Source organism: Pseudomonas fluorescens group sp. PF-69 (assembly GCF_054481235.1).
In genome coordinates this window covers 1,140,706-1,256,048 of the sequence record NZ_JBTMNC010000001.1, presented here as the reverse complement: position 1 = coordinate 1,256,048, position 115,343 = coordinate 1,140,706, and the positions used below count along the sequence as shown (strand labels likewise).

Below are 115,343 nucleotides of genomic sequence, written 5' to 3'. Positions count from 1 at the left end.
CGACTTCCCGGGCTTCGTTCCGGCCTACATCCGTCCGCTGTTCTGCCGTGGCATCGGCCCGTTCCGTTGGGCGGCACTGTCGGGCGATCCGCAAGACATCTACAAGACCGACGCCAAGGTCAAGGAACTGATCCCGGACGACGCGCACCTGCACAACTGGCTGGACATGGCGCGCGAGCGCATCAGCTTCCAGGGCCTGCCGGCACGTATCTGCTGGGTCGGCCTGGGCCTGCGCGCCAAGTTGGGCCTGGCGTTCAACGAAATGGTACGCAGCGGTGAATTGTCGGCACCAATCGTCATCGGTCGCGACCACCTGGACTCCGGTTCGGTCGCCAGCCCGAACCGCGAAACCGAATCGATGCAGGACGGTTCCGACGCCGTGTCCGACTGGCCACTGCTCAACGCCTTGCTCAACACCGCGAGCGGCGCGACCTGGGTTTCGCTGCACCACGGCGGCGGCGTCGGCATGGGCTTCTCCCAGCACTCGGGCATGGTGATTGTCTGCGACGGTACCGACGAAGCGGCTGAGCGTATCGCTCGCGTGCTGCACAACGACCCGGCTACCGGTGTCATGCGTCACGCCGATGCCGGTTACCAGATCGCTATCGATTGCGCCAAGGAACAGGGCCTGAACTTGCCGATGATTACCGGCAAGTAATGCTTGCCCCTGTAGGAGCGAGCCTGCTCGCGATGGTGTGTCAGTCGACACAGCGCTGAATGACACTCCATCGCGAGCGGGCTCGCTCCTACAGGGGAGCCCACCAACCCACAATAACAATCCACAGAGGTTGAACCATGGCTGTTAACCCCGATCGTGCAGGCAGTAAACCGTTGATCGAAAAGCGTTCGATCGACTACATCCCGGAGGCGGAAAGACACGGTCGTCTGTTGAGCCAGTTCACCCTGTGGATGGGTGCCAACCTGCAAATCACCGCGATTGTCACCGGTGCATTGGCCGTGGTCCTGGGCGGTGATGTGTTCTGGTCGTTGATCGGCTTGCTGATCGGTCAACTGCTCGGCGGCGCCGTCATGGCGCTGCATGCGGCGCAAGGGCCCAAGCTTGGCCTGCCGCAGATGATCTCCAGTCGTGTGCAGTTCGGCGTTTATGGCGCTGCCATCCCGATCGTGCTCGTCTGTTTGATGTACCTCGGTTTCACGGCAACAGGTACCGTGCTGTCCGGCCAGGCGCTGGGCCAGTTGTTTGGCGTCAGCGACAGCGTCGGCATCCTGCTTTTTGCCAGTGTCATCGTGCTGGTGACGGTGCTCGGTTATCGGGTGATCCATTGGATCGGCCGCGTTGCCAGCGTCATTGGCGTGATTGCCTTCGTTTATCTGTTCAGCCGTCTGATGAGCCAGGTTGACGTTGGCGCGCTGTTGCAAATCCGTCACTTCAGCTGGAGCAGCTTCTTGCTGGCGGTGTCGCTCGCGGCGTCCTGGCAGATCGCCTTCGGCCCTTACGTGGCTGACTACTCGCGCTACTTGCCGAGCAAGATTTCCTCGGTAAAGACCTTCTTTGCCGCAGGCGCAGGTTCGGTCATTGGTGCACAGGTGGCGATGGTCCTTGGCGTGTTTGCTGCCGCTTCGGCCAACGGGCGATTCGCCGGCCACGAAGTGGCCTACATCGTGGGTCTGGGCGGTACCGGTGCCACCGCTGCGCTGCTGTATTTCAGCATCGCGTTCGGCAAGGTCACCATCTCCACGCTGAACTCCTACGGCAGCTTCATGTGCATTGCGACCATCATCAGCGGTTTCCGTGGCGACCTGAAGGTCTCGCGCTTGCAGCGTCTGGTCTTCGTGCTGGTCATTGTCGGTGCGGCGACCCTGATGGCGTTGCTCGGCCAGCACTCGTTCCTCGGTGCGTTCAAGTCCTTCATCCTGTTCCTGCTGGCGTTCTTTACGCCATGGAGCGCGATCAACCTAGTGGACTACTACTGCATCACCCGCGAGCGCTATGACGTGCCGGCGCTGGCCGATCCGAAGGGTCGCTACGGTCGTTGGAACGTCCTCGGTATCAGCGTCTATGTTTTCGGTGTGCTGGTGCAGCTGCCGTTCATCTCCACCAAGTTCTACACCGGTCCGCTGGTCGCCGCCCTGGGTGATGTGGATATTTCCTGGATCATCGGTCTGGCGCTGCCCGCAGCCCTGTATTACGTCTGCGCGAAAAAATGGCACGGCACAGTGCCCGATCAACTGATTCTGCCGGTCGAGCAGGACAGCGTTGTACAACCTGAAACAAGTGGGGCCGGTCGCGCTGCGGCGCGGGCCTGATTGGATGTTGCCAGGGCTGGATGCCTCTTGACTACCGTAAGCCAATTCATGATTAGGAGCGTCACAACAATGAAATCGAACAAGACCCTGCTGACCACTTTGCTTTCCATGGGCCTGCTGGCCAGCGCCGGCGCCACTCAGGCGGCGGGTTGGTGTGAGTCGGGTAAACCGGTGAAGTTCGCCGGCCTGAACTGGGAAAGCGCCATGCTCCTGACCGACGTGCTGCAAGTCGTGTTGGAGAAAGGCTACGACTGCAAGACCGACAGCCTGCCGGGCAACTCCATCACCATGGAAAACGCCCTGAGCAGTAACGACATCCAAGTGTTTGCCGAAGAGTGGGTCGGCCGCAGCGAGGTCTGGAACAAGGCTGAGAAGGCCGGCAAAGTCATCGGTGTGGGCGCTCCGGTCGTGGGCGCTGTCGAAGGCTGGTACGTGCCGCGCTACGTGATCGAAGGCGATGCCAAGCGCAAGCTGGAGGCCAAGGCGCCGGATCTGAAAGCCATTGCCGACCTGGGTAAATACTCGGCGATTTTCAAGGACGCCGAAGAGCCGTCCAAGGGTCGTTTCTACAACTGCCCGGCGGGCTGGACCTGCGAACTCGACAACAGTGAAATGCTGAAAAGCTACGGCCTGGAAAGCAGCTACACCAACTTCCGCCCAGGCACCGGCCCGGCGCTGGATGCTGCCGTATTGTCGAGCTACAAGCGTGGCGAGCCGATCCTGTTCTACTACTGGTCGCCAACACCGCTGATGGGCCAGGTCGACGTGGTCAAACTGGAAGAAAAACCAGGCGTCGACAAGACCGTGAACATCAAGGTCGGCCTGTCCAAGACGTTCCATGACGAAGCGCCAGAACTGGTGGCCGTGCTGGAAAAGGTCAACCTGCCGATCGACCTGCTGAACCAGAACCTGGGTCGCATGACCAAGGAGCGGATCGAGTCGCCGAAACTGGCCAAGATCTTCCTGAAGGAACATCCTGAAGTCTGGCATGCATGGGTGAGCGAAGACGCAGCCAAAAAGATCGACGCTGCGCTTTGAAAACTACTGCGCTCGGCAATACTGCGTTGAAAGCAGGCTCAAAATGCTCATTGACTAAAGTCAACTCCGCTTTCTCGCCTGCTTTCGCCTTGTCTTGCCTTCGCTCGCTACGTTTTCAAACAGCTTGTTTATAAGGGCAAGCTTTTCAGCACCGCAAGCGGTGCTGAAAAGCCCTTGATTGAGAGCTTCTTATGTTTCCCGAAAGCTTTACCTTTTCCATCGCCGACTGGGTCAACGGTTGGGTCGATTCACTGGTCACCAACTACGGCGACGTGTTCCGGCACATCTCCGACACCCTGTTGTGGGCCATCGTCAATCTCGAAAGCCTGCTGCGCGCGGCGCCCTGGTGGCTGATGCTGGCCATCGTGGCGGGCGTGGCCTGGCACGCGACCCGTAAGGTCGTGACCACCGCCGTGATCGTCGGTTTGTTGTTCCTGGTGGGTGCGGTCGGCCTCTGGGACAAGCTGATGCAAACCCTGGCGCTGATGATGGTGGCGACGATCATCTCGGTGCTGATCGGCATTCCGCTGGGCATTCTCTCGGCGCGCAGCAATCGCCTGCGTTCGGTGCTGATGCCGTTGCTCGACATCATGCAGACCATGCCGAGCTTCGTGTACCTGATTCCGGTGCTGATGCTGTTCGGCCTGGGCAAGGTCCCGGCGATTTTCGCCACGGTGATCTACGCCGCACCGCCGCTGATCCGTCTGACTGACCTGGGCATCCGCCAGGTCGACGGCGAAGTGATGGAAGCGATCAACGCCTTCGGTGCCAACCGCTGGCAGCAACTGTTCGGCGTGCAACTGCCGCTGGCCCTGCCGAGCATCATGGCCGGGATCAACCAGACCACCATGATGGCCCTGTCGATGGTGGTGATCGCCTCGATGATCGGCGCCCGTGGCCTGGGTGAAGACGTGCTGGTGGGGATTCAGACCCTCAACGTCGGACGTGGCCTGGAAGCCGGTCTGGCGATCGTGATTCTGGCAGTGGTGATCGACCGCATTACACAAGCGTACGGTCGCGCACGGCATGAGGTGAGCAAATGAACAAGGCAACCGTGAGCAAAATTGAAGTCAAAAACGTCTTCAAGATTTTCGGCAACCGTTCCAGGGAAGCGCTGGCCATGGTTGGCCAGGGCAAGACCAAGGATCAGGTGCTGGCCGAAACCGGCTGCGTGGTCGGCGTGAACGACCTGTCGCTGAGCATCGGCAGCGGCGAGATCTTCGTGATCATGGGCCTGTCGGGTTCTGGCAAATCTACCCTGGTACGCCACTTCAACCGCCTGATCGACCCGACCAGCGGCGCGATCCTGGTGGACGGCGTGGACATCCTGCAATACGACATGGAAGCCCTGCGCGAATTTCGCCGGCGCAAGATCAGCATGGTGTTCCAGAGCTTCGGCCTGTTGCCGCACAAGACCGTGCTGGACAACGTCGCCTACGGCCTGAAAATCCGTGGCGAGAGCAAGCAGATGTGTGCCGAGCGCGCGCTGCACTGGATCAACACCGTGGGCCTCAAGGGCTACGAAAACAAATACCCGCACCAGCTCTCGGGCGGCATGCGTCAGCGCGTGGGCCTGGCCCGTGCCTTGGCGGCGGACACCGACATCATCTTGATGGACGAAGCCTTCAGTGCGCTTGACCCGCTGATTCGCGCCGAGATGCAGGACCAGTTGCTGGAACTGCAAAAGACCCTGCACAAGACCATCGTCTTCATCACCCACGACCTCGACGAGGCCGTGCGCATCGGCAACCGCATCGCGATCCTCAAGGACGGCCGCCTGATCCAGGTTGGCACGCCGAAAGAGATCCTGCATTCGCCAGCGGATGAGTATGTAGACCGGTTCGTACAGCGCAGGGCTGCGGTGGTTTAAGAGATTTGCAGTGAGTGAGCTGGCCTCTTCGCGAGCAGGCTCGCTCCCACCATTGGAATGAGTACCCTGTGGGAGCGAGCCCGCTCGCGAAGGCGTCGGCAAAGCTGCATCAATATTCAGGTAAGAGGTCAAAGATGTCCCAGGCCGAAAAAATCGTTATCACCGAAGTGCCAGTCACCTGGCAGGATGTGGTCGCCGTAGCCCGTCATGGCGCACAGCTGGAGCTGTCGGCGCCGGTCTGGGCTCGGATTGAAAACGCGCAGGCCATCGTCCAGCGGATCGTCAGCAGCGGCGAGCGCGCCTATGGCATCAACACCGGCCTGGGCGCGTTGTGCAACGTTTCGCTGCAGGACGAACAACTCAGCCAGTTGTCGCGCAACACCCTGCTGAGCCACGCCTGCGGCGTCGGCGCCCCGCTGAGCGACGAGCAGACTCGCTCAATCATGTGCGCGGCCATCGTCAACTACAGCCACGGTAAATCCGGGCTGCATCGCCAAGTGGTTGAAGCGCTGCTGTCGCTGCTCAACCGTGGCATCACCCCGCAAGTGCCATCCCAGGGCTCGGTGGGCTACCTGACCCACATGGCTCATATCGGCATCGCCCTGCTGGGCGTCGGCAATGTGAGCTATCGCGGGCAGATCGTTTCCGCGCAGCAGGCCCTGGCTGAAGAAGGGCTGCAACCGGTCAAACTGGGTGCCAAGGATGGTCTGTGCCTGGTCAACGGCACACCCTGCATGACCGGCCTGAGCTGCCTGGCGATTGCCGACGCCGCGCATCTGCTGCACTGGGCCGATGTGATCGGTGCGATGAGTTTTGAAGCCCAGCGCGGGCAGATCGACGCCTTCGATGCCGAGATCATCGCGCTCAAGCCGCATCCGGGCATGCAGCAGGTCGGGATCAACCTGCGGGCCTTGCTCGACGGCAGCGAAGTGATTGCCCGGAGCATGGGTATTCGCACCCAGGACGCGCTGAGCATTCGCTCGATCCCGCAGGTGCATGGCGCGGCCCGTGACCAGCTGGTGCATGCGACCCGACAGATCGAAACCGAACTCAACAGCGCCACCGACAACCCGCTGGTGCTGGGCACTGCAGACAATTACCGCGTCGTTTCCCAGGCCAACCCCCACGGCCAGTCCGTGGCGCTGGCGGCGGATCTGCTGGCCATCGCCATGGCGGAAATCGGCTCCATCGCCGAGCGTCGCCTGGACCGTTTGATCAACCCGCATGTCAGCGGTCTGCCAGCATTCCTGGTGGCCAACCCGGGCGTGAACTCCGGGATGATGATCGTGCAATACGTCGCCGCTTCCTTGTGCGCGGAAAACCGCCAATTGGCGCAACCGGCAGTGCTCGACAACTACGTCACCTCGGGCCTGCAGGAAGATCACCTGAGCCTGGGCACCAACGCCGCGCTGAAACTGCACCGCGCCCTGGAGAACTGCACGCAGATCCTCGCCATCGAGTACTTGCTGGCGGCCCAGGCGTTCGAATTCCTGAAAGAACAACGCTTCGGCGCGGGCACCGATACCGCGTGGCGCCTGCTGCGTGAACGTGTCCCGGCCTATGACCAGGACCGCTGGCTGGCGCCGGACATTGCTGCGGCAGCCGCTGTCTTGAAAGAACCGGATTTGCTGCACAAGGCTTTGCCGAGCCTGAACTGATTTCCACACAAAACCAGCGTGCCAAGGCGCGGCTCCCCAAAAGGGAGACGCGACGGACAACGGACATTTCCGGAGCGTCTGGTAGGCCTCTAAAACCAAGAGCATAAAAAACTCTCAAAAGGAGCACAAAATGACTGCGCTAAACCTGATCCCCGGTCAACTGAGTCTGGCCCAACTGCGTGATGTCTATCAGCAGCCGGTGAAACTGACCCTCGACCACAGCGCTTCGGCCCAGATCGAAGCCAGTGTCGCTTGCGTGGAACAGATCCTCGCCGAGAACCGTACCGCGTACGGCATCAATACCGGCTTCGGCCTGCTGGCCTCGACCCGCATCGCCAGCGAAGACCTGGAAAACCTCCAGCGCTCGCTGGTGCTGTCCCACGCGGCCGGTGTCGGCCAGCCGATCAGCGACGACCTGGTGCGTTTGATCATGGTGCTCAAAGTCAACAGCCTGAGCCGTGGTTTCTCCGGCATTCGCCGGGTGGTGATCGACGCGCTGATTGCCCTGATCAACGCCGAGGTTTACCCGCACATTCCGCTGAAAGGTTCGGTTGGCGCGTCGGGCGATCTGGCGCCTTTGGCACACATGTCGCTGGTGCTGCTGGGTGAGGGCAAGGCACGTTACAAAGGCGAGTGGATGGAAGCGACCGAAGCGCTGAAAGTCGCCGGCCTGACCCCGCTGACCCTGGCCGCCAAAGAAGGCCTGGCGCTGCTCAACGGCACACAGGTGTCCACCGCGTTTGCCCTGCGTGGCCTGTTTGAAGGTGAAGACCTGTTCGCCGGCGCCCTGGCCCTGGGTGGCCTGACCGTTGAAGCGGTATTGGGCTCGCGCTCGCCGTTCGATGCCCGCATTCACGCTGCCCGTGGCCAGAAAGGCCAGATCGACGCTGCTGCCGCCTATCGCGACCTGCTGGGCGAACGCAGCGAAGTCTCCGACTCCCACGAGAATTGCGAAAAGGTCCAGGACCCGTACTCCCTGCGCTGCCAGCCGCAAGTCATGGGCGCGTGCCTGACCCAGTTCCGCCAGGCGGCCGAAGTGCTGGCCATCGAAGCCAACGCCGTCTCGGACAACCCGCTGGTATTCGCCGCTGAGGGCGATGTGATCTCCGGCGGTAACTTCCACGCCGAACCGGTGGCCATGGCCGCCGACAACATGGCCCTGGCCATCGCGGAAATCGGTTCCCTGAGCGAGCGTCGCATCTCGCTGATGATGGACAAGCACATGTCGCAACTGCCGCCGTTCCTGGTGGCCAATGGCGGCGTGAACTCCGGTTTCATGATCGCCCAGGTGACCGCGGCGGCACTGGCCAGCGAAAACAAGGCGCTGTCCCATCCGCATTCGGTGGACAGCCTGCCGACGTCCGCCAACCAGGAAGACCATGTGTCCATGGCCCCGGCGGCGGGCAAGCGTCTGTGGGAAATGGCCGAGAACACCCGCGGGATTCTCGCCGTTGAATGGCTGGCGGCGGTGCAGGGCCTGGACCTGCGCAATGGCCTGAAGACCTCGCCGAAGCTGGAAAAGGCGCGGGCGATTCTGCGTAACGAAGTGCCGTTCTATGAGAAAGACCGGTTTTTTGCGCCGGACATCAATGCGGCGACTGAGTTGCTGGCTTCGCGTTGCCTGAATGAACTGCTGTCGACCAAGCTTTTGCCTAGCCTGTAAGGGCCCCTTCGCGAGCAGGCTCGCTCCCACATTGGAATGCGTACCACTTGTGGGAGCGAGCCTGCTCGCGAATCGATTTTGATTAACACGAGGACTTGGGATGAAAACCCTCTGGCAACACTGCCACGTCGCAACCATGGCGCAAGGCGTCTACTCGATCATCGAGGATGCGGCCATCGTGACGTCCGGTGCGCACATTGAATGGGTTGGCCCGCGCGCTGAGCTGCCGGCGGGCGAGTACCCGGCGGTCAATGATTTGAACGGGGCCTGGGTGACGCCGGGCCTGATCGAATGCCACACCCACACGGTGTTCGGCGGAAACCGCAGCGGTGAGTTCGAACAGCGTCTGCAAGGCGTCAGCTACGCGGAAATTGCAGCCGCCGGCGGTGGCATCGCCAGCACCGTGCGCGCTACCCGTGCGGCCAGCGAAGATGAACTGTTTGCCAGCGCCGCCAAGCGTCTGAAAAGCCTGATGCGCGATGGCGTCACCAGCATCGAAATCAAATCCGGTTACGGCCTCGACCTGGCCAACGAACGCAAGATGTTGCGGGTGGCCCGTCGCCTTGGCGCCGAGCTGCCGGTCAGCGTGCGCAGTACTTGCCTGGCCGCCCATGCATTGCCGCCTGAGTACGTGGATCGCGCCGACGACTACATCGATCACATCTGCGCCGAGATGCTCCCGGCCCTGGCTGCCGAAGGGCTGGTGGATGCGGTGGATGCGTTCTGCGAATACCTGGCGTTTTCCCCGGCGCAGGTCGAGCGGGTGTTCATCACCGCCCAGGAACTGGGGTTGCCGGTGAAACTGCACGCCGAGCAGTTGTCGTCGTTGCACGGTTCGACCCTGGCGGCGCGTTACCACGCACTGTCCGCCGATCATCTGGAATTCATGACCGAAGACGACGCCATCGCCATGGCCAAGTCCGGCACGGTCGCGGTGCTGCTGCCTGGCGCTTTTTACTTCCTGCGCGAAACCCAATTGCCGCCGATGGACGCCCTGCGCAAACACGGCGTGAAAATCGCCATCGCCAGCGACCTCAACCCCGGCACCTCGCCGGCACTGTCGTTGCGACTGATGCTGAACATGGCGTGCACCTGTTTGCGCATGACCCCGGAAGAAGCGCTGGCCGGCGCCACGATTCATGCCGCCACGGCCCTGGGCATGGCCGATACCCATGGTTCGCTGGAGGTGGGCAAGGTCGCGGATTTCGTCGCCTGGCAAATCGATCGTCCGGCCGACCTGTCTTACTGGCTGGGCGGTGATCTGGAAAAGCGCGTCGTGCGTCACGGCGTCGAAACGAGTCTGTAGGAGAGCAGTTGTGGATAAGGTTCTGAACTTCAAACAAGGCCGCGTGCCGCTGCTGATCAGCATGCCCCACGCCGGTTTGCGCCTGACCCCGGCAGTCGAGGCCGGGTTGATCCCGGCCGCGAAAAGCCTGCCGGACACCGACTGGCACATTCCGCAGCTTTACGATTTCGCCGCCGAACTGGGCGTCAGCACCCTGGCCGCCGAGTACTCGCGGTTCGTCATCGACCTGAACCGGCCGTCCGACGACAAGCCGTTGTACGTGGGCGCGACCACCGGCCTGTACCCGGCGACGCTGTTTGACGGTGTGCCGCTGTTCCGCGAAGGGCTGGAGCCTTCGAAAGAAGAGCGCACGACCTACCTGGAGCAGATCTGGACGCCCTACCACAGCACCTTGCAGCAGGAGCTGGCGCGCCTCAAAGCCGAATTCGGCTATGTGTTGCTGTTCGATGCGCACTCCATCCGCTCGATCATCCCGCACCTGTTCGACGGCAAGCTGCCGGACTTCAACCTCGGCACCTTCAATGGCGCCAGTTGCGATCCACAGCTCGCGACCCAGCTGGAAGCGATCTGCGCCGGACACCCGGGCTACAGCCATGTGCTGAACGGACGCTTCAAGGGCGGCCACATCACCCGCCACTACGGCAACCCGGCCGAGAACATCCATGCGGTGCAACTGGAGTTGGGCCAGTGCACGTACATGGAAGAGTTCGAGCCGTTCCGCTATCGGGCGGATCTGGCGGAGCCGACGCGGGTGGTGTTGAAGGAATTGTTGCAAGGGCTGCTGGCGTGGGGTGAAAAGCACTACAAGCGCTAAAACCCTACACAAACTTTGTGGGAGCGAGCCTGCTCGCGATAGCGGACTTACAGTCAACGTCAATGTTGAATGTCATGGCCTCGTCGCGAGCAGGCTCGCTCCCACATTGGTTTAGCGTTCTTTTCGATACCTGACAGGAACAGTCGCCACTGTGCAAATCTCGGTCGCCTCAGTTCGCTTTTGCCACTCGTCTGCTGCGTAATGTTCTGGCCACGGTGCACAAAGACACCGGCCTCGACAATAATCCGCTGCCGCACGAGATCATTCTGATGAAAAGACTGTTCACCCGCTGTCTCTCAATCCTCTGCGGTACCGCTCTGCTGAGTGCCAGCGCCCTGGCCGCTGATGACGCCTCCTGCAAAGCGGTGCGCATGGGCGTGGTCAACTGGACCGACGTGATCGCCACCAGCGGCATGGCCGATGTATTGCTCAACGGCCTTGGCTATGAAAGCAAGCAAACCAGCGCCGTGCAGCAAATCATCTTCGCCGGCATCCGTGACAAGCGCCTGGATATTTTCCTCGGTTACTGGAAGCCGGCGATGGACAAAAACATCGCGCCGTTCCTGGCCGCCAATCAAGTGAAGGTCCTGGACAAACCAAGCCTGGCCGACGCCCAGGCAACGCTCGCGGTGCCTGACTATGTCGCGGCTGCCGGTTTGAAAACCTTTGGCGATATCGCCAGGTTCAAGGATCAGCTCGGTGGCAAGATCTATGGCATCGAGCCGGGCAGCGGCGCCAACACCACCATCAAAACCATGATCGAGACCAATCACTTTGGCCTCAAGGACTTCAAGCTGATCGAGTCCGGAGAAGCCGGCATGCTCGCTGCGGTGCAACGGGCGGTGAACCGCAAGGAGTTCGTGGTGTTCGTCGGCTGGACCCCGCACCCGATGAACATCAACATGAAGATCGCCTACCTGACCGGCAGCGAAGACGTCTACGGGCCGAACGAAGGGGCGGCGACCGTTTCCACCGTGACCGCCCCGGATTACGCCGAGCGCTGCCCGAACGTCAATCGGCTGCTGGAGAACCTGACCTTCACCGCCGCCCAGGAAAGCCAGTTGATGGTGCCGATCATGGAGCGCCAGACGGCGCAGGACGTTGCCAGAAAATGGCTGCGTGAACACCCGGAAGACCTTCAGCGCTGGCTGACGGGTGTCAGCAGTTTTGACGGCAAGGATGGCGTGGCGGCGGTGCAGGCCAGTCTGAAAAACTGACACCAGAACCTGTAGGAGCGAGCTCGCTCGCGATAAACCCGAGAACACCGCGGGGTATCAGGCTTACCGCGTTATCGTTGGCCATTATCGCGAGCAGGCTCGCTCCTGCAGGGGTATACATTCCCCCCTGAACGGGCAGACTCATGGCGCCTTATCCGCTTTCCGAACAGATGACGGCTTTCGTCGAGAAAACCGTCAGTTTCAACAGTACCGACAGCAGCCTCGCCGGATTGCGCCAGGCCTACAGCGAGATGTGCCGGGCGTTCACCCCGCCACGTCCCGCCGGCCTCTACGTGGTGGACTTTGATTTGTCCGGTGTCCCGGTGCGGTCCTATCAACCGCCGGTTTCGCCGCCGACCGGTGGTTCGCCGTGCATCGTCTATCTGCATGGCGGCGGTTGGGTCGTAGGGGATCTGGACTCCCACGACTTCATCTGTGCCGAACTGGCGTCGACCCTGGGCGTGCTGGTGATCGCGGTCGATTACCGGCTCGCGCCGGAGCATCCGTTTCCGGCGGCGTTTGATGACTGCCTGAAGGTCTGGCGCGCACTGCGCACCGGGCCGTTCAAACTTGACCCTGCGCGTACGCTGGTGGCCGGCGACAGCGCCGGCGGCAATCTGGCCGCTGCGCTGTGCCTGGCATTGCGTGACGCGGGTGAGCCCGTGCCGGCCGCGCAAGTGCTGATCTATCCCGGACTGGGTGGCGATCATCATCTGGCTTCGCGTAGTGAATGCATCGATGCTCCGCTACTGAGCAGCAGCGATGTGGATTGTTACCACGCGTTGTACCTGCGAGGCACCCCGCAACCTGGGCCCTATGCGATGCCGTTGCTCGCCGCGGATCTTCGCCGATTGCCACCGGCCTTCATCGCCGTGGCGCAATTCGATCCGCTGCGTGATGACGGCGTGCTGTACGCCGAGCGACTGGACGCTGCCGGCGTAGCAACGACGTTGTATTACGGCGAAGGGCTTGTACACGGTTGTTTGCGGGCGCGGGGGCAGGTTGCCGAGGTCGACAGGCTCTATGAAAACCTGCTCGGTTATCTGGCGCCTAGACTCTGACTCTGCAAGGGCATGCTCATTGGCGTAATTCGGGTTTATGATGCCCAACGGCAGAATAATTGAAGTCCCCCCAGGGATGACCCAGACCCCTTACGGAGCGCGCAATGCAGACTTTGTACCCGCAGATCAAACCCTACGCCCGGCATGATCTGGCTGTCGATGAAACCCATACGCTGTACGTCGACGAAAGCGGTTCACCGGAAGGGTTGCCGGTCGTGTTCATCCATGGCGGCCCCGGCGCCGGGTGTGACGCCCAGAGTCGCTGCTACTTCGATCCAAATCTGTATCGCATCGTCACCTTCGACCAGCGCGGTTGTGGTCGTTCCACGCCCCACGCCAGCCTGGAAAACAACACCACCTGGGATCTGGTGGCCGACCTCGAGCGGATTCGCAAACACCTGGGCATTGAAAAATGGGTACTGTTCGGTGGCTCCTGGGGTTCGACCCTGGCGCTGGCCTATGCGCAAACCCACCCGGAACGTGTGCACGGTCTGATCGTGCGAGGGATTTTTCTCTGCCGGCCGCAGGAAATCGAGTGGTTCTACCAGGCCGGTGCCAGTCGCCTGTTCCCCGATTACTGGCAGGACTACATTGCGCCGATCCCGCTGGACGAGCGCGACGACTTGCTCACGGCCTTCCACAAGCGCCTGACCGGCAACGATCAAATCGCTCAGATGCATGCGGCCAAGGCCTGGTCCACCTGGGAAGGCCGGACCGCGACCCTGCGTCCCAATCCGCTGTTGGTCGATCGTTTCTCCGAACCGCAGCGCGCACTGTCGATCGCCCGTATCGAGTGCCACTACTTCACCAACAACGCATTCCTCGAGCCGAACCAGTTGATTCGCGACATGGGCAAGATCGCCCATTTGCCCGGTGTGATCGTCCACGGTCGTTATGACGTGATCTGCCCGCTGGATAACGCCTGGGAACTGCACCAGGCCTGGCCGAACAGCGAGCTGCAAATTATCCGTGACGCCGGTCATGCCGCTGCTGAACCGGGGATTACCGACGCCTTGGTGCGTGCCGCCGATCAGATGGCCCGGCGCCTGCTCGACCTGGCTCCTGAAGAAGCATGAAGGGCCTGCTGCAGCGCGTGCGTGGCGCGCGGGTCGAGGTGGCGGGCGAGGTGGTCGGAGCAATCGACCAGGGTTTGCTGGTGCTGGTGGCGGTCGAGCCCGAGGACACTCGGGCCAGCGCCGACAAACTTCTCAATAAGCTGCTTAACTATCGAGTGTTCAGTGACGCCGAGGGCAAGATGAATCTGTCCCTGGCGGACGTGGGTGGCGGGTTGCTGCTGGTCTCGCAGTTCACCCTGGCCGCCGACACCAAGAGCGGGTTGCGCCCGAGTTTCTCGACCGCGGCCCCTCCGGCCATGGGCGAGGAGCTTTTCGACTATCTATTAGGCAAAGCGAAACAGGTGCATGGCACTGTGGCATCAGGTAGATTCGGCGCGGATATGCAGGTGCGCCTGGTCAATGACGGCCCGGTAACCTTCCTGTTACAGACGTAAAACCGCTTGAAACCCTGTTTTGCGCCGTTTTCGACTGAAAACAGGGGCTTTTCCCGATAAATACTTTGTTACCCCTGATGCGTTGTAACGCGGGCTACTAGATAATCGCGCGCTACGGGGATCAGCGTTCGTTGGTCCATTTTGACTTAGGTAGAGACTTGTCCTGAACCGTTTGGGGAATCATTTAGCCCCATCGGAGTCGGAACAATGCTCGCCAACTTGGCAAGAGTGGTCTGTAAGGCCGGTTTTTTCGTACCGGATTCCGTACATGCCCTTTAACTGGCCGTTGGTTTTTTGATCTGTTTTCGGCGAGGGTTGCTCGTGATTGTTAGTCCCTGTAACGCACCAAAATTGTCTGCCAAACGGTTTCGTAGCGCTCTGGTAGCGGGCTCTGCGCTGCTCACCCTGCTCAGCGCCGGCCAGCTGTGGGCTTTCGATCTGGAGGATGTCTCAGTCAAAGCAAAAGAACTGGCTGGGCAAAAATACGAAGCGCCGCGCAGTAACCTGCCGAACGAATTCCGCGAGATGAAATTCGCGGACTATCAGAAAATTCGTTTTCTGACGGAAAAAGCCGAATGGGCGGACCAGAAAACCCCGTTCAAGCTGTCGTTCTATCACCAGGGCATGCACTTCGATACGCCGGTGAAAATCAACGAAATCACGGCGAACAACGTCGAAGAGATCAAATACGACCCAAGTCGCTTTGATTTCGGCGACGTGAAATTCGATCCAAAAGCCACCGAACAACTGGGCTACGCCGGATTCCGTGTGCTGTACCCGGTCAACAAGGCTGACAAGCAAGACGAAATCATGACCATGCTCGGCGCGAGTTATTTCCGCGTTGTCGGCAAGGGCCACGTCTATGGCTTGTCCGCTCGCGGCATGGCGATCGATACCGCGCTGCCGTCCGGCGAAGAATTCCCGCGTTTTCGCGAATTCTGGATTCAACAGCCCAAGCCGGGCGACAAGCACCTGGTGATCTTCGCGTTGCTGGACTCGCCGCGGGCGACCGGTGCCTATCGCCTGATCCTGCGTCCGGGCAGCGACACCATCGTCGACGTCAAGGCGCAGATGTTCCTGCGTGACAAAGTCACCAAGCTTGGCGTTGCGCCGCTGACCAGCATGTACCTGTTCGGGGCCAACCAGCCATCGAAAGTGCTGAACTACCGTCGCGAACTGCACGACTCCAGCGGTCTGTCGATCCACGCCGGTAACGGCGAGTGGATCTGGCGTCCGCTGAACAACCCGAAACACCTGGCCGTGAGCAACTTCTCGGTCGAAAACCCGCGCGGTTTCGGGCTGCTGCAACGTGGTCGTGATTTCAGCCACTATGAAGACCTCGACGACCGCTACGACAAGCGCCCAAGTGCCTGGATCGAACCGAAAGGCGATTGGGGCAAGGGCTCCGTCGATCTGGTAGAGATTCCGACCGCCGACGAAACCAACGACAATATCGTGGCCTTCTGGAGCCCGGAAAAACTGCCGGAACCTGGCCAGCCGCTCGATGTCGCATATCGTATGCACTGGACCATGGACGAAGCGTCCATCCACGCTCCGGACAGCGCCTGGGTCAAGCAGACCCTGCGCTCCACCGGTGACGTGAAACAGTCCAACCTGATTCGTCAGCCGGACGGTAGCGTCGCCTACCTGGTGGACTTCGAAGGCCCGTCCCTGGCGGCACTGCCAGAGAATACGGACGTTCGCAGCCAGGTGAGCGTTGGCGATAATGCCGAGCTCGTGGAAAACAGCGTGCGCTACAACCCTGAAACCAAGGGCTGGCGCCTGACCCTGCGCATGAAGATCAAGGACCCGAGCAAGTCCACCGAGATGCGTGCGGCGCTGGTTCAGAACGTCACGCCTGCCGACCTGGCCAAGACTTCGATTCCGGCCTCCAGCTCCTCCGTGGCCAAGGCCGACAAGGTCGCCGCCAAACAACAGGAGAAAGCGGACAAGGAAGCCAAGCAGGCCGAGGCCAAACAGGCTGACGCCAAGCCGGTTGCAGAAGCCAAGGACAAGGCCAATAAAGACGCCAAGCAGCCTGTCGCTGCCGATGCGGCCCCAGCCACACCGGAATCGGCATCGACTGAAGAAGTCCTGACCGAGACCTGGAGCTATCAGTTGCCTGCCGATGAGTAATTCACACGTACAGCCAGAGACTCTGTCCGAGTACCTGGCGCACCTGCCGATGACCGACCAGCAGCGCGCGGAACTCGCGGGCTGCCAGTCCTTCAGCGAACTGCACGAACGTCTGTCGTCCTCGACGTTCGACGCCCCGACCGATGCCGCCCAGGCTTCGGTCGGCAAGCGCCTGACCCTGAGTACCGCCGAAGAGTTGCAGGACGCCGAAATGCTGGTGCTGGACGCCAACGGTCGGGTCTGCCTCAAGGCGACCCCGCCGATCCGTCGGACCAAAGTCGTGCCGGAGCCATGGCGCACCAATATCCTGGTGCGTGGCTGGCGCCGGTTGACCGGTCGCACCAATCCACCGGCACCGCCGAAAGATGAGCGTGTGCTGCCGGCTGCGCGCTGGCGCACCGTGGGTTCGATCCGTCGCTACATCCTGTTGCTGCTGATGCTGGGCCAGACCATCGTGGCTGGCTGGTACATGAAAGGCATCATGCCGTACCAGGGCTGGTCGTTCGTCGACCTCGAAGAAGTCCTGCACCAACCGCTGCTGCAAACCGCCACGCAAGTGCTGCCGTATGCGTTGCAGACCAGCATCCTGATCCTGTTCGGGATTCTGTTCTGCTGGGTTTCCGCCGGTTTCTGGACGGCGCTGATGGGCTTCCTGGAGTTGCTCACCGGTCACGACAAGTACCGCATTTCCGGCGCCAGCGCCGGCAATGAGCCGATTCCGAAAGACGCGCGCACCGCACTGGTGATGCCGATCTGCAACGAAGACGTGCCCCGGGTATTCGCTGGTCTGCGTGCGACCTTCGAGTCGGTCGCGGCCACGGGTGACCTGGATCGCTTCGACTTCTTCGTCCTCAGCGACAGTAACGACGCCGACATCTGCGTCGCCGAGCAACAGGCCTGGCTGGACGTCTGCCGCGAGGCAGGGGGCTTCGGCAAGATCTTCTATCGCCGCCGTCGCCGTCGCGTAAAACGCAAGAGCGGTAACCTCGACGACTTCTGCCGTCGTTGGGGCAGTGACTACAAGTACATGGTCGTGCTCGACGCCGACTCGGTGATGAGCGGTGAGTGCCTGACCAGTCTGGTGCGCTTGATGGAAGCCACGCCGGACGCCGGGATCATCCAGACCGCGCCGCGTGCGTCGGGCATGGACACCCTGTATGCGCGCATGCAGCAGTTCGCCACCCGTGTGTACGGTCCGCTGTTCACCGCCGGCTTGCACTTCTGGCAGTTGGGCGAATCCCACTACTGGGGTCACAACGCGATCATCCGCATGAAACCGTTCATCGAGCACTGCGCCCTGGCGCCATTGCCCGGTAAAGGCGCGTTCGCCGGTGCGATTCTGTCCCACGACTTCGTTGAAGCCGCGCTGATGCGCCGTGCCGGTTGGGGCGTGTGGATTGCCTATGATTTGCCGGGCAGCTACGAAGAACTGCCGCCGAACCTGCTGGACGAACTCAAGCGTGACCGTCGCTGGTGCCACGGCAACCTGATGAACTTCCGTCTGTTCCTGGTCAAGGGCATGCACCCGGTGCACCGTGCGGTGTTCCTCACCGGCGTGATGTCCTACCTGTCAGCGCCGTTGTGGTTCTTCTTCCTCGTGCTGTCGACGGCGCTGCTGGCGGTCAACACGCTGATGGAGCCGCAGTACTTCCTCGAACCGCGCCAGCTCTATCCGCTGTGGCCACAATGGCACCCGGACAAGGCCATTGCGCTGTTCTCGACCACCATCGTGCTGCTGTTCCTGCCGAAGCTGTTGAGCATCATCCTGATCTGGGCCAAGGGCGCGAAAGAGTTCGGTGGCAAGTTCAAGGTGACCCTGTCCATGTTGCTGGAGATGCTGTTCTCCATGCTGCTGGCGCCGGTGCGGATGATTTTCCACACCCGTTTCGTCCTCGCCGCGTTCCTCGGCTGGGCCGCGACCTGGAACTCGCCGCAGCGTGACGACGACTCCACGCCATGGAGCGAAGCGGTAAAACGCCACGGTCCGCAAACCTTGCTCGGCTTCTTCTGGGCCTTGCTGGTGATCTGGCTGAACCCGAGCTTCCTCTGGTGGCTGGTGCCGATTGTCGGCTCCCTGATGCTGTCGATCCCGGTATCGGTGATTTCCAGCCGGGTCGGCCTGGGCCTCAAGTCCCGTGACGAGAGCCTGTTCCTGATCCCCGAGGAATACAATCCGCCGCAGGCGTTGCTGGCCACTGACCAGTACACCCACGAAAACCGCTGGCATGCACTGAACGACGGCTTCATCCGTGCGGTGGTCGACCCTCAGCAGAACGCCCTGGCGTGCTCGCTGGCGACCTCCCGTCACCGTCAGGCGGAACCGATCGAGTGGCTGCGCGTCGAGCGGGTACGGCATGCGATGAAAGTCGGGCCTGAAGGGCTGACCAACAATGAACGCGTGCAACTGTTGAGCGACCCGGTGGCATTGGCTCGCCTGCATGAGCAGGTCTGGCGCGAAGGTCACCAGGAGTGGCTGGGCGCGTGGCGCAAGTCGGTCACGGCCGACCCCCATGCACCGCTGCTGCCGCTCAAGCCCGTGAGCGTTCAGCCACAGTTGGCCTGATGAAAAAACCCGCGAAAGCGGGTTTTTTTATGATCGTTCGCAAGTGATGGGGCCACCAGCATCAGGCAACAAATCCTGTCTAAACCCTTGTGCAATCGAGCGAGTGCGTTAGCATCCGTCCCCGAATGGGTGCGCCCGGACCGTTTTGTGTCCGTATCTGTCTGTTTTTATTCGAAAACTGTCGATTTGGCGCCGCAAATGCAATGGTTTTGGGGGCTTGAAGATGAAGAAGTATCTGTCGATGCTGCTGGTCGGCGTCACGGCATTGGTTGCAGTCAACGCGGCACAGGCCGGTGCCATCGATGACGCGGTCAAACGCGGCACCTTGAAAGTCGGCATGGACCCGACCTACATGCCATTCGAAATGACCAACAAGCGTGGCGAGATCATCGGTTTTGAAGTCGACCTCCTCAAAGCCATGTCCAAGGCGATGGGCGTCAAGCTGGAGCTGGTGTCCACCGGTTACGACGGCATCATCCCGGCCCTGCTTACCGACAAGTTCGACATGATCGGCAGCGGCATGACCCTGACCCAGGAACGTAACCTGCGCCTGAACTTCAGCGAACCCTTCATCGTGGTCGGCCAGACGTTGCTGATCCGCAAGGAGCTGGAAGGCACCATCAAGTCCTACAAAGACCTGAACACCGCCGACTACCGCATCACCTCCAAACTCGGCACGACGGGCGAATTGGTCGCTAAAAAGCTGATCGCCAAAGCCAAATACCACGGCTACGACAACGAGCAGGAAGCCGTGCTCGACGTGGTCAACGGCAAGGCGGATGCCTTCATCTACGACGCGCCTTACAACGTGGTCGCGGTGAACAAGGTCGGCAACGGCAAACTGGTGTTCCTCGACAAGCCGTTCACCTACGAGCCCCTGGCGTTTGGTCTGAAGAAGGGTGACTACGACAGCATCAACTTCATCAACAACTTCCTGCACCAGATCCACGAAGACGGCACCTACGATCGCATCCATGACAAGTGGTTCAAGAGCAACGAGTGGCTCAAGGACATGGAGTAACACTCGGTCACGTAGACCGCGTCGCTGCAATCGCGAGCAAGCTCGCTCCCACGGTTGATCCGGGTGAACACAGGTTTTGTGCCCGGCACAACCCCTGTGGGAGCGAGCTTGCTCGCGATTGCGGCCTGCCATGCGACACAGAATTCGGAACTTGCAAAACAGATGAAACAGAAAAAAGCCCAATGGCCCTGGCACGTATTGACCGTGCTGGTGCTGATCGGCCTGGCTGGCGCGTTGTATTACGCCACCTCGCTGATGTCCTACGAATGGCGCTGGAACCGCGTTCCGCAATACTTTGCCTACCACGCCGAAGAGTCACAGCGCGCCGCCGACATCTCCACCGTCAGCGAACTGGTGCGCAAGGGCGACAAGGCTGAAGTGACCCTGCGCAACGATGCGGGCGACGAGCAACGCCTGATCGTCGATGACAGCAGCCTGCAAGTCGCCCAGGGCGATGATGTGGCTGAAGGCGATGTCATCGGCGTGACCCGTCATTGGGCCGCAGGACCGCTGCTGTGGGGGCTGTGGACCACCTTGTGGCTGTCGGTGGTGTCCGGCGTGCTCGGTTTGCTGATCGGTCTGGCCACCGGTCTGTGCCGGCTGTCGAACAATCCGACCTTGCGCGACCTCTCGACCCTTTACGTCGAACTGGTGCGCGGTACGCCGTTGCTGGTACAGATTTTCATTTTCTACTTCTTCATCGGTACGGTGATGAACCTGTCCCGGGAGTTCGCCGGGATCGCCGCGCTCTCGCTGTTCACGGGTGCCTATGTGGCGGAAATCATCCGTTCCGGCGTGCAGTCGATCGCCCGTGGCCAGAACGAAGCCGCGCGTTCGCTGGGTTTGAGTGCCGGCCAGTCGATGCGTCACGTGGTGTTGCCGCAAGCGTTCAAACGCGTGCTGCCGCCCCTGGCCGGGCAGTTCATCAGCCTGGTCAAGGACACCTCACTGGTGTCGGTGATCGCGATTACCGAGCTGCTGAAAAGCGGTCGCGAAGTCATCACCACCTCGTTTTCGCCGTTCGAAATCCTGTTCTGCGTCGCCGGCCTGTACCTGTTGATCAACCTGCCGCTGTCGAAAATCGCCAGCCGGCTTGAGCGGAGGCTCGCGCAAAGTGATTGAAGTCCGCGATCTGGTAAAAGTCTTCGACACCCGTGGCCAGGTGGTGCGCGCGGTGGATAACGTCAGCACAACCGTCGCCAAGGGCGAAGTGTTGGTGGTGATCGGCCCCTCCGGTTCCGGCAAGTCGACCTTTCTGCGCTGCCTCAATGGCCTGGAAGAATTCGATTCCGGTTCGGTGAGCATTGACGGTTTGCAACTGGCCGACCCGAAAACCGATGTGAATGCCTATCGTCGCGAAGTCGGCATGGTGTTTCAGCATTTCAACCTGTTCCCGCACATGACCGTGCTGGAAAACCTCTGCCTGGCGCAGAAGGTCGTGCGCAAGCGTGGCAAGAAAGAGCGCGAGGCCAAGGCCATGGCGTTGCTGGAGAAGGTCGGTATCGCGCAGAAGGCCAACGAGTTCCCCTCGCGCCTGTCCGGCGGCCAGCAGCAGCGCGTGGCGATTGCCCGGGCGCTGGCGATGGAGCCGAAGGTCATGCTGTTCGATGAGCCGACGTCGGCGCTGGATCCGGAGATGGTCGGTGAAGTGCTGGACGTGATGAAAAACCTGGCCGTGGAAGGCATGACCATGGTTTGCGTCACCCACGAAATGGGCTTCGCCCGGGAAGTGGCGGACCGGGTGCTGTTCTTCGATCACGGCAAATTGCTGGAAGACGCCTCGCCGGCGGAGTTCTTCGATGCACCGAAGGATCCGCGGGCGCAGGCTTTCCTGCGTCAGGTCCTTTAAAAGCAGCGGCCTCGGGGGCCGCTAATCGCTAGCAGGCTAGCTCCCACAGGGTTTGGTGTGGACACCAAAAATCCACTGTGGGAGCCAGCCTGCTGGCGATTGCATCACCTCGGTTCTAAGCGAACCGAGGCAGATGAATCACCTCAAACCCTGAACCGCCCCACCAGCCTCTGCAAATGCGTCCCCAACCGCGCCAGCTCAACGCTGGACGCCGCCGTTTCTTCGCTCGCCGCTGACGTCTGATCCGACACATCCCGCACGTTCAACACGCTGCGGTTGATCTCTTCCGCCACGGCGCTTTGCTGCTCGGCAGCGGCGGCAATCTGCTGGTTCATCGCCTGGATCGCCGAGACGGTGCGGGTGATGCTTTCCAGTGAGCCGCCGGCGCGGCGGGTCAGTTCGACGCTGCTGTCGGTCAGGCTGCGGCTGTTGTCCATGATGGTCGCCACTTGCTGGGTGCCGCTCTGCAGGCCGACGATCAGTTCTTCGATCTCTTCGGTGGATTTCTGGGTGCGCTGCGCCAGGCTGCGGACTTCGTCGGCGACCACGGCAAAACCGCGCCCGGCCTCACCCGCGCGCGCCGCTTCGATCGCTGCGTTGAGCGCCAGCAGGTTGGTTTGCTGGGCCACGGACTTGATCACGTCGAGGACGCTGCCGATCTTGTCGCTTTCACGCTTGAGCTCGCCCATGGCCTCGGTGGAATGACCCACTTCCAGGGCCAGGCGCTCGATCTGTGCGATTGCTTCAGCCACCACCTTGTCGCCTTCACGGGCCTGCTGGTCGGCAGCGACGGCGGCTTCGGAGGCTTCTTCGGCGTTGCGCGCGACTTCCTGCACCGTGGCGGTCATTTCGTTCATGGCGGTCGCCACCTGGTCGGTTTCGACTTTCTGGCTGTTGACCCCGGCGCTGGTCTGCTCGGTGACGGCCGACAACTCTTCGGCGGCGCTGGCGATTTGCGTGACACCATCACTGATGCCGCCGATCAGTTCGCGAAGGCCCAGGGTCATGCTCTGAATGGCGCGTTGCAACTGGCCCAATTCGTCCTGGCGTGTGGAGGTCAGGTTGTGGGTCAGGTCGCCGGCAGCGATGTGCTCGGCCACTTTGAGGGTCTGAGCCAGCGGGATCACGATCTGCCGGGTGATCGACCACGCGGCGAACAGGCCAAAGGCGAGCGCCAGTGCGGTGGCCAACAGCAACGTGTTCTTGGCGTGGGCGACATCGGTGTCACGCACGATCGTTTGCGAAATCGTGAGCTTCCTGCTGACGTCGATCAGGATCTGACCTTGCGCTGCCATGCGTTGGAGCGCATCGGCGCTGGCGACCTGGGCATCACGGTACTGGCTGACCGCCGCGCGGTAGGCTTTGAGGGATTCGGCGGCCTGCTGCAGATTGGCGGTGTGTTGTTCCGGCAGTGTGGATGGCAGGTTTTCGAGGTACTTCAGCGTGTTGTCAATGGCATCCAGTGCGGGCTGCTCGGCCTCGGTCTTGCCGCTGTAGGTGTAGCCGCGAACCTGGAAGCGTGCTTGCTGAAGCAGTTTGCTCAGGTTGATCACGCTGTTGAAGGCGCTGACGCTGTCGCCCTGCAGCATCGATTTTTCCACTTCGGCCACGCGAGCCGCCGCGTTGTCTGCCGTGGCGCCGAGTTTGCTGCGGGCGTCATCACGACTGGCGCCGGCCTGGATCATGGCGGCGAAGGCTTGCTTGTATTGGCCGACGGCGGTCACTTGCTGTTCGATCATGGCCGCGTCGGCGGGCTGTTCGATCAGCTTGCGGGCGGATTGCAGGCTGGTGTCGAGCTTGACCAACTGCTCGCTGACGGCGCCCGTGCCTTGTTCGCCATGCTGCATTTCATAGTTAAGGCGCGCAACGCGCAGGTCTTTGGTCAGGTCGTTGATTTCGGAAATGAATCCCAGCTTATCGCCGCGGCTTGTCACGTCGCTCAGGCCGGTCCAGCCGGTGACAGTGGTCAGCAGCGTCAGCAGCAAGACAAGACCGAAGCCAATACCCAATTTGCGATTAACGCCTACGTTTCCCAGCTTATCGGCCAACCATGGGTACATGCTGCAACTCCCTCAAACAACATATTGATTTTGAAGGTATATCGGCGGGCGAGCCGGGTTCTGAAGGCGTCGCCCGACGGGTGGCAGATGAAAGTCCCGTGGGCGAGCCTGCTCAGGGGGGAAGTGTCTGGTTTAGAAGAGTCGTGCCAGCAGGGCGGTGACGGCGGTCTCAACCCGCAGGATGCGCTCGCCCAATTGCACCGGCTGCAAACCGGCTTTGCCGAACAAGTCGATTTCGTAAGGAATCCAGCCACCCTCCGGACCGATGGCCAGGGTCACCGGTTCGCTCAGCGCGCGCGGGCAGGGCGGGTAATGGCCCGGATGGCCGACGAGGCCAAGGGTGCCTTCGACGATGGCCGGCAGGCGATCTTCGACGAACGGCTTGAAGCGTTTCTCGATGACGACTTGCGGCAGCACGCTGTCCCGGGCCTGCTCGAGGCCGAGGATCAACTGCTCGCGAATCGCTTCAGGTTCCAGGAACGGGGTCTGCCAGAAGCTCTTCTCGACGCGATAGCTGTTGACCAGCACGATTCGTGGCACACCCATGGCCGCCACGGTCTGGAACACCCTGCGCAGCATCTTGGGCCGTGGCAGGGCCAGCACCAGGGTCAATGGCAGCTTGGCCGGCGGTGGCTGGTCGAGGGTGACGCGCAATTCCGCCTCATCGGCATCCAGGCGCAACACCTCGGCGGAACCCATCAGCCCGTCGATACGCCCGACACGCATGCTGTCGCCGACTTCGCAGCGGTGGACTTCCTGCATGTGGGTCAACCGGCGATCACGCAGGATCACCCGGTCGGCCGCGATGAAGTCGGCCGATTCAAGGAGCAGGAGGTTCACGCTTGGGTCGCTGGCGGCTGGTCGTTGTGATCGTCAGCCGGCAGATCGTCCGGATGTTCGCCGCGCTTGCTCACCAGGCTGCCAAACAGGATGCCGATTTCGAACAGCAGCCACATCGGTACGGCCAGCAGGGTCTGCGAGAAGATGTCCGGCGGCGTCAGGATCATGCCGACCACGAAGCAGCCGATGATCACGTACGGGCGGATTTTCTTCAGGTATTTGACGTCGACCACGCCGATCCAGACCAGCAGCACCACGGCCACCGGAATCTCGAACGCGACGCCGAAGGCGAAGAACAGCGTCATGACGAAGTCGAGGTAGCTGGTGATGTCGGTCATCATTTCCACGCCGGCCGGCGTGGCGGCGGCGAAGAATTTGAAGATCAGCGGGAACACCAGGTAATAGGCGAACGCCATGCCGGTGTAGAACAGCATGATGCTGGAGATCAGCAAGGGCACTGCAATGCGCTTCTCATGCTTGTACAGGCCCGGCGCGATGAAGCCCCAGATCTGGTGCAGGATCACCGGGATCGCCAGGAACAGCGACACCATCATCGTCAGTTTCAGCGGCGTCAGGAATGGCGACGACACATCGGTGGCGATCATCGTCGCGCCTGCTGGCAAATAGGCGCGCAGCGGCGTCGAGACGAAGGTATAGATCTGCTGGGTGAAGGCGAACAACCCGGCGAAGATGACGAAGATCGCCGCTACGCAGCGCAGCAGGCGGGTACGCAACTCGGTGAGGTGCGAAACCAGCGGCATGTGCTGGTCGTTTTCAGGAAGATCGCTCATGGGGCTCGCGGCGGCAGTGTGGGGTCATGAGGAGCCGGCGCGACAGGCGCGGCGGCTGGAGCAGCGGGTTCAACCGCAGGTGCCGCTACAACGGGCGCTGGCGCAGGCGTTGGCGTGGGTGCCGCGGGTGTGTGGATCGACTGCTCGCCCACATGCTCCACCGGCGTTGGCTCCTGCTGGGTCGGCGTGAAGATCTTCCGCGCCTCCTGCTCAAGCGACAGGATGTGCTCGTTGTGCAGTTGCCGACGAATTTCGTCGGCACCGATTTCACGTTCAACTTCCTGTTTGATCGCGTTGAAGCTGCGCTTCAGACGCCCGACCCACAGGCCAGCGGTGCGCGCAGCGCCCGGCAGACGCTCGGGGCCCAGCACCAGCAGGGCGACGAGGCCGACGAGCAGCAGTTCAGAGAAGCTGATACCAAACATTAGTCAGTGCTCACACGTCTTTGCGGATCGGCTCTTCGACTTTTTGCGCCTGCACGTCGATGGTGTGCGGCTGATTGACAGAGGCCTGTGGTTGAGCGGGCGGAACAGGCTGGGCCGGCGTCGCGGTCGGATCGGCCGGTTTTTCGTCGTCGTTCATGGCTTTGCGGAAGCCTTTGATCGATTCGCCGACGTCGGTGCCGAGGTTTTTCAGTTTCTTGGTGCCGAACACCAGTACCACGACAACCAGGATGACGATCCAGTGTTTCCAGTCAAAAATGCCCATGCTGCTGCTCCTCTCTAGTCGTTATTCAGGCGGACGGGCGCGAGGCTTTCTCGGCGTGTCCGGACAGACCGAAGCGACGGTCCAGTTCATCGAGTACAGCCTGTGGATGCTGCCCCAATTGGGCGAGCATGACCATGCTGTGGAACCACAAATCGGCAGTTTCGTAGATCACATCGCTGCAGTCGCCGCTGATGGCGGCGTCCTTGGCGGCAATGATGGTTTCGACCGACTCTTCGCCGACTTTTTCCAGAATCTTGTTCAAGCCCTTGTGGTACAGGCTGGCGACGTACGAGCTATCGGCAGTGGCGCCTTTGCGCTCTTCCAGCACAGCGGCCAGACGGGTCAGAGTGTCACTCATGTTTGTGTCCTGCGGAATAGATGGCATTGGGATCTTTCAGGACCGGGTCGACGGTTGTCCAGTCGCCGTTCTCGAAGACGCGATAGAAGCAGCTCTGGCGGCCGGTATGGCAGGCAATGTCGCCGATCTGTTCGACCATCAGGATGATCACGTCGGCGTCGCAGTCCAGACGCATTTCGTGCAGCGTCTGCACGTGGCCGGACTCTTCGCCCTTGCGCCACAGCTTGCCACGGGAGCGCGACCAGTAAATGGCGCGGTTCTCGGCGGCGGTCAACTCCAGTGCTTCACGGTTCATCCAGGCCATCATCAGGACGCGCCCGGTCTTGTGATCCTGGGCAATCGCCGGCACCAGGCCATCAGCGTCCCATTTGATCTCGTCCAGCCAGTTTTTCATCTTCGACTCCGACAGCGGGTCCGACACTTCATTAGTCGAACCCAAGCGTTCAAACAGTGTGCCAGTCGTTCACGCAACTGGCTATCGACGAACGACCAGATACAAGCCGACGGCCATCATGATGCCGGCCGGCCAATACGCCAACTGGTTCAGCGGCCCACCGGCGGCGAGGAGGGCGCCACCGGCCAGATGCGCGGTACCGAGCAGGCGCAGGAACCAGTCGTCGCGAGGTCGATGCCAGGGTGGTGGCGGGTCGTTGGCATGGGGTTGCGACATGCGCTCGAGCAGGTCGCGGGCCATGTTGGCCAGGTGCGGGATCTGCTCGAACTGGCTCTGCACATTGCCGAGCAAGGCTTTGGGGCTGACCCGCTCGCGCATCCAGCGCTCCAGGAACGGCTGGGCGGTGTTCCACAGGTCGAGGTCCGGATACAGCTGACGACCCAGGCCCTCGATGTTCAGCAGGGTTTTTTGCAGCAGTACGAGTTGCGGCTGCACTTCCATGTTGAAGCGCCGTGCGGTCTGGAACAGGCGCATCAGCACCTGGCCGAAGGAAATATCTTTTAACGGTTTTTCGAAAATCGGCTCGCACACGGTACGGATCGCCGCTTCGAACTCGTTGAGCTTGGTTTCCGCCGGCACCCAGCCCGAATCGATGTGCAATTGCGCCACGCGACGGTAATCACGCTTGAAGAACGCGAACAGGTTGCGGGCCAGGTAATCCTGGTCTTCCGGGGTCAGGCTGCCGACGATGCCGCAGTCGATCGCAATGTACTGCGGACTCCACGGGTTCACGGTGCTGACGAAGATGTTGCCGGGGTGCATGTCGGCGTGGAAGAAGCTGTCACGGAACACCTGGGTGAAGAAAATCTCCACGCCGCGTTCGGCCAGCATCTTCATGTCGGTGCGCTGGTCGGCCAGGGTCGCCAGATCGGTGACCTGGATGCCATATATACGCTCCATCACCAGTACTTTCGGGCGGCACCAGTCCCAATAGACCTGCGGCACGTACAGCAGCGGCGAACCTTCAAAGTTGCGCTTCAACTGACTGGCGTTGGCGGCTTCACGCAGCAGGTCGAGTTCGTCGTAGATGGTTTTTTCGTAGTCGCTGACCACGTCCACCGGGTGCAGCAGGCGCGCATCGGCCGAGAGTTTTTCGGCGGCGCGGGCGAGGATGAACAGCCACGCCAGATCCTGGGCGATCACCGGTTTCAGCCCTGGACGAATCACTTTGACCACGACTTCTTCGCCGGTTTTCAGTTGCGCGGCGTGCACCTGCGCCACCGAGGCCGAGGCCAGCGGTTCGACGTCGAAACGGCTGAAGACTTCGCTGATTTTCTTGCCCAGCTGCTCTTCGATCAGCTTGACCGACAGCTGCGAATCGAACGGCGGGACGCGGTCCTGCAGCTTCATCAGCTCATCGGCGATGTCTTCGGGCAGCAAGTCGCGGCGGGTGGACAGGATCTGTCCGAACTTGATGAAAATCGGCCCCAGGTCCTGCAGCGCCAGGCGCAGTCGCGCGCCCCGGCTCAGGTCCAGCGTCTTGCGCGGGAACCAGCGCCACGGCAGGGCGTAGCGCAGCGCCCGCAGGAACCAGGGCAGCGGCAGGGCGAACAGCAGGTCATCGAGGCGGTAGCGGATCACGACGCGCTGGATGCGCAACAAACGGCGGACGGCAAGCAGCTTCATGCGTTATCGCTTGGGTCGAGGGATCGGGAAAGGCGCTCGAAACGCGCCTCGAGACGTTCCAGATCGAGCTTGATCTGGTCCAGTTCACTGAATCGGGCTTCGGCTTCGCGCTGACCGACGAGGGTGCGCGATTCTTCGGCCAGGTATTCGCCAAGGTTCTGGCCCAGGCTGGCGAACCCTTGCTGATACCAGCGGGCGCGGCTGCGCAGGTGACCACCGACCAGTTGTGTGGCGACAGGGCCGAGCCAGCGCGAGAGTTCGTACTCCCAGTCCAGCTCCAGGTCCTGAAGGATGGCCGCCAGCTCCAGCAGTACGCCGCTGTCACCCTCGAGCTCGACCTCGGGCCCATGCAGCACCGACGTCTTGTCCTTGCTCATCGCCAGTTTCAGCAGGCTCGAGGCCGGGGCCCGCAAGGTGCAGTCGGCACCGGTTTCCCACTGGGAAGCCAGCATCAGGCCTTCGTCGCTGGGCAGGATGAACAATTGAAACGCCGGGCTGCGGCAATCGACGGCAATCACCCTGCCGCTCAAATGCGCCAGCCGCGGCAGCGCCGTGCTGTCGAGGCGCAGCACACGGTTCAGACCGAGTTCAACGCTGGCGAGCAGGCCGGCGAGCAGCATCAGGGCTTGATGCCGCGGTGCAGGGCGACGATGCCCGCGGTCATGTTGTGATAGGTCACGCGGTCGAAACCGGCCTCGACCATCATTGACTTCAGGGTTTCCTGATTCGGGTGCATGCGGATCGATTCGGCCAGGTAGCGATAGCTTTCCGAATCGTTGGTGATCAGCTTGCCCATCAGCGGCATGAAGGCGAACGAATAGGCGTCGTAGGCTTTGGACATCAGCGCGTTGGTCGGCTTGGAGAACTCCAGCACCAGCAGGCGGCCGCCTGGCTTGAGTACACGGAGCATCGAGCGCAGGGCGTCTTCCTTGTGGGTGACGTTGCGCAGGCCGAAGGCGATGGTCACGCAGTCGAAGTGGTTGTCCGGGAACGGCAGTTTTTCCGCATCGGCCTGGACGAATTCGACGTTGCCGGCCACACCCAGGTCCAGCAGGCGGTCACGACCGACCTTGAGCATGGATTCATTGATATCCGCCAGCACCACCTGACCGGTCGGGCCAACGAGGTGCGAGAACTTGCGGGTCAGGTCGCCGGTACCGCCGGCGATGTCCAGCACGCGATTGCCTGTGCGTACACCCGACAATTCGATCGCAAAACGCTTCCACAGGCGGTGCATGCCGCCCGACAGGAGGTCGTTCATCAAGTCGTACTTGGCGGCTACCGAATGGAAAACCTCAGCGACTTTTTCCGCTTTCTGGCTTTCCGGAACGTTTTTGAAGCCGAAGTGAGTGGTGGGTTCGGCATCGCTGCCTTTGCGCTGATCAGTCATATCGCTGTCACCAAAATAGAATGCGCGACATTCTAATCCCCAAGGGATGCTTTGTCTTGGCAAGGCTGAAGGTAAGATGGATCACCCTCGGGACGTTTTGCCGCATCAGTGGTCAAGATTCACCGAACAAGCATTCATAAAGCAGGAGTCATTCGATGGCCCATATTAGTGTTGAGCGTGCCCACGGCCTGGGTAAGGAAGCGGCTCGCGAGAAGGCCAACAAGCTGGCGCAGAAACTGTCCGATCAATATGGCCTGGAGCCGCAGTGGTCTGGCGACACCTTGAACCTCAAGCGCTCGGGTGTGAAAGGCGCGGTGCATGTCAGTGACGATTCGATCAAGGTCGATGTGGAACTGGGCCTGATGATGTCGGCCATGAGCGGCATGATCAAATCGGAAATCGAAAAGGCGCTGGATAAAGCCTTGGTGTGATCTCTGGTTGAAACGAAATTCCCTGTGGGAGCGAGCTTGCTCGCGATGACGGTATGTCAGTCAGCATTAATCATCGACTGATGCACCGCTATCGCGAGCAGGCTCGCTCCCACATTTGTTGACGGTGATCCCGAAGATTTATGTCAGTTGTTAGGGTGCCGTTTCTAATTTTTCTCCCTACTTTGTGCCAGAGCCCGACACTTTCACGGGCAGTTCCTCAAACCTTTTGCGCGTGAGGTGCACCATGGCCAAAGTTATTTTGAAGAAAAAAATCGACGCATCGACCACCGCCCTGAGCGACGTCAAATCCTATGCCCGCAAGATCTGGCTGGCAGGCCTGGGTGCCTACACCAAGGTTGGCCAAGAGGGCAGCGATTACTTTCAAGAGTTGATCAAGGCTGGTCAAACTGTTGAAAAGAAAGGCAAAAAAGCAGTCACTGAGAAGCTTGAAGCGGCGAATGCCGAGATCGATGAAGCCAAAGACGAAGTGCGCACTTTCAAAGGCAAGGTCGAAGTTCAACTCGACAAAGTGGAGAAGGCGTTCGACACGCGTGTCGCAAGTGCCTTGAATCGTATCGGCATTCCGTCTAAACATGACGTTGAGACACTCTCTGCCAAGCTCGATGAGCTGACGGCATTGCTCGAACGCGTCGCGCGTAAATCTTAAGGAGAACGGGATGGCTGGCAAAAAGAATACTGAAAAAGAAGGCAGCTCGTGGATCGGGAAAGTCGAAGACTACTCCCGAAAAATCTGGCTGGCGGGTTTAGGCGTGTACTCGAAGATCGACACTGACGGCAGCAAACTCTTCGATGCATTGGTTAAGGACGGCGAAAAAGCCGAGAAGCTGACCAAGAGCGTCGTTGGCAAAACTGTCGACGCCGCCAAGGACTCCGCTTCTTCGGCCAAGTCGCGCATCAGCGGCGTGAAAGATCGTGCTCTGGGCAAGTGGGACGAGCTGGAAGGCGCTTTCGACAAGCGTCTGAACAGCGCCATCTCGCGCTTGGGCGTACCGAGCCGCAACGAAGTCAAGGCACTGCACAGCAAGGTCGATACCCTGACCAAGCAGATCGAAAAGCTCACCGGTGCCAAGGTTGCGCCTGTCGCGGCGAAAACCGCGGCCGCCAAACCAGCGGCTAAACCAGCCGCCAAAACCGCTGCCAAGCCACTGGCTAAAGCGGCGGCGAAACCTGCTGCCAAGCCAGCGGCGAAAACGGCCGCTGCCAAACCCGCTGCCGCCAAACCAGCGGCCAAACCGGTTGCCGCAAAAGCCGCCGCTAAACCTGCTGCCAGGCCTGCCGCCGCCAAGCCTGCGGCGAAAACCGCAGCGGCCAAACCAGCAGCAAAACCTGCCGCTGCGAAGAAACCAGCGGTGAAAAAACCGGCCGCTCCAAAAGCTGCCGCACCAAAACCAGCAGTGGCTGCCGCAACGCCGGCAGCACCGGTCAGTTCGTCGAACTCCGCGACCGCGCCGACCCCTGCTGTAACCCCGACTGCCGCGCCGGCACCTTCGACGCCAACCAGTCAGTCCTGATTTTTTCAGGGCTCAAGAAAACGCCCGGCCTGCCAAGGCCGGGCGTTTTTGTTTGTGCAGCATTTTGAAAGCACCACAAACCTGATGTGGGAGCGAGCCCTGCTCGCGATGAGGCCATCAGATTCAAAAATTTTGCCTACTGACACACCGCCATCGCGAGCAGGCTCGCTCCCACAGGGATAGGTGTGATCAGCATTAATCGTGCTCTTCCAGGTACTGCATCGCCAGTCGCTCCGTCGCCACCTTGATCGGCGGCAGCAGATGCGGCGCCACCAGCATCATGATCTGGTAGACCACCAATCGCACTTCACCTTCGCGGTCGAGAATCCGCTGATAGTCCAGCGAGAACAGCAGCGTCAGGGTGATCTGTTCCACCAGTTGCCCCAGCGCCTGGGTGTCGCTGACCAATTGCCCCTGGGCTTTCAATCGCGCCAGTAACGACGCCAGCGTGCGCTTCAGTGCATTGAGCAGGTTGCGGATGCCCTTGGCCAGCTTCGGCAGGCGGCCGGCCAGGTTCGACAGGTCCTGGAACAGAAACCGGTAGTGGGCCAGGCGTTCGACGATCAGGTGCAGGAACAGCCAGTAATCTTCCGGTGCCAGTTCAACGTCCGATGGCGGATCGAGCAGCGGGGCCAGCTCATTCTGGAAGCGTTCGAACAACCCGAGAATCAGCGGCTCCTTGCCGTGGAAGTGGTAGTAGAGGTTGCCGGGGCTGATGCCCATTTCGTTGGCAACTTCCATGGTGGAGACGTTTGGTTCGCCCTTCTGATTGAACAGCTGCAGGGCACATTCGAGGATGCGGTCGCGGGTTTTCATCCAGTCTTCTTATTGATCGGGTGATGCCACGGCCGGTCGCGGCCGTGGGTCGTTGAGTGTCAGCGCACGCGCACGTAAGTACCGGGCGCCGCCTCCATGGGTGGATAGTTCTGGTTGCCGAGGGCCATCTGGGTTTCCTTTAGCGCCCCCGAACGTTCCTGAATCCAGCTCAGCCACGGGATCCACCAGCTGCCATCGACGTGCTTGGCATCGTAGTACCAGGCCCGCGGATCACTGCTCAGTTTGCCGTTCTCGACGTAGTTGGCTTTCGGGTTGTTCGGCGGGTTGAGGATGCTTTGCACGTGACCGCTGTTGGACAGCACGAAGCGGCGATCACCCCCGAGCAGCAGCGTCGAGCGATACACCGCGTCCCACGGTGTGATGTGGTCGTTGATACCGGCCACGCTGAAGCTGTCGACGGTGACCTTCTGCAAGTCGATTGGCGTGCCGCACACCTCCAGGCCGCCCGGGTGGGTGAGCGGGTTGTGCTTGAAGAAATCCAGCAGGTCGCCATGCAGCGCGGCGGGCAGGCGCGTGTTGTCGTTGTTCCAGTAGAGGATGTCGAACGCCGGGGGTTCTTTGCCCAACAGGTAGTTGTTGACGAAATAGCTCCAGATCAAGTCGTTGGGGCGCATCCAGGCAAACACCTTGGCCATGTCGCGACCGTCGAGCACGCCTTTCTGGTAGGAGCGCCGCTTGGCGGCTTCCAGGGTCTGTTCGTCGGCGAAGAGGGTTGCTGGTGAATCCAGCTGACTGTCGAGCAGGCTCACCAGATACGTCGCGCTGGAGACCCGGCGCAGTTGCCGTTTGGCTTGCAAGTGACCTTGCAACGCAGCGATGGTCAGCCCGCCGGCGCAGGCGCCCATCAGGTTGACCTCCCGTGCACCGGTGATCGCCCGGCACACATTAATGGCTTCTTCAACCGCCTCGACGTAGGTCGACAGGCCCCATTCGCGATGACGCACATCCGGGTTGCGCCAGCTGATCACGAAGGTTTGCAGGCTGTTCTTGAGGGCGAACTGGACGAAGCTGTTGTGCGGGCTCAGGTCGAAAATGTAGTACTTGTTGATCTGCGGCGGCACCACCAGCAGCGGCTTGGAATACTGCTTTTCGCTCATCGGCTTGTACTGGATCAGCTCCAGCAACTCGTTGCGAAACACCACGGCGCCGGTGGTGGTGGCGACGGTCTTGCCGACTTCGAAAGCCTGTTTGGTGACTTGCCGGGGCAGGCCGTCGTTGTGCAGCAAGTCATCCACCAGGTGACCGATCCCGCGCACCAGGCTGTTGCCGCCGGAGTTGAAGATCTCCTTGATCGCCAGTGGATTGAGCAGGCTGTTGGACGGTGACACGGCATCATTGAGCAGGGCGAAGGCGAAATGCGCGCGGGCACGATCGTCCGGGGTCATGTTGCTGTCGTCGATCCAGCTCTTGACCTGTTTTTGCCAAGCCAGGTAGGCCTGCAAACTGCGACGGTAAAACGGGTTGAGGCTCCAGGCCGGGTCGGCGAAACGGCTGTCCTGTGGATTGGTCGGGTGCAGGGTCTCGCCGAGCAGCACACGGCCCAGCTGCCCGCCCAGTTTCAGGGCGTGCCGTGCGCTGTGCACCGGGTTGCGCAGGCCATGGGCGGCAACGCTGCGCAGGGTCGAAATCAGATCCCGGCCGCGCAGGCCGGTAATCGCACTCTGTGCGTTGATGAACGCGGCGGGAGTGGGCAAAGTGTCCCGCGCTGGTTTGTCACGCATGAGTCAACACTCCTTCGTCTTCAGGCCAAAAACACACAACCGAACCAAAACACCATAGACGCTGTTTCGGGTTGTTGCGCGGCGCGGCGTCCTGCCGCCCGTCAATGAGCCGCTAGCCGCCCAATGGCGCCGGGTGCGGATGCATCACGGCGCGTTGTCGTTCTTCTTCGAGGAATTTCATGATGATCGGCGCCACCGCTTCGGCGCGGGTGATCAGAAACAGATGGCCGTCATCGATGATGTGCAGGTGGGCATTGGGAATCCGCCAGGCCAGCAGGCGCATGTTGATCAGCGGGATCAACGGATCGTCATCGCCCGCCAGTACCAGGGTCGGCTGATTGATCTTGTGCAGCCAGTGGATGCTGGTCCAGCCGAGGCCGGCAAACAGTTGCCAGTAGTAACCGAGCTTGCCTGCCGAACGCACTTTTGCCGCGTGGCTCGCGGCCAGTGTCGGGTCGCGGCGAAATGAGCCGCCGTAGATCATCGGTGCAATGCGGATCACGTGCGAGGGCTGGATGTAGCGCCTCGGACTGGCCATCATCCACAGCACTTTCGGCTTGCCCGGCACCATCACCGCGCCGGCCGCAGTGGCGGCCAGCACCAGTTTCTTGCAGCGCTCCGGATAGTCGTAGGCGAACTGTTGGGCAAGGGCGCCGCCCCAGGACACACCAATGACATTGACCTGCCCGTAATCGAGGTAGTCGAGCATGCGTGCCGTCAGTTTGGCCAGGCCCGGAAAGCGATACGGTCGATTCGGCGTCGAAGAGCCACCGACACCGGGCACGTCGAAAGCGATGACTTCCAGGTCCGGGTCCAGTGCCGCGACGAACGGAAACACCAGCTCCAGGTTGGCGCCGATGCCGTTGAAAATCAGCAAGGGCGTCAAGTGAGGCTTGCCGGGGCGTACCGCCGTGCGGAGGGTCTGGCCATCCAGGTCGACGGTACGAAATATGAACGGTTGCGGCATGCTTCTGGCCCTGTTTATGAATTCATCCCCGACCCCCTGTAGGAGCGAGCCTGCTCGCGAAAAACGTGAAGGCAACGCGTTAATTCAGGCAGCACGCGTTTTCGTTAACGTCCATCGCGAGCGAGCTCGCTCCTACAGGAGGAGCGGGGTGTGTCAGTTACCGCTCGTGTACGTATGTGCCTGGCGCAGTCTCGCCCGCCGGATAAGCCTTGTTACCCAGCTTCGCCGGGGCCTTTTTCAGTTCGCCCGAACGCTGGGCCTGCCAGGCCTGCCAGTGCAGCCACCAGGAGTCGGTGTGCTTGGTGGAATTCTCTTGCCACTCTTCGGCATTGGCAGCCATTTCGGTGCTGGTCATGTAACGGGATTTCGGATTGCCCGGCGGGTTCAGGATGCTCTGGATATGCCCGCTGCTGGACAGCACGAACTCGACATTGCCGCCGAACAGTTGCGCCGACTTGTAGCAGGACTTCCACGGGGTGATGTGGTCGTTGGTGCCGGCCAGGGAAAAGATGTCGGCCGTGACCTGCTTCAGGTCGATGGGCGTGCCGCACACTTCCAGTGCATTGGGGCGAATCAGCGGGTTGTTTTTGAACATCTCGATCAGGTCGCCATGGAACGCGGCGGGCAATCGGGTGGTGTCGTTGTTCCAGAACAGGATGTCGAACACCGGCGGTTCGTTGCCCAGCAGGTAGTTGTTGACCCAGTAGTTCCAGATCAGGTCGTTGGGACGCATCCACGCAAAGACTTTTGCCATGTCGCGGCCTTCCAGTACGCCGGCCTGGTAGGAGTGGCGCTTGGCGGCTTCGAGGGTCTGCTCGTCGACGAACAGGGCGACATCGCTGTCCAGCGTGGTATCGAGCACGCTGACCAGCAGGGTGAGGGCGTTGACCTTGTTCTCGCCGATTGCCGCGTAGTGGCCCAGCAGGGCGGTGCAGGTGATGCCACCGGAGCAGGCGCCGAGCATGTTCACATCTTTGCTGCCGGTGATGGCGGTGACCACGTCGACCGCTTCCTTGAGCGCCTCGATGTAGGTCGACAGACCCCATTCGCGCTGTTCCTTGGTCGGGTTGCGCCAGCTGACGATGAAGGTCTGCACATTGTTGCGCAGGCAGAACCGCGCCAGGCTCTTGTCCGGGCTCAGGTCGAAAACGTAGAACTTGTTGATCTGTGGCGGCACCACCAGCAATGGACGCTCGTGGACCTGCTCGGTAATCGGCTTGTACTGGATCAGCTCCAGCACATCGTTGCGAAAAACCACCGCGCCATCGGTCACGCCGAGGCTCTTGCCGACCTCGAACGCACCCATGTTGACCTGGCTCGGCATGCCGCCGTTATGCACGAGGTCCTTGGCCATATGCGAAAGACCATCGAGCAGGCTCTTGCCGCCGGTTTCGAAGAAGCGTTTGACGGCCGCCGGGTTGGCCGCCGTGTTGGTCGGGGCCATGGCTTCGGTCATGAGGTTGATCACGAAGTGCCCGCGAGCGGCGTCACTGGCCGAGAGTTTGCTGTCATCGATCCAGTCGTGGAGTTCCTTGCGCCACGCCAGGTAGGTTTGCAGATAGCGTTTGTAGAGGGGGTTCTGGCTCCAGGCCGGATCGGCGAAGCGACGGTCATCGCTGCTCGGTTGCAGTGTGGATTTGCCGAACAGCACGTTCTTGAGTTCAAGGCCGAAGTGCGCAACATGCCTGGCGCTGTGCACCGGTTGTTTGATGGCCTGCCTGAGCACAATTCGAGCAGAAGCCAGTAGATCCTTTCCACGCAGTCCAACGACAGGATTCAGTCCCAAGGTGTTTTCCGAGGCCTGATACTTCAAGTCATCGTTATTCTTGTTACTCATCTACGACGCTCCATTGTCCTGAGACGAGTACCCGGGGCCTGCTGTGCAGTTACACAGCGAATGCCAGGTACTACTGCTCGGGTGACCGTTAGTGCTGCATCGCTGCTTTTGTTTCGCAGAGAACACTGCAGGGAACTTGCCAGCTCCATTGGTTACCCGAGTTTAATTTTTTTCGCAAGCAGGCCAATGACTGACCTTACGGCCAAGCATTCAAACAGATGAAATTAGAAAATGCCCTCTAAAGAGCAAGAGGCTCAGGCTAGAGCATCAGCTTGACGACGGATTCGTTCGGGTCGCGGGTTTTTCCGGCGGCTTTGAGCTCGGCAAGATAATCCTCCCAGAGTGCGTCATGACGTCGCCCCAGTTCATAGAGGTATTCCCAGGTGAACAGGCCGCTGTCGTGGCCGTCGTCGAAGGTCAATTTCAGTGCGTACTGACCGGCCGGTTCTATCTTGCTCAGGCCTACGTTGATCTTGCCAAATTGCAGGATGGGTTTGCCGTGGCCCTGGACTTCGGCGGAAGGAGAGTGCACGCGAAGGAATTCGGCGGGCAGGGTGAATTCCTCGCCGGACGCATATTTGAGCGTCAGGGTTTTCGAGGCTTTGTGCAGTTTGATGTCGGTGGGGAGTTGGGTCATGACCTGAGTTCCGTTAGGGGTGGAACCCTGTAGGAGCGAGCTGGCTCGCGATGGACGTTAACGATAACGCGTGTTGTCTGAACAAACGCGTCGCTCTCGGGTTCATCGCGAGCCAGCTCGCTCCTACAAGTGTTGCTTACAGGATATAACGGGACAGGTCTTCGTTCTGCGCCAATTCGCCGAGGTGGCTGTTGACGTAGTCGGCGTCGATCTGGATCGCCTTGTCGTCATGGGCACTGGCCAGGTCGCCGGCGCTGAACGACACTTCTTCAAGCAGGCGCTCAAGCAGTGTGTGCAGACGACGGGCACCGATGTTTTCGGTTTTTTCGTTGACCTGCCAGGCGATTTCCGCGATGCGTTTGATGCCGCTTGGCTGGAACTCGATGGTCAGGCCTTCGGTTTTCAGCAGTGCACAGTATTGCTCGGTGAGCGAAGCGTGCGGTTCGCTGAGGATGCGTTCGAAGTCTTCCGGCGACAGCGCCTTCAGTTCGACACGAATCGGCAGACGACCTTGCAGCTCAGGCACCAGATCGCTCGGCTTGCTCAGGTGGAAAGCGCCCGAGGCGATGAACAGGATGTGGTCGGTCTTGACCATGCCCAGTTTGGTGTTGACGGTGCAGCCTTCGATCAGCGGCAGCAAGTCGCGTTGCACACCCTCGCGGGACACATCGGCGCCGCCGACATTGCCGCGCTTGGCGACCTTGTCGATTTCGTCGATGAACACGATGCCGTGCTGCTCGACCGCTTCCAGTGCCTTGGCCTTCAACTCTTCATCGTTGACCAGACGACTGGCTTCTTCGTCGCGCACCAGTTTCAGCGCTTCCTTGACCTTGAGCTTGCGGCTCTTGCGTTTGCCTTTGCCCATGTTGGCGAACAGGCTCTGCAGCTGGTTGGTCATTTCTTCCATGCCCGGTGGCGCGGAAATGTCGACGCCGGCCATTTCGGCGACTTCGATTTCGATCTCCTTGTCATCCAGCTGGCCTTCGCGCAGGCGCTTGCGGAACAGCTGACGGGTGTTGGAATCCGAGGTCGGGGCATCGTCGTTGCTGAAGCCCATGCGCGGCGGTGGCAGCAGCGCGTCGAGGATGCGCTCTTCAGCGGCGTCTTCGGCGCGGTGGCGAACCTTGATGATTTCCTGTTCGCGCAGCAGCTTGATCGCCGCATCGGCCAGGTCACGAATGATCGATTCGACGTCGCGGCCGACGTAGCCGACTTCAGTGAACTTGGTGGCTTCGACCTTGATGAACGGTGCGTTGGCCAGTTTGGCCAGGCGACGGGCGATTTCGGTTTTACCGACACCGGTCGGGCCGATCATCAGAATGTTTTTCGGGGTGACTTCAACGCGCAGCTCTTCGGGCAGCTGCATCCGGCGCCAGCGATTGCGCAGGGCAATGGCGACGGCGCGCTTGGCATCGTCCTGGCCGATGATATGGCGATTGAGTTCGTGGACGATTTCACGGGGAGTCATGGACATAGTATTTGGCGGACCTCAGGCAAGAATGAGCCGTGGCGCGATGGCCAGCACGGGCTTATTCGGCGCAGTCCTGCTCCTCAATGGTCTGGGTGTGGTTGGTGAATACACAGATGTCGCCGGCAATGCCCAGGGCGGTCTCGACGATTTCCCGGGCCGACAGATCGGTTTTCTTCAGCAGTGCGCTGGCGGCGGCCTGGGCGTAAGCGCCACCGGAGCCCATGGCGATCAAGCCGTCTTCAGGTTCAACCACATCGCCGTTGCCGGTGATGATCAGCGAGGCGTCTTTGTTGGCGACGGCGAGCATGGCTTCGAGGCGGCTCAGGGAACGGTCGGTTCGCCATTCTTTGGCGAGTTCGACGGCGGCACGAACCAGGTGGCCCTGATGCTTTTCCAGCTGGCCTTCGAAACGTTCGAAGAGGGTAAAGGCGTCAGCGGTGGCACCGGCAAAACCGGCGATGACCTGCCCGTGGTACAGGCGGCGAACTTTTTTCGCGTTGCCTTTCATCACGGTATTGCCAAGGGATACCTGGCCGTCGCCGCCCATGACGACTTTGCCGTGGCGGCGAACTGAAACGATGGTGGTCAAGGGAAGAGTCTCCACGCAGCGGGGCGAAAATGCCTTATGCCCACTCATATGGGGGTGGTGGAGTGGATTTCAACTGTGGGGTGGGAGAGGGGACGAGTGGTGTTTGGCTGCTCTGTTCCGAATTTGCCTTCGCACCCCAGCGGGGACAAGCTCCCTCGCCACAGAGAGAGTGGGCAACCTGGTGTTGCCCACTACGGCGGATCAGCGGCTTTGGCGCTGTTGTAACAACAGATTGCTGAAGCCGGCGCCGGCCAGTTGTTTCTGGGCAGTGGTCAGTTGTTCGCGGTTGCTGAACGGTCCGACCAGAACCCGATACCAGGTCTCGTCTTTCACTGTGCCGGATTCAACCGCCACCGCCTGGCCGAGCAGGATGATCTGCGCACGAACCTTGTCGGCGTCAGTTTGCTTGCGGAACGAACCCGCCTGGAGGAAGAACTTGGTCACCGGCGCGGCTTTGGTGACGGGTGGCGCGGGCGGTGGCGTGATACCGGACAGCGCCGCCTGGGCGCGGGCGGTGTCGATCTTCGCCGCTTCCGCCGGCGTAACCGGCGTCGTCGGAACGGCCGGCACTTGTGGCGTCGGCAGGGTTTTTTCCGGCACGGCATCCGGCGGCACGATGACTTCCGATTCCGGCAGCAAGGTGTAGAAGTCGTACTTCGGCTTCACCGGTTGCGTCGGGCTCGGCGGGGTCTTGTTGGCCTCGGCGATCTTGGTGGCTTTCTGCTGCTGTTGCTCTACCTTCTCGCGTTTGACCGTATCGCTGCCCTTGCCCGGCTCCAGCTTCATCAGGAATACGATGAATGCGCCGACCGTCAGGCCGATGGCCATCCACAACCAACCCGGAATCGGCTGCTTCGCTGGAGCTTGGTAACGGCTGGCGCCACGCTTGGGTGCAGGTTTTTTCTTGGCAGCCAACTTACATACGCTCCAGAGTTTCCAGGCCCAAGAGTTCCAGGCCTTGCTTGAGGGTGCGTCCGGTCAGCGCGGCGAGGCGCAGGCGGCTCTGCATTTGCGCCGGGGTGTCGGCGGCGAGGATCGGGCAGTTCTCGTAGAAGCTGGAGAACAGGCCGGCGACGTCGTACAGGTACGTGCAGAGAATGTGCGGCGTGCCTTTTTCGGACACGTTGTTCAGCACTTCACCGAATTGCGCGAGTTTTGCCGCCAGTTCGTGTTCGTGCGGCGCTTCGAGGACGATCTGGCCGTCGACTTCGCTGAAGTCCTTGCCGAGCTTGCGGAACACGCCGGCCACACGGGTGTACGCATACAGCAGGTACGGGGCGGTGTTGCCTTCGAAGTTCAGCATCAGGTCGAAGTTGAAGCTGTAGTCGCTGGTGCGGTGCTTGGACAGGTCGGCGTACTTCACCGCGCCGATGCCCACGACCTTGGCGATGTTGCGCAGCTCGGCTTCGGCCAGTTCCGGGTTCTTGTCCTTGACCAGGGTGTAGGCGCGTTCCTGGGCTTCGGTCAGCAGGTCGATCAGCTTCACGGTGCCGCCATCGCGGGTCTTGAACGGACGGCCATCAGCGCCGTTCATGGTGCCGAAGCCCATGTGTTCCATCTCCATCGGATGGGTCACGAAGCCAGCCTTGCGTGCCACGGCGAACACTTGCTGGAAGTGCAGGGCCTGACGCTGGTCGACGAAGTACAGCGCGCGATCGGCCTTGAGCTTGCCGCTGCGGTAGCGCACGGCCGCCAGGTCGGTGGTGGCGTAGAGGTAGCCACCATCGGCCTTGACGATGATCACCGGCAGCGGATCGCCGTCGGCGTTCTTGAACTCGTCCAGGAACACGCACTGGGCGCCGTTGCTCTCGACCAGCATGCCGGCGGCCTTGAGGTCGTTGACCACGTTGATCAGGTCGTCGTTGTAGGCGCTTTCGCCCATCACGTCAGCCATGGTCAGCTTGACGTTCAACAGCTCGTAGATTTTCTGGCAGTGGGACAGCGAGATGTCCTTGAACTTGGTCCACAGCGCCAGGCAGTCCGGGTCGCCGGCCTGCAACTTGACCACCAGGCCGCGGGCGCGGTCGGCGAATTCTTCGGATTCGTCGAAGCGTTGCTTGGCGGCGCGGTAGAAGTTTTCCAGGTCCGACAGCTCGTCGCTGGTGATCGGGTTTTCCTGCAGATAGGCCATCAACATACCGAACTGGGTGCCCCAGTCGCCGACGTGGTTCTGACGGATCACTTCGTCGCCGAGGAACTCGAGCACCCGAGCCACGCCGTCGCCGATGATGGTCGAGCGCAGGTGGCCGACGTGCATTTCCTTGGCCAGGTTCGGGGCCGACAGGTCAACCACGGTGCGTTGCACCGGGCCGGCCTTGCGCACGCCGATGTGCTCGTCGGCCAGGGCGGCGTCCAGGCGGGTCGCCAGGGCCTGGGTGTTCTGGAAGAAGTTGAGAAAGCCGGGGCCGGCGATTTCGGCCTTGGAGATGTTTTCGTCAGCCGGCAGTGCGGCGATGATTTTCTCGGCCAGATCACGCGGCTTCATGCCCGCAGGCTTGGCCAGCATCATGGCGATGTTGCTGGCGAAGTCGCCGTTCTTCTTGTCGCGAGAGTTTTCCACCTGGATCGCCGGCGTCAGGCCTTCAGGCAACACACCTTCGTTGACGAGTTGGGTGATGGCTTGTTGGATCAGCTGGCGAATGGTGTCTTTCATGGTCTTCTCTTTCGACCGCTGGCGCGGCGGCGCATCGTGCGCTGGTGGAAAAACTGGGCATTATCCGTTGCGAAGACGGGCTTGCCAACCTTAGCAGGCAGGATGTGGATGTGTGGTGACAATTAAGACCCCATCGCGAGCAGGCTCGCTCCCACAGGTTTTGCGGTGGATACACGTTGTAATTCCACCCGAGAACCACTGTGGGAGCGAGCTTGCTCGCGATGGCGGTACCCAAATCAATACAAATCGACCGGATCCACATCCAGCGACCAGCGCACCGCCCGCCCGCTCGGCATCTGCTCCAGCACCAACAACCAACTGGCCAGCAAGCGATGCAGCGGCGCCCGCGCGGTGGCCTGTAACAATAGCTGTGCACGATAGCGCCCGGCGCGGCGTTCCATCGGTGCCGGTACCGGCCCCAGCAATTCGATGCCGGTCAAACCCTGTTCGGCCAGCAGGCGTTCGGCCTCGCTGCACGCCTCGTCGAGAAATCCTTCGGCCTGTCCCGGCTTGTGCGCTTCGGCCCGCAGCAGGGCCAGGTGCGCAAACGGCGGCAGGCCTGCCGCCCGGCGTTCACTCAAGGCTTGCTCGGCAAAGGCGAAATAACCTTGTTCGGTCAATTGCACCAGCAACGGGTGATCGGCCAAATGCGTCTGGATGATCACCTTGCCCGGCTCTTCGGCGCGTCCCGCACGTCCGGCGACCTGGACAATCAGCTGCGCCATGCGCTCGCTGGCACGGAAGTCGCCGGAGAACAGCCCGCCGTCGGCGTCGAGAATCGACACCAGGGTCACTCGTGGAAAGTGATGCCCTTTGGCAAGCATTTGCGTGCCCACCAGGATGCAGGGCTGGCCTTTCTGAATGGTCGCGAATAACTGATTCATGGCGTCTTTGCGCGAAGTGCTGTCGCGGTCGACCCGCAAAACCGGGTAGTCGGGGAACAAAATGCCCAGTCGCTCTTCGGCCCGTTCGGTGCCTGCCCCCACCGGACGCAAATCGACCTTGTTGCATTTCGGGCACTGGCGCGGCACTCGCTCGACGTAGCCGCAATGGTGGCAGCGCAACTCGCCGTGGCGCTGGTGCACGGTCATTCGCGCATCGCAGCGCTGGCATTCGGACATCCAGCCGCAATCGTGACAAAGCAGGGTCGGTGCGAAACCGCGGCGGTTGAGGAATACCAATACTTGCTGGCCGGCAGCCAGCGTCTGACCGATGGCTTGTTGCATCGGCCCGGAAATGCCGCTGTCCAGTGGGCGACTTTTTACGTCAAGGCGCAGGAAGCGTGGCTGCTTGGCGCCACCGGCGCGCTCGTTCAGGCGCAGGAGGCCGTAGCGTCCGGTGTAGGCGTTGTGCAGGCTTTCCAGCGAGGGCGTGGCGGAGCCGAGCACGATCGGGATGTTTTCCTGCCGGGCGCGCACCAGGGCCAGGTCGCGGGCGTGGTAGCGCAGGCCTTCCTGCTGTTTATAGGAGCCGTCGTGTTCTTCGTCGATGATGATCAGGCCGGGATTCTTCATCGGTGTGAACAGCGCCGAGCGGGTGCCGATAATGATGTCAGCCTCGCCGTCGCGGGCGGCAAGCCAGGCGTCGAGGCGTTCACGATCGTTGACTGCCGAGTGGATCAGGGCGATACGCGCATTGAAGCGCTGTTCGAAGCGCGCCAGGGTCTGCGGGCCGAGGTTGATTTCCGGGATCAGCACCAGTGCTTGTTTACCGGCCTCCAGGGTTTCGCGGATCAGTTGCAAATAGACTTCGGTCTTGCCACTGCCGGTGACGCCGGCCAGCAGGAACGCGTGATAACTGTCGAATCCGGCGCGGATCGCTTCATAAGCGGCGCGTTGCTCCGGATTGAGTGGTAGCTCGGGCTGCGCCAGCCAGTGTTCGTGGCGCGCGCCGGGGGCATGCTTGCGAACCTCTACCTGCACCAGATCCTTGGCCAGCAACAGATCGAGGCTGTCCTTGCTCAGCATCAGCTTGCTCAGCAACTGATGGGCGACGCCGTGGGGGTGCTGGGCCAGCGTCGCCAGCGCTTCACGTTGGCGCGGGGCGCGGGCGATGCGCGGGTCATCGAGGCTGGCCCCGGGGGCGGCGGACCAGAAACGCTCCTGGCGCGCCTCGGCCAGTTCGCCCTGGCGCAGCAGCACCGGCAACGCCCAGCTCAAGGTGTCGCCGAGACTGTGCTGGTAATACTGGGAAGTCCACAGGCATAGCTTGAACAGGGCGGGTGGCAGCGGCGGCGTGGCATCGAGCAATGCCAGTGCGGGCTTGAGTTTTTCCGCCGGGACTTCGCTGGTGTCGGTGACCTCCACCAGAATCCCGATCATTTCCCGCCGGCCGAACGGCACTCGCAGGCGCATGCCGGGATGCAACTGGGCGCGCAGGACCCCGGCCGGAGCTCGGTAGTCGAACAGGCGGCGCAGCGGCGAGGGCAAAGCGAGGCGCAGGATGGCGTCGGGCACGCGGGGAGTCTCGATAAACAGGCAACAAAAGGGCTAGGCGCATAACGTGTGGGAGCGAGCCTGCTCGCGATGACGGCGTGTCAGTCAGCATTCATCGCGACTGGTACACCGCTATCGCGAGCAGACTCGCTCCCACCGGGGATCGCGTATTGGCTCGGGAGCCTAGCAGACGGTCGGTCTCAGGGACAGCTTGCGTGATTGGCATTGTCTGGTAGAATCCGCGGCCTAATTACGTGCGGTATTCAACAATAGTGTTGGGTGGCGGCACGCTAGCCCGAGGAAGACACCATGAAAGCTGATATCCATCCAGAATACCCAGCAGTTGCTGTTACCTGCAGCTGCGGCAACAAGTTCGAAACCCGTTCGACCTTCGGCAAAGCCCTGGCGATCGACGTTTGCAACGAATGCCACCCGTTCTACACCGGTAAGCAAAAGACTCTGGACACTGGCGGCCGCGTTCAGCGTTTCGCAGACCGTTTCGGTGCTTTCGGCGCGAAAAAGGCCTAAGGCCGATCAACTTGGGAGGCCGTTTCGGTTTTTCCATGCTGATGAAAAAGGCGTCCCTTGCGGGCGCCTTTTTTGTGTCCGCGATTTGGCTCTCCGGCGCCCAGGCCTTCTGCCCGGCACCGAGTGGCCTGGCATCGGTCGCGGTACAGCGGGTAGTGGACGGTGACACGCTGCGCCTGACGGATGGTCGCAGTGTGCGCATGATCGGCTTGAATACGCCGGAGCTGGGCAAGAAAGGCCGCTCCGACGAACCATTTGCCGTGGCGGCGCGAAAGCGTCTCGAAGCCTTGGTGGCCGCGAGCGACGGACGGGTCGGATTGCTCCCCGGCAAGGAAGGCAAGGACCATTACGGCCGTACCCTGGCCCACGTCTACGGCGCCGATGGTGCCAACCTCGAAGCGCAAATGCTCGCCGAAGGCCTCGGTTTTCAAGTGGCGGTCGCACCGAATGTCGATCTGGTCGACTGTCAGCAAGCGGCAGAACGCAGCGCCCGACAGGCCGGCCTTGGCGTGTGGCGCCAGTCACCTGTACTGAAAGCGGATCAGATCAGTGCCTCCGGTTTTGCCCTGCTCAGCGGTCGTGTGAGCAAGGTTCAGCGCAATCGCGGCGGGGTTTGGATCGAGTTGCAGGATTCGGTTGTATTGCGCGTTGCACCCAATGTGCTGGACAGATTCCCCGCTGCCACGCTTGACGGCCTCAAAGGCAGGCAAGTCGAGGCTCGCGGCTGGGTGCTGGATCGTTCGCGCAAGGGCGGTCTCAAGGAGGGGCAGGCGCGCTGGATGTTGCCATTGACCGATCCGGCGATGCTTCAGGTCGCGCACTGATAAAAAATTGTAGACATTTTTTCTGTCGATTGTGAACAGTCTATCCCTTGTGTTTCGCGGCTCTTGGCCCAAAGTCGTAGTGCAGGGCGCTTGACAGGGGTGACCGGTCAGTCTTGTGGGGATTTTGCGAGGCGCGTATCCTCGCTGACCAGTCTGTCCAACAGTAAAAGCGGAATGCCCCCATGTCTGATTTGAAAACTGCCGCTCTCGAATATCATGCCAATCCTCGTCCAGGGAAGCTGAGCGTCGAGCTCACCAAGGCCACCGCTACCGCCCGCGACCTGTCGCTGGCCTACAGCCCCGGCGTAGCCGAACCAGTACGCGAAATCGCTCGCGACCCTGAACTGGCCTACAAATACACCGGCAAAGGCAACCTGGTTGCAGTCATTTCCGATGGCACCGCGATTCTGGGTCTGGGTAACCTCGGCCCATTGGCCTCCAAGCCAGTCATGGAAGGCAAGGGCGTGCTGTTCAAGCGCTTTGCCGGCATCGACGTTTTCGACATCGAAGTCGACTCCGAAAGCCCGCAAGCCTTCATCGACACCGTCAAGCGCATCTCCATCACCTTCGGTGGCATCAACCTGGAAGACATCAAGGCGCCTGAGTGCTTTGAGATCGAACGTGCCCTGATCGAGCAGTGCGACATCCCGGTATTCCACGATGACCAGCACGGCACCGCTATCGTGACCGCCGCTGGCATGATCAACGCCCTGGAAATCGCCGGTAAAACCCTGGCGCAAGCCAAGATCGTTTGCCTGGGCGCCGGTGCTGCCGCGATCTCCTGCATGAAGCTGCTGGTCAGCATGGGCGCGAACATCGAAAACATCTTCATGGTTGACCGTACCGGCGTGATCCACTCCGGCCGTGACGACCTGAACCAGTACAAGGCTGTCTTCGCCCACGCGACCGACAAACGTACCCTGGCAGACGCTCTGGAAGGTGCAGACGTGTTCGTCGGCCTGTCCGGTCCTAACCTGCTGAGCGCTGAAGGCCTGAAATCCATGGCGGCCAACCCGATCGTGTTCGCGTGCTCGAACCCTGATCCGGAAATCTCCCCGGAACTGGCACACGCCACCCGTAACGACGTGATCATGGCCACCGGTCGTTCCGACTACCCGAACCAGGTCAACAACGTACTGGGCTTCCCGTTCATCTTCCGTGGTGCCCTGGACGTTCGCGCCAAGCGCATCAACGAAGAAATGAAAGTGGCTGCGGCCAACGCCCTGCGCGAACTGGCCAAGCTGCCGGTGCCTCAGGAAGTGTGCGACGCCTATGGCGGCATCAAGCTGGAATTCGGCCGTGAGTACATCATTCCGAAACCAATGGATGCCCGTCTGATTACCCTGATCTCCGATGCCGTGGCCAAGGCTGCGATCGAGACCGGCGTGGCAACCCTGCCGTATCCGAAGAACTACCCGCTCAAAAGCGTGGATGACGTGTTCAACGGCTAAGTCGTTGTAGCGCTTCAACAGAAAGCCCCGGCTCGTGAGAGTCGGGGCTTTTTTGTTGTCTGGAGAGTCGATGGCGCAGCTGTGTACGCTGCCAAACCCTGTAGGAGCGAGCTTGCTCGCGATGGTCGTCAACGATGACGCGGGCGGTCTGAATACCCGCGTTGTCTGACCGTTTTTCGCGAGCAGGCTCGCTCCTACAGGCTGCTTCTCTAGAACAAGTCGATCGGCGCCGCTTCATCCGCTGGCAGCGGGCTGCCTGGCGCATTGCCGTTGCCCAGTTCGTTGACCGACGGTGGCGTGTCTTCGGCCTTGAACAGTTCGAAGTAGGCTCCAGGCGTGCTTGGGCTTGCCGCACGGCCACTGACCGGGTCGACGCGCAGACTCAGGATGCCTTCCGGCTCCGGTTGTGTATGTGGCGGCAGGCCTTTGAGCGCGGCGCCCATGTAGTTCATCCAGATCGGCAGCGCGACGGTGCCGCCGAACTCTTTGCGCCCCAGGCTTTCCGGTTGGTCGAAACCGGTCCAGACGGTGGTCACGTAATCGGCGTTGTAGCCGGAGAACCAGGCGTCCTTGGACTCGTTGGTGGTCCCGGTCTTGCCGGCGATGTCAGGGCGACCCAGGGCCAGTGCACGGCGGCCGGTGCCGAGTTTGATCACGTCCTCGAGCATGCTGTTGAGGATGTAAGTGGTACGGCCATCGACGATGCGCTCAGCCACGGCCGGTGCCTGCGTCGCCGGTTGGGTAGTTGGCGCTTCGCCCGGCATTGCGTTGACCGTGAAGGCCTGGGCGGACGGTGCGGCGATGCCGTCGCTGGCGGCGCCGCCTTTCGGCACGCTTGCCGGGTTGGCGACGAACAGCGTGTCGCCGTTGCGGCTTTCGATCTTGTCGATGATGTAAGGGGTGACCTTGTAGCCGCCGTTGGCGAAGGTGCTCCAGCCGGTGGCGATTTCCATTGGCGTCAGGGTCGCGGTACCCAGGGCCAGGGACAGGTTGGGCGGCAGATCCTGCTTGTTGAAGCCAAAGCGGGTGATGTAGTCGATGGTTTTGCCGACGCCCATCGCTTGCAACAGGCGAATCGACACCAGGTTGCGCGACTTGTACAACGCTTCGCGCAAGCGGATCGGGCCGAGGAAGGTGTTGGTGTCGTTTTTCGGACGCCAGACCTTGTCCAGGTACTCGTCGACGAACACGATCGGTGCGTCGTTCACCAGGCTGGCGGCGGTGTAGCCGTTATCCAGCGCAGCGGCGTAGACGAAAGGCTTGAAGCTCGAGCCCGGCTGGCGCTTGGCCTGCAAGGCGCGGTTGTAGTTGCTCTGCTCGAAGGCGAAGCCACCGACCAGCGCGCGGATCGCGCCGTTTTGCGGGTCGAGGGATACCAGTGCGCCCTGGGCTTGCGGGATCTGGCTGAATTTCAGCGAATTGTCCGCCTGACGCTGCACGCGAATCAGGTCGCCGACCTGGGCCACGTCGGACGGCTGCTTCGGATTGGCACCCATGCTGTTGGTGTTCAGGAACGGACGCGCCCATTTCATGCTGTCCCAACTGACGTGCTCGTTGCCGTTGCGGGTCAGCACCTGCAGGCCATTTTTCTCGACCTGAGTGACGATGGCCGGTTCAAGGCTGCTGATGGTGCGCTGCTTGGTCAGCTCGGTCGCCCAGGCCTCGCGGGTCTTGCCCGGCAGGCGCGACTCAGGGCCGCGATAGCCGTGGCGCTGGTCATAGGTCATCAGGCCTTCGTGGACGGCGGTGTTGGCCATTTCCTGCAGATTGCTCGGCACCGTGGTCGTCACGCGGAAACCTTCGGTGTAGGCGTCGCTGCCATAGCGGCCGACCATTTCGGCACGGGCCATCTCGGCAATGTAGGGCGCATTCACTTCCGGTGTCGGGACGTGATAGCTGGCGTTCAGCGGTTCGTTGATTGCGGTGGTGTAGTCGGCCTCGCTGATTTTGCCGAGCTTGTACATGCGCCCCAGGATCCAGTCGCGACGCTCTTTGCTGCGGGCCGGGTTGGCCAGCGGGTTGAAGCGCGACGGGGCTTTGGGCAGGCCGGCGATCATCGCCATCTGCGCGAGGCTGACGTCACGAATCGACTTGCCGTAATAGACCTGCGCCGCCGCCTCGATGCCGTAGGCGCGGTTGCCCAGATAGATCTTGTTGACGTACAGCTCGAGGATCTCGTCCTTGGTCAGCTGCCGTTCGATCTGCAAGGCCAGGAGGATTTCGGTGGTCTTGCGCGAGAAGCTGCGTTCGCTGGTCAGGAAGAAGTTCTTCGCCACCTGCATGGTGATGGTGCTGCCGCCGGACTGGATGTGCCCGCTTTTCACCAATTGGGTGGCGGCACGCATCAGGCTGCTGGGGTCGACGCCATAGTGGTTGGCGAAGTTATCGTCTTCAGCACTTAGTAACGCATTAATGAAATTGGGGGGAATGTCGGCGAAACGGATCGGTGTGCGGCGCATTTCGCCAAATTCTGCGATCAACTTGTTGTCGCTGCTGTAGACCCGCAAAGGGATCTGCAACTGGATGCTTCGCAACGCCTCTACGGACGGCAATCCGGGGCTAAGGTAGAGAAACGCCCCGCTCAGACCCAGAAGCAGTCCGCAGAAAACCGCGACGATGGACCAACCGAAAAATTTCAGCAGACGAATCAAGGCTTTTGGATATCCAGGGCAAAGAATGAATTAGGCATCAGGGTTCAGGCTAAAGGCGAACGACCCGCGCTTGAGAAAAGCGGAAAAAAACGCTGGGCATTATAAGCATTTTTCCGCCAGAAGCGTCATTTGCGCTGATGTCAAGACGGGCGGAGGGAACGCAAAACACAATGCAGAGTCCGTAACTCACGGATAGTCATAGGGAATTGCCAGTGCCAGGACTCTTCAACAAAAAGGCCGATGCGCTTTTGGGTATCGACATCAGCTCCACTTCGGTGAAGCTTCTGGCGCTGAGCCGCCAGGGCGCCCGTTATCGGGTCGAGGCCTATGCGGTCGAACCGCTGCCCGCCAACGCCGTTATCGAAAAAAATATTGCCGAGCTCGATGCTGTGGGCCAGGCGCTCTCTCGCGCGTTGATCAAGGCCAGAACCCGCCTCAGGAACGTGGCGGTGGCGGTGGCTGGCTCGGCGGTGATCACCAAGACCATCGAGATGGACGCCGGGCTTTGCGACGACGACATGGAAAACCAGCTGAAGATCGAGGCCGACCAGTACATTCCCTATCCGCTGGACGAAGTCGCCATCGACTTTGAAGTACAGGGCGCTTCAGCGCGCAATCCCGAGCGGGTCGATGTGCTGCTCGCGGCCTGCCGCAAGGAAAACGTCGAGGTCCGCGAGGCAGCCCTGGCTCTGGCCGGCCTCACCGCTCGCGTGGTCGACGTCGAGGCCCATGCCCTGGAGCGATCATTCGGTTTGCTGACCAATCAATCGGTGATACCCGGGGAGCGCCTGGTGGCGGCGGTCGACATCGGTGCGACCATGACCACCCTGAGCGTGCTGCACCACGGACGCATTATCTATACCCGCGAACAATTGTTCGGTGGTCGTCAGCTGACGGAGGACATTCAGCGCCGCTACGGCCTGACCTTCGAACAGGCGGTGCTGGCAAAGAAGCAGGGTGGTTTGCCGGATGATTACGTCAGTGCAGTGTTGCAGCCGTTTCGCGAGGCGCTGGTGCAACAGGTATCGCGTTCATTGCAGTTTTTCTTCGCTGGCGGCCAATACAACGCTATCGATCACATCCTGCTGGTCGGCGGCACCGCGTCAATCTGTGGGCTGGAACGGTTGATCGAAGAGCGTTTGGGCACACCGACCCAGGTGGCCAACCCATTTGCCGGGATGACGTTGAGCGCCAAGGTCAACGCCGCCGCCCTGGCCAGCGACGCGCCGGCCATGATGATTGCCTGCGGGCTGGCCCTCAGGAGCTGCGACTGATGGCGCGGATCAATCTTTTACCCTGGCGCGAAGAGCTGCGCGAGGAGCGTCGAAAACGGTTTTTAGTGATTCTGGCAGGGGTGCTGGTGGGATCGGCGGGTGCGGTGCTGGTTGCGAATCAAGCCATCAACAGCGCCATTGAACGGCAAGTCGCCCGTAACAATTACATCAATCAGCAGATTGTCGTGGTCGACGAGCGGATTAAACAGATCAGCGATCTCAAGGCGCGTCGCCAGCAATTGCTCGAGCGCATGCGCATCATCCAGGACCTGCAAGGCAATCGGCCGGTCAGTGGGCGAATTTTTGACCAACTGGCGCGGACCCTGCCCGACGGGGTGTATTTCACCGAAGTCAAAAGGGTGGGCAAAACCTTGTCGATTTCTGGCGCCGCTGAATCGAACAATCGTGTTTCCGACCTGATGCGCAACCTGAACGCTTCGGACTGGTTCGATGCACCGAGCCTGACTGAAGTCAAAGCGACCACGGCGGGTCAGTTGGATCAGGCCAATGTCTTCCAGTTGACCGTTCGTCAGACTCAGCCGGCCGCCGTGGAGGATGAACAATGAGTCCTTCCGGATGGCTGGAAGAGCTGCGCAGGATCGACATTCACGAATTGGGCACTCACAACATCGGTTCATGGCCGCCTGCGATCAAGGTTCTGGTGGGCGTGTTGGTCATGATTCTGGTCCTGGCGCTCGGTTACAGCTTTTCCACAAGTGAGGTTCAGAGCCAGCTCGACCTCAAGCGCGAAGAAGAGACGGCCCTCAAGGAGCAGTTCGCCACCAAGGCGCATAGGGCGGCGAATCTGGAGCGCTATACGCAGCAACTGAAAGAGATGGAAGACTCTTTTGGTGTGCTGCTGCGGCAACTGCCCAGTGATACCGAAGTGCCCGGCCTGCTGGAGGACATCACTCGCACAGGTCTGGGTAGCGGGCTGGAGTTTGAAGAGATCAAGCTACTGCCGGAGGTGACGCGGCCGTTCTACATCGAACTGCCGATCCAGATCACCGTCACTGGTGCCTATCACGATCTGGCCACGTTCGTCAGTGGTGTGGCCGGGTTGCCGCGCATCGTGACCCTGCACGATTTCGACCTGGCACCGGCCAAACCGGACGGCGGCCCGAAGCTGCGCATGAGCATCCTTGCCAAGACCTATCGCTACAACGATCAGGGGGCGCATCAATGAACCCGATTCGTTGTTTATCGATGGTCGTGTCGCTCGTCGTCCTTGCCGGCTGTGGCGGTGGCGATGACTTCAGCGACCTGGATGCCTACCTGAACGAAATGCGCCTGCGCGCACCAGGCAAGATTGAACCAACGCCCACAATCCGGTCTTACCCGACATTCACTTACAACGCAGCCAACCTGCGCAGCCCGTTTTCACCGCAGGTCAGGATCGACCTGTCCGGTCAGCAACACGGCTCACGCGACGTCAGGCCCGACCCCGACCGAATCAAGCAATACCTTGAGGGGTTCAACATCGAGCAGTTTGAAATGGTCGGCACGATCTCCAATGCGGCGGGCTCCTTTGCATTGCTGCGCGGGGCTGGCGGGGTGCACAGGCTGAAAGTCGGTGATTACCTGGGGCGTAATGACGGGCGGATCGTTGCCATCAGCGGCTCACAAGTGGATGTGGTCGAAATCGTCCCCGACGGGGAAGGTGCCTGGCTGGAACGGCCGCGGACCCTCCCTCTGAAAGAGCACTCATAGTGGAACTGGAAAAATGAACAGGACTTTCTCAGCCCTCGGAATGACGCTATGGATAGCGTTGTTGTCGCCGATGGCACAAGCGGCCAGCCTCAAGGCGCTGGATGTTGCGGCGCTGCCGGGAGACCGCGTCGAGCTGAAGCTGGCATTCGACGAGCCGCCACCGGCCCCTCAGGGTTACACCACGGCATCACCGGCGCGGATCGCACTGGATCTGCCGGGTGTCGTCAGTCAATTGGCGAACAAAACCCGTGACCTGGGCGCTGGCAATGCCCGAAGCGCGACGGTGGTGGAGGTCAAGGACCGTACGCGCCTGATCATCAACTTGACCCAGGCGGCCCCCTACAGCACGCGAGTCGAGGGCAACAACCTGTTCGTGGTGGTCGGGCAGGGCGGCAAAGTCGCGCCGACCACATCGGCCACCCTCGCAGCGCCGGCCCCGGCGCGCCCCCCAATGCCATCGGGCAAGGCTATTCGCGGTGTGGATTTCCAGCGGGGTACCCAGGGCGAAGGCAATGTGCTGATCGATCTGTCGGATCCGTCGATTGCGCCGGACATTCAGGAGCGCGACGGCAAGATCATCGTCGGGTTTGCCAGGACCCAATTGCCCGACCCCTTGCGCGTGCGTCTGGATGTGAAGGATTTCGCCACGCCGGTGCAGTTCGTCAACGCCAGCGCCACGGGTGATCGGGCCACCATCACGATCGAGCCCGGCGGCGGTGCCTTCGACTACTCGACCTATCAGACCGAAAACAAACTTACCGTCAGCGTCCGTCCGGTGACCGCCGACGACCTGCAAAAGCGTGATGCCGACCGCCATGCCTACAGCGGTGAAAAGCTTTCGTTGAATTTTCAGGACATCGACGTGCGCTCGGTGCTGCAACTGATCGCTGATTTCACCAATCTCAATCTGGTCGCCAGCGACACCGTGCAGGGCGGCATTACCCTGCGCCTGCAGAACGTACCTTGGGATCAGGCGCTGGATCTGGTGCTGAAAACCAAGGGGCTGGACAAGCGCAAGATCGGTAACGTCCTGCTGGTGGCGCCGGCCGACGAAATTGCTGCCCGGGAACGGCAGGAGCTGGAGTCGCAAAAACAGATCGCCGATCTGGCACCGCTACGGCGGGAACTGTTGCAGGTCAATTACGCCAAGGCGGCGGATATCGCCAAACTGTTCCAGTCGGTGACCAGTGCCGAGGCGAAAGTCGACGAACGGGGCTCTATTACCGTCGATGAGCGTACCAACAACATCATTGCCTACCAGACCCAGGATCGACTCGACGAACTGCGGCGAATCGTTGCCCAGCTGGATATTCCGGTGCGCCAGGTCATGATCGAAGCGCGAATCGTCGAAGCCAACGTCGATTACGACAAGAGCCTGGGTGTGCGCTGGGGCGGCTCCGTCCAGAACAGGGGCAACTGGAATACTTCCGGGGTCAGCAACGGCGCCAACGGCTCGTCGACCATTGGCACGCCGGGCAGCACCAGCACCAATTCACCGTTCGTCGATTTAGGGGCGACGAACAACACCTCGGGGATCGGCATTGCGTTCATCACCGATAACGTCTTGCTGGACCTTGAGCTGACGGCCATGGAGAAGACCGGAAACGGGGAAATCGTCTCGCAACCCAAGGTCGTCACGTCCGACAAGGAAACCGCCAAAATCCTCAAGGGCACCGAGATTCCCTACCAGGAAGCCAGTTCCAGCGGCGCGACTTCGGTGTCCTTCAAGGAAGCATCGCTGTCGCTGGAAGTGACGCCACAGATCACTCCGGACAACCGGATCATCATGGAGGTCAAGGTCACCAAGGACGAACCGGACTACCTGAACAAGGTCCAGGATGTGCCGCCCATCAAGAAAAACGAGGTCAATGCCAAGGTCCTGGTCAACGATGGGGAGACCATCGTCATTGGCGGTGTTTTCTCAAATACTCAAAGCAAGGTTGTAGATAAGGTGCCATTTCTTGGCGATGTGCCGTATCTTGGCCGCCTTTTCCGGCGTGACGTGGTTTCGGAGAAAAAATCCGAGCTGTTGGTGTTTCTCACTCCGCGTATCATGAATAACCAGGCGATTGCTGTGAGTCGTTGATTCTGTGCGAAATTTGATTCTTGTAGGACCGATGGGCGCTGGAAAAAGCACCATCGGCCGGTTGCTGGCCAAAGAGCTGCGCTTGCCATTCAAAGATTCCGATAAGGAAATTGAATTACGCACGGGCGCCAATATCCCATGGATCTTCGATAAAGAAGGCGAACCGGGCTTTCGTGACCGCGAGGAGGCAATGATTGCCGAACTGTGCGATTACGATGGCGTGGTGCTGGCGACCGGCGGCGGTGCAGTGATGCGCGAAGCCAATCGTCGAGCCCTGCACGCCGGTGGGCGGGTGGTTTATCTGCATGCCTCTGTCGAGCAGCAGGTCGGTCGCACGTCCCGCGACCGCAATCGGCCCTTGTTGCGCACCGCCGATCCGGCCAAGACCCTTCGGGATCTGCTGGCGATCCGCGATCCGCTGTATCGGGAAATCGCTGATCTGGTGGTGGAAACCGATGAGCGGCCGCCACGCATGGTCGTGCTCGATATCCTGGAACGCTTGCAGCAGCTGCCTCCCCGTTAATGCGCGGCGCGAAATGCGCTATCCTCGGCGTCCTGCCACAACCGTCCAAGGTTGTGGCGAACGGCGACCCAGCGGCGTCAATAACAGCAAAGGCCGTGAACATTCGTTAACTCAAGGCGGAACGCCTGATTCCATCTTCACTGTGGGGACACATGCAGACACTCAAGGTCGATCTAGGCGAGCGCAGCTACCCGATTCATATTGGCGAAGGTTTGTTGGATCAGCCTGAGCTGCTGGCCCCGCATATTCGCGGACGGCAAGTGGCAATCATCTCCAATGAAACGGTCGCGCCGCTCTATCTCGAACGTCTGACTCGCAGCCTCGCGCAGTTCTCGGTGATATCCGTCGTGTTGCCCGACGGCGAAGCCTTCAAAACCTGGGAAACCCTGCAACTGATCTTCGACGGCCTGCTGACCGCACGGCACGACCGCCGCACCACGGTGATCGCCCTGGGTGGCGGTGTGATCGGTGACATGGCCGGTTTTGCTGCCGCCTGCTATCAGCGCGGCGTCGATTTCATTCAGGTTCCAACCACGCTGCTGTCGCAAGTCGACTCCTCGGTGGGCGGCAAGACCGGGATCAACCACCCACTGGGCAAGAACATGGTGGGTGCCTTCTATCAGCCGAATGTCGTGCTGATCGACACGGCTTCCCTCAATACCCTGCCGGCCCGCGAACTGTCCGCCGGTCTGGCTGAGGTCATCAAATACGGGCTGATCTGCGATGAGCCGTTCCTGACCTGGCTCGAAGACAACGTCGATCGCCTGCGCAATCTGGATCAGCAAGCCCTGACCTACGCCATCGAACGCTCCTGCGCGGCCAAGGCAGCGGTGGTCGGCGCCGACGAAAAGGAAACCGGTGTTCGTGCCACCTTGAACCTGGGCCACACCTTCGGCCACGCCATCGAAACCCACATGGGGTATGGTGTCTGGCTTCATGGTGAGGCCGTCGCTGCTGGCACCGTAATGGCGCTGGAAATGTCCGCCCGCCTGGGCTGGATCAGCGAACAGGACCGTGATCGCGGCATTCGTCTGTTCCAGCGCGCCGGGCTGCCGGTCATCCCGCCCGAGGAGATGACGGAAGCCGATTTTCTCGAACATATGGCAATTGATAAAAAAGTGATCGACGGTCGTTTGCGCCTGGTGCTGCTGCGCCAAATGGGCGAGGCAGTGGTGACCGACGATTATCCGAAAGAGGTTTTACAGGCCACGCTGGGAGCGGATTACCGCGCCCTGGCTCAGCTTAAAGGTTAATAAGATCGCGATGACTAGTTTGCATGCGGACGAGGCTTTCCTCGGCCATTACCAGTTGAGTCATGACCCTTTTGCTCCACGGGTGCCTGGCTTCAAGTTTTTCCCGGCCCAGCGCAAACCGGTGCTGGGACAGCTGCACCACCTGGCGCGTTACAGCCAGTTGCTGTTGGTCGTCACAGGGCCCCAAGGCAGTGGCAAGACCCTGTTGCGCCAGGCCCTGGTGGCCAGCACCAACAAACAATCCGTGCAAAGCGTGGTGGTTTCCGCCCGTGGCGCCGGCGATTCGGCTGGCATCCTGCGGCAGGTTGCCCAGGCGCTGGACGTTGCCCAGGCCGAGATCGGCGCGATTCTGGCGCAGGTGGTGCAACTGGCGCTGACCGGTCAGGAAGTCTATCTGCTGGTGGATGACGCCGAGCAACTCGACGAGTCCGCGCTCGAAGCCTTGATGGCGCTGGCCGCCGGAGCGCCGGAAGGCCGTCCGCATGTGTTCCTGTTCGGGGAGTCCTCGCTGATCGCTCAGCTGGAGCAGTTGAGCCTGGAGGAAGAGCGTTTCCACGTCATCGAGCTGCAGCCTTATACCGTAGAGGAAACGCGCGAATACCTGGATCAGCGCCTCGAAGGCGCAGGCCGGGGGATCGAACTTTTTACCGCGGATCAGATCTCTGATATTCATGAACGCTCCGACGGTTGGCCTGGCAACATCAATCAGGTCGCCCGCGATGCCATGATCGAAGCCATGATTGCCAGCCGCACAGCGGTCAAGCGTCCAAGTATGGGGTTCAATATGCCGAAGAAACACGTATTGGCGATTTCCGCCGTCGTTGTGGTCGCGGTGGCCGCCGCCTGGTTGATGCCGGGTCGCAACAAAGCGCCGACCACGGGTGCACCTGCCAACGAACAGGCGCAACTGCCGCTCGGTCAGGGTCAGCCAGCAGCAAACGGTGGTGCACCGTCTGTCGAATTCGCCGGCAACACGCAGCCGATGCCATTGCCGTTGGTCGGTAATTCGCAACCGGTCATGCGTGGTCCGCTGGCCGAAGCCGCAGGCGGGATTTCCGAGGGAGATGATGGCGTGCCGGTCGAAGGCTCCAGCGCCACGCCGCCGACCGTGACCACGACTGCGCCGCCTGTGGGCGTGCCTGCCGGTCCTGCACCGACACCCGCCGCCAAGCCGACGCCTGCTCCGACTCAAGTCGCTACCGCCAAGCCAGCGCCGGTTCCAGCGGCCAAGCCTGCACCCGCGCCCGTGGCTAAAGCCGCACCTGCGGCCAAGCCGGTCGAGAAGCCAGTCGAGAAACCAGCCGCCGTGGCCAAGGCCGCAGGCGGCAGCTGGTACGCAGGTCAGGCTCCGGGCAACTACGTGGTACAGATCCTCGGCACCAGCTCTGAAACGGCCGCGCAAAACTTCGTCAAGGAGCAGGGCGGCGAGTACCGCTACTTCAAGAAAGTCCTCAACGGCAAGCCACTCTATGTGATCACCTACGGCAGTTTCGCCAATCGTGATGCAGCCGTTTCCGCCATCAAGGCCTTGCCAGCGAAGGTTCAGGCTGGTAAACCTTGGCCTCGCACTGTCGCCAGCGTCCAACAGGAACTGGCAACAACTCGCTGAAGATTCGGCGGCCTTACCCAGGCCGCCTCTCCAAGCACCTCAAAATTTCTACAAGAGCGCGCTGGCCCCACAGGCCGCGTGCCTTGTGGTGTCTGCGTCACAGTAGTCTTTGAGTCGTTGCGGTCAAGATTAAAAAAAGTTTTGACTAGCACAGCAGATCGCTTTAAACCTTTCACAAATGCGACATGAATTTGCGACATTTCGTCGTCAAATTTGTGAGGCCAAGTGACGGTGTGTACAATGACCTCCCTTTTGCCCCCGCAAAGCCGGCGTACGTTCGGCGTGGACGGTAAGTGGTTGAATTGAAAAGAAATTTGCCTCGATAAGAGGCAGCCTGGTGAGAAAGTGTCTATGAAAGCAGGTCTGTACCAACCAGATGAATTCAAGGATAACTGCGGTTTCGGCCTGATAGCCCATATGCAGGGCGAGCCCAGTCATACCCTTTTGCAAACGGCCATCGAGGCCCTGACCTGCATGACCCACCGCGGTGGGATTAATGCCGACGGCAAGACCGGTGACGGTTGCGGTCTGCTGATTCAAAAGCCGGACGTGTTCCTGCGAGCCATCGCCCAGGAAACGTTCGGCGTCGACCTGCCCAAGCAATATGCCGTGGGCATGGTCTTCTTCAACCAGGACCCGGTCAAAGCCGAAGCCGCTCGCGAGAACATGAACCGCGAGATCCTGGCCGCCGGCCTGCAGCTCGTCGGCTGGCGCAAAGTGCCGATCGACACCAGCGTCCTCGGCCGCCTGGCCCTTGAGCGCCTGCCACAGATCGAGCAGGTGTACATCGGCGGTGAAGGCCTGAGCGACCAGGACATGGCCGTCAAGCTGTTCACCTCCCGTCGTCGCTCGTCCGTGGCCAACGCCGCCGACGTCGATCACTACGTCTGCAGCTTTTCCCACAAGACCATTATTTATAAAGGCCTGATGATGCCGGCGGACTTGACCGCCTTCTATCCAGACCTGAGCGATGAGCGCCTGCAAACCTCGATTTGCGTGTTCCACCAGCGCTTCTCCACCAACACCCTGCCGAAATGGCCGCTGGCCCAACCGTTCCGCTTCCTGGCGCACAACGGCGAGATCAACACCATCACCGGCAACCGCAACTGGGCCGTGGCCCGTCGCACCAAGTTCACCAACGATTTGATGGACCTGGAAGAACTCGGCCCGCTGGTCAACCGTGTCGGTTCCGACTCCTCCAGCATGGACAACATGCTCGAGCTGATGGTCACCGGTGGCATCGACCTGTTCCGTGGCGTGCGGATGATCATTCCGCCTGCGTGGCAGAACGTCGAGACCATGGACCCGGATCTGCGTGCGTTCTACGAATACAACTCGATGCACATGGAACCGTGGGACGGCCCGGCCGGCGTGGTCATGACCGACGGTCGCTACGCGGTGTGCCTGCTCGACCGTAACGGTCTGCGTCCGGCGCGCTGGGTCACCACCAAGAACGGCTTCATCACCCTGGCTTCGGAAATCGGTGTCTGGAACTACCAGCCTGAAGACGTGATCGCCAAGGGCCGTGTTGGCCCTGGCCAGATCTTTGCCGTGGACACCGAAACCGGTCAGATCCTCGACACCGACGCCATCGACAACCGCCTGAAGTCTCGTCATCCGTACAAGCAATGGCTGCGCAAGAACGCCCTGCGCATCCAGGCGACCATGGAAGACAACGACCACGGTTCGGCGTTCTACGACGTCGATCAGCTCAAGCAATACATGAAGATGTACCAGGTCACGTTCGAAGAGCGCGACCAGGTGCTGCGTCCGCTCGGCGAGCAAGGCTACGAAGCCGTGGGCTCGATGGGCGACGATACGCCGATGGCCGTGCTGTCCCAGCGCGTGCGCACGCCGTACGACTATTTCCGCCAGCAGTTCGCGCAGGTGACCAACCCGCCGATCGACCCGCTGCGTGAAGCCATCGTCATGTCGCTGGAAATCTGCCTCGGTGCCGAGCGCAACATTTTCCAGGAGTCGCCGGAACACGCCTCGCGCGTGATCCTCAGCTCGCCGGTCATTTCCCCGGCCAAGTGGCGCTCGCTGATGAACCTCGATCGTCCGGGCTTCGAGCGCGCGATCATCGACCTGAACTACGACGAAAGCGTCGGCCTCGAAGCGGCGATCCGCAACGTCGCCGATCAGGCTGAAGAAGCCGTGCGCGCCGGTCGTACCCAGGTCGTGCTGAGTGACCGTCACATCGCCCCGGGCAAGCTGCCGATCCACGCTTCCCTGGCCACCGGCGCGGTGCACCATCGCCTGACCGAAAAAGGCCTGCGTTGCGACTCCAACATCCTGGTGGAAACCGCGACCGCCCGTGACCCGCATCACTTCGCCGTGTTGATCGGTTTCGGTGCCTCTGCCGTTTATCCGTTCCTGGCTTATGAAGTGCTGGGTGACCTGATCCGCACCGGTGAAGTGCTGGGCGACCTCTACGAGGTGTTCAAGAACTACCGTAAAGGCATCACCAAGGGCCTGCTCAAGATCCTGTCGAAGATGGGTATCTCGACCATCACGTCGTACCGTGGTGCGCAGTTGTTCGAAGCCATCGGCCTGTCCGAGGAAGTCTGCAACCTGAGCTTCCGTGGCGTGCCAAGCCGCATCAAGGGTGCGCGTTTCGTCGACATCGAAGCCGAGCAGAAGGCCCTGGCCACCGAAGCCTGGAGCCCGCGCAAGCCGATCCAGCAAGGCGGCCTGCTGAAGTTCGTCCACGGTGGCGAATATCACGCGTACAACCCGGACGTGGTCAACACCCTGCAAGCCGCTGTGCAGCAGGGCGACTACAGCAAGTTCAAGGAATACACGTCGCTGGTGGACAACCGCCCGGTGTCGATGATCCGCGACCTGCTGAAAGTCAAAACCCTCGACACGCCGCTGGACATCAGCGAGATCGAACCGCTGGAATCGGTGCTCAAGCGCTTCGACTCCGCCGGTATCTCCCTGGGCGCCCTGTCGCCGGAAGCTCACGAAGCCCTGGCCGAAGCCATGAACCGCCTCGGTGCGCGTTCCAACTCCGGCGAAGGCGGCGAAGACCCGGCGCGCTACGGCACCATCAAGAGCTCGAAAATCAAGCAGGTTGCCACTGGCCGTTTTGGCGTGACCCCGGAATACCTGGTCAATGCCGAAGTGCTGCAGATCAAGGTCGCCCAGGGCGCCAAGCCGGGCGAGGGCGGTCAACTGCCGGGCGGCAAGGTCAACGGTCTGATCGCCAAGCTGCGTTACGCCGTGCCGGGCGTGACCCTGATTTCGCCACCGCCGCACCACGACATCTACTCGATCGAAGACTTGTCGCAGCTGATTTTCGACCTGAAACAAGTCAACCCGAAAGCGCTGGTCTCCGTGAAGCTGGTGGCTGAAGCGGGCGTCGGCACCATCGCCGCCGGTGTGGCCAAGGCCTACGCGGACCTGATCACCATCTCCGGCTACGACGGCGGTACCGGTGCATCGCCGCTGACTTCGATCAAATACGCGGGCGCACCGTGGGAGCTCGGCCTGGCCGAAACCCACCAGACCCTGCGCGGCAACGACCTGCGCGGCAAAGTCCGGGTACAAACCGACGGAGGCCTGAAAACCGGCCTCGACGTGATCAAGGCCGCCATCCTCGGCGCTGAAAGCTTCGGCTTCGGTACCGCGCCGATGATCGCCCTGGGCTGCAAATACCTGCGCATCTGCCACCTGAACAACTGCGCCACCGGCGTTGCGACCCAGAACGAGAAGCTGCGCAAGGATCACTACATCGGCACCGTCGACATGGTGGTGAACTTCTTCACCTACGTCGCCGAAGAAACCCGTGAGTGGCTGGCCAAGCTGGGCGTGCGCTCCCTCGAAGAGCTGATCGGCCGTACCGATCTGCTGGAAGTCCTCGAAGGGCAGACCGCCAAGCAGCATCACCTGGACCTGACCCCGTTGCTGGGCAGCGATCACGTGCCGGCGGACAAACCCCAGTTCTGCGGCGTGGACCGTAACCCGCCATTCGACAAGGGCCTGCTGGCCGAGAAAATGGTCGACATGGCCACCTCGGCGATCAACGACCTGAGCGGCGCCGAATTCGCCCTGGATATCTGCAACTGCGACCGTTCCATCGGCGCGCGGATCTCCGGCGAAATCGCCCGCAAACACGGCAACCAGGGCATGGCCAACGCGCCGATCACGTTCCGTTTCAAAGGGACTGCCGGCCAGAGCTTCGGCGTGTGGAACGCCGGTGGTCTGAACATGTACCTGGAAGGCGATGCCAACGACTACGTCGGCAAGGGCATGACCGGTGGCAAGCTGGTCATCGTTCCGCCGAAGGGCAGCGTCTACAAGACTCAGGACAGTGCCATCATCGGCAACACCTGCCTGTACGGCGCCACGGGCGGCAAGCTGTTCGCCGCCGGCACCGCGGGCGAGCGTTTCGCCGTGCGTAACTCCGGTGCCCACACCGTCGTGGAAGGCACTGGCGATCACTGCTGCGAGTACATGACCGGTGGTTTCGTCTGTGTTCTGGGCAAGACCGGTTACAACTTCGGCTCTGGCATGACCGGTGGTTTCGCCTACGTGCTCGACCAGGACAACACCTTCGTTGACCGGGTCAACCATGAACTGGTGGAAATCCAGCGGATCAGCGGCGAGGCGATGGAAGCCTATCGCAGCCACCTGCAGCGCGTGCTGAACGAGTACGTCGAGGAAACCGACAGCGAGTGGGGTCGTAACCTCGCTGAAAACCTTGACGATTACGTGCGTCGTTTCTGGCTGGTCAAGCCCAAGGCTGCCACCCTGAAATCGTTGCTTTCCAGCACCCGTGCCAACCCGCAGTGATATGCGCCTGAAGAGTTTGATGAGGTTTTAACAATGGCTGAACGTCTGAATAATGACTTCCAGTTCATCGAGGTCGGGCGCAAGGATCCGAAGAAGAAACTGTTGCGTCAACGCAAGAAAGAGTTCGTGGAAATCTACGAACCGTTCAAACCCCAGCAGTCGGCCGACCAGGCCCACCGCTGCCTGGGTTGCGGTAACCCGTATTGCGAATGGAAGTGCCCGGTGCACAACTTCATTCCCAACTGGCTGAAGCTGGTGGCCGAGGGCAACATCCTCCAGGCCGCCGAGCTGTCTCACCAGACCAACACCCTGCCGGAAGTCTGCGGCCGGGTGTGCCCGCAGGATCGTCTGTGCGAGGGTGCCTGCACCCTTAACGACGGTTTCGGCGCGGTCACCATCGGTTCGGTGGAGAAGTACATCACCGACACCGCGTTCGCCATGGGCTGGCGCCCGGACATGTCCAAGGTCAAGCCGACCGGCAAGCGTGTCGCGATCATCGGTGCGGGCCCTGCGGGCCTAGGGTGTGCCGACGTGCTGGTGCGCGGTGGCGTGACCCCGGTGGTGTTCGACAAGAACCCGGAAATCGGCGGTCTGCTGACCTTCGGTATCCCCGAGTTCAAGCTGGAAAAGACCGTGCTGAGCAATCGCCGCGAAGTCTTCACCGGCATGGGTATCCAGTTCCGCCTCAACACCGAGGTGGGCAAGGACATCACCATGGAGCAACTGCTCGAAGAATACGATGCGGTCTTCATGGGCATGGGCACCTACACCTACATGAAGGGCGGCTTTGCCGGTGAGGACCTGCCGGGCGTTTACGACGCACTGGACTTCCTGATCGCCAACGTCAACCGCAACCTGGGCTTTGAAAAGTCGCCGGAAGATTTCGTCGACATGAAAGGCAAGAAGGTCGTGGTACTGGGCGGTGGTGACACGGCGATGGACTGCAACCGTACGTCGATCCGCCAGGGCGCCAAGTCGGTGACCTGTGCTTATCGTCGCGACGAAGCCAACATGCCGGGCTCGCGCAAAGAGGTGAAGAACGCCAAGGAAGAAGGCGTGAAATTCCTCTACAACCGCCAGCCGATCGCCATCGTCGGTGAGGACAAGGTCGAAGGCGTGAAAGTGGTCGAGACCCGTCTCGGCGAACCGGACGCCCGCGGCCGTCGCAGCCCTGAGCCGATCCCGGGTTCCGAAGAGATCATCCCGGCCGACGCCGTGGTCATCGCTTTCGGCTTCCGTCCAAGCCCGGCGCCGTGGTTCGAACAGTTCAGCATCCAGACCGACAGCCAGGGCCGCGTTGTCGCGCCTGAGCAGGGCCAGTACAAACACCAGACCAGCAACCCGAAGATCTTCGCCGGTGGCGACATGGTCCGCGGTTCCGACCTGGTGGTGACGGCGATCTTCGAAGGCCGTAATGCGGCTGAAGGGATCCTGGATTACCTGGGCGTCTGAGCCCGAATCCTGAGCTGAAATGCAATAACCCTGTGGGAGCGAGCCTGCTCGCGATAGCGGTCTGTCATCCAACTTCAATGTTGGATGTGCCGACCTCTTCGCGAGCAGGCTCGCTCCCACAGTTGTTTTGTGTTGTGGCGAAAGCCGTGTTCCACCGCGACAAATTGACCCGATAGACAAAAGGCTGACCTGCATCCGTGCCTTTTGCGCCCGGCTCTGAGAAAATGCCCGCACTTTTTTTCCGGATGCCGACATGACTGCCCTGAAGAACGACCGTTTCCTCCGCGCCCTGCTCAAGCAACCCGTAGACGTCACTCCCGTGTGGATGATGCGTCAGGCGGGTCGCTACCTGCCGGAATACCGCGCCAGCCGTGCCAAGGCCGGCGATTTCATGAGCCTGTGCATGAACCCGTCGTTCGCTTGCGAAGTCACGATGCAGCCGCTCGACCGTTATCCCCAACTGGATGCGGCGATCCTCTTTTCCGACATCCTGACCATCCCCGATGCCATGGGCCAAGGCCTGTACTTCGAAACCGGCGAAGGTCCGCGCTTCAAGAAAGTCGTCAGCACCCTGGCCGACATCGAAGCCTTGCCGATTCCCGATCCGCAGAAAGACCTCGGCTACGTGATGGACGCAGTCAGCACCATCCGCCGCGAACTGAACGGCCGTGTGCCGCTGATCGGTTTCTCCGGCAGCCCATGGACCCTGGCCACCTACATGGTCGAAGGCGGCTCGTCGAAAGACTTCCGCAAGACCAAAGCCATGCTCTACGACAACCCGCAAGCCATGCACCTGCTGCTGGACAAGCTCGCGCAGTCGGTCACCAGCTACCTCAACGGCCAGATCATGGCCGGTGCGCAAGCGGTGCAGATCTTCGACACCTGGGGCGGCAACCTCTCGGCGGCGGCCTATCAGGAGTTCTCCCTGGCCTACATGCGCAAAATCGTCAGCGGCCTGATCCGCGAGCACGAAGGTCGCAAGGTGCCGGTGATCCTGTTCACCAAGAACGGTGGCCTGTGGCTGGAAAGCATTGCCGACGCTGGCGCCGATGCATTGGGCCTGGACTGGACGTGCGACATCGGCAATGCCCGTGAGCGTGTCGGCAGCAAAGTCGCACTGCAGGGCAACATGGACCCGACCGTGCTCTATGCCAAGCCAGAAGCGATCCGTACCGAAGTCGGGCGCATTCTCGCCAGCTACGGCAAAGGCAGTGGTCACGTGTTCAACCTCGGTCACGGCATCACGCCGGAAGTCGATCCGGAACACGCGGGTGCTTTCCTGCGCGCGGTGCATGAGTTGTCGGCGCAGTATCACGAGTAACTGATTCTGCAATGATCAGAAGCCTGTTCGGCCTGGTGCCGGACAGGCTTTTTTTTATGCCTTTCAACTTCGCGTTTAGTTGAGGAGGGGCTTCTTGTAAGAAGTTTTTCATTTCTTGTCGGACAGAGGCGCATAGAGACTGATCCTGCGGTAAGCAGAGATTTTCCCTACATAGCGAACGAATTTATCCAAGTAAGGTTTCAGACCCTTGCTCAGCCCCTCGCTGAGCAATGTCGCAAAAATCGGCGCCTGTTCTGCGCGCCTTGTTCTTCGATAAGTAGTCTGGAATTCATTTGATGAAAAATACGTCTTATAAGGGAAGTGCGTTGGCTGCCTGCACCTCCTCAATGATCCTGTTATCGGCAATGTTGGCGTCTCAAAGTGCTTCCGCTCACGGCTATCTGGAAGTACCGCCTTCCCGTGCACTGGCTTGCCAGAAAGGCTTGAACACCAACTGTGGCGGCGCTCAATACGAACCACAAAGCGTCGGCGAAACCTTCAAGGGCTTCCCGGCCGGTGTCGGTGGTGCGCCTTTGCAGGGGCCCGTCGACGGCAAGATCGCCAGTGGCGGTCACTCGCTGTTCTCCGCCCTGGACGCTCAGTCCGCCACGCGTTGGCAGCTGACGGAAATCAAGGATCGCAACATCGATTTCCAATGGCGCTACACGGCTGTGCATCCAGCCACCAAGCATGAGTACTTCATCACCCGCAACGGCTGGAACCCGAACGAATCGCTGAAACGCGCCACCTTCGAAAGCACGCCGTTCTGCACCATCGACGGCGGCAATCAGAAGCCGTCAAACACCGACAAGCACAACTGCAACATCCCTGCCGACAAAACCGGCCACCACGTGATTCTGGGGATCTGGACCGTCGGTGATACCGATGCGGCGTTTTACAACGCGGCGGACGTGAACATCATTGCCGAGCCCGAGTTGCCGGGCGGCTGGTCTTCCGTGGGCCGCATCGCGCCTTCGACCCCGTTGCTGGCAGGCGACAAGGTCAAGGCCCGTGCCTTTACCGCCAATGGCGAGAGCTCGAACTACAGCGTGGAAATCTCCATTGATAACGCCGAAGAAGGCTCGCCAAACAACTGGTCGTTCAAACTGGCCGAAGCCATCAACAAGGCTCACGCACTGATCCGGGCTGGCGTTCGCGATGAAAACGGCACGATTGAGCCGGTCAAGGGCAACAACAGCCTGTATGCGCAGAAAGAAAGCGGCGTCATCCGCTACGAAGTGCAGCTGGACATGAGGGAAGACGCTGCCGCGAGCATGTCGGTGGCGCCCCTGCAGGCGGAACATGTTCTGGACAAAGGCCTGGCGAAGGTCGAGTTCAGCATGATTGCCAATCGCAAGATGAACGTCGAAGCGACCCTGTACGACGAGCACAACAAGCTGGTCGGCTCCACTTCGGCACAGGTCGACAGCGGCTCGACTTCGCTGGCCCTGGATGTGCGCAGCAACCCGGGCAAACACACCCTGACGCTGGTGGGCACCACCCTGGATGGCCGGACCACTCGCCAGGACACCCAGGCTACACAACTGACCGGTGAAGGCGCCGGTGCCGACTACGACTTCGTGTTCCCGGAAGGCATCAGTGACTACACCGCCGGCACCAAAGTGCTGCAGCCAAAGACCAACGAAGTCTTTGAATGCAAGCCGTTCCCGGAGTCGGGCTACTGCAAGCAATACAGCCCGACCGCCACTGGCTTTGAGCCTGGTGTCGGTGCGCACTCGCACATGGCGTGGAACAAGCTCTAAGTCCCGCCGCAGTACTTCAGGCGACCTCTTGAGGGTCGTCTGAAGGCTAATTCTTCTGATGGAAAATCAAGTGAACCAGTCGTGACGTTTCCACTGATGACGGTTACCCGTTTCGGCTTGCGCCTGCGTAACGTTGGCCTATTGCTGTTGCCAATGGGCTATGCCGCGTTTCTGATGTGGCAGGAGTGGCGCTTTCGTGAACTCTTCCCTCGGCCACCCCTGACAGTGACCACCCTAACGCCTGCACCCGCGACCCTCGGTGATGCTCTCGATGCCACCGCTGTGGCCACGGTGCTCGGCTTGACGACCCAATCCGCGCTGCTCGCCAGTGCCGAACCGCTGACCCTGCAGGCCAGCTTCGTCGTCAGCAGTGGTCTGTCCAGGGCCTTGCTGGCCGATGCGCAAGGCTCGCGCATGTATCAAGTGGGCGATCGCTTGCCCGGTGGCAGTGTTCTGCGCCGCGTCGAGGCCAATCAAGTGGTGTTGTGGAACAAGGGGCGGGAGGAGCGATTGACGCTGCAACCACCTGTCGCGCGTTTCCTGCGTTCAATCGAATCCCCGGTCGATGCACGACCTCCCGTTATTTCTACGCGTTATCTACGCCCGATTATCGGGCCGTCAGAGTGATCAAACCCATGAACAGCTTCACTGGCGCGCAAGCCTTGCGCTCCATGTTTCTCTTTGCCGTTTTGGCGATCGTGCCTCTTCCCGGCGCACTTCAGGCCGCAGAAGAAAAGTGGCAGTTGGCGATGAACAACGCCGAACTGCGCGACATTGTCGAAGAAATCTCCGCCATTCTCGGCACCACCGTAGTACTGGATCCCAGGGTTTCCGGGCGTATCACGGTGATGTCCCGTCAGGCCCTCGACCGTGAGGGCGTTCGCCGGTTGTTCTACTCGGTATTGGACGCCCACAACTTCACAGTGATCGACGAGGGCGACCGGATCCTGATCACGCCAGTGACCGAAGCCAAGACCCGCGCCAGCGGTTCGGCGAAAAATGCCACGGCCTCGCAGTTCGTCACCCGGGTCATCGAGCTGAACACCAGCAGCGCCAACGATATTGCCGGACTCGTCCGGCCTTTGGTGTCGGTCAACGGCTATGTCGGCCCATCGGCGTCAACCAATGCACTGGTGATCACGGACACCACCGCCAATGTGCACCGAATTGTCGAAGTGGTGCGGCAACTGGATGCGGGTAAGAACAGCCAGCACGCAGTGGTTCAACTGCGTCATGCACAGGCCAGCGACGTGGCTCCGGTGATGGAGGCCTCTCTGGGCAAGCGGACTGCCGATTCGCCGATCCAGGTGCTGGCCGATGCGAGAACGAATCGCCTGATTCTGATTGGGCCGGCAGCGGTTCGCCAACGCCTGGCCGATCTGGCACGCCGTCTCGACATCCCTGCCACCGAGTTGCCTGACAACGCCCGGGTGATCCGCCTGCGCCACAGCGACGCCAGGCAACTGGCAGAGATTCTGGAAACCATGGGCCAGGGCCGCAAAGCCGCGCCGATCCTGAGCGGCAGCAAGGAAACGGCCTCCAGTGCGACGTTCATGATCAAGGCCGATGAAAGCCAGAACGCGCTGGTGTTGATCGCCGAGCCGGCGCAGGTCAGGACCATCGAAAGCATCGTGCGTCAGTTGGATCAGCCGCGGGCGCAGGTGTTGATCCATGCCGCGATCGTCGAAATTTCCGGCGATATCGCCGAAGCCGTGGGTGTGCAGTGGGGCCTGAACACCGGTGACGCCAAAGGCTTCATCAATTTTCCCGGCACCGACATTCCCATTGTCGGCGGCCTGACGTTCGACGAGAAAAAGTCGGCGCCCGAAGGTGCGCTGTTGCGTCTGGGAAGCGACCGTTTCGGCGCATTGATTTCGGCGCTGGCCAGCAACACCCGCAGCAACCTGCTGTCCACGCCGAGCCTGTTGACGCTGGACAACCAGGAAGCGGAAATCATTGTCGGCCAGAACGTGCCATTCAAAACCGGTTCCTACGCCACCAACAGCAGCGGCGCGGATAACCCGTTCACCACGGTCGAACGCAAGGATGTGGGCATCAGCCTGAAGATCAAGCCGTACATCAATGAAGGCTCGACCTTGCGCCTGGAAGTCGAGCAGGAAGTCTCGGACATCGCGCCCTCGGTATCGGGTATCGACTCTTCGGACCTGATCACCAACAAACGAGCGCTCAAGAGCACCATCCTGGCCGACGACGGCGAAATCATCGTGATAGGCGGCCTGATCCGCGACAGCGTGCGCACACAGAAAAGCGGTGTGCCGTTGCTGCGCGACATTCCCTACCTCGGCGCGCTGTTCCGCTGGAACCGGGAAACCCAGACCAAAAGCAACCTGATGGTGTTCTTGCGACCGACCATCGTGCGCAGCAAGGAAGACCTGGTCGAGGTCAGCCGGCAGCGTTACAACGCGCTGCATGACTTGAGTCAGCGAGGGGCCCAGGGCAACAACTCGTTGCTGCTGCCGGCCGATGCGCGTCAGTTGTTCGAACCGGGTTCTGACGCGCCGCTGTTCGATCTGCGCAAGCCAGCGCCGAGTACGCCATGACCGGTGTGAGCGATGTTTACCAGCCGCTGCCGTTCGGTTTCGCCCGGCGTTTCGGTGTCTTGTTGGAGCGCGACGGTGACGAGTGGGGGCTGGCGCTGCGTGCCGATACACCGCTCACCGCGCTGGCCGAAGCGCGGCGGTTATACGGTCGGGAACTGCCGCTGCGGCTGCTGCCACCGCCGGTATTTGCCGAACGTCTGGCGGCGGCGTACCGCGAAGGTCAGAGCGCGGCGGAACAGGTCGCTCAAGGACTGGATGACGACTTGGACTTGCTCAGTCTGGTGGATCAGGTGCCGCAAACCGCTGACTTGCTGGAGCAGCAGGGCGATGCGCCGATCATTCGCCTGATCAATGCGCTGCTCAGCGAAGCCGTACGCGAACAGGCCTCGGATGTGCACCTGGAAACCTTCGAGCAGTACCTGTCGGTGCGCATGCGCGTCGATGGGCAATTGCGCGAAATGCTCCGGCCACGGCGTGAACTGGCGACACTGCTGGTGTCGCGGATCAAGGTCATGGCGCGGCTGGATATCGCGGAAAAGCGCGTGCCCCAGGATGGCCGCATGGCCCTGCGGCTGGCCGGGCATGAAGTGGACGTGCGGGTCTCGACCCTGCCATCGGCGCACGGTGAACGAGTGGTATTGCGCCTGCTCGACAAACAGGCCGGGCGCCTCGAATTGCAGCGCCTGGGCATGCCGGACCGCACCCTGGCAGCCCTGCGCGAACTGCTCGGCAAACCCCATGGCATTCTGCTGGTCACCGGGCCCACCGGCTCCGGCAAGACCACCAGTCTGTACGCCGCGTTGAGCAGCCTGAACGACCAGACGCGCAACATCCTTACCGTCGAAGACCCCATCGAATATCACCTGCCGGGCGTCGGCCAGATGCCGGTCAATCCGAAGGTGGACATGACCTTTGCCCGTGGTTTGCGGGCGATTCTGCGCCAGGATCCGGACGTGGTGATGGTCGGCGAAATCCGTGATCGCGAGACGGCGGAAATCGCCGTGCAGGCCTCGCTCACCGGTCATCTCGTGCTTTCGACATTGCACACCAACAGCGCGGTCGGCGCAGTCACGCGGCTGGTCGATATGGGCGTCGATGCCTACCTGCTGGCCTCTTCACTGGTGGGCATTCTGGCCCAACGCCTGCTGCGCACCTTGTGTCCACATTGCAAGGCGCCTTATAGCGCTGACGCAGCCACCCGCCTGCGGCTGGGGTATGACGCAACGGCGCCCTTGCAGTTGTTCCGGGCCGTGGGCTGTGACCAGTGCCAGCACGGTTATCGCGGGCGCATCGGTATCTACGAATTGATCAGTGTGACGCCGGCCATTTCGGCGCTGATTCATCAGGGGGGCAGCGAACAGGCGTTGCTCGGCGAGGCGCGCAAGGCATCGCACAGTCTGTTTCAGGACGGTCGGCAGCGGGTGATCGACGGCTTGACCAGTCTCGACGAGTTGCTGCGTGTGACTCGGGAGGACTAAGGCATGCCGACATTCGACTACCGCGCCGACGACGCCCAGGGTCGCCCTTGCAAGGGGCGGCTTGAGGCTGACAGTCCTCGACATGCCCGGCAGTTGTTACGCGAGCGCGGCTTGTGGCCGCGTGATGTGAGTGAAATCCGCGTCGCAGGGGGCACGAAGTCGTCCCTTGGCACTGGCCGCTTGAGTGCCGCCGACCTGGCGTTGCTGACACTGCAACTGTCCACCTTGGTCCAGGCCGGTCTGCCGCTGGAGGAAGCCCTCGATGCGGTGGCCAAACAGAGTGCCAAGCGTCGGGTTGCCGGCCTGTTGTCGGCCGTCAGAAGCCGGGTGATGGAAGGCCATGCGCTGGCCACGGCATTGGCCCGGTTTCCCAGGGCCTTCCCCGAACTGTTCCGCGCCACCGTCGCCGCGGGGGAGCGCTCCGGTCATCTGGGCCATGTGCTGGAGCAACTGGCTGCGTACACCCAGGCGCGTCAGGCCTCGCGGCAAAAGATCCAGATGGCCTTGGTCTACCCGGCGATTCTGATGCTGGCCAGCGTGGTGATCGTCGGTTTTCTGCTCGGTTACGTGGTGCCGGACGTGGTGAAAATTTTTGTCGACAGTGGTCAGGCACTGCCGTGGCTGACCCGAGCGCTGATCAGCGCCAGCGACGGGCTGCGCAGCCATGGCCTGATGTTGCTCGGCGTGATCGCGATGGTGGTGGGTGTCTGGCGCTGGAGCCTGCGGCAGCCGACCTGGCAGCTGCGTTGGCATCGCCTGATGTTGAACCTGCCGGTGATCGGCGAAGTGCTGCGGGCGATGGAGGCCGCGCGGTTCGCCAGCACCCTGGCCATCCTCGGTAAAAGCGCAGTGCCGCTGGTCGACGCCCTGGAAATCGCCGCCGCCGTCATCGGCAACCTGACCATTCGCGCACGCATGGCCGACGTGGCCCGCTCGGTCCGCGAAGGCGGGACCCTGACCCGTGGCCTGGAACTGAGCGGCGACATCCCGCCGATGATGCTGCACATGATCGCCAGTGGCGAACGGGCCGGCGAACTCGACCGCATGCTGGCCCGCGCCGCCGAACAACAGGAAAGCAGCCTGGCAGCGCGCATCGCCCTGGTGGTCAGCCTGTTCGAACCGGCCATGCTCGTGCTGATGGGGGGCGTCGTGTTGCTCATTGTGCTGGCCATCCTGCTCCCGATTCTCAGCCTCAACCAATTGGTGAATTGACCTTGAACGCCCTACATCGCAGAACATCCCAGTGCGGTTTTACCCTGATCGAAATCATGGTGGTGGTGGTCATCATCGGCATTCTCGGGGCCATCGTGGTGCCGCAGTTCATGAGCCGTCCCGATCAAGCCAAAGTCACCGCCGCCAAAGTCGATATCCAGGCCATCGGCACCGCCCTGGAAATGTATCGCCTCGACAACTTCCAGTACCCCTCGACCCAACAGGGGCTGGAAGCCTTGGTCAAGCGTCCGTCCGGGCTACCGGCGGCGCGCAACTGGAACCCTCAGGGCTACTTGAAAAGTCTGCCCGTCGATCCGTGGAACACGCCCTATCAGTACCTCAACCCCGGCGTGAAATCGGCCGATGGCGGCTATGACCTGTACTCCCTGGGTTCCGACGGCGTGGTCGGTGGCGAAGGGCATGCGGCTGACATCGGCAACTGGGGTGGGTGAGCCATGCCACGTCGCTGCCGGGGGTTTACCTTGCTCGAATTGATGATCGTGATCGTGTTGATCGGCGTGCTGGTGGGCATGGTGAGTTTCGCCACCGGCATGAACCCGGCGCGTCAGGCCAGGCAGGAAGCGGATGCGCTCGCGGGCATGATTCGACAGCTACGCCAGCAGGCGGTGCTCGAAAGCCAGGAGCATGGGGTGCGCCTGAGTACCGACGGCTACCGGGCGATGCGGCTCGGTGTGCGCGGCTGGGAACCGGTGTCGGCATTGTATCGATGGCCCGACCATCTGCGCCTGCGCCTGAAACACGACGGTTATTCCGTGAGCCTCGGCGCCGACGAAGGCCCTCCGCAATTGCTGATGCTCAGCAGCGATGAAACCAGCGCCTTCACCCTGACATTCGAGACCCGGGGCAGGGACTGGTTGATCCTGTCCAGCGACGGTATCAGTGAGGCGGTGATCGATGGCTAGGCCGTCGAGCAGGCCTCGCATGGACGGATTCACCCTGCTGGAAATCATGGTGGCCCTGGCGATATTCGCCACCCTGGCGACGGCCGTTCTGTCGGCGAGCCAATACGTCGTGAAGCAGGCTGCAGTGGTCGAGGAGCGCCTGATAGCGGCCTGGGTGGCGGACAATGCTTTGGCCGAATTACGCCTGCAATCCACGCCGGCCTTTGGGCCGCAACAGCGGCTTGTGCACATGGATCGGCGTGACTGGTTCGTACGTCAGCGCGCCCGCAACGGCAGCGACCCGCGTCTGCTCGAAGTCGATGTCGAGGTCAGCCTTGCCGGTCGCGAGCAGGTGCTGCACCGCGCCAGTGGCTGGATACCCAATCGCCATGAATAAGCAGGCCGGGTTCACCTTGCTGGAGTTGGTGATCGCCTTGGCGATCTTCGCCCTGTTGGGGCTGGCCAGCTGGACGCTGTTCGACGGGGTGGTGCGCGTTCAGCGCGGCACCACGGTCCACGAAGCTGAGTTCAGACGTCTGCAACGCGCCGTGGCGGTGATCGAGCGCGATCTGCTGCACGTCACCGAACAGCCGATCATGCTTGGGCAAACGCAGCTGCAATTGCAGCGCGGCAACTGGCGCAACCCACTGGATCAAGCGCGCAGCGAACGCCAAGCGCTGACCTATCGCCTCGACAACGGCGCGTTGTGGCGTGACAGTCGAGCCGAAGGCACGCCGATCGAGCAGCGGCAAAAACTGCTCGAGGATGTCCGGCACTTGAGCTGGCGCCTGTTCGATCGCCAGGCCGGTTGGCGCAGCGATTGGCCGACCGGTCAGGCGGTCGATGCCCCCTTGGCGCTGGAAGTGCAGCTGTCGACAGGCCGTTTCGAGTCGATCCGCCGGGTGCTGTTGTTGCCGGGGGCCTGGCCATGAAGACCAGTCAGCGTGGCATGGCCTTGATCAGTGTCTTGCTGGTCATGAGCCTGGCCCTGTTGATCATCGGCGGGGTGCTGCGCAGCCATCGGCTGTTGCTGCAAAGCACCGCTCAGCAGCTGCAGCAGATGCACTTGAAGCAAGTCGCCCTGGCCAACGAAACCTGGACGTTGCTGCGGTTGCAGGACGCCGGGCAAGCGGCAGGGAACACGGTCGATCTGACTCAGGATTGGGCGACTGTCCGTGGTTACGAGGTTGAAGACACGCAAGTACGGGTGGCGGTCGAGGACCTGGCCGGGCGTTTCAACGTCAATGCCCTGTTGATTCAGGGTCAGATCGATCAGGTCACGCTCAATCGCTGGCATCGCCTGCTGGCATTGCTCGAAATACCTGCACTGCCATTGGCGCAGGTGGGCGCGTTGCGAGAAACGAGTCAACTGCGCCTGCTGCCGGGTATCGACGGTGAACGACTGCGTCGGCTGGAGCCTTGGATCGCTACCTTGCCCAAAGAGGCCGCGCTGAACATCAATACGGCCCCGGAAATAGTCTTGCGATCAATCGACGGCCTCGACGCGGCCACCGTAGCCGCGTTGCTGCGTCAGCGCTCGACAACACCCTGGCCGAGCGTTCAGGCCTTCACCCAAGACCCGACGCTTGAAGGTTTGGGTTTGAGCAGCCATGGCCTGGGCATCGATAGCCGCTGGTACCGGATCACGGTCCAGGTGACCCAGGGGCAAAGCCGTTTGCGCCTGGCCACCGATGTCGAACGCGATCCCAAAACACGCCAGCTGAAGATCCTGCAACGGCGTGTGCTGCCGTCGAATCCCCACGAGATAATTCCATGAAAACCTGGCTCTACCTGACGGCCGAAGGCCTGGCCGCGCCGTCGCTCGACTGGCCCTGTTGTGTCTGGTCGTCGACCGGCCAACGACAGATCATGCCGCTGAACCAGGCGGCGCCGGAACTGAAGGGGCAATCCGTCGACCTGTTGTTGCCCATGGAACTCTGCAGCTGGGTGCGCAGCGAGCCCTGGCCCTCCAGGCGTCGACCCGCTGCACAAGCCATCGCCTTCGCCGTTGAAGAGCAGCTGGGAGAAACGCTGGAAAAACTGCACCTGAGCGTCGGCGCTCGTGACCCAAAAGGGCGTTATCCGGTGATGGTGATCGATCGCGAACGCTTCGCTGCCGTGCTCCAGTTGCTGAAAGAGGTGGGCATCGAAGTGCGTTCGGTCTTCGTCGATGCGGACCGGTTGCCGCAGGGCCAGGCGCTCGGCGTCTGGTGGTTCGGTCGCTGGATGCTCGGCGGCGGTTTGCCCGCTCGTCTGACATTGACCGAGGACGGGCTGGCCCTGCTCAAGCCGGCGCTGCCCATCGATATTGGGTGGTGTGACGAACGACAGGAGATGGCCGATGCGGATCAATGGCTGACCCTGGCGTCGCCACAGGCCATCAATCTGCTGCACGGTGATTTTGCCCGGCAGCGCAATCGCCTGCCCTGGCGTCTCGGCGGGTTGGCTGTGGCGCTACTGTTGGCGCTGGACTGGGGCGCCAGTGAAGTACGAATCCACTTTCTCGAAAGCCAGGGCCGTGAGCTCCACAGCCGCAACGAACAGCAGTTCAAGGCGCTGTACCCGGAACAGACACGCATTGTCGATCTGGCGGCCCAACTCGGCGCCCTGCAAGCCCAAGGCACGGAGCCGCAGCACAGCCGTATCGCCGGCCTGGTCAATCTGGTCGAGCAAGTCATTGGCGCCAGTCCGGTCGAAGTCCAGCGCATCGAGTTTCGCCAGGGTGACGGCTGGAAAATCCAGCTGACCGCCAACAGCTTTGCCGAGCTGGAGTTGCTGCGCGAGCGTGGGCGGCAACAAGGCACGCCTGTGCGCATCGACAACGCGAGCAAGGACCAAAACCGGGTGCAGGCGACCCTGACCGTGGAGCAAGAGGCATGAAGCCAAGCGAGATTAAAGCGGCGACGTTACAGCGCTGGCAGCGTCTGTCCATTCGAGAGCAGCGGCTGCTAGGGGGGCTGAGTGTGTTTGTCCTGAGTGTCGCGGCGTTCGGTCTGGTCTGGCAGCCGACGCAACAACGACTGATGACGGCTGAGCGTCAGTATCAACAGCAGCTGGCGCTGGCGGCCCGACTGCAACAGGCGCGACCGCGCAGTCATGTGCCAAAACCGGCCGATCAGCCCCTGTCGTTGCGCATCAGCGAAAGCGCAGCCACGGCGGGGCTTGAGTTGCAGCAGATGAACAGCGACAACGACCTGCTGCGCCTGACCGTCAGTGGCGACGCCATGACATTGCTGCCATGGCTGGACCGCATCGAACGTGACGGTATTGCGCTGCAATCGTTGACCCTGGAAAAGCGCGACGCCGTGCTGGAGGCGCGGATGGTGCTCAGATAGTCGCGCCTTTTTTGCGCTTGATTTCAGCGGCAAGAAGTTGCTCTGCATAACACGCGATGACATGGTCAAAGGCGTCATGTTGACCGTCTCGCGGGTGACGGTATTGGTGAATGATTGCTTCGAGTTCTTCTATTGAAAAATCATCCAGAAAACCATCATCGAAAATTCCCTTCAGTTTTTCCTTGCGGCGGTTATTCAGAAAACTGATGTTGAGGGCGAGAATGTCGATCATGTTTCTGGCGGACGTATCATTCTGCGTGCTTCCTATTTGCCCTATCAGCGTGTATCTGAAGCGGCTCTCACAGTCTTCCTGTAAGGGCGATATATGGAATTGTTCAGGAAACCTGTTTCCTTTGCTGTGCCCGCAATGGGCGGGTTTTGGTAGTTCGGTCTCGCCTTGGCACGAGGCGTGGAGATTGGTGTAATCCAGATCCAGATGAACAAATGAGTTTTGTGGACGGAAGTGCTCTATATGGCTGGACTGAAGCGTGATTGTATTCCCGCAGTAACAGCAGACATGACCTTGCTCCTGGAGCAGGCTCTCGTGCAGCGCTTGTTTCTCCGGATTGCGCAGTATTGAGTAAGAGGGTGTCCATTCGTCATTGGCTAACGACTTCCACTGGGTAAATGAAGCAGGCTCAGTTCCCTTGATCACTCGCTTCATCGGCCAATCGTCTCCTTACGCCTGAGCAATGCTTCGGCTCTCAGGTATTCGGGCAGATCCGGGGCTTTTCTCTTCAGTGTCTGAAGCAGTCGTTTTGCTTTTTCAAGGTCGTTGTTTTCCAACGTGGAAAACAGTTCAGAAAGCAATGCTTCAATCTTGGGCTCGCGCTGCGCAACGTCCATGACTTCCTCAAGTACGCTGCTGGAATCCAGGCCATAGGTGACGCGTGGGTGTGATGCGTCGCCGTTGTTCAGAATGATGACTTCTTCAGGTTTCAGGCTGCCAATGATTTGAGGCGAGTGGCTGGCGGCTATGAACTGAACTTTGGGGAATGCTTTCTTCAACGCTGGCACGATATTGCGCTGCCAAGCCGGATGCAGATGGATGTCCAGTTCGTCAATGATGACTACGCCTGCGGTGTTTTGCAGGACGTCCTTTCCCATGTGTGGGTTGAGGATGCACATGCGGCGCGCGATATCGGCAAAGAGTGCGACCATGCCGCGCTGGCCGTCGCTGAGATTGTTGAAGGGAATGGTTTTTTCTCCTTCGACATCGATCAACAAGCTTTGAAGTCTAAGGTCGTAGCGAAGGTCTTTTGTTTTCGGTAGAGCTATCTCTATGGCTTGATTCACCCACGCCAATTCGTCTTCGAATAGGGGCGGTGCCGATTTTGCATCCAACAGATTTTGCATTCGTTCGAGTGTCTTGCCGATGATCCAGCTTTCGAAATCTCTTAAATCGGTTACAGCATCAAACCAATTCGTGTATCCATCGAGGCGAGAAATTTTCTGTTGTGCAGCGTACTCAGCCGAAATATTTGCGCCTTTCCACTGGCGATTGGATCGATAAAAAACCAAAACAGGCAACTCGATCCTTTCTCCAAGATCGAATTTTACGAGCTCTTTGTCTGTCGCAAGACCCAGTTCATCGTCGACTAAAGGTGGGAAGTGTTCGCTTGATTGAATGGTTTCCCATTTCTTGACCCCTAGAATCTCTCCCTGAGCATCAAGCCGAAGCGGGAACTTTCGTTCGAAGCGGCTGCGGCCTTCAAATTTGTTGATGACAAAGCGCACGTCGTCCAGAGCTAAGCCGACTGACTGTAGTTTTATCGTGTTCGCATATTCGATAAATGAAATCGCAGCGGCCTGCAACAACGATGTCTTCCCACTCCCGTTAACTCCCACGACCAGATTGAAGCCCGGCTGAAAGTCGAAAGTGGCATCTTCGTAGCAACGAAAATTCTGAAGGTGGAGACGGTCCAGGCGCATTCTGGCTTCCCTTTACCAAGACTGACGAATGCCGTCAGTGTACCTTGGCCCGCGATTACCGCTAGGGCGCAGTTGTGGCTAAACCTTTGATGCGCCCGGCAATGGCGGCAACTTCGCCAGTTTCAGCGCGACCAGCAGCGCCACCAACAGCAACCCGCCGATGAACAAACCGATACCGTTCCAGCCGCCCAGGTGCCAGAACACGCCGCCCGCCGTGCCGGCAATGCTCGACCCGGCGTAGTAGCTGAACAGGTACAGCGACGATGCCTGGCCCTTGGCTTTGGTGGCGCGGCGGCCGATCCAGCTGCTGGCCACGGAGTGGGCGGCGAAGAAGCCGAAGGTGAACACCAGCATGCCGAAGATCACCAGCGGCAGCGCGGTGAACATCGTCAGGGCAAGACCGGCGAGCATCAGCACGATGGTGCTCCAGAGCACCTTGCGCCGGCCGAGCTTGTCAGCCAGCGAGCCGATTTTCGCCGAACTGTAGATACCCGACAGGTACACCACCGACAGCAGCCCGACGAAGGCCTGCTCCATGTGGTACGGCTCGGCCAGCAGGCGATAACCGATGTAGTTGAACAGCGTGACGAACGCGCCCATCAACACGAAGGCTTCGAGAAACAGCAGCGGCAGCCCGGCGTCGCGAAAGTGCATGGTGAAGCCATCGAGCAGGCTGCGCGGGTGCAATGAGCGGGCGCGGAAGTTGCGCGACTCGGGAAGGATTTTCCAGAACACCGCCGCCGCAATGAACGCCAGGCCACCGATCACCAGCATCGCCGTGTGCCAGCTGACGAAGTCGATCAACACCCCGGTAATCAGTCGCCCGCTCATCCCGCCGATGGCGTTGCCGCCGATGTACAGGCCCATCGCCAGGCCGATGTGATGCGGGTGAATTTCTTCGCTCAGATAGGTCATGGCCACCGCCGCCAGGCCACTCAGCGACAAACCGATCAATGCGCGCATCAGCAGCACCCCGTGCCAGCTGGGCATCATCGAACTGGCGATGGTGCACAGTGCGGCGGCGAACAACGCCGCGACCATCACCGGTTTGCGCCCGACGCGGTCGGAGAGGGGGCCGGTGATCAGCAGGCCGATGGCAAGCATGCCGGTGGCCACCGACAGGATCAGGCTGCTCTGTGCCGCGTTGATCGAATATTCGTGGGACAACAGCGGCATCATCGGCTGCACGCAGTACAGCAGGGCAAAGGTCGCGAAGCCGCCGCAGAACAACGCCAGCACCGTGCGCATGAACGCCGGCGTGCCTTTTTCGATGTAGATCTCCTTGAGTTCAGCGACGACATCGTCCTGTACGGCAGGCGGAACTTCATGGGCAAGCGGGGCGACAGCAGTTTTCACGTTGGACCTCGGAGGGGCGCAGCCGGTCAGGCAATGAAAAAAGCATATAGCTGGCTAATGATTCAATCCAATATATTGTTCGACCTGTTTGATAGCTTCTACGACCTAATGGAAATCCCATGGAATTGCGTCATCTGCGCTACTTCATCGCCGTCGCCGAAGAACTGCATTTCGGCCGCGCCGCACAAGTGCTGGGCATCTCGCAGCCACCGCTGAGCCAGCAGATTCAGGCGCTGGAGCAAGAGGTCGGGGCGCGATTGTTCGAACGTACCAATCGTCGGGTCGAGCTGAGCGAGGCCGGTCGACTCTTTCTCGAAGAGGCGCGGCTGGTGTTGGCCCAGGTCGACAAAGCGGCGGATGTCGCCCGCCGGGCCCAGCTCGGTGAGTTGGGTGAATTGAAGATCGGTTTCACCTCGTCGGCACCGTTCAACTCGACCATTCCCCAGGCGATTTTCTCGTTTCGCCAGCGTTTCCCGGCGGTGCACCTGAACCTGCGGGAAATGAGCAGCACCCAAGTGGCCGATGCGCTGGTGGACGAATCGATCGAGGTCGGGATCATGCGGCCATTGGGCCTGCCGGACTCCCTCAGCGTGGTGGAGCTGATGCGCGAACCGCTGGTGGCGGTGCTCAGCGCCAAGCACCCGTTGGTCAAGGACAGTGAAGAGGGCTTGTTCCTGTCGGCCCTGGCCCTCGAGCCTTTCGTGTTTTTCCCGCGCAGCTACGGCAGCGGCCTGTATGCACAACTCCTCAGCCTGGCCCGCGATGCCGGCTTCAGCCCGCACTTCGCCCAGGAGGCCGGTGAGGCGATGACCATCATCGGCTTGGTGGCGGCGGGACTTGGGGTCTCGGTATTGCCGGCGTCCTACCAGCGGATGCGCATCGATGGCGTGGTCTATCGACCCTTGCTCGACCCGGCGGCGGTGTCGGCGGTGTGGCTGGTGCAGCGCAAGGATCAGAAATCGCCGATGGCGAGGGCGTTTGTGGAGTTGTTGACGAGGAAGGTTGAGGGGTTAGGGGCGTGAGCAAACCGTTGTATCGGGGACATTTCAAGTACCGGATCCGGCTTGGTCGTTGAATAGACTCGATTAACGACCCAGGCAGGAACAGCGGGACGCATAGGTTGACTGAGTGCCTGACGCCATGGCGCTTCATTTTTTTTGAGTATGGCCGATAACCGTCTTCGGACTGCTCAAAAACCATGGAGATACAGGATGTTCAAGCAACTAACCTTCACCGCTTTGCTGGCATTGGCCGCGCTGACCGCTGGATGTGCTTCGGTAAAAATGGCCGATGACTCTCAGGACGCTCAGGCCAAGACGTTCCAGGTGACTTCGGGCAAAGCCAATATCTACGTTTATCGTAACGAGAGCATGGGCGCCGGAGTGAAAATGCCAGTCACGCTCAATGGCAAACCCGTGGGCGCGACAGTTGCCAAGTCCTACCTGATGTTAGCGGTCCCGGCTGGCCAGCAAACGCTGGTCTCTTCGGCGGAAAACGATTCGGAACTGAAGCTCAACGCAGAACCGGGCAAAAACTACTTTGTCTGGCAGGAAGTGAAAATGGGCTTCATCAAGGCCCGCAATAGCCTGCAAGTTGTCGATGACAAAACCGGCCGTGCGGGTGTGACTGAAAGTAAGTTGATTCAAGCGCAGTAAGTACCCGGACGGTTTTCCGTCGGACCTGTAGGAGCCGGCTTGTCGGCGAAGGCGGTATGTCCGCCGGCATCTACTTCGCCTGACGCGCCGCTTTCGCCGGCAAGCCGGCTCAGGCTCATTGTTGTTTCAATGGTGTTTGTAGGACGTTTCCGAACGTATATGCAGGGAGGCTACGGCGCCTTGCGTCAGGGCTTACAACTACTCCAGAATCCGCCGGCTTGTGCGCTTCGGGGGCCATCGCTAACTTGATCGGCGTCACTGATGGTCAGTGATCGGGTTTAGTAGCCCGCGTTTTCACTAAGTGCATTTGCGCTCCTGATAGGCAGGTATATCCGTACCTGCTCTTGACGGTGGCTGTGCGCAGGGCGCCTTCGGGCGCGCCGGTTTGGTGAAGACACGGTCTACTAACCTGCGTACAGCTGCCACCCTTTTGATGAGTCGCGATGAGGTGTCGGCCCGATCTGCTACAGGACGCTTAATCATGACCGATTCAGACAATTCACCGGACACCGGCCCGCACGCGCCACACCGGCCGAACAGCATCTTCCTCATCGACCCCGATATCGACAACCACACCCTGCTGGAACACGCCTGTGTGTCCCTGGCCTCCGCCAACGTGATGGCCATGGATTTCGCCAGGTACCTGAAGGGGTCGCAGAGCGACACCCTGGTGGGGATCCAGCAATTGATCATGCTGGGCGAGCTGGCGGTGAACCGGGTGCTGGATACACTCGACCCACCATAACCATTGTAGGAGCGAGCTTGCTCCGGGCGGCGTTCCGACGATGGACGTCAATGATAACGCGTGGTGCCTGAATGACCGCGGCGTTCGGACGTCTTTCGCGAGCAGGGCTCGCTCCTACAAAGAAGGATATTGCTTACGCCCAGCGCTTGAAAATCAACGAAGTATTCACCCCGCCAAACGCAAAGTTGTTGTTCATCACGTACTGGTTGCTCATCTGCCGAAACTCGCCGCGCAGGTAATCCAGCTTGCCGCAGTGCGGGTCGACTTCGTCGAGGTTGAGGGTGTGGACGTACAGGTCGCGGTTCATCATTTCGATGCTGAACCAGGATTCCAGTGCACCGCAGGCGCCGAGGGTGTGGCCGAGGAAGCTTTTTTGCGAGCTGATCGGCATGTGCTCGCCGAACAGGCTGCTGGTGGCCAGGGTTTCGGCGATGTCGCCCTGTTCGGTGGCGGTGCCGTGGCCGTTGACGTAGCCGATGTCCGACGGCTTGAGTCCGGCGTCTTCCAGCGCCAGTTCCATGGCCCGGCGCATGGTGACTAGCTCCGGACGGGTGGTGTGCTGGCCGTCGGCGTTGCTGCCGAAACCGACGATCTCGGCATGGATGTGCGCGCCACGGGCCAGGGCGTGCTCCAGCTCCTCCAGCACCAGCATGCCGCCGCCCTCACCGATTACCAGGCCATCGCGGCCCTTGTCGTAGGGGCGCGGGCTGGTTTGCGGGGCGTCGTTTTTCAGGCTGGTGGCGTAGAGCGCGTCGAACACCATGGCCTCGGTCGGGCACAGTTCTTCGGCGCCACCGGCCAGCATCAATGGCAGGCGTCCGAACTTGATCGCTTCATAGGCATAGCCGATGCCCTGGCTGCCGCTGGTGCAGGCGCTGGACGTCGGGATCAGGCGGCCGGTGAGGCCGAAGAAAATGCTGATATTGGCGGCCGTGGTGTGCGGCATCATGCGCACGTAGGAGTTGGCGTTCAGGCCCTCGGCGACCGAGTTGAGCAGCATGTTGCCGAACGCCTTGATCTCGTCGGTGCTGCCGGTCGATGAGCCGCAGGCGACGCCCATGCGTCCGTCCTTGATCGATTCGTCGCCCAACAGCCCGGCGTCGGCCAGCGCCATCTCCGCCGCACCCACGGCAAGCCGCGACACCCGGCCCATGCTGCGCAGTTGTTTGCGCGTCCAGTGGCTTGGCACCTTGAAGTCGTCGATGGGGCCGGCCAGACGGGTGTTGAGTTCGGTAAAGCGATCCCATTCGTCCATGCGCCGGATGCCGCTGCGGTTGGCCGCGAAGTGGCCGACGATGGTTTCCCAATCGCTGCCCAGGGACGTGATGCCGGCCATGCCGGTGACGACGACGCGCTTCATCAGCACAGGCCTCCGTTGACGGCCAGAACCTGCCGGGTGATGTACGAGGCTTCCGCCGACATCAGGAAATTCACCGCGCTGGCCACCTCTTCAGGGGTGCCCATGCGTTGAGCAGGGATCATTTTCATCAGTTCTTCCACCGGCACGTTTTCATCGAGCATGGCCGTGTCGATCAGGCCAGGTGCGACACAGTTGACGGTAATTTTGCGCTTGCCCAACTCGATCGCCAATGCCTTCGCCGCGCCGATCAACCCGGCCTTCGAGGCGCTGTAGTTGACCTGGCCACGGTTGCCGATCAGCCCGGACACCGAGGTAATGCAGACAATTCGCCCGGCGGCGCGACGACGGATCATCGGCATCATCACCGGGTGCAGCACGTTGTAGAAACCGTCGAGGTTGGTGCGCATCACCACATCCCAATCATCCTCGCTCAGGGCCGGAAAAGCACCGTCGCGCGTCAGGCCGGCATTGAGCACCACGCCGTAATAGGCGCCGTGGGCCTCGACGTCGGCTTCAAGGATGGCTTTGCAGCGGGCGCGGTCGGCCACGTCGAATTGCAGGATGCGGGCCTGGCGCCCCAAGGCTTCGATGTCGGCCTTCACGGCTTCGGCGTCTGCCAGGCCGCTGCGGCAATGCAACACGATGTCATGCCCGGCCTGGGCCAGGCGCAGGGCGATGGCGCGGCCGATACCACGGCTGGAACCGGTGACCAGTACGGATTCAGTCATGGTTGTGTTCCTTGTGAAGAGCCTTCGGGCTCGGAAAGATATTGAGTCGGCTGGGGCGGGCGATACACATTCAGACGGGCGGTGGCGTGAATGCCCGGCGCATTGATGTGGCATTCGAACACGCCCATGCCGTTATCGTCTTCGAGCGAGCGGAGGCCGTGGATGGTCAGCTCGGTGCCGGCCGGGAAGCTTTCGACATTGCATTCGAATTTACGACTGCCGAGCAGGAAGCCGAGCGCTACGGCATCACCGCGCTGGCGCGCATGGCAACCGGCGAAGGCGGCGACGCTCTGGGCCATCAGTTCGATGCCGACCCAGGCCGGCACGCTGCCGTCCGGCTGGCTGAACAGGCCATCGGGCCTGACGGTGAGGCGCGTGTGGATCTGCTCTTCATCGAACGCCAGGATCTGTTCGATGAGGATCATGTCGCCAGCGTGGGGCAGCAGTTCGGCGAGCGGCCAGTCAATCATGGGGCGTCTCCGATAATCAGGCTGACGTTGTTGCCACCGAAAGCGAAGGAGTTGCTCATCAGGTAGCGGGGACCAATGGACGACAGGCGCGTGGCCGGGGTCACCCAATTCAGGACGGGCAGTTCAGGGTCTGCCTGGCCGTCCCAGATGTGCGGCGGCAAAGCGTGCTCGCGATTGCCGGTGCTCAGGCTCAACCAGCAGAACGCCGCTTCCAGCGCCCCGGCGGCACCGAGGGTGTGGCCGGTCATGGGTTTGGTCGAAGAGCAGGGCACCCCTTCAGGGAACACGGCCGCGACGGCATGGCTTTCCATGGCGTCGTTGTGTGGGGTGGCGGTGCCGTGCAGGTTCAGGTAGCCGATCTGTTGCGGTTGCAGTCCGGCGCGATTCAAGGCTTTGCGCATCGCTTCCTGAGCTCCACGGCCGCTCGGTTCCGGTGCGGAAATGTGGTGCGCATCCGAGCTGGCGCCGCTGCCCAGCAGGGCAATCGGTTGACCGTCGCCGGGCTGCTTGCTCATCAGGAACAGCACGGCGGCTTCGCCGATGTTGATGCCGTTGCGGTGGCGCGAAAACGGGTTGCAGCGCTGCCCGGACACCGCTTCCAGCGCCGAGAAACCGTTGAGGGTCAGCTTGCAGAGGGTGTCGACACCCCCGCACAGCACCACATCGCACACGCCCAGGTCCAGCAGACGCTGGGCGCTCATCAGGGCACGGGCGCTGGAGGTGCAGGCCGTGGAGATCACGTAGGCCGGCCCGCTCACCTGCAGCCAGTCGGCGAGGAAATTGGCCGGTGCACCGAGTTCCTGTTGTTGGTAGTCGTAGTCGGCCGGGAACTGTTGGTCGCGAATGTAGTGGGCCAGGCCCTGGCTGGCTTCGTCGATGCCCGAGGTGCTGGTGCCCAGCACGATGCCGATGCGATCGCGGCCGTAGGTCTGGATCGCGCGATCGATGTCCGGGCGAATTTGCAGGGCGGCTTCCAGCAGCAATTGGTTGTTGCGGCTGCGCTGCCGGATCAACTCGGGTGGAATCGCCGCCAGCTCGCCTGCGACCGCGCCTACCGGCAACGACCGCTCCGGTACCCAGCCGGCTTCGCTGCGCATGCCGGAGCAATCGCCGGCAAACAGGTTGCGCGCGACTTCCTGCTTGTCGCGGCCCAGGGCGCAGATCACGCCGAGGGCGTTCAGGTAGGCGGTCATGGTGCCTCCCCGCTCAGGGGCGTGACTTGGTATTTCGGGCCTTTGGGCAGGTTCAATTCAAAGCTCATCGGTTGTGAATAACGAACGTCCCAGCGTTCGGGCAGGGAGCGTTGCGCGCCATGTTGCCAGGCAGCGGGATAGTTGCCCTGTAACTCGTCCTTGGGCGTCAGGGCAAACAGCAGCGCCGCGAACAGCTCCCGGGCTTCGGGGTTGGGCGGCAGCAGGCCGTCGGCGTGCCAGGTTCCGTTGACCAGCTTCTGGCGTGCCTGCGGGATGCCCAGCAGGTCCATCATCGACCAGCGAATGCCCGGGCCTTCACGCTGGATCACCAGCACCCAGTCCTGGCGTTGTTCGGCCTGCAGGCGCTGGATGTGCAGTTGCAGCGGCAACGACAGGTCCGGGGTTTGCGCGGGCAGCGGCGGCTGGCTGGCGCAGGCGCTGAGCAGCAGGGCTGCGGCAACCAGCAAAAATCGCAGAACACCCGCTATCCCTGTGGGAGCGAGCCTGCTCGCGATGACGGCATTACAGTCGGCATTCAGGGTGACTGATCCACCGCTATCGCGAGCAGGCTCGCTCCCACAGGTCATGCATGCTGAGTGACGGATGGTGAACATCAAACTCCACCTTTCAACGGTTTGCGCGCCACCACATTGACCAGGGTTTCTTCCCGTTGGCCAAAGGGTTTTGGCTGGCACAGACCCAAGCGTTCCAACAGACCGAAATCCTTGGCGCGGCTCCACCACAGGTACGGATAAGACACATTGTGCGGACCGAATTCAAAACCCTGGCCTCGGATCATCTCCAGGTACTGTGCGGCACTTTTTTGCACGTGCATCGGATGCCGGAACAACCAGCGAATCACCCAGGTATCGATGTAAGCCTCGGTGGATTCGGCGAACATCAGGTAGCCGCCCGGCTTGAGCACACGGTAGAACTCGGCCAGTGCCTTTTCCTGCTCCACCAGATGATGGAACGTCTGGTGACAGAACAGCAGGTCGACGCTGGCGTCCGGTACGGCAAGGGTGGCGCAGTCGCTGCCGATCAACTCCACGGCAATACCCTGATAGACCGCTTCTTCACGGCTCTGGTTCAGGCTGTGGGGGTCGGCATCCACGCCAATCAGACGTTCGGGCATGAACGTCTGCTGCAGGTGCTTGAACGACTTGCCTTGACCGCAGCCAGCGTCCAGCAGCACCGGATGGCTCGGCAGCGCCTCGCTGAACAGGCTGCGCAAATCGTCGATCGCCACCCGCAGCACGCGGTACTGCCAGGTGTAGCTGCGCAGGAACCACAGGCCGAAACGGGTTTCTTCGACGTAGTTGTCGCTCAAGTAGCTCATGTCGCATCCCGTGCGCAGAGTTGGGAAATCACTTTCAGGCGGCGTTTGGCTTCGCTGACGAACGGGTTGCGCTCGTCCCAGGCGTAGCCGGCCAGAATCGAGCTGATCATGCGGCGGATCTCCCCGGCGCTGCCCTCGTGGTAAATCACGTCCTGGAAGGTCCCGGCGTACCAGCCCTCGACGTAGCAACGAAAGGTATCGACCCCGCGCTTGAGCGGCTTGGCGAATTCCTTTTCCCAGTCGACGGTTTCGCCTTGCAACTGCCGGTGCAGGACGCCGGCGGCCATGCTCGCCGAACGCATGGCAATGGTCACGCCGGACGAAAACACCGGGTCGAGGAACTCTGCGGCATTGCCCAGCAGCGCGAAGCCCGGCCCGTGCAGGCTTTTGACGTTGGCCGAATAGCCGCCGATGGACCGCGCGGGCGTATCCCACACCGCGTTGTTCAGCACGCCGGACAGGCTGGGCGTCTCGGCAATGAAACCGCGCAGGCAATCGTCCAGGTTATCGGTACGGCCCTCGAAATGCTCCGTGGCAGCGACCACGCCGACCGAGCAGCGGCCGTTGCTGAACGGGATGGTCCAGAACCAGACATCGCGTTTGTCCGGATGGGTGGTGACGAGGATCTTGGTGCGGTCGAAGGTCGGGCTGTCGATGCCGTCTTCGATATGGGTGAACACCGCCTGGCGCACCGGGAAATTCGACGGCGCTTCGAGGTCGAGCAGGCGCGGCAGCACACGACCGTAACCGCTGGCGTCGAGCATGAAGTCCGCCTCGATGCGGTACTCGCTGCCGTCCTCGCGACGCACGCCGAGCTGCGGGTGCGGCAAATCGACCTCGACACTGACGATGGCTTCGCCGTAGCGGATTTCCACGCCTTGCAGCGCGGCCTGATCGGCCAGCAGCTTGTCGAAATCGGCGCGCTGGACCTGGAAGGTCGTCGGCTTGCCCTGGGTAAAGGTGTCGCCGAAATCAAAGGCGCTGTAACGCTCGCCCCAGGCAAACGCGGCGCCGGTTTTCACCTGGAATCCCGCCGCATTGACGGCGTCCAGCATGCCCGCCTCTTCGACGAAGTCCAGACAGTGCGCCAACAGGCTTTCGCCAATGGAAAACCGTGGGAAATGCTGGCGCTCGATCACCAGCACATCATGACCCTGGCGTTTGAGCAGCGCGGCGGCGATGGCACCCGAAGGGCCTGCACCGATGACCACGATCTGGCGACGTTCCATTTCAACGGTTGGCATGGGGGCTCCTTGCCGGGGCGGCAGCTTTCAGGGGAATCCGGTGCATGCCGGCCAGTGCCGGCAGCAGGGTCGCGATCAGGCCCATCAGCATCAGCGCAAAGTACAGCGCCGGGCTGATGAGCTGTTGTTGCAACAGCAGGTTGAGAAACACGATCTCGCTCAAACCACGAATGTTCAGTAACACGCTTTCCCGCCAGCGGCTGGCGCCCTGGAACGAAGCGCCGGCCCAGCCGAGGCCGAGCCAGTTACCGAGCATTTTGCTGGCGATCGGCAACAGCAGCAGGGCCGCCAGTTGCACCCAGCCAAGACTGTCCATGGCGCTGTGCACATTGATCTGCACGATGCCGAACGTGAGGATCAGCGGGATGGCGATGTAGGTTTGCAGGAAAATCATCCAGCGAACCGGAAACGGCAGTATCAGCGGTGCCTTCAACACGGCCATCAGCAGCAGGTAACCGATACCGAAAATCAGCGCGTTGAGCTTGTAGTGTTCGGCCACCACCAGCAGCGCGAAAAAGCATCCGCTGTACAGCCATGCCTGGCGCAGGCCGAGCAGGCGCAGCAGCACCGGCAGACAGGCGCCGGCCAAGGGCAGCAACAGGCTGCTCAAGTGCAGGGTGCCCTGGGCGATGGCGAACAGGGTCCAGCAGGTGAGGTCGATGAGGATCGCCGTCTGCACCAGGCGCCGGGTGGCGGCGGGCGGGTAATTGATATGCCGCAGGTACAGGTACAACACCGGAATCGCGGTAATGGCGAACAACAGGCCGACCGCCAGCGAGCTGATCCACGGCTGTGGCGGCAACAGCCAGAACGCCGTGGCCAGGCCGCAGGCAAACGGAATGCAGAAACTCGGCAGGGCGATTTTCAGGCTCTGGCGATCCAGGTGCAGGTCGATCACGTCGCTGAGGATGTAACCCAGCAGCAGCGCGAAACTCAGGCTGTAAAGGTTTTTCAGCCAGATCGGCGACACCAGCGCCGCACCGCTCAACTGCCAGTGGGGTTCGATCCAGAAGTACATCAGCAGCGGCAGGCCGAGGGTTGCCAGAAGCAACTGGCTGACGATCGGGATCAAGCCCAGATGCCGACCCAGTCGGGTCGCCACAGCGAACAACGCCATGGCCATCGCCCAAAACAACGCGACCATCATTGTGCCGGCTCCTCGAGGGTGGGTGATGGCCTGTGTTTTCCGGCCCAGGGGGCGAGCATGAAGCTGAAGATCAGGCCCAGGCTGACCGACAGACCGAAGTTGCTCACCGCCGGCGTGCTCGACACCGCCAGCAAGCCGAACGACAGCCAGGTGGTCAGCGCCGCCAGCAACGTGCCCAACAGGCTCACGGCGGCGCCGCCAACCTGCTCACGCATGAGGATCGCGTAATCGACGCTGATGGCCGTCACCAGCAGCAGGCCGAACAGGCTGAACAGGGTCAACGGCTGCCCCAGCCAGCCGAGGCTGGCGAGGCTGCACAGCGCGGCCAGCAGCGGCAGGGAAACGATGCGCAGCGCGCCGCCGAGGCCGAACGGCAACATCAGCACCAGCACGATCAGTGCGCAGGAGGCGAGTTTCAGTTCGGCGGCACTGATCTGGGTGGCGGCGAAAACGTTGTTCAGTTCACCGAGCCGGTCGACCAGCTGCACCCCTGGCAGATCCAGTGCCTGGATGCGCAGCAGTGACGGGTTGTTCAGGCCTTGCAGGCTGACCATTGCCGCCACGCCATCATCGGTCGGCCCCAGCCACAGCGCCCGATAAGGTTCGGCCAGGGGCCCGGCCAGGACGGCGTCGATGTCTTCGGTGGGCAACGCCTGCAAGGTTTTCAGCTCCGCTTGCAGCGCCTCGGCCGGCACGCCGACGTCGAGCAGCGGCTGCCAGACGCCCGGCAAGGTGCTCAATGCTTCGCGCACCCGGTGCTGTTCACTCGGCGGGCTCACCAGTTGGGTGAGTGACAGGTAACCCTGAAGCTTATTCAGGTTGATCAGCTGATCCAGGCGTTCGCTCAGGGCGGTCTGGCGTTCGAGCAGTTGCTGTTGATTGGCCGCGCGCACCAGGAAGAACTGACTGGTGGGCTGATAGCCGGTGATGCGGGCAATGGTCTGGGCTTCGTCGGTCAGTTGCTGCGGTGCGCCGACCCACTGGCGAATGTCATTGCGGGTCCCGAGGTGCAACAGGCCGCCGACGCAAAAGGCAATCAGCAGGGCAAACAGCACGGGCGTGCGCAGGCGCTGGAGCAACGCTTCACGAACTCCCAGCAAAAACTCGCAAACCCGCAATGGCCATTGCGCCGGACGCAGCTCTACACCCTTGAGCAACGCCGGCAGCAGGCACACGGCGGACAAATAGGCACCCAGCAGACCCGCCGCAGAGAACACGGCAATCTGCGTCAGCGCCGGGAATGGCGTCCAGGCCAGGGCCAGGTAGCCGATGGCGCTGGTGATCAGGCTCAGGGTCAAACCGGGCAGGGTCAGGCGCAGGGCCGGCCAACTGTGCCAGGGTTTCAGGCTCCAGCTCTTGGACAGGTAATGCAGCGGGTAGTCGACCGCCACGCCGATCAGGCTCGAACCGAGCACCAGCGTCATCACATGCATGTGGCCGAACACTGTCACGCAAGCCACCGCGCCGAACAGCATGCCCACCAGCACCGGAACAAACGCCAGCAACACGCGCCAGCGGCGGAAGGCCAGCAACAGCAGCAACAGAATCCCCAGCGTGGCGCCGCCGCCGACCCAGGTCATCTCACGGGCGGCTTGTCGTTGCCCGTTGGCGGCGTACAGCAAGCCGCTGGCCGCGAGCAGTTGCACGTCAGACTCGGCCGCTTGTTCACGACTGTGCTGGAGCAGGTCGGCCACTTGCAGCGGCAGGTTCATGTCGAAGGCGTTGCCGGTGGTTCGCGCGCGCAGCAGCACCCAGCTTTTGCCATCGGCATCGGCGATCAAGGCACCGCTGCCGATGTCCAGTTGCACCGAACCGTGCTGCGGCTGGCTGTTCTGGATGCGCCCGGTCAGGCCGAGCCAGTCGTCCTGGCTCGACACCAGGCTGAAACCGGTGAAGGGGTCGAACAGCGCCTGCACCCGTTGCTGGATAAAGGCGTCGGGGTGCTCAATCAATTGCTGGCGATCTGTTGCCGACAGCATCGCCAGTCGGCCTTGCAGCAGTTGCGTGCGCAAGGCCGGCAAGTCGGCTTGCAGGTTCCACTGGACCTTCTCGAACAGCCCGCTGGCCTGCCATTGATCGCCCAGTTTCTGCGCCATGGCGATGGCTTGCTGGCGGTCGGTATGGCCGACCAGCACCAGCATCTCGCGGTTCAGCGGTTCTTGCATGCGTTGTTCGGCGCGCAGTTCCAGCGCGTCCGGCGTCGTGCCGGGCACCAGTTCCATCAGGTTGGCCGACAGCGGCGCGCCGTCTCGCCATTGCCAGCCGGCGAGCGCCAGTACCGCCAGCAGCAGGACCAGGAACAGCCGTGGAAGCATGCGCTCACTCGGCAAAGTCATGTTGCTCCCCGTCGCTCAGCGGTTGGGCGCTGGTGCTGTCCTGCATGCGCAACAAGGTGCTGTCGCCCTGGGTTTCCAGCAGCTCGATGCTGTGCACCCGTTCGCCGCCGGTGATGTTGATCTGGGTGAACACCTGCTTGAGCAGCATCGAGCGCGGCACCAGCGTCAGTCGCCAGTCCTGCGCTTCGCCGCTCAGCGACAGTTCGAAATCCCGTTGCAGCCCGCTGCTATCGCCTTGCAGGACGGCGAGGAACAGACGGTTCTGCTCGGCCCCGGCGCTCTTGCCCGGCAACATCTGCCAACCGCTGGCATCGCGCCGGGCAATGCCTTGGTCGGTGATGCGGTAATCCTGTTGCAGCGGCGTTTTGAGCAGCCACAACAGACCGTGGTTTTTCGCCAGGACAAAGGTGCCCTTGCTGGTCAGTGGTTGGGGCAGTGCGCGCAGGTGTTTTTCCTGGATGAACTGGCCATGGATCACCTCCGGTTTGGCCAGTTGATCGCTGAGCTGTTGCAGGTCGAAGGCGTTGGCCAGTCCCGGAATGCCCAGCAACACGCAGAACACGGTAGGCGCGAGCCTGCTCGCGAAAAACCTGAGAGCGCCGCGGAGTGTCAGGTGCCCAGCGTCATCGTTGACGACCATCGCGCCGGTGCGACGATTCGACAGGCTCGCTCCTACAGGGGAACGGGGTAGGCAGACAATCATGCCAGCATCCTCTCGACAGCGTCGGTGAACACCTTTGGCGAGGCCAGCTGCATTTCGCGGTTGTGCATGTTGACGGCCACCTGCACGGAAACGGCGCGGGTCAAGCGTTCGCCGGTTTCCACGTCACTGATCAGGTAGTTGATCTTCAGACGGTTTTCCCACTCCACCAGATTGGCCCGCACGTTCAGCTTCTGGCCGAACACCGCGCCGCGTACGTAGCGCAACTGCAGGTCGATCACCGGCCAGGCATAGCCCGAGTCGGACATGGCGCTGTAGTTGTGGCCGATCTTGTCGAGCAAGGCGCAGCGGGCGACTTCCAGGTATTTCACGTAGTGGCCGTGCCAGACGACGTTCATGCTGTCGACGTCAAAGAACGGCACGAGGATTTCCGTATCGGTGTGAAGCACTCCCTTGCTACGCATGCAGCCTCCAGTGTTGTTCGGCGATACGTTGCAGGCACAGGCGCAATTCGCCTTCCAGCGCGCGGTCTTCGATGACCGGCGGGAAGTCCTGGGCCAGTGCTTCGTGCATGGCCGCCAGGGCCGGTGGCAGCGGCCGGGCGTCTTCGGCCTGGGCGCGCAGCCAGACGCCCTGGTTGGCGGCCAACAGCGTGGCGGCGGCGACCTGTTCGGTCAGTTCCAGTACGCGAATCGCATCGCGGGCGGCAATGGTGCCCATGCTCACCTTGTCCTGGTTGTGGCACTCGGTGGAGCGCGAGAACACGCTGGCCGGCATGGTGTTTTTCAAGGCTTCGGCAGTCCAGGCGCTGGTGCCGATCTGCACCGCCTTGAAACCGTGGTTGAGCATCGCGCGGTCGGCGTTGGCGCCGGACAGGTTGCTCGGCAGACCGTGGTTGTAACGCTCGTCCACCAGCAGCGCGAGTTGTCGATCCAGCAGGTCGGCGACGTTGGCCACGAGGTTTTTCAGGCTGTCCATGGCGAACGCGATGTGGCCGCCGTAGAAATGCCCGCCGTGCAGCACGCGTTCGGCCTCGGCATCGATGATCGGGTTGTCGTTGGCGCTGTTGAGTTCAACCTCGATGAACGACCGCAACCAGTTCAGGCTATCGGCCAGCACGCCAAGGACGTGGGGCGCGCAGCGCAGGGAATAGCGGTCCTGCAAGCGATGCAGCGGTGCGGTCGGCGCGTCGATCGCCAGGTCCTTGCGCAGCCACGCGGCGACTTGCATCTGCCCCGGGTGTGGCTTGGCGGCGAACAGGCGTTCGTCGAAATGCTCCGGGTTGCCTTGCAGGGCGACCACGTTCAGCGCGGTGATGCGCGTGGCCAGTTGCAGCAGGTAATCGGCACGGGCGTAGGCCAGGCAAGCGAGGCCGGTCATGACGGCGGTGCCGTTCATCAGGGCCAGGGCTTCCTTGGGTCGCAGCACCAGCGGCTGCCAACCGAGTTCGCGATGCACATCGGCGGCCTGGCGGCGTTCGCCGCGGAACATCACTTCGCGCTCGCCGGACAGGGTCGCGGCGACATAGGACAACGGCGTCAGATCGCCGCTGGCACCCACCGAGCCTTCTTCCGGAATCAGCGGCAGGATGTCGTGTTCGAGGAACGCTTGCAGGCGCTCCAGCAATTCCACCCGAACGCCGGACACGCCGTGGCACAGCGACTGCAAGCGCGCCGCCAGCACGGCGCGAGTGGCCTGGGCGTCGAGCAGTTTGCCCAGCCCGCAGCCATGGAAGGTGTACAGATGACGCGGCAGCGCTTCGACGTGATGCAGCGGCACCGCCACCACGCAGGAGTCGCCGTAACCGGTGGTCACGCCATAGATCACGCCTTCCTTGTCCAGCAGGGAGTCGAGGAATTGCGCGCCCTTGGCGATGCGCCGGCGGAACTCGGGGTCGCCTTGCAACTGCGTCGGCACCTGACGGTTGGCCAGGGCCAGCACGTCTTCGATGCGCAAAGGGAGTTCGCCGAAAGTTACCGGCTCAAGCGTTGGCGTCGTCATCGGTCTTCCAGAAAGGGTAAAAGTTGAACCATTGTTGAGGGGCTTCGAGGCAATAGTGACTCAGGCGCTCGGCATAGCGGGAGGCCCACTGATGAATGACCTGCTCGCGGTCGCTGCGCTTCCAGGTGATGGCGTCAGCGAACGGTTCGAGGGTCAGCCGATAGTCGCCATCGGGCTTCTTCAGGCACAGCAGCAGGTTGACCGGGCATTTCAACAGGCCGGCCAGCAGCCACGGCCCCTGCGGGAATTTCGCCGGGTGGCCGAGGAAGTCCACGGTCACGCTGCGCCCGCCATGCAACGGCACACGGTCGCCGGCGATGGCCAGCCACTCGCCGCGCTCCAGGCGCTCATGCAGTTGCAGCATGATCACCGGGTCCAGCTCGCTGACCTGAATCAGGCGCAGGTTGGTCGCCCCCGCTTCGCCCAGCAGACGGTTGAAATGCTCGGCGTGCTTGGTGTGCACCAGCACGTTCATCGTGACCTTCTCGCCGATTTCCGCCAATGCGCGGCACACTTCGAGGTTGCCCAGGTGCGCGCCCACCAGCATCTGCCCGCGAGTGCCGCGCAACTGGTTGCGCAGCAATGCCGGGTCGATGATTTCGATCTGCTCGATGCTCAGCTTGCCGTTCCACACGTCGAGCTTGTCGAGCATGGAATCGGCGAAGGCCATGAACTGGCCAAACACCCGCCACTGGTTCGGCCGCAACTCGGGGCGAGCGCTCCAGTCAGCCAGTCGTTGCTGGTACTGCCAGGCGCTGTGGCGGGCGCTGCGGCCGAACAGGAAAAAGTACAACACGATGCCGTACAGCAACGGGCTCAACAGGCGCCGACCGAGCACCTTGGCGGCGAACGCGGTGAATTTCATCAACCAGAAGCTGCCGCGTTCCTCGCGGTCGGCCCAGTGTTGCTTGTCTGTGTTCATGCGCGCCACCGTCGCCAGAGGATCAGGGGCGAGCGCAGCAACATGCCAAAGAACAGCCGGGTGTGCATGCTCGAAATCAGTACGTTGTCGTGGAACATCCGGAAGTGCGAAACGCCGTCCAGCGGGTAATGGACTTTGGTTTGCAGCCACTCCATGGGCAGATTGCGCCAGGCCAGGCGCACGAGGATGTCCGAGTCGAAATCCATGCGCTTGCCGATTTTCGTCGAATCGATCAGCGCCAGCGTCGGCGGCAACGGATAGACGCGGAAACCGCACATGGAGTCGCGAATCTGCAACGACAGGGTGTTGATCCAGACCATGACGTGCGTCAGGTAGCGGGCATACAAGCGCCCCTTGGGCACGCTCTCGTCGTATTGCGGATAACCGCAGATCACGGCGTCGGGATGGGCACGGGAGAGTTCGATAAAGCGTGTGACGTCCTGCAGGTCGTGCTGGCCATCGGCATCCACCTGCAAGGCGTGGCTGTAACCCAGACGCGACGCTTCACGCAAGCCAGTCATCACTGCACCGCCCTTGCCCTGATTGGTGGCGAGGCGGATCAGGTGAACGTCGTCGCGCAGGGCCAGTTGATCGAGCACCCTGGCACAGGCGGGGCTGCTGGCGTCGTCCACCAGAATGCACGGCAGATGACTGGCGAGCAGGGCGTCGACCACGGTGGTGATCGCGGTTTCATGGTTGTAGACCGGGATGACGGCGCAGGGGTTATGCATGTTGGCTTTCACCCGAAAGTCCGAGGTGAGCCCATCGCGAGCAGGCTCGCTCCCACAGAGGCGCTGCGTTGTTCACAAACCCAATGTGGGAGCGAGCCTGCTCGCGATTGAGTGCGCAGCACTCACCAAAGCTACACATGCGCAGCCTCCAGCAAAATCCGCCCGCTGGAGCAGGTGGCGGTTTCATTGCGGTAGGCGAAGTACAACTTGCTGCGCACCGGGTCGAAACGCAGGTGCAACTGGACTTCATCGCCGGGGCGCACCAGTTGCTGGAACTTCAGCACTTCCATGCCGGCGAATTTTTCCGGCAGGTTCATCAATTGCTGGCCGAGCTTCAGCGCCCACTCCACTTGCACCACACCGGGCAACACCGGCGCCCGGGGGAAATGGCCGCTGAAGTAGGCGAGGTCGGGCGGCACGGCCAGTTGCAGGCTCCACTCGCCTTCGGTTTCGACTTGCTCCAGCACCTCTGGTGCCTTGGGACGCGGCGCCAGCAGCAGGGCTTCGACATCGGCCTGGGGCAGTTTGCCCTGGCTGTTCAGCGGCAGTTGTCGCAGCAGGCGCCAGCGCCGTGGCAGGGCCAGGGCTTCGCAATGCTGGCTGAGGTGTTGGCGCAATTCCTGGGTGAGGGTGCGTCGGCCTTGATTGCGCAGGGCGTGCAACCCCGATTCGCTCAGGACCAGCAACGCGCCCAGGGAGGCGCGGTTTTCCTGAACCACGCCAAGCCGCGCTTCGACGACCCACTCATGCTCCATCAAGGCCTTTTCCAGCATCGGCAGGGAGATGCGCTTTTCTTCCAGTTTGACGATCCGGTCCAGCCGTCCGAGCAGTTCGAAACGGCCATCCGCCGCGATGCGCGCCGCGTCGGCGGTGTGTTCGACGTGACCGGCCGGCAAGTAAGAAGAGGTGATCAGCAGCGCGCCGTCGTTGTCCTGGCTCAATGCTACGTCGGCGAAGGGCTGCCACAGATCGTGGCCCTGACGCCAGGCAATCCCGCCGGTTTCCGAACTGCCGAAAATTTCCGTCGGCCATTGATGCAGGCGTTGGTGCAGGCTTTGTGCGGCGTCTGCCGGCAGTGCGCCGCCAGACGAAAATACCCGGCGCACCGCGCTCAAGGCCGGCCAGTCGAGGTTGTCACCCATGCGCTTGAGCAGCGCCGGGCTGGCGACCCAGGCAAAGGCCGGGTGCTCGCGACTGGCGCGTTGCAGGTCTTCCGGAAAGGCCAGTTGCCTGCGCACGAACGAACGCCCGGCGCACAGCGGCCACAGCACCCGAAACAGCAGGCCGTAAATGTGTTGAGTCGCCACGCTGCCGATGATGCAGGCCGGGCCCAGGTCGGCGCCCCACAGTTGCTCCAGGGCTTGGACTTCGTTGACCAGTTGGCGCAGGGTTTTGTCGATGCGCTTGGGTTCGCCGCTGGAGCCGGACGTGCACAGGCTCAGGGCGCAACGGTCCAGGTCCAGCGCCGCCGCGTCGAGGGGGGCGGCGTTGAAATCGGACAGGTGCGCGTCATCGGGCTGATCGGTCAGCCACAGGTCGACCTCGCTCGACCAGCGCTGGCGGGTCTGGGCTTGCAGATCGGTCGGCAGCAAGACACTGACGCCGGCACGCCAGGCACCGAGCAGGGCGATCGCCAGGTCGGCGGCGTCTTCAAGGTGCACGGCAATGCGCTGCACACCCTGGGCTTGCAGGCCGGCGGCCAGGCTCAGAGCCTGGGCGCACAGTTGTGCGTGATTGAGCGGTGGTTCGGCCGTTACGGCACGATCCGCTTCAGCCTTGAGCAACAGCTGCTCAAGTTTTATCCAATTCATGGGCGGCCTCGTACCCGTTGTCGTATTAGCCATTCAATAGCAAACATCAGGCCTATCAATCCGTAGGAAATCAGGCCGGTGTATAACATCCACCAGCTCAGCGGCGCCCACAGTGTCAGGGCGGCAGCACACAAACCGTTGCAGAGAAAAAAAACGCTCCAGGCGATGGTCACCTGGCGGGTGTAACGAACGCCTTTGGCCGGCAGGTGCGGTTCACGCAGACGGGCCAGGCGTTCGACCATGGGCGGGCCGTATATCAGGCTGAGCCCGAACAGCGCCAGCATGAAACCGCTGATCAGCACCGGATACCAGCGCAACAGCACCGGGCTGTCGAACAGCGCCAGCAACAGGCAGAACACGATCGCCACGGTGGCCATCCACAGGCTGCCGGGGCGTCGCCGACCGGTCAGTGCGCGGGCCAGCCACAGGCTGCCCAGCAGCAGTCCGAACTGCCACGGGGCGAAGTGCTCCATGCCGAAATACACCGCAAAGGGGTACAGCAGGCCCGCCAGCAGCAGGCCGAGGCCAATCAATCGGCTCATGCGGCCGGTTGAACCAGACGGTAGACCGCCTCGACCACGTCGCTGACGGTGCGCACCGATTTGAATTCTTCGGCGGCGATTTTCTTGCCGGTCTGACGTTTGATGTGATCGATCAGGTCGACTGCGTCGATGCTGTCGATTTCCAGGTCCTGATACAGGTTGGATTCGAGGCTCACACGCTCGGGCTCCAGCTCGAACAGCTCCACCAAGGCATCGCGCAGGGTGTTGAAAATGTCGTCACGAGTTTGCATGGTCCGGTCTCAAGCTGCCTGTTTTGCGGTGACGAACGCCGCAAGGCTCGCCACGTTACTGAAGTGATTACGCGTGTCCTTGGCGTCGGCATCGATTTTGATGCCGTATTTTTTCTGGATCGCCAGGCCGAGTTCCAGCGCGTCTACCGAGTCCAGGCCCAGGCCTTCGCCGAACAGCGTCTGCTCGTCGCCGATGTCTTGGGCGCTGATGTCTTCGAGGCCGAGGGCTTCGATGATCAGGTCTTTTATTTCCAGCACCAGGTGCTTAGTGTGCAGATCGCTCATCTTCGGCGAGCTCCTTAATGAAGTAAGAATGCAGATAGTCGTTGAGCTTGCGCGAGGCTTGCGGAGCCGGGCCCAGCGCGGCGAAGGCCTGTGGGTCTATATCGGCCCCGACACGAAAACTGAAGTGCACGCGTCGTTTCGGGATCCGATACCAGGGCTCGGCCTTGGTCAATGTGGTCGGGCTGACCTTGATAACGACCGGGGTGAGGATTTTCGCACCCCGCAGCGCTATTGCCGCCGCCCCCCGATGAAAGGCCGGCGCCTGGCCCGGTTGGGTGCGGGTGCCTTCGGGAAAGATGATCAGGGTCTGGCCGCTTTTCAGTGCATCGGCGGCGGCATCGAGCATCTCCATGCTGCCGTCGTTGCTGATGTAGTCGGTGCGGCGCAACGGGCCGCGGGTGAACGGGTTTTCCCACAGGCTCTGCTTGACCACGCAGTTGCTGTGGCGCACCAGGCCAATCAGGAACACCACGTCGATCAGCGACGGGTGATTGGCAATGATCATCTGCCCCGGACGGCCTAGTTTTTCCGCGCCTTGAATGTCGTAGGTCAGCACACCGACACGGGCCATGAAACGGACGAAAAACCAGAAGCAGCGACTGACGGTTTGGCGCGCGCGCAAGCGGTGGGTCCGGGCATCGCCCGGCAGGCAACCGAGCAGCGGAAAAATCACCAGGCGCAGGCACATCCCGCCCACCCCGAACAGGGTGAAGCTTGCGGCGGTCGCCAGCAGGCGCCAGTAATAGGCGTCGCGGTTTTTCTCGGTCACGGGTTGCGTTGCCAGGTCCATACACGATTTTTCCAGGCATGTTGGCAGGTGGTTTGCTGGCCCAGCAGCATGCACAACAGATTCAGCGCATGGGGCCAGCGAACGTTGGACAACGCATCCACGGGGCTGTTCAGGGACAGCTGCCAGTCATTTCCCGGGGTGATCAGCAGGCCGACGGCATACGGGAAGGGCACGTCGTCGATCCAGGTCGAGTAGGCCTGGGGCGGTTGTTCTTCGGTGATGATCACTAATACTGCGGGCGCGCCTTCGTTCAGCAGTGCCGCAGCCTCCAGCATGCCATTTTCCAGGCCATCGCCAGCCGCGGCCAGGGCGGTCATTTCGCTGGTTTCGCCGCGCATGATCGACCACAGGCCAATGATCGCGTTGTGCACGGAAAGGCTGAACTGGGTCGGCGACAGCGGCTGCTCAGCGGCCAGATCGCTGAGGATGTCGAAGGTCCGAGGGGTTTCGCCGTGACGGGAAATGAAGACCAGCGGCAAGTCCTGGCGACCCTCGGCCAATGGCCAGCCGACACTGAAGGCCATCCGCGCCAGACGGCTGAGACGCCGGCGCTGCATGGCCGGCAGAAACGACACGTCAGGGGCTGCATCGCTGCCTGGCAGCGCGACGGGCTGTTGGCACCAGGCCTGCCAATCGTCCACGCTCTCGAGTCCCGGGGCCCACGCGCGCCATTGGGCGATGTTGAAGTTGATCACAGACATTCATCCCGCCCTTGCGGGCTTGCTTGACGCGGTGATGACTGAAAGCCACGACTCACCCGCGCGGCGCTTGGCGCCGAGTGGCGCGCATTATCGCGGTGCGGCGAACGCGTAGCAAATATTGGTTACATTTTGCTCAGCGTTATGTACAGAACAGGTTCGAAAAAATTGAACATTTGACAATTATTCCGATTGTTGCACGGCCCGTTTGTCGGTTCTGTTGGTGATTCATGCCGTTTTTTTGAGGCGGGGTCGCCACTGAGCGTGCAGTCCCTCTCCAACGAGGTAGCGAAGCAGCGCCGAGGACCACTACACTCGGTCATTCTTTGATACACGGAGGTTTTGACAATGCGGCGCGTGGTGTTCAATCAGAAAGGTGGCGTAGGCAAGTCCAGTATTGCCTGCAATCTGGCGGCGGTCAGTGCCAGCGAGGGTTATCGCACCCTGTTAGTGGACCTCGATGCCCAGGCCAACTCCACTCAGTATCTGACGGGACTTACCGGCGATGATATCCCGATGGGTATTGCCGACTTTTTCAAGCAAACCCTGTCTTCCGGGCCGTTCTCCAAAAAGAACAAGGTCGATATCTACGAAACCCCGTTCGATAACCTGCATGTCATCACGGCCACGGCCGAGCTGGCGGATTTGCAGCCAAAGCTTGAAGCCAAGCACAAGATCAACAAGCTGCGTAAGTTGCTCGAAGAACTCGGTGAAGATTACGACCGTATCTACCTCGACACGCCGCCCGCGCTGAATTTTTACGCGGTATCGGCACTGATTGCCGCCGATCGTGTGCTGATCCCCTTCGATTGCGACAGTTTTTCGCGCCAGGCCCTCTATGGTCTGCTGGCGGAAATCGAAGAATTGAAGGAGGACCACAACGAAGGGCTGGAAGTCGAGGGCATCGTGGTCAATCAGTTCCAGGCCCGGGCCAGCCTGCCGCAGCAAATCCTTGACGAACTGATCGCCGAAGGGCTTCCGGTGCTGCCGGTGTACCTGGCCAGTTCGGTGCGCATGCGCGAATCCCACCAGGCCAATACGCCGCTGATCCATCTCGACCCGCGGCACAAGCTGACCCAACAGTTCGTCGAACTGCACAATCTGCTGGAAAACGCCTGATCCTTTCTGATTGCAAAAAAAACTGTGGGAGCGGGCTTGCTCGCGATGAGGGCTTCATATTCAACGTCTTTGTTGACTGATCCAGCGCCATCGCGAGCAGGCTCGCTCCCACAGGTGTCCTTCAGATTCCTTGGCTACGCAACCAGCTCATCAGCTGCGGCAACGGGAAGGCCCCGCTCTGGCGGGCAACTTCCCGGCCGTTCTTGAACAGAATCAGGCTCGGAATCGAGCGAATGCCCAACTGCGCCGACAATTGCTGGTTCGCCTCGCTGTCCAGCTTGGCCAGTCGACACTTGCCCGCCAATTGCCCGGCCGCCTGCTCGAACACCGGTGCAAACGACTTGCACGGCCCGCACCAGTCCGCCCAGACGTCCACCAGAAGCGGCAAATCGCCCTTGATCTGGCTGGCGTAATCGCCTTGTTTGAGCTCAAACGGTTTGTTCAGCAGTACCTCGGCCTTGCAGCGTCCGCATTTGGGGTGGTCGTTCAGGCGTTCGGCCGGGATGCGGTTGAGGCCGTTGCAGTGGGGGCAGGGGATGAGGAGTGGGGACGTCATGATTATTTCTCGGCAGGCAATCTGTGAAGCAGATCTGGTGGCGGAATCTCGTTTATCAAGAAGGAAGTATGTAGGTCATTACCCTCTTTAGATAAAGAAAATCCTTACATGCATTGGCGTATGAGCTGACTTCGCACTCAATATCAGGCCGTTAGTCTGACGCTTTTCGTGCGGCTCTGTGGCCGGCGTTTTCAACTGAAGGGATTTAACAGTCATGAGCGACACAAATGAGCCCGCTTCGGGCGCCGAGTCCACTACTTACAATGATGTGAACATGAGTTGCGGTCATTGCAGTTCGTGGCTGACACCTTCGTATCAGCAGGCGTTTGAGCTGATTCAGCTACAGCCGATCTCTTGCGATCATTGCGGTTCGGATCTGTTGCTTGAGGAAGGCGACCGTCAGGTGTTGGACAAGAAGCTGAAAACAGCCGCCCGCGTGGGAAAGCTGGCCACACTGATTATGCTGCCGTATTTCTTGATCGGTCTGGTCGTGAGTCTCAACTCGCCATTCCCTGGATTTTCAGGTTTGTTGGTGGGGGTTGGCATTGTACTGGCGTTCATTATCAAGAGTGTCGCCACGGTTAACATTGATCGCGATTTTGTGCTGTTCAAGCACGGTGAACGGCCTGAGCCGGCTCAGGCTGATTGATGCAACGATTTTTCGGCTCGAAATCCGAGCCTGGAAGATTGCTTCAGTGTTTTGACTAGGTGTTTATCGGAATATCAACTCACGACGAACAACTGATCTCCAGATGCTTGCCCCATTCCGGTGGCCGTTCGGCGTAGCTTTCCATCCCCGGTTGCTCCTCGAACGGCTTGCTCAGCACCGCGTGCAGCCGTCGGACTTCCGAGTAATCGCCACGTTCCGCCGCATCGATGGCCTTTTGTGCCAGGTAATTGCGCAGGATGTACAGCGGGTTGACCGCCTGCATCCGGGCACGGCGTTGTTCCTGGTCCAGCTCGCCTTCCCGGGCGACCCGGGCGGTGTACCGTTCGCCCCAGGTATCGAAACCCTTGAGGTCGACGAAGTCATCGCGCAAACGAGCGACGGCGGCTTCGGGGGATTCTTCGCCCAGGCGGCGGAAGAACAGGCTGTAATCGACGCCGCTGTTCTGCATCAATTGCAGCAAGTGCTCCAGCAGTTTCTGGTCATCGTCTTCGGCCGTGGTCAGGCCGAGGCGGCGACGCATCAGGTCGAGGTAATGGGCCTGGAACAGCGGCAGGTACAGCCCCAGGGTTTCGCGCAGGGCCTCGACGCTGATGAACGGCGTCAGGGCCTGAGCCAGGGCGCTGAGGTTCCATTGGCCGATGGGCACCTGATTGCTGAAGGAATAGCGGCCCTGATCATCGGAGTGGTTGCAGATGAAGTTGGCGTCGAAGTCGTCGAGGAAGGCGAACGGGCCGAAGTCGAAGGTGATGCCCAGGATCGACATGTTGTCGGTGTTCATCACCCCGTGGCAAAAGCCGTACGCCTGCCATTTTGCGATCAGTTCGGCATTGCGCTCGACGATCTCGCGGAACATCGCCAGGTAGGGTTCCGGCTGTTCCAGGCATTCTGGAAAGTGCATGGCGAGGATGTGGCCGCCGAGTTCTTTCTGCTGCTCGGGACGTTTGGTGTAGTAGAAATACTCGAAATGCCCGAAGCGCACATGGCTCGGTGCCAGGCGCAGGGCCATGGCTGCCCGTTCCTGCTTTTCGCGCCAGACCGGCGTATCCGAACCGATCACGCACAGCGCCCGGGTGGTCGGGATGTTCAGGGCGTGCAGGGCTTCGGAGGCGAGGAATTCACGGATCGACGAGCGCAGCACCGCCCGTCCGTCGCCCATGCGCGAAAAGGGCGTCTGGCCGGCACCCTTGAGGTGCAGGTCCCAGTGTTCGCCGGCCTCGTTGTACACCTCGCCCAGCAATAATCCGCGCCCGTCGCCCAGCTGCGGGTTGTAGGAGCCGAACTGATGACCGGAGTAGACCATTGCCCTGGGAATGGCATCGGCCCACAGCTTGTGGCCGCTGAACAACTCGGCGAACTCTTGGGTTTCAGCGACGGCCGGGTCGAGGTCCAGTAGCGCCATGGCGGCAGGGCTGGCCACGACCAGGCGCGGGTTGTCGATGGGCTCGGGCAACACATGGGCGGAAAACGCATCGCCCAGGCGGTCGAAGCGGTTATCGAAGGTCAGTTCGTCGAGGGCTTTCAAAGGCCGTCTCCAGCAGAATGTCCGAGCATTCTGCTGGGGAATGGCCGGTTAGTCGAGTTTGGCGGCGGGCGGTTCTTGCTGCGGTTTGCCATCAATCGGCGGCACGATGGTTTTGGTTTCCGGTTCGACCGGCACCAACTTGTACTCATCACCGTGGAGGTTCTTGAGGTAGACCTCCATCTGCCGGAACGAGATGTTGATGTGCTGCCTCTTGAACTCGCGGTTGATGAAGCGGTTGACCTCGTCGATCACCGGGTTGCGGTCGCCGAGATCGCGCACGTGCATGCGCAATTCGTGGTCGAGGGTGCTTTCGCCGAAGTTCAGGAAGTACACGGTCGGTTCCGGTTCCTTCAGCACGCGCGGGTTTTCCCGTGCGGCCTTGAGCAGCAGCTCCTTCACCAGGTCCAGGTCGGAACCGTAGTCCACACCGAGCTTGAGGGTCACCCGGGTGATGGTGTCGGTCAGCGACCAGTTGATCAATTGCCCGGTAATGAACGTCTTGTTCGGGACAATGATGTCCTTGCGGTCGAAGTCGGTGATGGTGGTGGCACGGATGCGGATCTTGCTCACCGTGCCCGACAGGTTGCCGATGGTGATGGTATCGCCGATCCGCACCGGGCGTTCGAACAGGATCATGATGCCGGAGATGAAGTTGGCGAAGATCTCCTGCATGCCGAAACCGAGGCCGACCGAGAGGGCCGCCACCAGCCATTGCAACTTGTCCCAGCTCACGCCAAGGGTCGACAGTGTCGAGACGAAACCGACGCCGGCGATCACGTAGGACAGCAGTGTGGTGGTGGCGTAGGCGCTGCCCTGGGCCAGGTTGAGCTTCGACAGCACGAACACTTCCAGCAGGCCCGGCAAGTTGCGCGCCAGGGCGAAGGTGATGCCGATGATGATCAGCGCGCCGAGCATGTCGCCGATGCTGATCGGCACCATGCTCATGTTGGCGCCGGTGCCGCTGGTGTATTCGTAGAGGGTGATGTTGTCCAGGTACGAAAACACGGTGATCAAGTCAGCCCAGACCCAATACAGCGCTGCCATGAAGCCGCCGAGCAGTGCCAGGCGGATCAGGCGCAGGGACTGTTCGTTGACCTTTTCGATGTCCATGGTCGGTTCTTCGATGACCGCTTCGCCGTCGCCGGCCTCTTTGGCCGCCTGACGCTTGGCCAGGGCGCGCTGGTAGGCCAGTCGCCGGGCGGCCACGCTGAGGCCGCGCACGAAGGTGGCCTCGATCACCAGCCAGAACATCAGCAGGTAGAGGGTGTTGATCAAGCGGTCGCTGAGTTTGAGCGCGGTGTAGTAGTAGCCGAAGCACACGGCGACGAACAAGGCGACGGGCAGGGCCGTGAACAGAATCCCCACCACTTTGCGGAACAGTGAAGCGGTTTCGTGGTTCGGGCTGCTGATCAGCAGGCGGCTGAGCAACAAGGTCATCAGGGCGTAGCAGATCAGCACCACCGGCATGCCGAGCACGTCATCGGCCAGCGCCGCCGGTTGCAGTTCGGCCACCGCCACCACGGTGACCAGAGCCATGACGACCATGCCCAGGCGGCGGATCCAGCCGCGCAGGAATTCGACCTGGGGCTTTTCCCAGCGGAAATGCAGTTCTGCCACACCGCCCGGCGCGAGGATCCGATAGGCGGTGTAGAACACCAGCCAGGCCCCGGCCATTTGCAGTAACGCCGCGCCCATACTGGCGTTCTGCCCTCGGGCGTCGATTTGCAGGGCCAGGCCGCACAAGGCCAGGCCCAGCGAGACCGGCATCGCCAGCAGGATGTTGATCAGGATCGCCTGGGGCGTGTGCCACTGGCTGTCGCGCTTGAAGTGGCCGATGTCCTGGTGAACCTTGTTCAGGCGCGCATACAGACTCTTGCGTCGCCACAGCAGGGCACCGATCAACAGCGCCAGGGGCAGGAACAACAGCGGTCGCTGGGTCAGGCCATCGGTCAGTTCGCTCAGGCTTGAGGCCCACGGCAGGCTATCGACCTGGCGTTGCAGGCGTTCCGGCACGCTGCGCATCCATTCGAGGTCCAGCGGTTTGTTGCTGGGAATCCAGAACATCTGCTCATCCAGCGTCGCCCGCAGGCTTTGCGCGGTGCTGAGCAGTTGCTTCTGATTCAGTTGCAGCGTGATCGATTCATTGAGCATCGCGCTCAGTTCACGGTTCAGGCGCTCCAGCAGGTCGACGCGGGTGGTGGCCAGTTCCATCAGGCTTTTGCGCAGTTGCGGGGTCACTTGCTCCGGTGGCTGGGTCGACAGCAGGTTGTCGACATAAGTGGCCGGGTTGCTGAGCAATTCCCGTTGCTGGCTGACTTCGAACTGATACAGGCGAATGTCGGCGATCTGGTCGGCCAGATTGCGATCGACCCTCAGGCGCGGCAGGGCCTGTTTTTGTTTATAGAGAATCTTGGACAGCAGCAGGCTGCCCTTGAGCACGCTGATTTGCTCATCCAGGGCGGAATCGCTCTGGGTCACGCTGTCCAGTTGTTGCTTGGTTTGCAGGTTCTGCTGAGTAACCTCGTTGAGGCGGTCAGTGCTCTTGAGCAGGTAGTCGGAGAGCTTCAGGTTGGCCGTGCTTTCGGTGGCCAGCAGGCTGCTGCCCCCGGCTTTCTGCGCTTCGATGGACTGCTGCGTCACGGTTTCCTGGGATTGGGCCAGACGCTTCTGGTTGATCAGGTTTTGCAGCTCCTGGATTTCCTGATCGAGACGGTCGGATTTTTCCGAGAGCAAGTCATGCTGGCTGTTGCCCAAATCCTGCAGCTGGGTATTGCCGGCCAGTTCCTGGCGACGGAGCGGAATCAGCGCATTGAGTGCCGCCAGCTCGGCGTTGAGCTGGTCGCGCTGCTCGGCGCTCAAGGTCTTGCCGCTGTCCTTGCCGGTCTTGAGGATGTTGTTGATCTGCTGGATGCGCGTCTGGCTGGCGGAAATTTCCGCCTGGGCGCGCTCGGGGCGCGTCTGCGCGGTGATGATCAGGCTGTTGGCATCGCCCAGGGCTTTCTGCAGATCGCTTTGCTGGGTCGAGCGCTCGGTCAGCATTTGCTCGAGTTGCTGAATCGACTCCTTGGAAAAGCGTTGCGCCACCGGCACTACGCTGCTGGCCTTGATACGGGCCAGTTCACGCTGGCTCTCGATGGTCTGTTTGGGGGCGCTGGCCAATAGCTGCTTGAGATCACTGAGCTTTTGCTCGTAATCACGCCGGTTGTTGAGCTGTGTCAGCGTGTTTTGCAGGACCGATTGCAGGGCCTTTTGATCGGCTTCCGGCAGTTTGCGGTCGGCGATCTTGTCCAGGCTCGCCTGCACGGCTTCGCGGGTGGGCGGTTCGGCGGCTTGTAACGTACCGACGGAGAGACTCAGGCCCAGGAGGACCATGACGAAAAAGGTGCGCAGGCTTGACATAGAGACCGATCAAAAAGCGAAACGAAGAATGGAGTTTAGAGGAAGAGTCCGGGCCCCGGGCGACTTCCTTCGGGGAATCTGACGCCCACTTTGCCGATCTTGTTCCCGTCCATCACCGCGACGGTCCAGATCGTGTTGTTCCACTCCACCTGGTCGCCGACGACTGGAGCACCGCCCACTTTCTGGGCAATGAAGTGGCCCAGGGACATGTCCGGGTCAATGCCTTCGACTTTCAACCCGTACAGGGCCGCAACCGCAGCCAGCTGGGCATCTCCTTCGAGTACGAAGTCGCCGAAGAAGCGCAAATCGAGGCCTCGTTGCGGTGCCTGGCTGAACAGTTTTCCGAGGGCCGCAAGGTTGTGTTCATGGCCGATGACACAGAGCAAATCATCGACTTCGAGCACCGTACTACCCGACGGATGGAGCAGTTGCTGGCCACGAAACAGGGCGGCGATGCGGGTGCCTTCGGGCATTTTCAGTTCGCGAAGGGGCGAACCGATGCACCATTTCTCGGCACCGAGGCGATAAACGAACAATTCCCACTCGCTGGTGACGTGCACTTCCAGGGCAGAGCGGGAGATCGGTGCGGGCTCCGGCGGAACGGTCACTTTCAACAGCTTCGCCACCCACGGCAGGCTGGTGCCCTGCACCAGCAGCGAGACCAGCACGATGAAGAACGCCAGGTTGAAGTAGAGCTGGGCGTTGGGCAGTCCGGCCATCAGCGGGAACACCGCCAGAATGATCGGCACCGCGCCGCGTAAGCCGACCCACGAAATGAACGCCTTTTCACGGCCATGGAACGCCTTGAATGGCAGCAGGCCGATCACCACCGACAGCGGTCGGGCAAACAGAATCATCCACAGCGCCAGGCCCAGTGCCGGCAGTGCAATCGGCAGCAGGTCATGGGGCGTGACCAGCAGCCCCAGCACCAGGAACATGCCGATCTGTGCCAGCCAGGCCATGCCATCGAGCATGTGCAGGATGCCGTGGCGACTGCGCACCGGACGGTTGCCGATCACCAGGCCGCACAGGTACACCGCCAGGAAGCCGCTGCCGTGCAAGGCGTTGGTCAGGGCAAACACCACCAGGCCACCGGCGATGACCAGGATCGGATAGAGGCCGGTGGCCAGATTGATGCGGTTGACCAATTGCAGCATGAGCCAGCCGCCGCCCAGGCCAATCAAGCCACCGATACCGAACTCGCGCACCAGGTGGGTCAGCAGGCTCCAGTGCAGGCCGGTCTGGCCGCTGGCGAGCATGTCGATCAGGGTCACGGTGAGGAACACCGCCATCGGATCGTTGCTGCCGGATTCGATTTCCAGGCTCGCGGTCACCCGCTCGTTCAGGCCTTTGCCGCCCAGTAGCGAAAACACCGCCGCGGCGTCGGTGGAGCCGACGATGGCGCCGATCAGCAAGCCTTGAATCAGATTGAGGTCAAACAGCCAGGCGGCGGCCATGCCGGTCAGCCCGGTGGTGATCAACACGCCAATGGTCGCCAGCGACAGCGCCGGCCACAACGCCACGCGGAAACTCGAGACCCGGGTACGTAACCCGCCATCGAGCAGGATCACGGCCAATGCAAGGTTGCCGACCAGATAGGCCGTCGGGTAGTTGTCGAAAATAATGCCACCGCCATCGACACCGGCGGACATGCCGACGGCCAGGATGATCACCAGAATCGGGATGCCGAGGCGCGAGGAAAGTGAGCTCACCAGAATGCTTGCACCTACCAGCAACGCGCCGATCAAGAACAGGCTGTTGATGGTCGTCGCATTCAAAGGCAGTACTCCGGAAAGCTGAGAGGCGGGCACAAACTGACCATGCAGTCTGCGTGCCAGCGATTCTAACCTGTTGAAATGTGATGCTGTCAAAAAGCTTTTGAAACGCAGAACCCTGCAGGCGCGTGCTTGCTCCTACAGAGAGCGGTTACAGGCTAAAGCGTCCGACCATGCTGTTCAGATCCACCGCCAGGCGCGACAACTCATTGCTCGCCGCACTGGTCTGGTTGGCACCGGTGGCCGATTGCACCGACAGGTCACGGATGTTCACCAGGTTGCGGTCCACTTCGCGGGCCACCTGCGCCTGCTCTTCAGCGGCGCTGGCGATGACCAGGTTGCGCTGGTTGATTTCGACGATGGCGCTGTTGATGGTGTCCAGCGACATTCCGGCACCACGGGCGATGTTCAGGGTCGACTCGGCGCGCTCGGTGCTGTTGCGCATCGAATCCACCGCGTGCTCGGTGCCACTCTGGATGCTGCCGATCATGCGTTCGATTTCGCTGGTGGACTGTTGGGTGCGATGGGCCAGGGCCCGTACTTCGTCCGCCACCACGGCAAAGCCGCGACCGGCTTCACCGGCACGGGCAGCCTCGATCGCGGCGTTCAACGCCAGCAGGTTGGTCTGGTCGGCCAGCCCGCGAATCACGTCCAGCACCTTGCCGATGTCGCGGGACTCATTGGCCAGGTCGCCGATCAGGGTCGCGGTGCTTTGCACGTCGGCGCTCATGCGTTCAATGGCGCTGACGGTTTCCTGCACCAGGTCACGGCCATCCCCGGCAGACGCGGTGGCGCTCTGCGAGGCTTCGGAGGTGCTGACGGCATTGCGCGCAACTTCTTCCACGGCGCTGGTCATTTCGTTGACTGCGGTGGCAGCCTGCTCGATCTCGTTGTTCTGCCGGGTCAGGCCGCGAGCGCTTTCGTCGGTGACGCTGTTGAGTTCCTCTGCGGCAGAGGCCAGTTGCGTGGCCGAGCCGGAGATGCGCAGCAGGGTGTCGCGCAGTTTGTCCTGCATCTTCGCCATCGCCGCCAGCAGGCGTCCAGCCTCGTCCTCGCCATCGACCGTAATCGGGCGAGTCAGGTTGCCTTCGGCGATGCTCTCGGCGGCACCCAGGGCATTGGCAATGGGTTTGGTGATGCTGTTGATCAGCAACCAGGCGAGGGCCAGGGTCAGTGCGGTGGCGGCCACCAGCAAGGCGATGACCAGATCGAACGCCGAATCATATTGATCGGCGGCCTGCTGGTTGGTATCGCGGGTCTGTTGGGTATTGATCTCCAGCAGACGGCTCAACACGGCGTTTACAGCCTCGGAGTTGTTGAGCAAATCGGTGTTGAGCAGGTTGCGCAGTTCATCGACCTGATTGTTGCGCGACAGGGTCTTCATCCGATCTTCGATCTGGCGGTATTGCCCCAGCAGTTGCACGTATTGATCGTAGGCCGCGCGTTCCTGCGGGCTGGCGATCAGTTTTTCATAGGTCGCTTGTGCGGCGCGGATCTGCTGGTTGCGCGTCTCCAGCAATTCCATGGTTTTCTGCTGGACGTCCGGTTCGCGATTGACCAGCAAGCGATACGACAGCACGCGCAGGCGCAAGGTGAGTTGGGTGAACTCATCGAGGCTCTGGATGCTCGGCACGCTGTTCAAGGTGATTTCTTCGGCGGCACCACGGATCTTGCTCATCTGATTCAAGGCAAACACCCCCAGAATCATCATCAAGCCGCCGATCAGGGCGAAGCTGAGAAACGCCCGTGGAGCGATATTCATATTACGAAGGGACATGGCGGTTACCGAAAAAGGCGCACCTGAGCGGTGCCGAGGCTGACGTATGGAGGACTTATCGGTCATGCGCCTCAAGTCTTGAGCCCCTGCGCGGTTTTTGCCGTTAACCGGTCGTTATCTGTAGGAGCGAGCCTGCTCGCGATGGACGTCAACGATTACGCGGGCTGTCTGGAAGAACGCGTAATCGTTGACCACCATCGCGAGCGAGCTCGCTCCTACATAAGGGCTGGCGACGAAGTGCAGGAACCAGATGAGCCAATCACAGTCTTTAAAACTCGCGAGGACAGTCGCCGTCAGGAAGATCAAGGCTTTGCGCCCGTATAACCCTGGCATCCACCGTGACTTTTCTTTATCGTACGCGCCCTTTGAAAACCCCGGAAAAATCAAAATGTTGGAAGCATCCCTTAGCCAATTGGAACAACTGGTCAGCGACCTGGTGCAACAGAACCAGGGCTTGCTCAGCACCAATCAGGCCCTGAGCGCAGAACTGGCCCAGGCCAAAGATGAAAACGAAAGCCTGCAACTGAGCCTGATGGAACAGGAAGAGAAGCAGGGCGCCACCGCCGCCCGCATCCAGGCCCTGGTTGAGCGCGTCAGCGCAGGCCCAGTCAGCGCATGAGTTACAACGCCGCAGGGGTAAGAGTCGTCTCGATTCTGGGGGAGGACTATTCGATCAAGGCGCCGGCCGGGGAAGAGCAAACCCTGTTGGACGCTGCAATGATGCTGAAGGCTGCCCTGGCCGACACCAAAAGGAAGTACCCGACGCTGATCGGTGACCGACTGCTGGTGCTGGCCGCGATGAATCTGTGCTCGCAGCAGATCGAAATGCAGAAGCAACACAAGCTCGAACTCGACCGTTACCAAGAGCAAGTCAGCGCCACGGTTGAAGTGATCTCCAAGACGATCAATCAGGCCTGATCGGCTTTGCGCACAACCAAAGAATAAATTGTCGATTTTGTTGTATACAATCGGCACGGCTGTTGCAGTGTTTCAGCCTCTTATTCTTTGGGGGTGCTCCATGCAGTTCTGGCGACGCAGTATTCAATGGCAGTTGATCCTGAGCATGGGCACCGCCCTGCTGGTCAGCATTCTGATTGTGGTTGGCATTTATACCCTCGTGGTCAACCGCCTCGCCGAGCGCTATCTGGTCGAGCAAGCGCTGCCGTCGAGTATCGAAGCGATGCGCAACGACATCGAGCGCATCCTCGTTCAGCCCCTCACCGCCGCCAAGGACATCGCCAGCAACAGCATGGTGCGCGACTGGCTGGCCGAGGGCGAAAGCAGCACCCAGGCCGGTACTTTCACCGCGTACCTCGAAGGCATCCGGGCCGAGCAAAAAGCCTTTACCGCGCTGATTGTCGGCACTGCCTCCAACCATTACTTCACCGAAAAGGGCCTGGACCGCACCCTCAGCCGTACCAACCCCAAGGATGCCTGGTTCTATTCGTTCCTCGACAGCAACCAGCCGCGCACCCTCAATATCGACAACGACACGGCCACCGGAGAATTGGCGCTTTTCATCGACCTTAAAGTCGAGCACGCCGGCAAAGTCGTGGGCGTTGCCGGCCTGGGCCTGAGCATGAAAGAGCTGTCGGAGCTGATCCACAACTTCAGCTTCGGTGAGCGCGGCAAGGTCTATCTCGTGCGTTCCGACGGTTTGATCCAGGTTCATCCCGAGGCGCAGTTCAGCGGCAAACGCACCTTGGTCGAGCAGATCGGTGCGTCAGCCGCCCAAACGGTGATGGGTCAACCTTCCATCTCCAAAACGTCTGCCACCCACAGTGGCTTTGTGCGTGATGGCGAAGATTTCCTCGCATTGAGCCTGCCGCTGCGTGACCTGGGCTGGACCCTGGTGGCCGAAGTGCCGCAGTCGCAGATCTACGCCGAAGCCCGTCGCGCCATGTGGATGAGCAGCGGCATTGGCCTGGCGGTGGCGCTGGTGTGCCTGTTGCTGGTGGTGTTGCTGGCCCGTGGGTTGGTCAGGCCGATTCGTCAGGTAACAGCGGCATTGGTGGCCATTGGTAGCGGTGGTGGAGATTTGACCCATCGGTTAGATTCCAGCCGCGCCGACGAGCTGGGCGATCTGGCTCGCGGCTTCAATCGCTTCCTCGACAGTCAGCGCGACATGATTGGCGAAGTGCTGACCACCAGCGACAAATTGCGCACAGCGGTCGGTCAGGTGGCACGGGTGGTGGATAACACGGCCGAGCGCTCCGGGCGTCAGCAGGAAATGACAGACATGGTCGCCACGGCGGTCCATGAAATGGGCCTGACCGTGCAGGAAATC

Annotated in this window: 104 protein-coding genes and 3 pseudogenes (2 of these 107 only partly in view); 56 read left to right on the top strand and 51 right to left on the bottom strand. The window is 61.3% G+C overall.

The features are described from left to right. From hutU to ACX3YF_RS05580, 18 genes are all read left to right on the top strand, one after another. Positions 1-658 carry the final stretch of a urocanate hydratase gene (gene hutU / locus ACX3YF_RS05665; RefSeq protein WP_458973515.1) on the top strand. The gene continues 1,031 nt to the left of window position 1, outside the view, so the window shows 658 of its 1,689 coding nt (coding positions 1,032-1,689); the start codon falls outside the window, past its left edge; the stop codon is at positions 656-658. A gap of 137 nt (positions 659-795) precedes the next feature. Further along, positions 796-2,268 carry a purine-cytosine permease family protein gene (locus ACX3YF_RS05660; RefSeq protein WP_458973514.1) on the top strand — a complete coding sequence of 491 codons (1,473 nt, stop codon included), beginning with the start codon at positions 796-798 and terminating at the stop codon, positions 2,266-2,268. A 69-nt stretch (positions 2,269-2,337) separates the two neighbouring features. Next, entirely contained in the window at positions 2,338-3,306 is a 969-nt protein-coding gene (locus ACX3YF_RS05655; protein ID WP_448645651.1) for an ABC transporter substrate-binding protein, read from the top strand. A 191-nt stretch (positions 3,307-3,497) separates the two neighbouring features. Continuing rightward, positions 3,498-4,349, top strand: coding sequence for an ABC transporter permease (locus ACX3YF_RS05650; RefSeq protein ID WP_103396924.1), 852 nt, complete (start codon positions 3,498-3,500; stop codon positions 4,347-4,349). Further along, positions 4,346-5,176, top strand: a complete 831-nt coding sequence (locus ACX3YF_RS05645; protein ID WP_130207345.1) for a quaternary amine ABC transporter ATP-binding protein — start codon at positions 4,346-4,348, stop codon at positions 5,174-5,176. Before ACX3YF_RS05650 ends, ACX3YF_RS05645 begins: the two co-directional genes overlap by 4 nt. Before the next feature lie 134 nt (positions 5,177-5,310). Continuing rightward, a complete protein-coding gene (gene hutH / locus ACX3YF_RS05640) occupies positions 5,311-6,834 on the top strand; it encodes a histidine ammonia-lyase (RefSeq protein WP_458973513.1) in 1,524 nt (507 codons plus the stop codon). Between the two features lie 130 nt (positions 6,835-6,964). Continuing rightward, positions 6,965-8,497 (top strand): histidine ammonia-lyase, encoded by a 1,533-nt coding sequence (hutH, locus tag ACX3YF_RS05635; RefSeq protein ID WP_458943809.1) that lies wholly within the window; start codon positions 6,965-6,967, stop codon positions 8,495-8,497. A 100-nt stretch (positions 8,498-8,597) separates the two neighbouring features. Further along, positions 8,598-9,803, top strand: a complete 1,206-nt coding sequence (hutI, locus tag ACX3YF_RS05630; protein ID WP_458973512.1) for an imidazolonepropionase — start codon at positions 8,598-8,600, stop codon at positions 9,801-9,803. A gap of 10 nt (positions 9,804-9,813) precedes the next feature. Further along, positions 9,814-10,617 (top strand): N-formylglutamate deformylase, encoded by an 804-nt coding sequence (hutG, locus tag ACX3YF_RS05625; protein WP_458973511.1) that lies wholly within the window; start codon positions 9,814-9,816, stop codon positions 10,615-10,617. A 269-nt stretch (positions 10,618-10,886) separates the two neighbouring features. Continuing rightward, positions 10,887-11,834, top strand: coding sequence for a choline ABC transporter substrate-binding protein (gene choX / locus ACX3YF_RS05620; protein ID WP_458973510.1), 948 nt, complete (start codon positions 10,887-10,889; stop codon positions 11,832-11,834). 143 nt (positions 11,835-11,977) lie between these two features. Continuing rightward, entirely contained in the window at positions 11,978-12,895 is a 918-nt protein-coding gene (locus tag ACX3YF_RS05615; protein WP_458973509.1) for an alpha/beta hydrolase, read from the top strand. A 104-nt stretch (positions 12,896-12,999) separates the two neighbouring features. Next, on the top strand, positions 13,000-13,971 hold the full coding sequence (pip, locus tag ACX3YF_RS05610) for a prolyl aminopeptidase (protein WP_130207331.1): 972 nt from the start codon (positions 13,000-13,002) through the stop codon (positions 13,969-13,971). Beyond that, positions 13,968-14,405, top strand: coding sequence for a D-aminoacyl-tRNA deacylase (gene dtd / locus ACX3YF_RS05605; RefSeq protein WP_458973508.1), 438 nt, complete (start codon positions 13,968-13,970; stop codon positions 14,403-14,405). The genes pip and dtd overlap by 4 nt, the downstream gene beginning before the upstream one ends. Positions 14,406-14,726: 321 nt before the next feature. After that, complete coding sequence (locus ACX3YF_RS05600; protein ID WP_448645659.1) at positions 14,727-16,541, top strand: glucan biosynthesis protein G; 1,815 nt, start codon at positions 14,727-14,729, stop codon at positions 16,539-16,541. Further along, positions 16,534-19,104, top strand: a complete 2,571-nt coding sequence (gene mdoH, locus ACX3YF_RS05595; protein WP_130207327.1) for a glucans biosynthesis glucosyltransferase MdoH — start codon at positions 16,534-16,536, stop codon at positions 19,102-19,104. Before ACX3YF_RS05600 ends, mdoH begins: the two co-directional genes overlap by 8 nt. A gap of 223 nt (positions 19,105-19,327) precedes the next feature. After that, positions 19,328-20,125 carry a transporter substrate-binding domain-containing protein gene (locus ACX3YF_RS05590; protein ID WP_458943805.1) on the top strand — a complete coding sequence of 266 codons (798 nt, stop codon included), beginning with the start codon at positions 19,328-19,330 and terminating at the stop codon, positions 20,123-20,125. Between the two features lie 162 nt (positions 20,126-20,287). Further along, complete coding sequence (locus ACX3YF_RS05585) at positions 20,288-21,247, top strand: amino acid ABC transporter permease (protein ID WP_130207323.1); 960 nt, start codon at positions 20,288-20,290, stop codon at positions 21,245-21,247. Next, entirely contained in the window at positions 21,240-21,974 is a 735-nt protein-coding gene (locus tag ACX3YF_RS05580; RefSeq protein WP_103404456.1) for an amino acid ABC transporter ATP-binding protein, read from the top strand. The genes ACX3YF_RS05585 and ACX3YF_RS05580 overlap by 8 nt, the downstream gene beginning before the upstream one ends. Positions 21,975-22,117: 143 nt before the next feature. Here the strand turns inward: ACX3YF_RS05580 and ACX3YF_RS05575 are convergent, their stop codons facing one another. The 11 genes and pseudogenes from ACX3YF_RS05575 to ubiE form a co-directional block, all read right to left on the bottom strand. Beyond that, a complete protein-coding gene (locus tag ACX3YF_RS05575) occupies positions 22,118-22,831 on the bottom strand; it encodes a methyl-accepting chemotaxis protein (RefSeq protein ID WP_458974830.1) in 714 nt (237 codons plus the stop codon). Between the two features lie 144 nt (positions 22,832-22,975). Beyond that, a pseudogene (locus ACX3YF_RS05570) lies at positions 22,976-24,034 on the bottom strand (methyl-accepting chemotaxis protein); the annotation flags it as partial. Positions 24,035-24,166: 132 nt separating this feature from the next. Further along, the gene (locus ACX3YF_RS05565) at positions 24,167-24,874 is read right to left on the bottom strand and encodes a 16S rRNA (uracil(1498)-N(3))-methyltransferase (RefSeq protein WP_047536419.1); all 708 of its coding nucleotides are present in this window, start codon (positions 24,872-24,874) and stop codon (positions 24,167-24,169) included. Beyond that, the gene (gene tatC / locus ACX3YF_RS05560) at positions 24,871-25,665 is read right to left on the bottom strand and encodes a twin-arginine translocase subunit TatC (protein ID WP_130207319.1); all 795 of its coding nucleotides are present in this window, start codon (positions 25,663-25,665) and stop codon (positions 24,871-24,873) included. The genes ACX3YF_RS05565 and tatC overlap by 4 nt, the downstream gene beginning before the upstream one ends. After that, the gene (tatB, locus tag ACX3YF_RS05555) at positions 25,662-26,090 is read right to left on the bottom strand and encodes a Sec-independent protein translocase protein TatB (RefSeq protein ID WP_130207317.1); all 429 of its coding nucleotides are present in this window, start codon (positions 26,088-26,090) and stop codon (positions 25,662-25,664) included. Before tatB ends, tatC begins: the two co-directional genes overlap by 4 nt. Positions 26,091-26,100: 10 nt before the next feature. Then, positions 26,101-26,373: a twin-arginine translocase TatA/TatE family subunit gene (locus ACX3YF_RS05550; RefSeq protein WP_103404461.1), complete on the bottom strand. Its 273-nt coding sequence runs from the start codon at positions 26,371-26,373 to the stop codon at positions 26,101-26,103. Between the two features lie 25 nt (positions 26,374-26,398). Continuing rightward, the gene (locus ACX3YF_RS05545) at positions 26,399-26,731 is read right to left on the bottom strand and encodes a phosphoribosyl-ATP diphosphatase (RefSeq protein WP_047536426.1); all 333 of its coding nucleotides are present in this window, start codon (positions 26,729-26,731) and stop codon (positions 26,399-26,401) included. After that, entirely contained in the window at positions 26,724-27,125 is a 402-nt protein-coding gene (gene hisI / locus ACX3YF_RS05540; RefSeq protein ID WP_130207315.1) for a phosphoribosyl-AMP cyclohydrolase, read from the bottom strand. Before hisI ends, ACX3YF_RS05545 begins: the two co-directional genes overlap by 8 nt. An 81-nt stretch (positions 27,126-27,206) precedes the next feature. Further along, a complete protein-coding gene (gene ubiB / locus ACX3YF_RS05535; protein WP_130207313.1) occupies positions 27,207-28,811 on the bottom strand; it encodes a ubiquinone biosynthesis regulatory protein kinase UbiB in 1,605 nt (534 codons plus the stop codon). Then, positions 28,808-29,431 (bottom strand): ubiquinone biosynthesis accessory factor UbiJ, encoded by a 624-nt coding sequence (locus tag ACX3YF_RS05530; RefSeq protein ID WP_130207311.1) that lies wholly within the window; start codon positions 29,429-29,431, stop codon positions 28,808-28,810. Before ACX3YF_RS05530 ends, ubiB begins: the two co-directional genes overlap by 4 nt. Continuing rightward, on the bottom strand, positions 29,431-30,201 hold the full coding sequence (gene ubiE / locus ACX3YF_RS05525) for a bifunctional demethylmenaquinone methyltransferase/2-methoxy-6-polyprenyl-1,4-benzoquinol methylase UbiE (RefSeq protein WP_007989286.1): 771 nt from the start codon (positions 30,199-30,201) through the stop codon (positions 29,431-29,433). The genes ACX3YF_RS05530 and ubiE overlap by 1 nt, the downstream gene beginning before the upstream one ends. Positions 30,202-30,356: 155 nt before the next feature. Here ubiE and ACX3YF_RS05520 point away from each other — a divergent pair, with 155 nt between their 5' ends. The 3 genes from ACX3YF_RS05520 to ACX3YF_RS05510 all read left to right on the top strand — a co-directional run bounded on the left by ACX3YF_RS05520 (position 30,357) and on the right by ACX3YF_RS05510 (position 32,164). Beyond that, the gene (locus tag ACX3YF_RS05520) at positions 30,357-30,632 is read left to right on the top strand and encodes a polyhydroxyalkanoic acid system family protein (protein ID WP_130207309.1); all 276 of its coding nucleotides are present in this window, start codon (positions 30,357-30,359) and stop codon (positions 30,630-30,632) included. 244 nt (positions 30,633-30,876) lie between these two features. Continuing rightward, a complete protein-coding gene (locus ACX3YF_RS05515) occupies positions 30,877-31,299 on the top strand; it encodes a phasin family protein (RefSeq protein ID WP_090465668.1) in 423 nt (140 codons plus the stop codon). A 10-nt stretch (positions 31,300-31,309) separates the two neighbouring features. Beyond that, a complete protein-coding gene (locus tag ACX3YF_RS05510; RefSeq protein ID WP_458973507.1) occupies positions 31,310-32,164 on the top strand; it encodes a phasin family protein in 855 nt (284 codons plus the stop codon). A gap of 195 nt (positions 32,165-32,359) precedes the next feature. Here the strand turns inward: ACX3YF_RS05510 and ACX3YF_RS05505 are convergent, their stop codons facing one another. The 10 genes from ACX3YF_RS05505 to ACX3YF_RS05460 form a co-directional block, all read right to left on the bottom strand. Beyond that, positions 32,360-32,980, bottom strand: coding sequence for a TetR/AcrR family transcriptional regulator (locus ACX3YF_RS05505; protein WP_130207305.1), 621 nt, complete (start codon positions 32,978-32,980; stop codon positions 32,360-32,362). Positions 32,981-33,039: 59 nt separating this feature from the next. Further along, positions 33,040-34,722 (bottom strand): class II poly(R)-hydroxyalkanoic acid synthase, encoded by a 1,683-nt coding sequence (gene phaC / locus ACX3YF_RS05500; protein WP_458943803.1) that lies wholly within the window; start codon positions 34,720-34,722, stop codon positions 33,040-33,042. A gap of 112 nt (positions 34,723-34,834) precedes the next feature. Beyond that, a complete protein-coding gene (phaZ, locus tag ACX3YF_RS05495; protein WP_448645664.1) occupies positions 34,835-35,689 on the bottom strand; it encodes a poly(3-hydroxyalkanoate) depolymerase in 855 nt (284 codons plus the stop codon). 157 nt (positions 35,690-35,846) lie between these two features. Beyond that, positions 35,847-37,526: a class II poly(R)-hydroxyalkanoic acid synthase gene (gene phaC / locus ACX3YF_RS05490; protein WP_458973506.1), complete on the bottom strand. Its 1,680-nt coding sequence runs from the start codon at positions 37,524-37,526 to the stop codon at positions 35,847-35,849. Between the two features lie 259 nt (positions 37,527-37,785). After that, complete coding sequence (locus ACX3YF_RS05485) at positions 37,786-38,163, bottom strand: gamma-butyrobetaine hydroxylase family protein (protein ID WP_130207297.1); 378 nt, start codon at positions 38,161-38,163, stop codon at positions 37,786-37,788. A gap of 136 nt (positions 38,164-38,299) precedes the next feature. Beyond that, on the bottom strand, positions 38,300-39,637 hold the full coding sequence (hslU, locus tag ACX3YF_RS05480) for an ATP-dependent protease ATPase subunit HslU (protein WP_130207295.1): 1,338 nt from the start codon (positions 39,635-39,637) through the stop codon (positions 38,300-38,302). 55 nt (positions 39,638-39,692) lie between these two features. After that, positions 39,693-40,223, bottom strand: coding sequence for an ATP-dependent protease subunit HslV (gene hslV, locus ACX3YF_RS05475; protein ID WP_007975582.1), 531 nt, complete (start codon positions 40,221-40,223; stop codon positions 39,693-39,695). A 201-nt stretch (positions 40,224-40,424) separates the two neighbouring features. Continuing rightward, complete coding sequence (locus ACX3YF_RS05470; RefSeq protein ID WP_090465652.1) at positions 40,425-41,138, bottom strand: SPOR domain-containing protein; 714 nt, start codon at positions 41,136-41,138, stop codon at positions 40,425-40,427. A gap of 1 nt (position 41,139) precedes the next feature. Beyond that, positions 41,140-42,876, bottom strand: coding sequence for an arginine--tRNA ligase (gene argS / locus ACX3YF_RS05465; RefSeq protein WP_130207293.1), 1,737 nt, complete (start codon positions 42,874-42,876; stop codon positions 41,140-41,142). A gap of 236 nt (positions 42,877-43,112) precedes the next feature. Continuing rightward, positions 43,113-45,332 (bottom strand): primosomal protein N', encoded by a 2,220-nt coding sequence (locus ACX3YF_RS05460; protein ID WP_204149629.1) that lies wholly within the window; start codon positions 45,330-45,332, stop codon positions 43,113-43,115. 288 nt (positions 45,333-45,620) lie between these two features. On the opposite strand from ACX3YF_RS05460, the gene rpmE reads away from it, so the two are divergent. The 3 genes from rpmE (at position 45,621) to ACX3YF_RS05445 (ending at position 48,114) form a co-directional block, all read left to right on the top strand. After that, a complete protein-coding gene (rpmE, locus tag ACX3YF_RS05455) occupies positions 45,621-45,839 on the top strand; it encodes a 50S ribosomal protein L31 (RefSeq protein ID WP_008047849.1) in 219 nt (72 codons plus the stop codon). Positions 45,840-45,874: 35 nt separating this feature from the next. Then, positions 45,875-46,663, top strand: a complete 789-nt coding sequence (locus ACX3YF_RS05450; RefSeq protein ID WP_458973505.1) for a thermonuclease family protein — start codon at positions 45,875-45,877, stop codon at positions 46,661-46,663. Positions 46,664-46,845: 182 nt separating this feature from the next. Further along, positions 46,846-48,114, top strand: coding sequence for a malic enzyme-like NAD(P)-binding protein (locus ACX3YF_RS05445; protein ID WP_130207287.1), 1,269 nt, complete (start codon positions 46,846-46,848; stop codon positions 48,112-48,114). 209 nt (positions 48,115-48,323) lie between these two features. Here the strand turns inward: ACX3YF_RS05445 and ACX3YF_RS05440 are convergent, their stop codons facing one another. Then, on the bottom strand, positions 48,324-50,762 hold the full coding sequence (locus ACX3YF_RS05440) for a penicillin-binding protein 1A (RefSeq protein WP_458974829.1): 2,439 nt from the start codon (positions 50,760-50,762) through the stop codon (positions 48,324-48,326). A 215-nt stretch (positions 50,763-50,977) separates the two neighbouring features. On the opposite strand from ACX3YF_RS05440, the gene ACX3YF_RS05435 reads away from it, so the two are divergent. The 23 genes from ACX3YF_RS05435 (at position 50,978) to gspM (ending at position 78,041) form a co-directional block, all read left to right on the top strand. Continuing rightward, a complete protein-coding gene (locus ACX3YF_RS05435) occupies positions 50,978-52,039 on the top strand; it encodes a pilus assembly protein PilM (protein ID WP_458973504.1) in 1,062 nt (353 codons plus the stop codon). Further along, positions 52,039-52,605 (top strand): PilN domain-containing protein, encoded by a 567-nt coding sequence (locus ACX3YF_RS05430; protein ID WP_130207281.1) that lies wholly within the window; start codon positions 52,039-52,041, stop codon positions 52,603-52,605. The genes ACX3YF_RS05435 and ACX3YF_RS05430 overlap by 1 nt, the downstream gene beginning before the upstream one ends. After that, the gene (pilO, locus tag ACX3YF_RS05425) at positions 52,602-53,225 is read left to right on the top strand and encodes a type 4a pilus biogenesis protein PilO (RefSeq protein ID WP_130207279.1); all 624 of its coding nucleotides are present in this window, start codon (positions 52,602-52,604) and stop codon (positions 53,223-53,225) included. Before ACX3YF_RS05430 ends, pilO begins: the two co-directional genes overlap by 4 nt. Next, positions 53,222-53,749, top strand: a complete 528-nt coding sequence (locus ACX3YF_RS05420; protein WP_198131815.1) for a pilus assembly protein PilP — start codon at positions 53,222-53,224, stop codon at positions 53,747-53,749. The genes pilO and ACX3YF_RS05420 overlap by 4 nt, the downstream gene beginning before the upstream one ends. Positions 53,750-53,762: 13 nt before the next feature. Further along, on the top strand, positions 53,763-55,835 hold the full coding sequence (pilQ, locus tag ACX3YF_RS05415) for a type IV pilus secretin PilQ (RefSeq protein ID WP_448645670.1): 2,073 nt from the start codon (positions 53,763-53,765) through the stop codon (positions 55,833-55,835). A 4-nt stretch (positions 55,836-55,839) separates the two neighbouring features. Then, positions 55,840-56,358 carry a shikimate kinase AroK gene (gene aroK / locus ACX3YF_RS05410; protein ID WP_047536474.1) on the top strand — a complete coding sequence of 173 codons (519 nt, stop codon included), beginning with the start codon at positions 55,840-55,842 and terminating at the stop codon, positions 56,356-56,358. A 152-nt stretch (positions 56,359-56,510) separates the two neighbouring features. Beyond that, complete coding sequence (gene aroB, locus ACX3YF_RS05405; RefSeq protein ID WP_047536476.1) at positions 56,511-57,611, top strand: 3-dehydroquinate synthase; 1,101 nt, start codon at positions 56,511-56,513, stop codon at positions 57,609-57,611. 10 nt (positions 57,612-57,621) lie between these two features. After that, entirely contained in the window at positions 57,622-59,220 is a 1,599-nt protein-coding gene (locus ACX3YF_RS05400; RefSeq protein ID WP_130207273.1) for an AAA family ATPase, read from the top strand. A gap of 351 nt (positions 59,221-59,571) precedes the next feature. After that, entirely contained in the window at positions 59,572-64,017 is a 4,446-nt protein-coding gene (gene gltB, locus ACX3YF_RS05395) for a glutamate synthase large subunit (RefSeq protein WP_130207271.1), read from the top strand. Between the two features lie 33 nt (positions 64,018-64,050). Beyond that, positions 64,051-65,469, top strand: coding sequence for an FAD-dependent oxidoreductase (locus ACX3YF_RS05390; RefSeq protein ID WP_103404481.1), 1,419 nt, complete (start codon positions 64,051-64,053; stop codon positions 65,467-65,469). 253 nt (positions 65,470-65,722) lie between these two features. Continuing rightward, positions 65,723-66,790: a uroporphyrinogen decarboxylase gene (gene hemE / locus ACX3YF_RS05385; protein ID WP_047536484.1), complete on the top strand. Its 1,068-nt coding sequence runs from the start codon at positions 65,723-65,725 to the stop codon at positions 66,788-66,790. A 296-nt stretch (positions 66,791-67,086) separates the two neighbouring features. Beyond that, positions 67,087-68,553, top strand: coding sequence for an N-acetylglucosamine-binding protein GbpA (gene gbpA, locus ACX3YF_RS05380; RefSeq protein WP_288098356.1), 1,467 nt, complete (start codon positions 67,087-67,089; stop codon positions 68,551-68,553). Between the two features lie 96 nt (positions 68,554-68,649). Further along, positions 68,650-69,180, top strand: a complete 531-nt coding sequence (locus ACX3YF_RS05375; protein WP_130205137.1) for a type II secretion system protein N — start codon at positions 68,650-68,652, stop codon at positions 69,178-69,180. Between the two features lie 8 nt (positions 69,181-69,188). After that, positions 69,189-71,114: a type II secretion system secretin GspD gene (gspD, locus tag ACX3YF_RS05370; RefSeq protein WP_458973503.1), complete on the top strand. Its 1,926-nt coding sequence runs from the start codon at positions 69,189-69,191 to the stop codon at positions 71,112-71,114. Next, complete coding sequence (gene gspE, locus ACX3YF_RS05365; protein WP_454837701.1) at positions 71,111-72,592, top strand: type II secretion system ATPase GspE; 1,482 nt, start codon at positions 71,111-71,113, stop codon at positions 72,590-72,592. The genes gspD and gspE overlap by 4 nt, the downstream gene beginning before the upstream one ends. A gap of 3 nt (positions 72,593-72,595) precedes the next feature. Further along, the gene (gene gspF / locus ACX3YF_RS05360) at positions 72,596-73,804 is read left to right on the top strand and encodes a type II secretion system inner membrane protein GspF (RefSeq protein ID WP_458973502.1); all 1,209 of its coding nucleotides are present in this window, start codon (positions 72,596-72,598) and stop codon (positions 73,802-73,804) included. A gap of 2 nt (positions 73,805-73,806) precedes the next feature. Next, entirely contained in the window at positions 73,807-74,256 is a 450-nt protein-coding gene (gene gspG / locus ACX3YF_RS05355) for a type II secretion system major pseudopilin GspG (protein ID WP_458973501.1), read from the top strand. 3 nt (positions 74,257-74,259) lie between these two features. After that, a complete protein-coding gene (gspH, locus tag ACX3YF_RS05350) occupies positions 74,260-74,727 on the top strand; it encodes a type II secretion system minor pseudopilin GspH (protein WP_130205116.1) in 468 nt (155 codons plus the stop codon). Beyond that, a complete protein-coding gene (gene gspI / locus ACX3YF_RS05345; protein ID WP_458973500.1) occupies positions 74,720-75,103 on the top strand; it encodes a type II secretion system minor pseudopilin GspI in 384 nt (127 codons plus the stop codon). The genes gspH and gspI overlap by 8 nt, the downstream gene beginning before the upstream one ends. Further along, positions 75,096-75,638, top strand: coding sequence for a type II secretion system protein GspJ (locus tag ACX3YF_RS05340; protein WP_130205112.1), 543 nt, complete (start codon positions 75,096-75,098; stop codon positions 75,636-75,638). The genes gspI and ACX3YF_RS05340 overlap by 8 nt, the downstream gene beginning before the upstream one ends. Then, positions 75,635-76,483 carry a type II secretion system protein GspK gene (locus ACX3YF_RS05335; RefSeq protein ID WP_130205110.1) on the top strand — a complete coding sequence of 283 codons (849 nt, stop codon included), beginning with the start codon at positions 75,635-75,637 and terminating at the stop codon, positions 76,481-76,483. The genes ACX3YF_RS05340 and ACX3YF_RS05335 overlap by 4 nt, the downstream gene beginning before the upstream one ends. Continuing rightward, positions 76,480-77,586 (top strand): type II secretion system protein GspL, encoded by a 1,107-nt coding sequence (gene gspL, locus ACX3YF_RS05330; RefSeq protein ID WP_458973499.1) that lies wholly within the window; start codon positions 76,480-76,482, stop codon positions 77,584-77,586. Before ACX3YF_RS05335 ends, gspL begins: the two co-directional genes overlap by 4 nt. Then, positions 77,583-78,041, top strand: coding sequence for a type II secretion system protein GspM (gene gspM / locus ACX3YF_RS05325; protein ID WP_130205106.1), 459 nt, complete (start codon positions 77,583-77,585; stop codon positions 78,039-78,041). The genes gspL and gspM overlap by 4 nt, the downstream gene beginning before the upstream one ends. On the opposite strand, the gene ACX3YF_RS05320 is transcribed toward gspM, so the two are convergent. The 3 genes from ACX3YF_RS05320 to ACX3YF_RS05310 form a co-directional block, all read right to left on the bottom strand. Beyond that, positions 78,034-78,705, bottom strand: coding sequence for a retron system putative HNH endonuclease (locus tag ACX3YF_RS05320; RefSeq protein ID WP_458973498.1), 672 nt, complete (start codon positions 78,703-78,705; stop codon positions 78,034-78,036). The two genes, gspM and ACX3YF_RS05320, sit on opposite strands and share 8 nt — an antisense overlap. After that, positions 78,702-79,973 carry an AAA family ATPase gene (locus tag ACX3YF_RS05315; RefSeq protein ID WP_458973497.1) on the bottom strand — a complete coding sequence of 424 codons (1,272 nt, stop codon included), beginning with the start codon at positions 79,971-79,973 and terminating at the stop codon, positions 78,702-78,704. Before ACX3YF_RS05315 ends, ACX3YF_RS05320 begins: the two co-directional genes overlap by 4 nt. Positions 79,974-80,051: 78 nt before the next feature. Continuing rightward, positions 80,052-81,329, bottom strand: a complete 1,278-nt coding sequence (locus ACX3YF_RS05310; protein ID WP_458973496.1) for an MFS transporter — start codon at positions 81,327-81,329, stop codon at positions 80,052-80,054. Positions 81,330-81,448: 119 nt separating this feature from the next. On the opposite strand from ACX3YF_RS05310, the gene ACX3YF_RS05305 reads away from it, so the two are divergent. From ACX3YF_RS05305 to ACX3YF_RS05295, 3 genes are all read left to right on the top strand, one after another. Further along, complete coding sequence (locus ACX3YF_RS05305; protein WP_130205102.1) at positions 81,449-82,351, top strand: LysR family transcriptional regulator; 903 nt, start codon at positions 81,449-81,451, stop codon at positions 82,349-82,351. 189 nt (positions 82,352-82,540) lie between these two features. Next, positions 82,541-82,984 (top strand): DUF2846 domain-containing protein, encoded by a 444-nt coding sequence (locus tag ACX3YF_RS05300; RefSeq protein ID WP_458973495.1) that lies wholly within the window; start codon positions 82,541-82,543, stop codon positions 82,982-82,984. A gap of 481 nt (positions 82,985-83,465) precedes the next feature. Beyond that, positions 83,466-83,729, top strand: coding sequence for a DUF6124 family protein (locus tag ACX3YF_RS05295; RefSeq protein WP_130205098.1), 264 nt, complete (start codon positions 83,466-83,468; stop codon positions 83,727-83,729). Positions 83,730-83,862: 133 nt separating this feature from the next. Here ACX3YF_RS05295 and ACX3YF_RS05290 read toward each other — a convergent pair whose 3' ends face one another. The 20 genes from ACX3YF_RS05290 to ACX3YF_RS05195 all read right to left on the bottom strand — a co-directional run bounded on the left by ACX3YF_RS05290 (position 83,863) and on the right by ACX3YF_RS05195 (position 102,241). Next, on the bottom strand, positions 83,863-85,089 hold the full coding sequence (locus ACX3YF_RS05290; protein WP_103404496.1) for a beta-ketoacyl-ACP synthase: 1,227 nt from the start codon (positions 85,087-85,089) through the stop codon (positions 83,863-83,865). After that, a complete protein-coding gene (fabG, locus tag ACX3YF_RS05285; RefSeq protein ID WP_458973494.1) occupies positions 85,089-85,817 on the bottom strand; it encodes a 3-oxoacyl-ACP reductase FabG in 729 nt (242 codons plus the stop codon). The genes ACX3YF_RS05290 and fabG overlap by 1 nt, the downstream gene beginning before the upstream one ends. Next, positions 85,814-86,287 (bottom strand): hotdog family protein, encoded by a 474-nt coding sequence (locus ACX3YF_RS05280; RefSeq protein WP_458973493.1) that lies wholly within the window; start codon positions 86,285-86,287, stop codon positions 85,814-85,816. Before ACX3YF_RS05280 ends, fabG begins: the two co-directional genes overlap by 4 nt. Beyond that, the gene (locus ACX3YF_RS05275) at positions 86,284-87,480 is read right to left on the bottom strand and encodes a beta-ketoacyl-[acyl-carrier-protein] synthase family protein (RefSeq protein WP_458973492.1); all 1,197 of its coding nucleotides are present in this window, start codon (positions 87,478-87,480) and stop codon (positions 86,284-86,286) included. Before ACX3YF_RS05275 ends, ACX3YF_RS05280 begins: the two co-directional genes overlap by 4 nt. After that, positions 87,477-88,094 (bottom strand): hypothetical protein, encoded by a 618-nt coding sequence (locus ACX3YF_RS05270; protein ID WP_458973491.1) that lies wholly within the window; start codon positions 88,092-88,094, stop codon positions 87,477-87,479. The genes ACX3YF_RS05275 and ACX3YF_RS05270 overlap by 4 nt, the downstream gene beginning before the upstream one ends. Then, on the bottom strand, positions 88,094-88,819 hold the full coding sequence (locus ACX3YF_RS05265) for a class I SAM-dependent methyltransferase (protein WP_458943791.1): 726 nt from the start codon (positions 88,817-88,819) through the stop codon (positions 88,094-88,096). The genes ACX3YF_RS05270 and ACX3YF_RS05265 overlap by 1 nt, the downstream gene beginning before the upstream one ends. Beyond that, positions 88,816-90,063 (bottom strand): NAD(P)/FAD-dependent oxidoreductase, encoded by a 1,248-nt coding sequence (locus ACX3YF_RS05260; RefSeq protein WP_130205088.1) that lies wholly within the window; start codon positions 90,061-90,063, stop codon positions 88,816-88,818. Before ACX3YF_RS05260 ends, ACX3YF_RS05265 begins: the two co-directional genes overlap by 4 nt. Beyond that, positions 90,050-91,210 (bottom strand): sodium:proton antiporter, encoded by a 1,161-nt coding sequence (locus ACX3YF_RS05255; protein ID WP_458973490.1) that lies wholly within the window; start codon positions 91,208-91,210, stop codon positions 90,050-90,052. The genes ACX3YF_RS05260 and ACX3YF_RS05255 overlap by 14 nt, the downstream gene beginning before the upstream one ends. Next, positions 91,207-93,546 (bottom strand): MMPL family transporter, encoded by a 2,340-nt coding sequence (locus tag ACX3YF_RS05250; protein WP_458973489.1) that lies wholly within the window; start codon positions 93,544-93,546, stop codon positions 91,207-91,209. Before ACX3YF_RS05250 ends, ACX3YF_RS05255 begins: the two co-directional genes overlap by 4 nt. Next, complete coding sequence (locus ACX3YF_RS05245; protein WP_130205083.1) at positions 93,530-94,249, bottom strand: outer membrane lipoprotein carrier protein LolA; 720 nt, start codon at positions 94,247-94,249, stop codon at positions 93,530-93,532. The genes ACX3YF_RS05250 and ACX3YF_RS05245 overlap by 17 nt, the downstream gene beginning before the upstream one ends. Continuing rightward, the gene (locus tag ACX3YF_RS05240) at positions 94,246-94,671 is read right to left on the bottom strand and encodes an acyl-CoA thioesterase (protein ID WP_130205081.1); all 426 of its coding nucleotides are present in this window, start codon (positions 94,669-94,671) and stop codon (positions 94,246-94,248) included. Before ACX3YF_RS05240 ends, ACX3YF_RS05245 begins: the two co-directional genes overlap by 4 nt. After that, the gene (locus ACX3YF_RS05235) at positions 94,664-96,208 is read right to left on the bottom strand and encodes an HAL/PAL/TAL family ammonia-lyase (RefSeq protein ID WP_458973488.1); all 1,545 of its coding nucleotides are present in this window, start codon (positions 96,206-96,208) and stop codon (positions 94,664-94,666) included. Before ACX3YF_RS05235 ends, ACX3YF_RS05240 begins: the two co-directional genes overlap by 8 nt. Further along, positions 96,189-97,130: an LpxL/LpxP family acyltransferase gene (locus tag ACX3YF_RS05230; RefSeq protein ID WP_130205077.1), complete on the bottom strand. Its 942-nt coding sequence runs from the start codon at positions 97,128-97,130 to the stop codon at positions 96,189-96,191. Before ACX3YF_RS05230 ends, ACX3YF_RS05235 begins: the two co-directional genes overlap by 20 nt. Beyond that, positions 97,127-97,861, bottom strand: a complete 735-nt coding sequence (locus ACX3YF_RS05225) for a glycosyltransferase family 2 protein (protein WP_458973487.1) — start codon at positions 97,859-97,861, stop codon at positions 97,127-97,129. The genes ACX3YF_RS05230 and ACX3YF_RS05225 overlap by 4 nt, the downstream gene beginning before the upstream one ends. Before the next feature lie 131 nt (positions 97,862-97,992). Then, the gene (locus ACX3YF_RS05220) at positions 97,993-99,672 is read right to left on the bottom strand and encodes an AMP-binding protein (protein WP_458973486.1); all 1,680 of its coding nucleotides are present in this window, start codon (positions 99,670-99,672) and stop codon (positions 97,993-97,995) included. After that, on the bottom strand, positions 99,669-100,214 hold the full coding sequence (locus ACX3YF_RS05215; RefSeq protein WP_130205072.1) for a COG4648 family protein: 546 nt from the start codon (positions 100,212-100,214) through the stop codon (positions 99,669-99,671). Before ACX3YF_RS05215 ends, ACX3YF_RS05220 begins: the two co-directional genes overlap by 4 nt. Then, positions 100,211-100,465, bottom strand: coding sequence for an acyl carrier protein (locus ACX3YF_RS05210; RefSeq protein ID WP_028622164.1), 255 nt, complete (start codon positions 100,463-100,465; stop codon positions 100,211-100,213). Before ACX3YF_RS05210 ends, ACX3YF_RS05215 begins: the two co-directional genes overlap by 4 nt. Before the next feature lie 9 nt (positions 100,466-100,474). Further along, positions 100,475-100,750, bottom strand: coding sequence for a phosphopantetheine-binding protein (locus ACX3YF_RS05205; protein WP_130205071.1), 276 nt, complete (start codon positions 100,748-100,750; stop codon positions 100,475-100,477). Continuing rightward, complete coding sequence (locus ACX3YF_RS05200) at positions 100,731-101,540, bottom strand: lysophospholipid acyltransferase family protein (RefSeq protein ID WP_130205069.1); 810 nt, start codon at positions 101,538-101,540, stop codon at positions 100,731-100,733. Before ACX3YF_RS05200 ends, ACX3YF_RS05205 begins: the two co-directional genes overlap by 20 nt. Then, the gene (locus ACX3YF_RS05195; protein ID WP_454837720.1) at positions 101,516-102,241 is read right to left on the bottom strand and encodes a beta-ketoacyl synthase chain length factor; all 726 of its coding nucleotides are present in this window, start codon (positions 102,239-102,241) and stop codon (positions 101,516-101,518) included. Before ACX3YF_RS05195 ends, ACX3YF_RS05200 begins: the two co-directional genes overlap by 25 nt. Positions 102,242-102,586: 345 nt before the next feature. Here ACX3YF_RS05195 and ACX3YF_RS05190 point away from each other — a divergent pair, with 345 nt between their 5' ends. Then, positions 102,587-103,357, top strand: coding sequence for a ParA family protein (locus ACX3YF_RS05190; RefSeq protein ID WP_130205065.1), 771 nt, complete (start codon positions 102,587-102,589; stop codon positions 103,355-103,357). Between the two features lie 121 nt (positions 103,358-103,478). Here ACX3YF_RS05190 and trxC read toward each other — a convergent pair whose 3' ends face one another. Next, entirely contained in the window at positions 103,479-103,913 is a 435-nt protein-coding gene (gene trxC / locus ACX3YF_RS05185) for a thioredoxin TrxC (protein ID WP_130205063.1), read from the bottom strand. Between the two features lie 214 nt (positions 103,914-104,127). Here trxC and ACX3YF_RS05180 point away from each other — a divergent pair, with 214 nt between their 5' ends. Next, the gene (locus tag ACX3YF_RS05180; RefSeq protein WP_130205061.1) at positions 104,128-104,562 is read left to right on the top strand and encodes a hypothetical protein; all 435 of its coding nucleotides are present in this window, start codon (positions 104,128-104,130) and stop codon (positions 104,560-104,562) included. Between the two features lie 79 nt (positions 104,563-104,641). On the opposite strand, the gene selO is transcribed toward ACX3YF_RS05180, so the two are convergent. The 5 genes and pseudogenes from selO to ACX3YF_RS05155 form a co-directional block, all read right to left on the bottom strand. Beyond that, positions 104,642-106,105, bottom strand: a complete 1,464-nt coding sequence (gene selO / locus ACX3YF_RS05175; RefSeq protein ID WP_458973485.1) for a protein adenylyltransferase SelO — start codon at positions 106,103-106,105, stop codon at positions 104,642-104,644. A 48-nt stretch (positions 106,106-106,153) separates the two neighbouring features. Continuing rightward, positions 106,154-109,504: a mechanosensitive channel MscK gene (mscK, locus tag ACX3YF_RS05170; RefSeq protein WP_288098386.1), complete on the bottom strand. Its 3,351-nt coding sequence runs from the start codon at positions 109,502-109,504 to the stop codon at positions 106,154-106,156. Positions 109,505-109,539: 35 nt separating this feature from the next. Next, entirely contained in the window at positions 109,540-111,282 is a 1,743-nt protein-coding gene (locus ACX3YF_RS05165) for a potassium/proton antiporter (protein WP_130205055.1), read from the bottom strand. 148 nt (positions 111,283-111,430) lie between these two features. Beyond that, positions 111,431-112,294 (bottom strand): methyl-accepting chemotaxis protein, encoded by an 864-nt coding sequence (locus tag ACX3YF_RS05160; protein ID WP_458974828.1) that lies wholly within the window; start codon positions 112,292-112,294, stop codon positions 111,431-111,433. Continuing rightward, positions 112,286-113,041 (bottom strand): annotated as a pseudogene (locus ACX3YF_RS05155) (MCP four helix bundle domain-containing protein); the annotation flags it as partial. The pseudogene ACX3YF_RS05155 and the gene ACX3YF_RS05160, both read right to left, overlap by 9 nt. A 403-nt stretch (positions 113,042-113,444) precedes the next feature. On the opposite strand from ACX3YF_RS05155, the gene ACX3YF_RS05150 reads away from it, so the two are divergent. The 4 genes and pseudogenes from ACX3YF_RS05150 to ACX3YF_RS05135 all read left to right on the top strand — a co-directional run. After that, positions 113,445-113,675, top strand: a complete 231-nt coding sequence (locus ACX3YF_RS05150; protein WP_047536565.1) for a hypothetical protein — start codon at positions 113,445-113,447, stop codon at positions 113,673-113,675. Continuing rightward, positions 113,672-113,974, top strand: a complete 303-nt coding sequence (locus ACX3YF_RS05145; protein ID WP_047536567.1) for a cell division protein ZapA — start codon at positions 113,672-113,674, stop codon at positions 113,972-113,974. The genes ACX3YF_RS05150 and ACX3YF_RS05145 overlap by 4 nt, the downstream gene beginning before the upstream one ends. Positions 113,975-114,074: 100 nt before the next feature. Beyond that, positions 114,075-115,163 (top strand): annotated as a pseudogene (locus ACX3YF_RS05140) (HAMP domain-containing protein); the annotation flags it as partial. Positions 115,164-115,181: 18 nt separating this feature from the next. Then, a protein-coding gene (locus ACX3YF_RS05135; RefSeq protein WP_458952138.1) for a methyl-accepting chemotaxis protein crosses the window boundary here: on the top strand, positions 115,182-115,343 show its 5' portion. Its footprint extends 684 nt past the window's final position; the window shows 162 of its 846 coding nt (coding positions 1-162); its start codon is at positions 115,182-115,184; its stop codon lies beyond the right edge, outside the window.

Coding starts and splice junctions, on each gene's coding strand:
- ACX3YF_RS05505 (WP_130207305.1), bottom strand. CDS start 32,980: ATGAAAACCCGCGACCGCATCCTCGAATGTGCCCTGCAGCTGTTCAAT.
- ACX3YF_RS05295 (WP_130205098.1), top strand. CDS start 83,466: ATGACCGATTCAGACAATTCACCGGACACCGGCCCGCACGCGCCACAC.
- ACX3YF_RS05315 (WP_458973497.1), bottom strand. CDS start 79,973: ATGCGCCTGGACCGTCTCCACCTTCAGAATTTTCGTTGCTACGAAGAT.
- phaC (WP_458943803.1), bottom strand. CDS start 34,722: ATGCGTGACAAACCAGCGCGGGACACTTTGCCCACTCCCGCCGCGTTC.
- gbpA (WP_288098356.1), top strand. CDS start 67,087: ATGAAAAATACGTCTTATAAGGGAAGTGCGTTGGCTGCCTGCACCTCC.
- phaC (WP_458973506.1), bottom strand. CDS start 37,526: ATGAGTAACAAGAATAACGATGACTTGAAGTATCAGGCCTCGGAAAAC.
- ACX3YF_RS05290 (WP_103404496.1), bottom strand. CDS start 85,089: ATGAAGCGCGTCGTCGTCACCGGCATGGCCGGCATCACGTCCCTGGGC.
- pilQ (WP_448645670.1), top strand. CDS start 53,763: ATGAACAGGACTTTCTCAGCCCTCGGAATGACGCTATGGATAGCGTTG.
- ACX3YF_RS05660 (WP_458973514.1), top strand. CDS start 796: ATGGCTGTTAACCCCGATCGTGCAGGCAGTAAACCGTTGATCGAAAAG.
- ACX3YF_RS05245 (WP_130205083.1), bottom strand. CDS start 94,249: ATGATTGTCTGCCTACCCCGTTCCCCTGTAGGAGCGAGCCTGTCGAAT.
- ACX3YF_RS05510 (WP_458973507.1), top strand. CDS start 31,310: ATGGCTGGCAAAAAGAATACTGAAAAAGAAGGCAGCTCGTGGATCGGG.
- ACX3YF_RS05250 (WP_458973489.1), bottom strand. CDS start 93,546: ATGACTTTGCCGAGTGAGCGCATGCTTCCACGGCTGTTCCTGGTCCTG.
- ACX3YF_RS05220 (WP_458973486.1), bottom strand. CDS start 99,672: ATGAATTGGATAAAACTTGAGCAGCTGTTGCTCAAGGCTGAAGCGGAT.
- ACX3YF_RS05235 (WP_458973488.1), bottom strand. CDS start 96,208: ATGACGACGCCAACGCTTGAGCCGGTAACTTTCGGCGAACTCCCTTTG.
- ACX3YF_RS05575 (WP_458974830.1), bottom strand. CDS start 22,831: ATGAACGAAATGACCGCCACGGTGCAGGAAGTCGCGCGCAACGCCGAA.
- ACX3YF_RS05340 (WP_130205112.1), top strand. CDS start 75,096: ATGAATAAGCAGGCCGGGTTCACCTTGCTGGAGTTGGTGATCGCCTTG.
- ACX3YF_RS05485 (WP_130207297.1), bottom strand. CDS start 38,163: ATGACCCAACTCCCCACCGACATCAAACTGCACAAAGCCTCGAAAACC.
- ACX3YF_RS05265 (WP_458943791.1), bottom strand. CDS start 88,819: ATGAGCTACTTGAGCGACAACTACGTCGAAGAAACCCGTTTCGGCCTG.
- fabG (WP_458973494.1), bottom strand. CDS start 85,817: ATGACTGAATCCGTACTGGTCACCGGTTCCAGCCGTGGTATCGGCCGC.
- gspL (WP_458973499.1), top strand. CDS start 76,480: ATGAAAACCTGGCTCTACCTGACGGCCGAAGGCCTGGCCGCGCCGTCG.
- hutI (WP_458973512.1), top strand. CDS start 8,598: ATGAAAACCCTCTGGCAACACTGCCACGTCGCAACCATGGCGCAAGGC.
- hutH (WP_458943809.1), top strand. CDS start 6,965: ATGACTGCGCTAAACCTGATCCCCGGTCAACTGAGTCTGGCCCAACTG.
- gspF (WP_458973502.1), top strand. CDS start 72,596: ATGCCGACATTCGACTACCGCGCCGACGACGCCCAGGGTCGCCCTTGC.
- ACX3YF_RS05270 (WP_458973491.1), bottom strand. CDS start 88,094: ATGTTCACCATCCGTCACTCAGCATGCATGACCTGTGGGAGCGAGCCT.
- pilO (WP_130207279.1), top strand. CDS start 52,602: ATGAGTCCTTCCGGATGGCTGGAAGAGCTGCGCAGGATCGACATTCAC.
- ACX3YF_RS05520 (WP_130207309.1), top strand. CDS start 30,357: ATGGCCCATATTAGTGTTGAGCGTGCCCACGGCCTGGGTAAGGAAGCG.
- ACX3YF_RS05180 (WP_130205061.1), top strand. CDS start 104,128: ATGAGCGACACAAATGAGCCCGCTTCGGGCGCCGAGTCCACTACTTAC.
- ACX3YF_RS05230 (WP_130205077.1), bottom strand. CDS start 97,130: ATGAACACAGACAAGCAACACTGGGCCGACCGCGAGGAACGCGGCAGC.
- ACX3YF_RS05550 (WP_103404461.1), bottom strand. CDS start 26,373: ATGGGCATTTTTGACTGGAAACACTGGATCGTCATCCTGGTTGTCGTG.
- aroB (WP_047536476.1), top strand. CDS start 56,511: ATGCAGACACTCAAGGTCGATCTAGGCGAGCGCAGCTACCCGATTCAT.
- ACX3YF_RS05515 (WP_090465668.1), top strand. CDS start 30,877: ATGGCCAAAGTTATTTTGAAGAAAAAAATCGACGCATCGACCACCGCC.
- dtd (WP_458973508.1), top strand. CDS start 13,968: ATGAAGGGCCTGCTGCAGCGCGTGCGTGGCGCGCGGGTCGAGGTGGCG.
- ACX3YF_RS05430 (WP_130207281.1), top strand. CDS start 52,039: ATGGCGCGGATCAATCTTTTACCCTGGCGCGAAGAGCTGCGCGAGGAG.
- ACX3YF_RS05160 (WP_458974828.1), bottom strand. CDS start 112,294: ATGCAGGACAAACTGCGCGACACCCTGCTGCGCATCTCCGGCTCGGCC.
- ACX3YF_RS05375 (WP_130205137.1), top strand. CDS start 68,650: ATGACGGTTACCCGTTTCGGCTTGCGCCTGCGTAACGTTGGCCTATTG.
- argS (WP_130207293.1), bottom strand. CDS start 42,876: ATGAAAGACACCATTCGCCAGCTGATCCAACAAGCCATCACCCAACTC.
- ACX3YF_RS05420 (WP_198131815.1), top strand. CDS start 53,222: ATGAACCCGATTCGTTGTTTATCGATGGTCGTGTCGCTCGTCGTCCTT.
- mscK (WP_288098386.1), bottom strand. CDS start 109,504: ATGTCAAGCCTGCGCACCTTTTTCGTCATGGTCCTCCTGGGCCTGAGT.
- ACX3YF_RS05400 (WP_130207273.1), top strand. CDS start 57,622: ATGACTAGTTTGCATGCGGACGAGGCTTTCCTCGGCCATTACCAGTTG.
- ACX3YF_RS05545 (WP_047536426.1), bottom strand. CDS start 26,731: ATGAGTGACACTCTGACCCGTCTGGCCGCTGTGCTGGAAGAGCGCAAA.
- hutH (WP_458973513.1), top strand. CDS start 5,311: ATGTCCCAGGCCGAAAAAATCGTTATCACCGAAGTGCCAGTCACCTGG.
- gspI (WP_458973500.1), top strand. CDS start 74,720: ATGGCTAGGCCGTCGAGCAGGCCTCGCATGGACGGATTCACCCTGCTG.
- ACX3YF_RS05655 (WP_448645651.1), top strand. CDS start 2,338: ATGAAATCGAACAAGACCCTGCTGACCACTTTGCTTTCCATGGGCCTG.
- rpmE (WP_008047849.1), top strand. CDS start 45,621: ATGAAAGCTGATATCCATCCAGAATACCCAGCAGTTGCTGTTACCTGC.
- tatB (WP_130207317.1), bottom strand. CDS start 26,090: ATGTTTGGTATCAGCTTCTCTGAACTGCTGCTCGTCGGCCTCGTCGCC.
- ACX3YF_RS05305 (WP_130205102.1), top strand. CDS start 81,449: ATGGAATTGCGTCATCTGCGCTACTTCATCGCCGTCGCCGAAGAACTG.
- ACX3YF_RS05650 (WP_103396924.1), top strand. CDS start 3,498: ATGTTTCCCGAAAGCTTTACCTTTTCCATCGCCGACTGGGTCAACGGT.
- phaZ (WP_448645664.1), bottom strand. CDS start 35,689: ATGCCGCAACCGTTCATATTTCGTACCGTCGACCTGGATGGCCAGACC.
- ubiB (WP_130207313.1), bottom strand. CDS start 28,811: ATGAAGCTGCTTGCCGTCCGCCGTTTGTTGCGCATCCAGCGCGTCGTG.
- hisI (WP_130207315.1), bottom strand. CDS start 27,125: ATGAAAAACTGGCTGGACGAGATCAAATGGGACGCTGATGGCCTGGTG.
- tatC (WP_130207319.1), bottom strand. CDS start 25,665: ATGAGCGATCTTCCTGAAAACGACCAGCACATGCCGCTGGTTTCGCAC.
- ACX3YF_RS05145 (WP_047536567.1), top strand. CDS start 113,672: ATGAGTTACAACGCCGCAGGGGTAAGAGTCGTCTCGATTCTGGGGGAG.
- trxC (WP_130205063.1), bottom strand. CDS start 103,913: ATGACGTCCCCACTCCTCATCCCCTGCCCCCACTGCAACGGCCTCAAC.
- choX (WP_458973510.1), top strand. CDS start 10,887: ATGAAAAGACTGTTCACCCGCTGTCTCTCAATCCTCTGCGGTACCGCT.
- ACX3YF_RS05530 (WP_130207311.1), bottom strand. CDS start 29,431: ATGCTGCTCGCCGGCCTGCTCGCCAGCGTTGAACTCGGTCTGAACCGT.
- ACX3YF_RS05300 (WP_458973495.1), top strand. CDS start 82,541: ATGTTCAAGCAACTAACCTTCACCGCTTTGCTGGCATTGGCCGCGCTG.
- ACX3YF_RS05450 (WP_458973505.1), top strand. CDS start 45,875: ATGCTGATGAAAAAGGCGTCCCTTGCGGGCGCCTTTTTTGTGTCCGCG.
- gltB (WP_130207271.1), top strand. CDS start 59,572: ATGAAAGCAGGTCTGTACCAACCAGATGAATTCAAGGATAACTGCGGT.
- ACX3YF_RS05615 (WP_458973509.1), top strand. CDS start 11,978: ATGGCGCCTTATCCGCTTTCCGAACAGATGACGGCTTTCGTCGAGAAA.
- pip (WP_130207331.1), top strand. CDS start 13,000: ATGCAGACTTTGTACCCGCAGATCAAACCCTACGCCCGGCATGATCTG.
- gspM (WP_130205106.1), top strand. CDS start 77,583: ATGAAGCCAAGCGAGATTAAAGCGGCGACGTTACAGCGCTGGCAGCGT.
- hslU (WP_130207295.1), bottom strand. CDS start 39,637: ATGTCCATGACTCCCCGTGAAATCGTCCACGAACTCAATCGCCATATC.
- ACX3YF_RS05335 (WP_130205110.1), top strand. CDS start 75,635: ATGAAGACCAGTCAGCGTGGCATGGCCTTGATCAGTGTCTTGCTGGTC.
- ubiE (WP_007989286.1), bottom strand. CDS start 30,201: ATGACTGATCAGCGCAAAGGCAGCGATGCCGAACCCACCACTCACTTC.
- ACX3YF_RS05150 (WP_047536565.1), top strand. CDS start 113,445: ATGTTGGAAGCATCCCTTAGCCAATTGGAACAACTGGTCAGCGACCTG.
- ACX3YF_RS05255 (WP_458973490.1), bottom strand. CDS start 91,210: ATGATGGTCGCGTTGTTTTGGGCGATGGCCATGGCGTTGTTCGCTGTG.
- ACX3YF_RS05280 (WP_458973493.1), bottom strand. CDS start 86,287: ATGATTGACTGGCCGCTCGCCGAACTGCTGCCCCACGCTGGCGACATG.
- ACX3YF_RS05205 (WP_130205071.1), bottom strand. CDS start 100,750: ATGAGCGATCTGCACACTAAGCACCTGGTGCTGGAAATAAAAGACCTG.
- ACX3YF_RS05190 (WP_130205065.1), top strand. CDS start 102,587: ATGCGGCGCGTGGTGTTCAATCAGAAAGGTGGCGTAGGCAAGTCCAGT.
- hemE (WP_047536484.1), top strand. CDS start 65,723: ATGACTGCCCTGAAGAACGACCGTTTCCTCCGCGCCCTGCTCAAGCAA.
- ACX3YF_RS05445 (WP_130207287.1), top strand. CDS start 46,846: ATGTCTGATTTGAAAACTGCCGCTCTCGAATATCATGCCAATCCTCGT.
- ACX3YF_RS05200 (WP_130205069.1), bottom strand. CDS start 101,540: ATGGACCTGGCAACGCAACCCGTGACCGAGAAAAACCGCGACGCCTAT.
- ACX3YF_RS05320 (WP_458973498.1), bottom strand. CDS start 78,705: ATGAAGCGAGTGATCAAGGGAACTGAGCCTGCTTCATTTACCCAGTGG.
- ACX3YF_RS05275 (WP_458973492.1), bottom strand. CDS start 87,480: ATGACCGCCTACCTGAACGCCCTCGGCGTGATCTGCGCCCTGGGCCGC.
- ACX3YF_RS05260 (WP_130205088.1), bottom strand. CDS start 90,063: ATGCCAACCGTTGAAATGGAACGTCGCCAGATCGTGGTCATCGGTGCA.
- ACX3YF_RS05390 (WP_103404481.1), top strand. CDS start 64,051: ATGGCTGAACGTCTGAATAATGACTTCCAGTTCATCGAGGTCGGGCGC.
- ACX3YF_RS05215 (WP_130205072.1), bottom strand. CDS start 100,214: ATGAGCCGATTGATTGGCCTCGGCCTGCTGCTGGCGGGCCTGCTGTAC.
- ACX3YF_RS05225 (WP_458973487.1), bottom strand. CDS start 97,861: ATGCATAACCCCTGCGCCGTCATCCCGGTCTACAACCATGAAACCGCG.
- ACX3YF_RS05590 (WP_458943805.1), top strand. CDS start 19,328: ATGAAGAAGTATCTGTCGATGCTGCTGGTCGGCGTCACGGCATTGGTT.
- gspD (WP_458973503.1), top strand. CDS start 69,189: ATGAACAGCTTCACTGGCGCGCAAGCCTTGCGCTCCATGTTTCTCTTT.
- ACX3YF_RS05195 (WP_454837720.1), bottom strand. CDS start 102,241: ATGTCTGTGATCAACTTCAACATCGCCCAATGGCGCGCGTGGGCCCCG.
- ACX3YF_RS05240 (WP_130205081.1), bottom strand. CDS start 94,671: ATGCGTAGCAAGGGAGTGCTTCACACCGATACGGAAATCCTCGTGCCG.
- gspE (WP_454837701.1), top strand. CDS start 71,111: ATGACCGGTGTGAGCGATGTTTACCAGCCGCTGCCGTTCGGTTTCGCC.
- gspH (WP_130205116.1), top strand. CDS start 74,260: ATGCCACGTCGCTGCCGGGGGTTTACCTTGCTCGAATTGATGATCGTG.
- ACX3YF_RS05585 (WP_130207323.1), top strand. CDS start 20,288: ATGAAACAGAAAAAAGCCCAATGGCCCTGGCACGTATTGACCGTGCTG.
- ACX3YF_RS05210 (WP_028622164.1), bottom strand. CDS start 100,465: ATGCAAACTCGTGACGACATTTTCAACACCCTGCGCGATGCCTTGGTG.
- ACX3YF_RS05645 (WP_130207345.1), top strand. CDS start 4,346: ATGAACAAGGCAACCGTGAGCAAAATTGAAGTCAAAAACGTCTTCAAG.
- mdoH (WP_130207327.1), top strand. CDS start 16,534: ATGAGTAATTCACACGTACAGCCAGAGACTCTGTCCGAGTACCTGGCG.